Source organism: Polynucleobacter sp. MWH-UH24A (assembly GCF_018687475.1).
GTDB lineage: Bacteria > Pseudomonadota > Gammaproteobacteria > Burkholderiales > Burkholderiaceae > Polynucleobacter.
Genome location: NZ_CP061292.1, coordinates 745,111 through 859,609, shown reverse-complemented (window position 1 = coordinate 859,609; position 114,499 = coordinate 745,111). Strand labels below are relative to the sequence as shown.

The window sequence follows — 114,499 nt, the reverse complement described above, 5'->3', positions numbered from 1 at the left end:
ACTCGGGTCAACCACTTCATCAAGCACTAAGCGGGTACGCATCACCGTATCAATTAATTGCGCAAGTCGCTGCCCTTCTAATAATCGTTGCTGTTTTGCTCCGGTCTCGCGGCGATCAAGATGGGGCATCGCCAAGGCGTTATCCCGTGCATTGGCCTGCGGCTCATCAATGATTGGGATCAATGGCAGACGGTATGCCTCGCCATGAGCAAGGTTTGCATGGCTGGGAATGTCTGGGGCATGCCACAGCGTCTTCTGAATCTGAAATGGATACGCTTTAGGAATTCGGTCGCTGGTAAAAATACGGTTGACCGCTTCTACAATCGCAGGCGCATTACGACGCGTCGTATTTTGCTGTTCGAGGTGAGCCTGATCGTGCTTTTGTAAAAAATCCGTAGCGGCTGTAAATAATCGAGGATCCGCACGACGAAAACGATAAATCGATTGCTTGGGGTCGCCGACGATGAATACCTTGGGTTTCTGATGATCCTCGCCGTAGGCTGCAAGCCAAGCTCGCAAAATTTGCCATTGCAAGGGATTGGTATCTTGAAACTCGTCAATCAAAATATGGCGATAGCGTGCATCCAAACGCGCTTGCCAATAGGCCGCAACATGGGGATCAGAGATCATTTGTGCGACGCCAAGTTCTAGGTCATCAAAATCACGAACGCGCATCCGCTCCTTGGCACGCTCAATGTGTTCTAGCATGGCTGTGCCGATGCTAAACCACGCTTGATTCAGTGCTAAGGCCTGTTGCTGGGATTGCCATTCGACAAACTGTTCACATGCGCTAGCCCACGCTTGCCGAATAGCAATAAATCGATTGAGATCGTAGTCCTGTCCTTCTAAATACGTCTGAATCGCTTTCGAGGCAGCATCGTTATCTTTGCGAGACCTTGGTAGCTCATCGCGCGTCATAAAAACAGGAATCAGTAAATGAAGTGCTTTATCAAATTGCTGTTGCTCAAGGGCGTCCAATGCTGCACTTAACTCCGTAAGTCCCTGCTGATCCCGAACGCCGCCGTTAGAGAAGGCGTCGTGCAGCATCCTAAGCTCATGGCTTGCGGTACTTTCTTGAAGTTTTGTGAGTAAAGGATTAGGTTGAGAAAGCGTGTTACAGCATTTACGTAAGGCCTGCGTCACACATTCACCGCGAGCTTCACAGGCTTTCTTGAAAAATACCCATGCACCCTTTTGCTGCACGAGCCCATGGGTTCCAAACAAAAATTGATTGGCCTGCGCTGAACCCAATTGATCAATTAAATACTCGTACTGTTGCAAAATGTCGCTAGGCATTGAGGCCCACCAATCCTCTAAGCACTCCTCTTGCAAACGCTTCGCATCCTCTCGCAGTGTAAATCCAGACTGGGCTCCCATGGAAACTGGCGCCCCAGCCAGTAAGCGCCCAAACCAGCCATGAAAGGTATCAATCGATACGGTATGGGGGTTTGAAAGTAAACGTGGATAAAGGGTTCGCGCTGCTTGCAGTTGCGTTTGTGCCGCCTCAGCATCAAGCCCTCGCTCCATAAGCGCTTTGATAATCTCGGGATCACTGAAGGTAGTCCAGGATTGCAACAATTGATAAAGGCGTTCGCGCATTTCTTGGGCAGCTTTGCGGGTAAAGGTCAGAGCCAAAATGGATCGGGGCGACTCACCGGATAGCAAAATACGAACAAGGCGCGCAACCAGCAACCAGGTCTTTCCACTCCCTGCGCACGCAGAGACCACGACCGAGCGCTGTGGATCACAAACGATCGAGATATTAAGTGATTGCTGAGCGCTCACCACATCCCCTTTCGGCAAATACCGCGGGCATCGCAATAACGGCACGTGCTCTCAGGGGCAAAAGCTCGCATGGCACCTCCAGACCATACGCTCCCCAGATCACTTTGCAATTGCGCATGAAGCTGCTGCATGGCCAGTGGGATCTCCGCGATCATGACCGAGCGCTTGCTTGCATCTTTTTTCTTGAGGTTCATCTTCAGCGCTACCCAATCAAGCTGATCAATCGGACCTTGTGCAGATAAGGCTTCGGCATAGAGCAATAACTGGGGATCGTCCATGAGCTGGGCACTGCGCTCCATGACCTTTTCACGACTTTGATTTTTATAGTCCAGGATCGAGAGTAATGAGGTATTGGGTTGTTGGTCGATTCGGTCGGCGTAACCCTCAATTCGAATCTGATGGAATTGCCCATGCTCGTCTGAGAAATTGAACTCAAAGCCAAGTTTGCGTTCGGCATCATGAAAGTGCCAACCCTGTGACTCGCGCTCAAGTTGCCACTCTACAAAACTAGGAATTTGTTTTTGCCAATCGCGCAACTGACCGACGATGCGCTGATCACCCTCCAGTAATCGACTAAAGCCTTGCTCAGAAGCGTGCATCAGGTGCGTAATCATCCAATCTTTCCGAAACTCCAAATCGCTCATGCGTTTTGCATCGCGTGCTTCGGTACTTTTTAGTTCTTGGAAAAAATTACGCAGGATTTGATGCAGGGTTTGACCCAGCATCGATGCATCGAGCGCTTCATCGAGGTCCTTGCGTTTTCGAAGACCAAGAAGGCTGCGAACGTAGTATTGATAGGGACAGGCGCGTAACGCCCGATACGCACTCGGGCTCATTCGAGTCGGCATGGGCAATCCATCGAGTCGGGTTGCTTGCGACATTTCTATGGGTCTGGCTTCGGCCGATCGTGCAAAACGATTGGCCTCGCGCGTTGCAAGTTGCGGTAGATTGGCTTGCAAACGCATGATCCAAGGCGATGCTCGCAGGGGCTCACCGCTAGCTCCCTCGCTTTGCCATAAAAGATCAATGTAGGAGTAGGAGGCAAAGAGTTGAGAAAGATCGCGTGCCTGTTGTCGGTATTGCCAAGCCATATCTGTGCCGCCAAGAGTCTGGCACAGGGTCTCTGAAAAGAACAATGGGGTCTCGCTGTAACTCGGTAGTTGGCGTTCATCGCAACCGACCATCACAATGGCATCAAAGCGGCGCAATCGTGTCGCGCTCAGTGGCAAGATGGTCACGCGTGCCAACGCATCACTGCCCTGTTCGCGATAAACCTCCTCCTCCATTCGAGTCTTTAAAAAGATAACCCATTCGGCAAGAGGCATGCGCAGTGACGGTAGCCGGCTTTGTTCTAAACCTAGCTTGTCGAGCATGGCGAGTAACTGCAAGCCTGCGGCATCGCGCTCAAATTGATCGCGCATCCCAAAGTGCGATAGGTCGTCTTGCAGCTGTTCGAGAGCTCTCGCACACAGCAGGTTTTGCATCTCACGCCCCTGCCAAAGGCTGACTCGCTCGCGGATTGATTGCAGGAGACGATGTAAGCGGGGGTCGGACTCAGAACTTGCTCCTGCTTCAATAGCCAAATAGAAACTGACCCACGAGGCTCTTGCCTGCTTGATGAGCAACATGCCTTCGAGTTCACTAATCAATACTGCGATCTCGTTTGGTGTGGTTTCAAGTAATTGACTGATATTCAGAAATGGATTTTTGAGGAACTCGAGTAAGGTGTTGGCGCTTGGCCCCTGTGGTGGGGAGCGCAATAACTCAAGCCATGCATGAAGTGCTGCGGCTGCACGGGTGGTCGAGAGTTTCCAGCCAGTTTCGTCTTCGATCGATAAGCCGGATCCAAAACGGGCTAACAAGGCACGTGTGCGGCGCGCCAATAAACGATCTTGCGCCACAAGAGCAATCTGAGTGCGCCCAGCAAGAAGATGGCTCTCAATGCAACGCGTTGCTTCCCAAGCAAGGTCTTCAAAACGTTTTGCGCTCAGGCACATCATGTGTTTTTCAAGTAACGCAGAGCGATTGATTTGCAATTGCTCGTCTCCAGACGCATGGGTATCCATGGTCTCGGGCCACAGACCAATGGAGTTCCAGTCCATCACAAAACGGTGCACCGGGATGAACGCCTCGCAATGACCAAGAAACCCCTCATCAGAGCGCGCTTGCGACTCATTCTCTTCGATGGTTTCGATCCAAATGAGTGGTCGGCGCGTCTCTGGGTTCATTTTCCATTGATGCAGATGCGATACCAGTGCGAGGTGTTGGGTCATGACGGGATCGCGCTCTGAACTGAGATAGCGCCAGTAGGCCAAGAGAACCGCAGATTCTTTCGTAACCAGCTCTTGGGCTAATCGGGGGTACGCCTCTGTGATCGCTTGGGTCAGCTTACTCTGTACCTGCTCGATCCCTTGCTCGAGATCCAATTGCTCAATGTTCCAAGCGAGTTGGGGAAGCACGCTTTGCGATAAAAGATCGCAGGCACTAACGATCGCACTTGCCAAACTCCAGGCGCCGCCCTCGCCTTCTGCTGTAAACCAAGCCCGTAAATTAGGATGCGTTTGCATCGTGGCATACGTTTGCAAGATCCGTTCCGTGTGCGATTGTGGCATTGGTAAGTGCAAGCCATTTGGAGCGAGTGCCAGCCAATCGGCGAGACTGTGCACTTCAGGTAATGGCATTGTGTTAGAGGCGCGATTTGCCTCTAACGCTAAACGCAAACTCAAATTGGGTCCTGCAGTGGGCAGAATCACCAAGGGGCGCTCATTACTTGCTGCCGCAATCGCCCAGATTTTCTGAGCCATTTGCGTTAATGCGTCATGGTTCGGAATGATCAAATGCGTTTGCATAGCAACTGGTTCGCTTAGGGCTGGGGCGGGATTTTGGCATGAATCGTGGCTTATTGATAATATAGGGTTTGAAATTGCCCTTTGATGAGCAATTTCATCCATTTAAACCATAAGGAATTTTCATGAGTGCCGGCATTAAACACGTTAGTGATGCATCGTTTGAACAAGATGTGCTCAAGTCTGACAAACCCGTTCTCCTCGACTTCTGGGCCGAATGGTGCGGTCCTTGCAAGATGATCGGACCCATTTTGGAAGAGCTTTCGACCGAGTATGGCGATCGCATCCAAATTGCGAAGATGAACGTTGATGAGAACCAAGGCGTACCCGCCCAGTTCAATATTCGGGGCATTCCAACACTAATTTTGTTCAAAAATGGCACGGTCGCTGCTCAAAAAGTAGGCGCTCTCGCCAAATCCCAACTAACGGCATTCATTGATAGCAATCTGTAATTAAATCGGTTTTAGTATGGTTGGAGTCAGGCTCACTACTCGAGCCTGACCCAATTTAGCCCTCATCAGTCCCAAAAATTACGTGTTTTGCCATTTTTTAGTGTAGTATCTAGTTTCAATGACGGTCTATATCCGGCCCTCCACCAACTTTATCCCAACTTCAAACGACTTATTTATCTAGCGCTGTAACCGTTTATCGTTTTTCTTAGCCGATCGGCACCCTCCATTTTCTTTTCTTTTCTTTTCTTGTTTCATCCTAAGCACACATCATGCAATTAACTGAACTTAAAGTACTTCACGTTTCCCAACTTCTCGAAATGGCTGCTGGTCTCGAGATCGAAAATACTCAACGGATGCGCAAACAAGAACTCATGTTTGCCATTCTTAAAAAGCGCGCTAAGGCTGGTGAACAAGTTTTTGGCGATGGTGTCTTGGAAGTATTGCCCGATGGCTTTGGATTTTTACGCTCACCCGAGTCGTCGTATATGGCGTCTCCCGATGATATCTACATCTCACCTGCGCAAATCCGTCGTTTTAATTTACACACCGGTGACAGCATTGAAGGTGAAGTACGCACCCCCAAGGAGGGTGAGCGTTACTTCGCTTTAGTTAAAGTGGACAAGATCAATGGCATGGCGCCTGAGGATCTCAAAAATCGCATCATGTTTGAGAACCTTACACCGCTTCACCCCAATCGCAATATTGCTCTCGAGCGCGATATCAAGGCTGAAGAGAATCTAACCGGTCGCATTATCGATATGATCTCGCCAATTGGTTTTGGCCAGCGCGGTCTGATCGTCGCTTCACCGAAGTCGGGTAAGACCGTGATGATGCAGCACGTGGCCCATGCGATCTCCCAAAATTATCCAGATGCCATCTTGATTGTTCTGCTCGTCGATGAGCGTCCTGAAGAGGTTACTGAGATGCAGCGCTCGGTCCGTGGTGAAGTGGTTGCCTCCACGTTTGATGAGCCAGCAGTCCGTCACGTTCAAGTTGCTGAAATGGTGATCGAGAAAGCTAAGCGTTTAGTGGAAATGAAAAAAGATGTGATTATTTTGTTGGACTCGATTACACGTCTAGCTCGCGCCTATAACACGGTAGTGCCCTCCTCCGGAAAAGTGCTCTCTGGTGGTGTAGATGCCAATGCCTTGCAGCGCCCTAAGCGTTTCTTCGGTGCTGCTCGTAATATTGAAGAAGGTGGATCACTCACGATTTTGGCAACCGCGCTGATCGAGACCGGTAGCCGCATGGACGATTTAATCTACGAAGAGTTCAAGGGCACGGGCAATATGGAGGTTCATTTAGAGCGTCGCCTTGCAGAGCGTCGCGTCTATCCGGCCATTAACCTCAATAAATCGGGTACTCGCCGTGAGGAATTGCTTGTCAAGCCTGAAAACCTCCAGAAAATCTGGGTGTTGCGTAAGCTCCTAGCCGATATGGACGAGATCGAGGCCATGAACTTTATTGTCGATAAACTCAAGTCCACCAAGAATAACGCGGAGTTCTTTGAGCTGATGCGCCGAGGCGGCTAATGATTAGAGCTTAAGCGTTGATTTTGTGGCATAATCTCGCTTTTGCTGTATTAAACCCTGGGCAAGTATTGTGGGATCACGCGTGACGCACAACGGCTACCCGTTCCAAGGATATTGATTATGAAACAAGGCATTCACCCCGATTACCGCGAAGTTGTGTTTTTAGATGTTTCCAACAACTTCAGCTTCAAGACCCGCTCCACCATCATCACCAAAGAAAAGATTAAGTGGGAAGACGGTCAAGAGTACCCTCTAGCGAAGATTGAAACTTCTTCGGAGTCGCATCCTTTCTTCACGGGCACCCAGAAGATTATTGATACCGCTGGTCGTGTTGAGAAGTTTCGTCAAAAGTTTGGTGGCAAAGCCGCTGCTAAGGCAACTGGCGATGGCGCTGCAAAGACTGCCGAGAAGCGGGCCAAAGATGCGCAAACCAAGAAAGCTGAGCCTGCTACTAAGAAAGTGGCTACAAAGAAGGTGGCTGCCAAGAAAGCGAAGTAATCACCACAAGTGGTATGTGTTACCGAAGGCAGCATGCGCTGCCTTTGTCATTTCTGGGAATGTGGATCAACGTAGTATTCAGGGATACGATGAACTAGTATGGTCAAACTGACTGCCGCTGCCACAGCCTCCATCCCCCGGATTGTGATTTTTGCACTCACAATCGTTTATGGCCTAGCCGGTCTTTTTGGCCGCGATCCCTGGAAAAATGAAGACTCGATTGGGTTTGGTGTGATGTGGCATCTGCATACTGGCTCTTGGCAGGATTGGCTCATCCCATCACTATCCGGACGTGAGCAATCCATGGGGGCACCGCTGCCCTACTGGCTAGGTGCAAGCTTTATGGATTTATTTGGCTCATGGATTGGCGACACGAATGCTGCCCGCCTTTACTCAGCGCTCTGCTTTTTTGGTGCTGCAATTGCCATTTGGTATGCCTGTTATTTATTGGGGCGTCGCAAAGAAGTTCAACCCATGAGTTTTGCACTGGGTGGCCAACCCAATACTCGCGATTACGGAATGACTCTAGCCGATGGGGCACTACTCATATTTTTAGCATGCGTGGGTCTTGCTCAGCGTACCCACGAAACCACACCCATGATGGCGCAACTCATGGGGCTATCGATTGTGATGTATGGCACCATTCGTGGTCTGGATAAACCTTGGCAGGGTGGCGCTTGGACTGGGTTTGGATTAGTCCTTTTAGGGCTCTCGAGTAATTGGGCGTTGACTGCGCTCATTGCCATAGCAATTGCATCAGCCGTTTTTTTCTGCAAGGTGAAACTGCAAGTTCAGTGGACACTGAGTTCGCTTGCCATTGCCATCGTGGGTATTGGTATTTGGCCCATGCTATGGCAACTCTTTGCAGTCTCCCCATCCGCCCAAGAATTAGCACTTCAGGCGTGGGCCCAGACTCCACCCATGCATCGCTATATTGCCTGGAACTCCTTGCAATTTATGGGTGTCAATTTTTGGGCATACGCATGGCCAGTATGGCCTCTCGCTTTGGTATCACTTGCTCACTGGGTACGGCACGAGGATGCGGGCGCTTGGCGTGCCCCGCATTTATGCATTCCATTGGGTCTCTTGCTGGCTGGTCTTGTTTATGTGTTGTTTCGGGTGAATGCGAACGAACATGATTTGATTATTCTGATTCCGCCAATGGCCATCTTGGCTGCCTTCAGTCTGCCCATTTTGCGTCGTAGCGTGATTAGCTTTATTGACTGGTTTGCAATGTTGAGTTTTACGATCATTGCGGTAGCAATTTGGCTCATTTGGTTTGCAAAGACCACGGGCATCCCTGCTAGTACCGCCAATAATGTGGCGCGTTACATCCCAGGCTTTGAGGTTCAGTTCAGTTGGATCACTCTTGTGATTGCCCTTGGCATTACTTTTCTTTGGCTCTGGGTCGTGCAGTGGCGCACCTCGCGTGCCCCCAAAGTCATTTGGCGGTGCTTGATTATCTCGGCATCCGGCACCACCCTGATGTGGGTATTGCTGATGACCTTATGGTTACCTACCATCAATTACGCGAAGACCTATCGTTTTGTTGCTGAGCGTCTAGTGCAGGCAGCACCTGCCAATGCAACCTGCATCGATACCAGTAATTTAGGTCCGGCCCAATTGGCATCGTTTAGTTACTTCACGCGCTTACCCTTGGCCGATAATCCAACGTGCCCTTATGTTCTAACGCACAATGCCAGTACGGCATCCGCGTTTTCTGCACTGCATGACAAGAAGCTCAAACTTCTTTGGGAAGATCGACGCGCTGCCGATCGTGATGAGCGTTTACGCTTATATGAAGTAATCCCCGAGTAAGTCGACGCATGGCATTTTTCCGGATCTCGCGATTGCGAGACGATGTTCCTGAACTCATTAAATTAGCGGGCCCCCTACTGGTTGGCCAGCTAGCGGTGATTGCCTTTGGTGTATTGGATACCGCAATGACAGCGCGCTACTCGTCTGAGGACTTAGCAGCTTTGGCCATGGCGTCTGCAATTTATATCAGTATCTACGTTGGTCTCACGGGAGTGATTGCTGCCCTCACCCCAATCGCAGGGCAACTATTTGGTGCAAAACGGTTTAATGAAATTGGTGAAGAGGTTCGTCAAGCAGGCTGGCTAGCACTGGGTTTAACCGTGCTTGGCACCCTAATCCTTTTGAACGCTGATCTCTTACTCGGCATCTCACAGGTTGAAGCGGGGCTAGAAAATAAAGCACGCCTCTACCTTGAGATCTTGGCTCTCGGATTGCCAGCTAGCATGGGTATGCGGGTTTTGATGTCGTTTCATAATGCTGTGTCTAGACCCGGCATTATTACGATTGTTCAATTAGTCGGCTTGGGTCTCAAGTTTCCGCTCAATGCCTTATTTATTTATGGTGGCTTTGGTATTGCCGCTATGGGTGGTCCTGGCTGTGCTGTAGCTACCGTCATTATTAATTGGTTATGGTTTTTTGCTACCCTCATTATTGTTATCTCGGGCGGGTTTTACAAACCGTTTAAGCTCTTTGCACAATTTAGCTGGCCAAACTGGCATCGGATCTGGACCCTCTTACGCTTAGGTGCACCAATTGGCTTGAGTTACTTTATCGAAGTAACCTCATTTACCTTCATGTCGCTATTTATTGCACGCTTTGGTACCACTCCGCTGGCGGGACATCAAATCGTCGCCAATCTCGGCACTGTTATTTATATGGTACCCCTTTCTCTATCGATTGCAACCATGACCTTAGTCGCACAATCGATTGGTGCTGGTCGTCAGCAACGCGCTGAAGAAATTGGGTGGTCATCGGTAATCTTTACCAGCAGCTTATGCATTGTGATTGGTTTATTTGTTTGGGTGTTTCGTTTCCAACTGCTCGATCTCTACGACCCGACACCCGATGTCAAATTATTGGCGGCGCCCCTCTTCTTGTTCATTTGCTTTTACCAATTAGTTGATTCGGTGCAAGTGGTTGCAGCATTTATTTTGCGAGCATATCGCATCTCGTTTTTACCAATGCTGGTCTATGCAGGATCGTTGTGGTGTGTTGGCCTTGGTGGTGGTTACCTGCTCGGCTTTAATGTTCTCGGCAATACTCCCCAAATCTTTCAAGGGGTTAATGGATTTTGGATTGCCAACAGTGTGAGCTTAGCCATTGCGGCTGCACTCCTGCTGTGGATTTTTAGAAAGACAGCTGCGTATTACAAAAAAGTGAATCCGCCAGTAACGGTGTAGTTCTTACTGAATCTTCTTAAACTCACTAACCGGTTTAAATCCGGGTACCTGATTGCCCTTGGTATACATGCACTGTTGATAGGCGGTGTTGTATTGAGTTTGGGCTTGCGATTCTTTACTGGCAGCGCCCATGGCTCCAACCGCTGCACCCCCAACCATACCTATCGCTGCACCAGTACCAACATTGGTACTGCTTCCACCTTGATAGAGGGCTCCAGCCGCGGCACCAATGGCTGCACCGGTGGCAGCGCTGATCGCACCTTCTTTTAAAGCGGCGGTATTGCCATCCTTAACGGATTGGGATGCAAAACCTCGGCATTCCTCATCGTCCTTTTTAAACTCCTCAAAGGACTTTCCTTCACGCGGCATGATGGTAATCGTGGGGCCAGTGGGTGCCGATACGCAAGCAGTGAGTAGGCCGACGCCAAGACTACTAATGAGGATGAATTGAAGGGCCTGAAGTCGCATAGAATGCTCCGGTAGTTATCTCTGAGTAATTAACGCATCTCACATCGGTTTGGCTGACATCATTGCGCTTTTGCTCCGGATTGCTGAACAATTTTGCGCCATTTATTGGATTCGAGTTGGATATACCGCGCAAGATCCTCGGGGCTGCCCGGGTTTGGCTCTAGCCCACCGCTCATTAGTCGTGTTCTGACCTCTGGCTTGGATAGGGTTTGCTGGGTCAATTGATTGATGCGCATCTGCGTATCTCTCGGTAACTTTGCCGGGCCCATCAGCGAGAACCAAGATATCGCCTCAAATCCTTTCAATCCTTGCTCAGCAAGTGTCGGAATCTCTGGAGCTGAGGGTGAGCGCTTGAGCGTGGTGACACCCAAAGCAAGCACTTCATTACTTTTAATGAGAGGTAGTGCAGATGCCAAATTATCAAAGAGCATCGAGATGCGACCGCTCACCAGATCAGGCAAGGATTGTGCTCTGCCCTTGTAAGGAATATGACGAATCTGTACACCAGCCATTTCCTTAAACAGCTCGCCAGACATATGAATTGAGGTACCCGTTCCTGACGATCCAAAAGTAAGCTCATCGGGTTTTGCTTTGGCAAGAGTAATGAGGTCCTTGAGTGATTGCACACCAAGTTGCTTACTGACAATTAAGACGTTGGGCGTGCTTGCCAAGAAACTGATCGGCGTGAAGTCTGCGATTGGGTCATAGGAGAGTTTTTCGTAGAGCGCACCATTAATCGCATGAATCCCTACCGTACCGATGAGCAAGGTGTAGCCATCCGGCGCACTCTTGGCCACGAGATCGGCTCCAATATTGCCGCCATGCCCAGGACGGTTTTCAACAACAATCGGCACATTAAGGGTTTTTTGCCAATCCTCTGCCAGAACCCGTGCTAGGGTATCGGGTGCGCCACCTGGAGGAAAGCTAACTACGATTCGGATGGTCTCGCGTGGCCAGACGCGTTCCGCTTGAGCCGGCGCAAGCAGGCAAGACACAAGTGCACAAACGAAGATGAGTCGTTTCAAAATCAATTACTTCGCAAGCCACTGACGCAGTTGCTCAATACCGGCATAGTTCAGGGGATTGTCTGCGCAAGCACCTAAACCACAAATCGATAAAGTGGAGAGTAGATTGCCCACCAATAGGAGAATGAACCATACACATACAAACTGCGCTAACCAGTGACGACTGCGGGTGCCGCGATCGGGGATGATTAAAAGAATTGCAATACTAATCATCAATGAGACAAATCCAACAAAGGCCCAGGTATAAAAATGCAGATGAAAGAAGGTATCGCCATAACCGAGATCACTCGGAGCAACATGGAGAAGTACCTGCCGCAAGGAAACCGATAAGCCCAAGATTGCAAACAGAATTGCAAATCCGTAATGTGCAGGCTGTGCACCGGAACGAATGTTTAATAGGAACATTAGCCCAATTAAGGTAAAGCCCATTCGTTGCAAGATACATAGGGGGCATGGCAAATCATGATTGATGAACTGGTCGAGAAAAGCCAAGGTTAGTACCGAATTAATGACCAGTAGGAGAGCAATGTTCCCAATGCCACTAAGCGATGGTAAGGTGAACTGACTCATAAGCTGATGTTCAGTTTATCGGAGGCATGATGCATAAACCAGGCTGCCGTAATCAATGCACTAGCCAATGCAAACAGTAATCCAAGTAGACGCTTTTCGAACCAAATGAAGATGGCGGCTAGTAATGCGATCGCAAAAGGTAAAAACATGTACATGATGCTTATTTTAATAGACTGGTATGCACAAACGAAAAATGGTTTTGTGTTTAGAATGCCATGATGAATTCTTCTGCACACCAGCCCAATCGCCCCTTACCGCTCGCGGGCGTTAAGGTTCTTGATGTTAGTCAAGTGATGGCCGGTCCCTACTGCTGCATGCTACTTGCCGATATGGGTGCCGATGTCATTAAGGTCGAACCACCAGGTTCGGGTGATCAAACCCGCGGTGCTATGGGCTTTAAGATGAAAGGCCCCGATAGCATGGGCTTTTTGAATATGAATCGCAACAAACGCAGTATCGCGATTAATTTGAAGTCGGATGCGGGCAAGGCAATTTTGTTTGAATTAGCCAAGGATGCCGATATCTTGGTGGAGAACTACCGCCCTGGAGTCATGAAACGCCTTGGCGTTGGTTACGAGGTGATGAGCAAGATCAATCCCGCTTTGGTGTATGTCAGCATCTCGGGTTTTGGTCAAAGTGGCCCGTGGGCAGAACGTCCCGGTTTTGATTTGATGGCACAGGCAATGTCCGGGGTCATGAGCGTCACTGGCCATGGCGATGGCAAACCCGTGAAAGCCGGTGTTCCAGTTGCTGACATTGGTTGTGCTTTGTTTGCGGTCTACGCCGCATTGTCTGCCTTTATTGGTGCAAAGAATACCGGTCAAGGTCAATACATTGATGCATCCTTATTTGACTCCGCGTTAGCGTTCTCAATTTGGGATACCTCGGAGTACTGGGGCACTGGTCAACCACCGGTTGCCTTAGGAACAGCAAATCGTATGACTGCCCCCTATCAGGCTGTGAAAGCAAAAGATGGGTATTTTGTGATGGGCGCTACCAATAATAAGCTTTGGCAAAAACTCTGTACGATCTTAGCCCGCCCAGATCTTTTACAAAATCCTGCCTATCAAACGATTGCTGGACGACTTGGTCATCGGGATGACTTAATCACTGACCTTGAGATATCCTTTGTGACAAAGAATGCAAATGAGTGGATTGATTTGATGTTGGCCGAAGGTATTCCGGCGGGTCCCATCTTAGACTACCCACAGGCTTTTGAGAGTGAGCATGGCAAACATCGCCAAATGAAGATTGAGATTGATCATCCGCTCGAAGGTAAAGTTCCGAACATTGGCTTTGCGGTCAAGATGCAAGGGACTCCTCAGCAAGTTCGGCGTCATCCACCGTTGTTGGGTGAACACACCCAAGAGGTTTTGGAGGAAGCTGGTTTTACATCGGCGCAGATTGAGTCACTGCGAACCCAGGGGGCATTTGCTGCATGAGCGATTCTGTAAACGCCAGGGTGTATTGCGAGATTAAGGACTCGATCGCACATCTATTTTTTGATCATCCCAAAGCTCGCAATGCGATGACGCAGGCGATGTATGAGCAATTACGTACGATTTGTTTGGAGCTCTCTCAAAATCCCTCGGTACGTGTTGCCATTTTGCGAGGGATTGGTGGCAAATCCTTTGTCTCCGGTAGCGATATTGCGCAATTTCAATCATTTCAAGTTGGCGCCGATGGCATTCACTACGAGCGCATGATTGATCACTACTTGGGACCGCTCCAACAGCTACCCATGCCAACGATCGCAGTGATTGATGGACTCGCGGTTGGGGGCGGGTTAGCAATTGCGGCTTTGTGTGATTTTCGGATAGCCACACCGAACGCTAAGTTTGGAGTGCCCATTGCGCGCACCTTGGGTAACACTTTATCGCCAAGTAATATTGCTTGGTTAACTGCCCATTTGGGAGTGGCGATTGTGAAGCGAATGCTTTTGCTTGCTGAGTTGATCTCCGTACAAGAGCTTCTTGCACAAGGATTTGTATATAAAACGGGTGAGTCTGACGAACTGGATGCGCTTAGCTTCGATCTTGCCAAGCAATTAGCTGCCCTTGCACCAATCACACAAAAGGCATCCAAATTAATTTTGGCACGTGTCATTGGAAACGCCTTACCCAATTGCGATGATCTAATTGCCGAGGTTTATGGCAGTGCAGACTTTAAAGAAGGTGTGACGGCATTCTTAGGGGGCCGCCCTCCTCAATGGCAAGGAAAGTAAGGGGAGATCAATGCCTGAGATTGTGCGTAATGTTTTTGGCGAGCCGCTCGTACCCTGCTCGTTTGATCCGCTTACGGGTTTCTTTCGGGATGGCTGCTGCAAGACCAATGAACACGATGTTGGCTTGCATTTGGTGTGCGCCATCATGACCGACGAGTTTTTGGAGTTCAGCGAACAGCAAGGCAATGATCTCATTACCCCTAGACCGGAGTGGAACTTTCCGGGGCTCAAAGCAGGCGATCAATGGTGCTTGTGCATTACCCGCTGGCAAGAGGCCCTAGCCAATGGGTGCGCGCCACTCATTAAACTGGAGAGTACCCACATCAATGCACTTGATCATGTGGACTTTGATACGCTCAAATTATTTGCGCTCGAGAATCAATCGGAGCTTTAAAGCCTTAGACAATTTTGGTTTGGAGCACGGGTAGGCCGTCAACATGGCCTTCCAACACATCGCCCCGTTGAACCGCAGCAACCCCTGCAGGTGTTCCTGAGAAGATCAAATCACCAGGCATGAGGGTAAAGAGTGTGGATAGATAGGCAATCGTCTCGGGCACATTCCAGATCATCATGGCGAGATCACCGTCTTGCTTCACCTGTCCGTTTACAGTGAGATAAATACGGCCTTTCGATAAATGGCCGCATTGGCTAACTGGTACGAGGGCTGAACATGGCGCAGACTGATCAAAGGCTTTACCAGTATCCCAAGGACGTCCCATTTTTTTGGCTTCCCCTTGCAAATCGCGACGGGTCATGTCAAGTCCCAGACCGTAGCCCCACACATGATCTAAAGCATGATCCGCTGAGATATTGGATCCACCTTTCCCGATAGCAACCACCATCTCTAGCTCATGATGTACATCCTTTGATAATGCAGGATAGGCCATCGCTTGGCCATCGGTCACGATTGCAGTTGCGGGCTTCATGAAAAAGAATGGCGGCTCACGATCGGGATCATGCCCCATCTCACGCGCATGATCGGCATAGTTACGACCAACGCAATAGATCCGATTGACTGGAAAACGCTTGCTATCACCGACAACCGGCAAGGAAGGAATGGCAGGGGCAGCAATCACAAATGATGTGGTCATGAATTATCCTAATTGAGTTTTATGTAGTCTTCTAAACGCATTGGGTACGTATTGTATTGACTCTGTAATCAGAGTTTGACCCCTTTTTTGATGAGCAGCTCATCGACCCATGGGGTCGCATAGGTCCCTGCTTCAATCGTTTTGAGGATCTCTTGTTCTTGTTTAATCTTTTCTTGACCAAGACGCGCCGCTTCTGCAGCAAGCGCTGGGGGAATAGCGATGACACCATCGCGATCGCCCAAAATGATATCTCCGGGATTCACGATCATTCCGCCAATGGAGACCGGCACATTAATTGCTCCTGGTCCATCTTTCATGGGGCCTCGTAAACTAATACCGCGAGCCCAACATGGAAAGGCCAGCTCTTCGAGCGCATCGACATCGCGCACTGCGCCATCAACAACAATGCCTGCGACGCCACGACTTTTAGCAACGCGCGTCAAGATCTCACCAATGACCGCACAGCCGATATCACCCTCCGCGTCAATCACCATGACATCTCCTGCTCGAACCATTTGCAGAGCTTTGTGAACCATGAGGTTATCTGCGGCGCGTACTTTAATTGTGAAAGCATTACCGCAAACCGACATCGGTGCTCGATGAATGGGGAGAATGCCTTTGGCAACCAGCGTTCGTCCCAGCATATCGCTGATGACTGTGGATGGCATACCCCGCAGCGCATGAATGCCTAAGTCGGCGGGCTCTTTTCTGGGAAATATTTGAATGGGATTAATCATGGTGTACGTTCATTGTATTGCCGTTTCGCGGCATTTCAAATCCAGTATGATGGATTCATTCTACTTTTTGGAGACGCTATGGCTTCCCTGATTCGAATCCTTACTACTCTATTGATTGCCGTTGGTTTTGCTACCCCCACCATGGCACAAAGTGACCTTGGTAATTGGCCAACGCAACGTCCCATCAAGATGATTGCCGTCTTTCCTCCGGGTGGCTCCGTGGATCAAGTGGCTCGCATACTGGCTCCCGTCTTACAAGCAGAACTCAAACAGAATATTGTGGTTGAAAACATTGGTGGCGCCTCGGGGGTCATTGGTACAACCGCCGTGGCACGAGCACCGGCAGACGGCTATACCTTTGGGCTAGTGTTTGATACCCATGGTGTTAATCCATCCCTTAAAGACAATTTGCCGTATGACACGCTTCGCGATTTAGTGACTGTCAATCTGATTGGGACCTCACCCATGGTTTTGGCCGCCAGCAAGAAGTCTGGAATTACAAGCATGAAGCAGCTGATGGCTGAATCGAGGGCGAAGAAACCATTTACGTATGGATCAATTGGTATTGGTAGCTTGGGGCATTTGGCGATCGCCGACTTTGCCAAGAAAACCGGGGTTGATTGGGTGCATGCCCCCTATCGCGGTGGCGGCCCAATGGTGCAAGATGGTCTTGCTGGCCAAATCCCTCTAGTTGTTGGCAGCATGTTCCTCATTAAGCCGCATGCCGATAACGGTGGCTTAATTCCGTTGGCGGTAACAACAGCAAAACGGACCGCTGATATGCCAAACGTTCCTACCTTGGCTGAAAGTGGCTATCCAGGATTTGAGGCACCAGCCTGGTGGGCAGTGATTGCTCCAGCAAAAACACCGCCAGCCGTTGTGAATGCGATGTACAAGGCAGTGGATAAAGCGCTCAAAACTCCAGCGGTTGCTGAGAAGCTAAAAACTCAGGGCATCCAAATTCTTAGTCTCAATCCCGACACTGCAAATGCTTTTGTAGCAAAACAAATTGGGGTCTGGGGTAAGTTTGTGATCCAGAACAATATCAAGGAATAACGCGTTTAGTCTGCGTACTCGAGGATGGCTTGCGCAAACACCTCGGGTGCTTGCGCCCCTGAAATGAGATGGCGTTGATTAAAGATCACTGCCGGTACGGAGCTAATTCCGAGTTGCCCATACTCCTGCTCGATGTCTCGCACTGCCTGAGAAAATTCATCGCTCTCGATCACAGCTTGCGCCCGTGAGACTGGCAGGTTTGCGCGTGCTACGGCGTCTAGTAGATGTTGGGGCTCATCCATACTGACTGCCAAGGTAAAGTAGGTATGAAACAGTGCCTTCTTTAACCGCAATTGCGCAGCTGCATCAAATTCCTCGCCCGCCCAATGCAAGAGTCGATGGCCATTAAAAGTGTTATAGACTCGTTTGCGCCCTTCTGGATGAAAGGTAAATCCGATTTCGGCAGCGCGTTGATAAATTCGTTCTTGATTGATCTTAACTTGCGAAATCGGGTTACCGTATTTTTCTGAGAGATACTCAAATACATCCCGTCCGCCTGGGGGCATCTGCGGGTTTAATTCAAAGGGCTGAGTATGAATCTCTACCGATACTCGATCGGACACTTGGTCGACTGCCTGCTCTAGGGCAGTCAAACCAATTGCACACCATGGACAGGCAATATCCGATACAAAGTCAATGCGAACTGATTTCAATTATTCCCAACCGCCACCCAAGATGGCTCGCTTTTTATATTCCACTCTGGATTCTTCCCAAGCACTGCCAATCATTCGTAATGTTTTGAGGATAGCAGCCAGTGTTCCGGTGCTTGATCCAGCGGCAAGTCCAATGGAACTTCCAGCTAAGGTTGGTTTAAGGGTATTGCTTGTCATTTTCTTCTCCTAAGGGTTTATACCTAATAGTATACCCTAAAATTATTGCATTGCACAAGATGCAAAAGGAGAAAAAAGCTTATGAAACAGGGCTTAATGGCAGGTTAAAGAGGAGGTTCTGTGGTTTAAGCTTGATCTGGGATTGATCATTCATGGCAAGGCCGAGATAGACTGGCTTGCCCCGAACTTGGGCAAGTACCGGGCTCGTATCCTTAAATTCGAGTTTGAAGAGGCAAATTAAGCGGTTCAGTACGCTTTCATCGAGACTTTGCTCTTGGTAGAGGCCATTGAGAATCTCCGTCGCAGCGGCGTCTAAGCCAACATGCCAAACCCATTTAGAGTCAGAGATCTCCTTCATTGGGGTAATGCTCGTATCAATCCCCAAAAAGTGCTTGATCCATTTTTCAAGAAGACGCGCTAAGGCGGGTAATGCGGGCTGGTCAAAATTGAGCTGAACTGCAAAATCAAAGAACTCATCTCGCTCCCAATAGGATTTGGCATTGTCAGGATGTAATACGTCCAAGTCGATGGTGCGTGCCGCTAACGATTGGTTCTTCAGAAGATCCACAATATTGCCAAAGTCCGAAGCCTGTGCATTTCGTTCAATGGTCTCGTGGTCGGCTGCCATTAACACACCACCCTCTAGAATGCTGACCTTTTGGGTTCGAAAAAAGAACTCTGCCATCCTTAGCTCATAAGGGTCTGGGTTCTCTCCCAGCATATGTCGTAGAAAAATTTGGGTTAGCTGACTGACAAACAAAGGGGGAACATCCACGCCCTTTCCTTGGAATAAGCTCATATAGAAATGCTCGAGGGAGCTTGCGGCCAGCAACTTACTTCGATACCGAAACCAAATTTCATAGTTAGCCTGCACATCGGTATCGGCGATTTTCTGAATCTCGGCTTGGCTAATTTCTTCGCGTGGCGAATTCAATAGGCGCTGATGAATGGCGCGCTCCTGGGTGCAGGACTGGGAAATTAGGCTCAGCTCGGGGCGTGCAAGATAAGTTCTAAGAAAATCATCCGTCACCACGAGATGGTGATCAGAATTCACCGAAAGAGTGTTAAAGCCAGAACTGGCCCAGTAATTTGGCATAGTAAGAAATCAAACAATAATAAGTCTTAATGACGCATCAATAATATCGTCATTCCGGGATTGCCCTCTTTAAACGATTTAAAGTGCGATTTCAATGAAGGTCGGCGCTTAATCAGATCCTGATAGATTGAAGATCGATGAGCAAGGTCTTCACCATGAATATACTCATCGACCCGATCGGCAAAAAAATTGTTTGCCAGGGCTTCCCGAATGGTTCTTCGAATACTACCCCCAATACCCGATGAACCATACCCATGAATGACGATAATGGTTCGAATATCAATTTCGCTGGCAGTCCGAATATGTTCGGTTAGTGCGCTCAGGGCTTCTTCGGTAGTGGGACCACCAAGCTCAAGATTAACAGTAACCGTATCACTTTCTTTTAGCGGTAAGGCATCTGTGCCGCAGTGCGGACAAACGCCCATAATGACGCGTGGATTTCCGCACAGCGCACAGGTAAACATCCGCTAAACCTAACGCAAACGAGCAGGAATGTTTATCCAATACAAACTAAACATGCCCATATTTTTTTAGGGCTTCAGCCAATGTAAGCCCATTGGCAATTTCCTTACGAATATTTTTCTCAATTTCAGTCAATCGCTCAGCTTCAACCAACACGGTATGAACATGTTCAACTGGAATCACAATAGCGCCATCTTCATCGGCAAGAATAAAATCACCGGGGCGCACAATGACATTGCCACCATCATGGCCTCGCATATACACCGGGACTTGACAGGCATTGACTTTCCAACGTCCTATGGACTGCACAGAGGTTTTATAGCGGGCAAACACGGGGAACTGATGCTCTCCAATCCAACGCACATCTCGGATGCCCCCATCAATTAGTGCTCCAACACACCCGCGCTCCTTCATGCCCAAGGCGATCAGCTCGCCAAAATAGCAAATTCCCTCGCCATTGCCACTCCAAACACCAATCTCACCAGGGGATAAGCCTTGACAAGCTTGCATCTTATCGGCATCTCCGCCTTGTGGATAAGGGGTCATTTGACCGCGAATGGTATAAGCCCAACCTGCCATCCGCTTACAAGTTTCTGGATAGGGACCAAAATCAGCCGCTAATCCTTGTTGCAATAAGTTCATGTTATCTAAAACGTCAGCCACATTGGATGTATCGACTTCCAAATAACGCAAACGAATTGATTCTTTTTCAGAAGCAGTCATGCCCATGGTATTTCTTTCGTGTTAAGTGCCAACTTGAAAATGCGAAGTTAATTTACGGAGCATGGCGACCACGCTTTGCGCCACAATTCGGCCGGTTCTTGGGTTTTCCGATGGAATATTTTCCATAGTCATGGTGAACTTGGCTGAATCGGAATCAACGGTAATGGTGTGCGTATTTCGGACTACAGTTGGGTCAGCCCAAATCTCAAGTAAGGTTTTTTCTGGACCAATACCAGCCAGTGCAAGTGCTACGACCACATTCAAGTTTGCAGGAAATCCCTTTGCAGCCTCTTTAGCATTTCCCGTAAATATTTTTAAGGGTTCTGTTAGGTTAGCAACTGAAATATTATGTTCAATTAAGTGCGGAGCGCCCTCAAGACCTTTTGGTGGTTTACGTGTAATCATGCGAACCGAATGAATATTTCCTTCTGCGGCAGCAACCATTGCATCAAGACCAATCAAAGCGCCAGTAGGCACCATAATCACTCCGCCTGTTTCCTTAGCCAGTTCCACAAGATCTGGACGAAATAAGATAGCACCGACAGAAAGTACGATTGCACGTTTTTGATTTTTCAAAAAGGGTGTAATGATGTCGCCTAGTAAATTCGCAGGAGCACATTCAACCACCACATCAGCCTCGGGCTCAAGATCTTCAATCTTTAAGACCTTAACGGGATGAGCAAGGGTTTTGACAAATTCTTGCGCTTTTTGATGATCCTTGGCAGACACTGCAGTTAACACGACGCCTGGAATTGCTCCAGAAGCCAGATGCATTGATAAGGATTTGCCAATTGCGCCCAGCCCTGCAATTGCAACACGAATATTTTTTTTATTTGAATTTGTAGTCACTGTCATTATTTATCGTTAATTAATAAAAAGTTCGCTAACGCCACCACGAACATCCATCTCATATTCCAAGCCAGCAACGGGTGGTTTTGCATAATGCCACGTTAGTCCATTTGGAATTAATCCAGGATTTGAAAGCAGCTCATCCATCCAAGGAGTAATGTCATGAATTGTATAGGCCTGTACTTTTGTCGCATCATTCCAGGTTAAATCCAGTTTGCGTAATCGCGCTGTCATTTCGTCAATGACAAAAGCAATTTTGGTCTTCAGACCTTCAGGCGAGCAATCGCCATACGCAATAATTCGATCTCGATAAGGTTCAGGGCCTTTTCTAGCATCACCCCCACCCGAGAGGACAAAACTAATACGGGGTGATTCAACGGGCACTGAATAGGTAAATGAAAACATCGATACTTGCTTCGGGGCATGATGTTTAGGGCACACATTTGTACGTGCTACTGGGTTAATAGCCTCCCTATTCTCAAACGCCGGTGTGTATATTCCCCAGGCCTCCAGCTGGGCCACGTACTGACGATTGAATGAAATAAATCCTTGATCATCAAATTGAGTAGGCGATCGCAGTTCACAGTGAGCAAATGCCGTCAGCGGACGCCCTATTTTTTGAAGATGCGCTTTGGCATACTCAAATCCGTCTTGCAATGGCAGTGCTCGATGAAAGCGAACCTGCTCGAGGCAAAAACCAGGCTCAGCCTTGACTCCGGCCGAGTACTGAAAAACACTTGGAATATAGCGATAGTTTCCTGCTTCAAAAAGTTCTGTTGCGTGCATAACATCAATCAATCGTCATTCCAGAACTCTTCACAATCTGCGCGTATTTTGAAATTTCAGCTTGAATGTGCTCAGAAAATTTAGCAGGTGTTCCGCCAATAATCTCAATGCCTCGATCAGCAAAATTCTTTTTGACTGCAGGATCTTGAAGCGCTTGATTAATTGCCGCATTGACCTTATCTACTCGATCTTTGGGCATACTTGCTGGGGCCACAATGCCATACCAAGAGTCTGTCTCGAATTTCGGGAATCCCTGCTCGGCGATGGTTGGGATCTCTGGGGCCAAGGGCGCACGTGTCAAATAGGTTGTGCCGATGGCTTTTAACTTACCCGATTTAATGTGTGGCAGAAAATCAGGCAAGTTACCAAACATCATGTCAATATTTCCAGCCAGCAAATCGGTTAATGCAGGTCCTTGACCACGATAGGGAATATGAACCACAAAAATTCCGGCTTGGGACTTCAGCATTTCTCCCGCAAAATGAGCGGTTGTGCCATTACCAAATGATCCATAGGATAGTTTTCCAGGATTCTTCTTGGCATAAGCAATTAATTCTTTCAAATTATTGACTGGCAATCCAGGACGCACTGCAAGTACATTGGCTGTTTTAGCCATCAAGATGACAGCCTGTAAATCTTTCGTGGTGTTATAGGGTAAGTTTTTTACTAAGGTTTGATTAACCGTAAAACTATTTGCAACACCGCCAACGGTATTTCCATCCGTTGCCTTAGCGGTTGCATCAACCCCAATGACCGTTCCGGCGCCAGGTCTGTTATCGACAATCACAGGTGATGCAAGCGCTTTACTCATTTCAGGGGTAAGAGTACGAACCACCGAATCAAGTGTGCTTGCTCCCCCAGGAAAAGGCACGATTACTCGAACAGTTTGACCACTTGGCCAGTTACTTTGAGCGTGTACATGGCTAAAACCCAGAACCGCTGTAGCTATTAAACCGAATGCAATGTTTAATCTCATGATGCCGTCTCCAATTATTTATTTAGTTATATTGCTTTTGTAATAAAAATCATTATTTCACAGCCTTATAAACACCCATCTCTTCGAGTAATTCATGAATGAGATCCAAACGAAGGCGCGGGCTCTCTTGTTCTAGGAAAAATTGCTTTTGACCAGGGCTTAACTGCAAGAGCTCACACCATCGATTGGCGACCCAGCCGCATTCGTTAAAGCGATAGGGTTTACTAAACGGCAGCTCTTTCCCAAGGGCAGCGCCCTGTTCTTTAAAGGACTGTATCACCTTCCCTAATACGCTTGAGGTCATTTTTAGATCCTCAGGGACCTCCATAAAGGCATCGTCTTCGATGAAATCAACATCAGCAACAATCAAGCCATTGCGCTTGGTCTCGCTGGTTTTGACACGAAAGCGCTGTTCACCATGGCATTGAATCATGAAGAGGCTGGGTTGGACCGGATCAAACTCTTTGATGCGGGCATAGGTTCCGACCGAATTAAAACTAACCTCTTGTCCAGGCATGCGCACCTCATCCCCGCCGTTCAGTGTTACAACACCAAAGCCAGAACCCTCACGCACACACTGCTTCACCATATCTAAGTAACGCACCTCGAAGATTTTGAGCAGCATAATGCCATCAGGAAACAAGGTGGTACCAAGTGGAAATAGAGGAATGGTTTGGGTATGCGTGTAAATAGACATTCGTTCAGGCTACTAGGCAATCTGCAACTAGTTTAGGCATTGGTATATATAAATCATTGGAAAATTATCGTTATGGGTACTACGCGCTTCTGAAATTCGGGCGACGGATTTTCCATTCTTTTTACATTCTTTAGTGGCAAGCTCTTGTGCCTCAATTTCTTTGGCGCCCTTAACGGCTTGCACCCCAATCATGCCGTCTGATCGATTAACTACCCGAAAGCCGCTTTGCGGGGTTCCGCAGGCAGATAGGCCCAAAGCCATGATCAGAATAATAAGAATCGAACGATGATCCATGCCTATAACTATACTGCTGTTTAGTAAATAACTAAGGAGACAGCCATGAATCGTGATGCTTTTGAAAAGGGATTAAAAACCCGTCGTGAGGTACTCGGTGCTGAGTATGTGGATCAAGCAATCCGCAATGCCGATGACTTTAACTTACCGCTCCAAGAATTAGTGACGGAATACTGCTGGAATGAAATCTGGAACCGTCCCGGCCTTGATCGCAAGACCCGAAGCATTGTTAACCTGGCGATGCTCACTGCCTTAAATCGACCCCATGAGCTCAAACTGCACGTCAAGGGCGCAATTAATAATGGTTTGAGTAAAGACGAAATCGCCGAGATCTTTTTGCAATCGGCCATTTATTGTGGCGTGCCAGCAGCGATCGATAGTTTTCGTACTGCCAAGGATGTATTTAAAGAAATGGGCCTTTAAGAATTAATATAGGCCTCAAGTTGAGCGATCGTAGCAGCTTGCTCCGCGAGTGCGGCTTTAACTAAATCGCCAATCGATAGCATGCCAATTAAGCGTTTGCCATCTAACACTGGCAGATGGCGAATCCGTTTCTCGGTCACGAGCTGCATGCAGTAATCAAGGGTGTCTTCTGGCTTAACTGTAATTAGTTTGGTACTCATCACATCCCGCACTAAGGTATTTTGTGAGCTTTTACCTTGCAAGACCAGTTTACGGGCGTAGTCACGCTCTGTGAAAATTCCGACAAGCCCACCAAATTCGATGACCAGTAGTGAGCCAACATCTTTCTCTAACATGAGTTTTAGGGCATCAAACACTGGCATGTTTGGAGCAATGGTTTCGATCCGGTGATTTTTCTCGGCCAATAGCTGACTAACGGTTTTCATTCTCGTGCACCCTATCCATCTATTAATATTTTGATTGTGAATAGGCTTTTAACTTCCTCCTATTAGGGTTTCCATGTAAAGCGATCATGAGCACCGATTTACTATTTGTCTATGGGACCTTGATGAGCCCTTTTGACCATCCCAATGCCAAACACTTGCATGCGAAGGCTCGCTGTTTGGGTCCAGCCCGAATGCCAGGAATACTCTATCAAGTAACGTGGTACCCAGGCGCTACCGATCGATTAAATCATCATGCCAATGCTTTAGAAAGCTGGGTTTATGGAGAACTCTGGCAACTCGATACGGAGCTTCTATTGACCGAAATTGATCATTATGAAGAATGTTCACCAAATGACCCTAGACCCCATGAATATCAGCGCGTATTACGCTCGGTCGAGTTCATTTGCCAGTCTGAATGGCAAACTGCCTGGGTTTATCTCTATCAACGGGATCCGCAGGGCTTGAAATGCCTCGAAGATGGCCGATTTGGGCTTGAACACTTCAAACCTTGACGATCTCGATCGCCTTTGATTAAATCATTTCAGGAGGTAATTTCTTGAATTATCGCGATTCCAGACCGTATTTACTGACCCTAATGGTATTGCTACTAGGCGCCTGTGCGGGTGCCGATCATTTGAACTGACTTTCGCATCATGACCAAACGCTTCATCGCCCTTTTACTATCTGCAGTGCTGCTTCCAATGAGTTCATTAACGCAGGCAGGTTTGTTTGATCGCAAGGATGATGCGGTTGATTTGATTCTTAATCAAAAAGATTGCATCTATATGAAGACCTACCGCGGCAAAATGATTAAAGGTGACTTCATTCGACCAGACCGTTGGACCGGTTCTAAATTTAGCATTGGTGAGCCCACTACGATTGCGAGCTTAAAACGAATTGATAGCAAGACCGCGTTATTTACCAATGTCAACAATATTGGCGACGGTAAAGGCGTCAAGGTCTATGTGTATAAGAACGATCGGTATGTGGAGGCTACTTTGCAAGATGGGTACCCCATCATGCAATGCGAACTGCAAAAATAATTAGAGCTTAATGTCGGGATTGGCGGACGTAATTTCTTCTCGGCCACATAAACGCATTGACCAATTAGCAAAGCGCCGACTATTAATCCGCTTCATTCCCAGCGATACCACATTCGTGTGGCGAGGATCTCTCTGAATTGCTTCCCATAGCAACTCAACGTCTTTGGGCTTGCCTTCAATGATCTGACCAAAACGGCCATTATCAAACGATAAAACGCCAGTAACATTTAAGCTCTTATTGCGGCGTGACGCCTTATCAACCAGCTGCATTAATGCCAAGATACCAAATTCTTCGGTCGCATCACTCACATAGGAGAGACTTACCAAATCCAGTTCGGTGTAGTTTTCTTCGGGAAAGTATTTAGTCGCTGGTTTTGGCACAGTAAGTTCATCTTAGTGTAATTCTAATTTTTAGCAAGTATTGCGATGTTGCTTGCTGTGGTTGCAGCGCAATATGACTAGGATTTGTCTTCTTCTTTCTTTTTCAGATCCTTCTCGCGTTCCTTCTTGAGGTCACGCAGCTGCCACCAGGCAAAAAGTAGCACTCCTCCGAATACGAGGACGACCTCAATCAGAATAATTGGTCCAAAATCATCCATCGCAAAGCCCTATTCAGTTAGTCGTTCCCAAGCAGCAACGCTTTAATCGAGCACAAATTTTTGTATTCCAAAACTGCCTCACTCATGGATTGAATACTCGCACAAATTTGCGTGCGTTGCTCTGGATTTTGCCAAAACGTCATCAACGGGCAAACCTCAACTTTTACTAGAAATAAACTGGCTCGCCCCAAAGAGGTGTTGATTGGCATGGTGGTTTGCGTTTCAAGCCGGTAATACAAATCCTCGACCCTTTTGGGAATCGCTTTTGACTTTCGTAATGGATGCTGACTTAACTCCGCACTATTACTAATCGTCCAGACATAGCGTCGAAAGGATCCTTGCTGGGGATCACTCATCACGTGGGCAATTTTTGGGCTGGCCTGCACCAGTCGCTCCCCATCGGCTACTGGATGATGAATTTGTGCAAGCGCCATACCTAGCCGTTTTGCAGGCACCCAACTGCTTGGAAAGCAAAAACAGATGGCGGTGAGAACATCGTTTTCTAAGAGGGCTACATCTTCATTGAGGCATAAAGCTAAATCCTCAATCCTTTCAATTGGTGATGCATTTGCGCAATTTAAGACGGTAGCTGCCTTAGAAATGAGTTCCCGTGTCTGTGGAGTATCACTCTGGGCAAATAACTCAGGTCCAAGAAGGTCAAGCTCACGACGCTTGGCATCCAAATAGCGAGGTTCCGGATTTGGGTCAATCAGCGGGCCCTCGTATCGAGTCATTTTGGGTGAGGTTGTGTATGGCACCTCAACCACAAAGGCAGGCTGTTTAACGGATGCGCTCAATTTTGATGCGATTAATGCTAAACAATGATCCAATCATGGCATTCAGAATGGCAATAAAAATGCTAGCAAAGAAGGCTGTCCAAAATCCGGAGAGCACGAAGCCATTCACTAGCTGAGCAACCAACATTAGAACTAGCGCGTTGATCACCAGTAAGAAAAATCCAAGACTCAAGATGGTGAGCGGCAAAGTAAATACGATGAGCAAGGGGCGAATAACGGCATTAGCCAGTCCGAGAACCAAAGCAGAAATAATTAAGGCTCCCGAGTCATCAAATTGCAAGCCATCGAATACATAGGTTGCCGCCCATAGCGATAAGGACGTAATAGCCCAGGTCAGCATAAATAAGGTCATGATTCTCTCTTCGTAGGAATGGTTAGAATTGAGTATAAGGAATAATCATGGGTTCACCAGACAAGGCGCAGAAGCGGCCTCTCTCTAATAAAAAACTATTACTTAGTAAGTGGACTGCCGTTGTACCCCAAAATCGAGAGAAGCATTTTCTGGTAAGCCGCATCCATGATCCTAGAGATCACGCAATACCACCAGGGTTTGTGGAGCTTGAAGCAGTATTTACCCAGCGGCGCTTTAATATTGCTATTGATGATTTGCTCAATTCAGCGGATTGGCAAATTGGGTGGCAATCAACCATTAAGGAGCGGGCATGACACGACGTTCATTCATTCAAAAATCGGGTGCCCTGGCGCTTGCAGGCAGTTCAACCCTATTAGCACCAGCAGTCCATGCGCAATCGGATACGGTTCGTTGGCGCTGCGCATCTAGCTTTCCAAAAAGTGTTGATACCTTATATGGTACTGCCGAGCTTATCGCCCGCCGTGTTGGTCAAATTACGGGGGGTAAATTTCAGATTAGCGTTCACCCTGCCGGGGAGATAGTGCCCCCGCTCCAAGTATTGGATGCGGTTGAAAAAGGGACTATTGAATGCAATCACACGGCGCCCTACTACTATATTGGCAAAGATCCTGCCTGGGCCTTTGGTACCTGCATCCCATTTGGTTTTAATACCCGCCAGTACAACGCATGGTGGATACATGGCGATGGTGAAAAAATATTTAATGAGTTTGCACGTCAATTTGGCGTGATTAATTTCTTGGCAGGAAATACTGGAACCCAAATGGCAGGCTGGTTTAAAAAAGAGATTAAAACGGTGGATGATCTCAAAGGCTTGAAGTTTAGAACTGGCGGAATGGGTGGTCAGGTACTAACCAAGCTAGGAGTTGTCACCCAACAATTACCCGCTGGTGAAATTTACTCGGCATTAGAAAAAGGGACGATTGATGCCGCTGAGTTCACAGTCCCCTATGACGATGAGAAACTCGGACTGAATAAAATTGCCAAGTATTACTACTATCCAGGCTGGAACGAGGGAAGCGCAGTATTAGCATTTCAGGTGAATGCAAAAGCATGGGACGCCCTTCCTGAGTCGTACAAAATGGCCATTCAGGCGGCCACTGCAGAAGCCAATACGTGGATGCAAGCCAAATACGATGCCCTCAACCCTAATGCCCTAAGGCGCCTAGTACAAGGGGGTGCCATCTTACGTGCTTATCCCCAAAGCGTGATGGATGCTTGCTTTAAAGCCAATCAGGAACTCTTAGAAGAAACCAGTGCCAAAAGTCCGGCGTTTAAACGCATTCTCTCGCAGATGCGTCCATTTCAACGCGATCAACAAGCATGGTTTAGGGTAGCCGAAGCTAGCTACGATACCTTTATGTCAAGGCAAAAGCTGTAAGGCCGTTTATTTGCGTTTGAAGTAATCAGCGGGGTCTTCGCTCGGGGCCGGTTTTGCAGGTTGTGCACTTTCTGTCTCATCAAGCTTAATCTCGATGCCCTGAACATCTTGGGTGATTGGCTTATCCAATAAACCCGTGACCAGCTCTGGATAAAAAATGAGTATGCCAACCAAGAGTAATTGCAAGCCCAACCAGGGAATGGCTCCTAGGTAGATGTCGCTACTCTTAATACTAGGGGGCGCAATCCCTCGCAGATAAAAAAGTGCAAAGCCAAACGGCGGATGCATAAATGACGTTTGCATATTGACGCAAATTAAGATTCCGAACCAAATTAGATCAATTCCCATATCTTTTGCAATCGGTGCCAATAGCGGAATCACAATAAAAGCGATTTCAAAGAAATCCAGAAAGAATGCGAGGCCGAAGATGAGCAGATTAACCACAATCAAAAATGTGACTGGATCGTCTGCGCCCACCGCCATGAATAAATGCTCAATCCATTTACCACCATCCACCCCCTGAAATACCAAGGTGAACACGGTCGCACCAATGAGAATAAAGATCACCATGACTGTAATGCGCATGGTGGAAACCATTCCTTCCCAAAGCATGTGCAGATTAAAGCCGCCATGCATGAACGCAAGTAGCAGCGCCCCAACCACTCCCATCGCCCCAGCTTCGGTTGGCGTTGCTAAACCCATAAAAATGGTTCCCAGAACCATAAAGATGAGAACCAGGGATGGAACAATGGCAAAGACAATGTCTTTCCAGAGCGTCCACCCATTTGACTGGCGCTCTTCCTTGGGTAATGGTGGCATGGATTGAGGTCGAATGATCGACATCGCCAATACAAAGCCCAAGAAGATAAGCACTTGGGCAATCGAAGGCCCAATGGCGCCCAGATACATATCGCCGACCGATTTTCCGAGTTGATCGGCAAGAACGATTAAGACCAGCGATGGCGGAATGACTTGGGTAATGGTACCCGATGCAGCAACTACGCCAGTGGCAAGCCGTGGACTATAGCCATGGCGCAACATAATTGGCAAAGCAATCACACCAATTGCAATCACCGATGCCGCTACCGTACCGGTGATGGCACCTAAGATCGCTCCCACCAAAATCACTGCATAGGCAAGGCCCCCTGGCAAACCTCCACAAAGTCGTGCAAACCCATGTAACAAGTTCGCTGCCAAACCACTGCGCTCCAAGATGGCTCCCATCAAGGTAAAAAATGGAATTGAGAGCAATAACTCGTTTGAAAGAATGCCAAATACTCGGTATGGCAAATTGGCCATGAACTGCGCTGGAAAGAAGCCAAATTCGATGGCAATCATGCCTGAGGCAAGTCCCAGGGCAGCCAACGAAAAAGCCACTGGTAAACCAGTTAACAGAAACACGATCAAGGCGATAAACATGGCTGGGGCCATCCATTCGTGGCTCATGATTATTGCTGTGGCCTTTGATACGAATCGTTCAGACTGGCGTTGCCTTGCAATACCAGAACACGTTTGATACATTCGGATATGGTTTGCAGGATTAATAGTCCAAATCCAATCGGTATGAACAGCTTGACGGGCCAACGAATCAATCCGCCAGCATTGGCTGAACGTTCCTCAATCGCCCAGGCCTCCATAAACCATGGCCACCCATCGACTACCATCACGATGCAAAAAGGCAAGACAAAAAATAGCAGGCCAAACAAATCCAGATAGATACGCTGCCTAGCTGATAGGCGAAGGTAGATTAAATCAATGCGTATATGGCCATTGGTGCACAGTAAGTGAGCTGCGCCAAGCATCACAATACCAGCAAACATATACCATTGGAGCTCAAGCCAGGCGTTTGAACTGATATCAAATAAGTAGCGTGATAGTGCATTACCCACTGAAACGAGAGCACAAGCCAGCACCAAGCCAATCGCCAAATAAGCAGCGTAGCGGCTTAGACAATCAATACGGTAAGAGATTTTTTGTAATAACTTCATATCGCTGGGCAGAAAATAGGAGTGTATAAGAACTTCCCAGTCGCGCTAAGATAAGCCTATGACCCATTCCCCAGTAATTCTTGATACCAATGTTCTTCTGGATATTTTTGTTTTTCGAGACGAGCGTTCACTCCCCTTGCAACAGATGATTCGGAATCAAGAGCGTCAGCTAATTTATTGTCAGGCGATGCACGATGAATTCATCGATGTCCTGAGTCGCTCGCAGTTTCAATTAAGTCAATCTCATCAAGAAGCCATTCTTCATCAATGGCTCAATTTAGCCAATCAGGTAACGCTGACAGAATCTGCACCATTGCGGTGTAGCGATCCCGATGATCAGATTTTTATTGATCTCGCATATCAAACGAGGCCGTCTCTATTAGTGAGTAAAGACAATGCCTTAATAATGCTGCGCAAGCGCTTAGCAGGTCTAAATATCGACCTGCAAACGTATTAATCCTTCTGCATTGCAATAAGACAATAAAAACATTTACTTGGCGTGATTAATTTAAATCGATTCTTGATAAAAAAATTTCATCGGCATTCGTCTTGACTCCAACCGCGATCAGACTTAGGATGAAATCGTGGTGTCGCAGTCATTGTGTGACCCGCCTGGTAGTAATACCAGCCTTTGTGGGTACATTCCTGTGCCCCTCCGATACGGGACAGCAAACTCCCGTAGCGACGACAACCACTCAGAAGAGTGGTATGGCCCGGCGGCATACCCGTCGGGCTTTTTATTTACAGATAAATTGCTTTTGTGCGTTGCGTTGCGTTGCGCTATCTGCCATTGCCTCAAAGCGTTTTGTCATTTGATTTCGAATGAAGTACTCGGCAATTGAATAGGGAACTAAAGAACTTAATTCAATCGTTGCTCGATATTGAAAACGCGTACCATCGCCCTCGGGGTTAAGGCGCCAACTACCCTGATAGTATTTGGCATCACCGCTCACCTGCCTAAAATCAAGTACTTGGTCTGATACTTCTTTGTATTCAACAATCGAACGCATTTGCACTGGTATTAAAAGAATTTGTTCTTCAACCACCCGCTCAACCAAGATTTGATTGCCGGTGCGGCTAATAATTTTGGATTCTTTAATGCCAGGAAAGTTTTTTGCAGCCTCATAATCCCGGATAAACAAAACGGCTTGACATAAGCCAAGTCCAACCTTGAAATCTGCAATGATCTGAAACTGCTCCGCAGTCGGACTTACCTGGAGGTGAAGATCATAGGCATTGCTTACTGCATATGTATTAAACGTGATGCCAAGTAATACTGCAGCAGCAATGACTTTCACTGCAAACCTCTACTCTGCCTCAATCTTGGCGGCTTTTACAACATTGGCCCAACTAACTAATTCGTTAGCGACATGGTCAGTAAACTGTTTGGGGTTCTCATAATCGGCGCTTGCACCCAAATCGATAGCGCGCTGCCTAAACGCTGGGCTTTGAATAACTTTAGCGATTTCAGCGCTTAACTTATCAATAATAGGCTTGGGCACTCCCGCCGGTGCGAAAACGCCAAACCACGATGTAGCGTCCACTTTGGGATAACCAACCTCTGCCGTCGTGGGTACATCAGGTAAGCTAGGTAAACGTGTTTTACCGGTAACCGCAAGAACTCGCAGCCTTCCGCTAGCGACGTGTTGCATAAATGGTGGCGCGGTACCAAAGGTAATATCAACTTGGCCGGCTAACAAATCTTGCAATGCAGGCCCCGTTCCTTTGTACGGAATGTGTGTCATTTTGATTCCGGCTTGCTGCTCTAGCATTGCGCCGGTTACATGCTGTAAAGAGCCATTGCCAGATGAGGCGTAATTTAATTTACCGGGATTTGCTTTAGCATAGGCAATCAACTCTTTAAAGTTTTTGATCGGTAAATCTGCACGGATGACAATGATTTGCGGAGCAGAGATCACATTAGCAACCGCCTGAAAATCTTTCTGCTCCCACTGCTGCTGTTTCGACACATGGGGCGTAATTACATGGTAACCCGAGTATTGCATCATGATCATATAGCCATCGGCTGGCGCCCGTTTGACCTGAGCAGCGGCAATATTACCGTTACCACCCCCCTTGTTCTCCACCACAATTGTTTGACCTAAGGCGCTACCCAAAGGGGTTGCAAGCATGCGTGCCGATATATCGGTGGTACCGCCAGGAGCGGTCGGAACAATCATGGTGATTGGTCTTACTGGATAGGCATCTGTTTGCGCACTGACAATATTCGCACCAACAAGACCTAAGAACAATAAATGCAGAACAACGTAAGCTTTATGTTTCATGTAAACCTCTGTTCATGGATCAAGGGAATTGAATGGTGATTTAATTGTAGGCTAAGATGGAATCTTACTTTACGAAAAGAGAATCTATGCGTCGCTTCTTCCAGTCCCTCCTCCTTGCTACTTGCTGCTTTTTCTCCTCGACATTATTAGCGTATCCCAATAAGCCCATTACCATCATCGTCCCTCAAGCACCAGGGGGCACCAATGATATTGTGGGTCGTTTAGTAGCACAACGCTTGGGCGAGCAGATGAAGAGCTCGATCGTGGTAGAGAATCGTCCTGGCGCCGGGGGTAACATCGGCACCCAATGGGTTGCCAATGGTCCGAAGGACGGGCATACCCTCTTGATGACCATTAGTAGCGCACAGGCCATTAACCCTGCGCTCTATAAAAATCCGGGGTTTGATCCAGTCAATGACTTTGTGCCGATTGCACTTGTAGGGTCGGTGCCTAATGTTCTGCTGGTCAATGCCAACTTTCCAGCAAAAACACTCGATGAGTTTATTAAATTAGTGAAATCCAAACCGCCAGGCACCTATCAATATGCCTCTGCAGGTAATGGCACTCTAAATCATCTTCTTGGTGAAATGCTCAATCAAAGCGCTGGGCTTTCTCTACAACACATCCCTTATAAAGGCGTAGCCCCTGCCTTAAATGATTTATTGGGTGGTCAAATCCAAATCGCGTTTGCGAGTTTGCCATCTGTATTGCAATACATTAATACACAAAAATTAGTGGCTTTGGGCGTTAGTTCGGCCAAACGCTCCCCTGTTCTACCCGACGTTCCGGCAATTGCTGAAAAAATCCCAGGGTTTTCTGGCACGCTCTGGATTGGTTTATTTGCTCCTAAGGGGACTCCCAAACCAGTCATCGATAAACTTCAAAAAGAAATGCAAGTGACCCTTGCAAATCCAGAGCTCAAAGAAAAATTAACCGCTTCTGGCGTGGAACTAGCGAATGCCTCACCTGCTGAATTTGCAAAACTATTACAAGATGACATCAATCGTTGGGCAAAGATTGTGAAGGCCTCGGGGGCATCTTTAGACTAAGCAGCTCAACGCATTAATTAAAGGGAATGGTAATTAAACCTTCTCGAGGATTCATGGGCTGCGCAGAATTATCTTCTAGGGATTTAGCCTCCGCTTCACCACGCGTGTCGCTTTGATAATTGGGTCCAATAATGATGCCTTGTGGAGCGGTCTCGGGAGGCAAGGGCTTGGGTTTACCCATGACACCCTGAGGGGGCACTATGGGTTGCTCATTAATCGCCTTTAATTCATTGGGCTGAAGCGGTGATATTTGCGCAACGGCTAAGTTGGCAGTGGCAAGCGTGAGAAGCAGGCAAGAGAAGGAAATGGAGTGGCGCATCCCCGTATTAAACCACTCTTTGGGCTCGCCTAAAATGATTGATCAAATCAATTAGGATTCACTTTGTATGCCAGCGACCCGAGATGAAATCACGACCTTCTTTAAGAAGGATTTTCCACAAACCAAGTGTCAGATTCTGGAAGTCGGCAATCGTTCGGCATTGGTTAGCCATCCCGTGGGCCAAGAGGAGCTGCGCCCAGGTGGAACGGTTTCAGGACCAACCATGATGGCACTTGCTGATGTTGCTTTGTATGTGGCCATTTTGGGCGAGATTGGCATCGTGCCACTTACCGTCACCACGAGCTTAAATATTAATTTCTTACGACGGCCAAAGCCCAGTCATGAAATTCGTGCTCAATCACGACTGCTCAAGCTGGGTAAGAGCTTGGTGGTTGGGGAAGTCTTTATTTACTCGGGATCTGACCCAGATCCAATCGCCCATGCCACGGCGACCTATTCCATACCGCCACAATCCTGAACTTATTCTTTGCGCTTGAAGATACCGATCACAGCAGCCAAGATCTTTGGTGAGAGTGACAAGGCAAAGAGGATATCCACAATGAAGAACCATGATCCACGGCTTAGCTCAATGATCGCGAGGATCACAAAGATCGCCATCATCACGCGGCGCAGTGTGTCGGTTGGGAAATAGCCCATGGTTCTTCCTTTTATTGAATGTGTTCTTAGTTTAGAGGATCTGAGCAACATCCCCAAATGCTAGACGTGGACCGCGAGGATAGATTCCGCTGGGATTTGCAATGCCAATGTTCATTAAGAAATTTGCGTGATAGCGACCATCTGGAAAGAATGCTTGGTTTACTTTAGCAGGATCAAACCCTGACATCGGCCCACAATCCCAGCCTAAGCTGCGTGCGGCCAATAGCAAGTAAGCGCCCTGTAAGGAACTATTACGTAAGGCAGCTACTTCGGTCACCGCTGGCTTTCCCTCAAAGAAGGGTTTGGCGTCCATGGCCGGATACAGACTTGGTAAGTGTTCATAAAAATGCGTGTCGTAAGCAACGATGACTGTGACCGATGCGCTTTTTACTTGCGCAACATTTCCTGGGCTGAGTGCCGGGAGTAAGCGCTCTTTTGCTGCTTCGCTACGAACGAAGACATAGCGTCCAGGCTGTGCATTAAACGCGGTTGGCCCCCACTTCATTAACTCATACAACTGGCTAATCTGTTCATCACTGATTTGGAGTGATTCAAAGGCATGTACGGTTCTTGCTTGAGTAAATAGTTGCTCTTGGATGTTAGTTGGTATTGGATTGGTCATTTTGTCGAGTGCTCGCTCAAAGGATTTAAAATAGAGAATTCTGATCATAATCTAAGCACCCACCATGAGTTCATCGAAGCCCTTGACCGCCACCCTAATCCCCGGAGACGGAATTGGTCCCGAGATTGTCGAGTCCACTATCCAAATCTTTGAAACCTTAGGTAGCCCATTTGCCTGGGAAGTTCAGCAAGCCGGGGTTGCAGGTGTTGAGGCACTGGGTGATCCCTTGCCTAAGCAAACATTAGATAGTATTCGTCAGAATCATCTGGCCTTAAAGGGCCCTCTCACTACGCCTGTTGGTGGCGGCTTTCGGTCCTCTAATGTGCGCTTACGTGAAGAGTTTGAGTTGTATGCCAACGTACGACCAGCCAAAACGATGATTCCAGGTCGCTATGAAAATATCGATATCGTGTTGATTCGGGAGAACTTGGGCGGCTTCTATGTAGCCCATGAGTACTTAATACCCGTTGGTGACAATCCCAAAGCAGTTGCAGTATCAACCGGCATGAACACCTATGAAGGCAGTAAACGGATCGCACGCTTTGCCTTTGAATACGCTCTCAAGAATGGTCGCAAGAAGATTACCGTCGTTCATAAAGCCAATATTCTGAAGCTTCTCACAGGTGTCTTTTTAGATGCCGCACGGGATGTGTCCAAGGAGTATGAAGGTCGAGTTGAGATGGACGACATGATTGTGGATGCGTGTGCGATGCAATTGGTTCTTAATCCTTGGCGTTTTGATATGTTGCTGTGTACCAATCTCTTTGGCGATATTTTGTCGGATCAAATCGCAGGCTTAGTGGGCGGTCTTGGAATGGCGCCCGGAGGAAATATTGGTACCAACACCGCAATCTTTGAGGCTGTGCACGGCTCCGCTCCCGATATTGCTGGCAAAGGGATTGCTAATCCCGTCTCCATTTTGCTGGCATCAGCGATGATGCTTGATCATGTGGGCAAACAGGATTTAGCAACCCGTTTGCGCACTGCCATCATCGATACCCTCAATGTTGACCAGATCCGCACTGGGGATCTTAAAGGTACAGCAAGTACCAAGCAGTTCACAGACGCCGTCTGTAAACGCTTGGTCTAGGTTGATTTAAGAACTACGAATCAAGCCACAAGCGATTCTGGGGCCTGAGTTACCTGCGGGTTGTGATTTGTAGTCATCCGGATCGCGATGGATCACGACTGAGCGGCCAACGATTCCAGCAGGACCAGTGTTCACTGTAATACCATGAACTTTCGCTGAGTAATTTGCATTGCCATTGGCATCGGCCTTGAGATTGGGCAAATCACCAGCATGACTATGTGAGCTTCCGGGAGATCCATGGGCCTTTCCATCGGGATTGAAGTGACCCGCAGCACTCATCGCATCGGGTGCAGAACAATCACCCTTTTCATGGACATGAAAACCATGTTCGGAATTTGGCTTAAGTCCACTCACCCGAGCGGTCACCATAACATCGCTACCTTGCCATACAAATTGCACATCACCTTTCACATTTGAACCCGATCGCGACTCTAAGTTCGCGCTTGCTTTTTGTCCTGAGCCCCCACCCATGGGATTACATCCAGCAACAAAGCCCGCAACGGATAGTGCGACTACGATTTTTATGGTGTTCATGATCATCTCCTTATGGTGTCGATCATTCACTCTATGCCATAATTGGAATGAATGCTAGGCGACTTAGGGTTTTAGCTAGGTAAATGCCTAACAAACTAGGCTATTTAGCTGATTTTTTCTTACGACAGGCCTCAGAGCAGTACAAAACGCTCTCCCAGTTTTTGGCCCAAGACTTACGCCAGGTCATAGCTCGGCCACATGCGGCACAGGGCTTACTGGGTAAATAGCTTTTATTGCCTTTAAATGGGGTGCTCATGGTGCCAGCCGTGCTACCTTAATCTAGTAATCACCCCATTGATTTGATGAGCGATCAGGAAATCAAGAGTTATAAAAGGATGATTTTCCTTAAAAAGGCATCATCAGTGCTTAATGGTCTTTGTCATTCGATCCACGACTGCCAAAAATGATAATAAGCAGTGTGGCGATCCCGACTCCAGAAAATATGAATCCAAGGGTTACGCTCGTAATTTCCATATTGATATCTCCTTTAAATCGTAATTAATGATCTAGATTAGCACTTTTAAGGGTGGGTCGCTTCGTTATCGTCTTCTGCGCTTTTTCCATGTATACGCTTCACCGTTGGGAAACTTGCCATTTAGGATTCCATCCGCCCCAAACTTACCCACAACTTCGATCCCATTAAACTGAATGGTCACAAACTCACCCAACTCCATTGCCCAAGCAATTGCTTGATCCAATGTTTCAAATTCGTAGTGATTTGAATTGTGCTTTACGGTGATCATGATTTGCTCGATTTATCAAGCTATCTTATTTAAGATCTTTTAAGCAATAACTCAATGGAATCGATTAGGTCGTAAAGCATTATTAAACCAATTATTTAGATTGGAGTGTTTGAAGTTGAATTGCAAAGCTTCTGGTTTGACCATCTGAAATTAATATACCGATCTCGATGACATCAAAAAAAGATAAGGTGGGCGCATCAATGGCCCGTCCCCGAAATGTTGATTTAAATTGTTCTAAATTGAATTGATACGTTTGCCAACTAGGAAGAGCGACGAAATCTGCAGCATACGTTACTCGAGGCGCCAACTCGGTGCGCAAGATCAGCTTATACCGCTTACCATCACCTTTTGCTAAAAGCTCAATGTGCTGAGTTCCCTGTGGGAAACGAATGGCTGCGCGCATAGAGGCAAATCCACCATTATTTTCCGTGATATTTGGCCCTCAAAAAACATACCTTGAGGATCCTCACGAAGGCTCGATTGAGATAAGCCACCCATCACGTTATCGTTCACAATCCAACAATCTCGCAGCGTATTACGGTTTGTGAAATCCATGCGAGCTCCTTGTGCACGTACTAGTTCATTCCAGCATAAAAGGTAAACACCAGAGGTGCAAAGAAAATATCTTCTTAGATTCAATTTTATGATCAGCACAATTAAATAGGTTAATTTACAACCTATTTAATTATTTCGGATTAGCTCTCTACTAGTATTCTTACAACAAATATTTTATTACTAGCTTATAGCCTGGCAATTTCATGATTTAGGAATTTGTAAGGGGATACCATAAACGTTTCATTAATATAATCTATCCTCAATGAACACAATCTTCAGCAATTTAATCTTGGCATTTTTCTGCATCCGTATTACTTTTTAATTGGTTCAGCTTTTGCTTTGATAATTGTTATTTATATTTTTGGGAGACTGGTCGCTATGATGTCTGCTGCAGCAATTTAAAAACAAACTCTTCTGAAAAAGCTTTTTTATTAAGCAGTTTGACTCAGCACTTAATAATTTAATGCTCCGAGAAAATTGGTAATGGCAACCGATATAACTTTATAAGGCTTTAAGAATTTCTGCTTTCTTGATATCGTAATCTTTTTTTGTAATCAAACCCTTTTTGAGGAGCTCATCTAATTGCTCTAATTTCTCTGCTGGATTTGGAAGAGTGTTTTTAGATACTGGGTTACTAGACTGGGTAACTGGCTGAACTTGCGGAGCAGACTTAATTCCATCGGGCTTAATTAAGGTGCCTAAAGACAGAGTTTTAACAAGGTATTTTCCCTGCGTATCGTCAATCGGAAAAATGTTATTCCTAGCCATAATTATTCCAATAGCTGGTTCCTGCTGAAGATAAATAACATCCCCAGCATTCACTTTAACAGTCCACTCAGCCCAGTTTTCTGCTTTTGATGAGATCTTTCTGGAACCAGGATCAACTCCAAAATAAATATACTGCCCGCCTCTTGTATAACCAACTTCAGCTTCATCAGCTTGAGTGTCAACAAAAACATTAAACCTAACCAGGCCGCCAATGCCCGAAGGTCTAACAACATAAACCAGAGCTTTTCCAGGTGATGGCTGTTTGGGTAATTGAAACCCTACTATTTCCGCCCTCATTTGCTCGCTGGAGGGTAAGGTGGCGCAACCCTGGAAAAGAGTAATGCACGTTAATAATAAAAATACTCGAATTTTTTTGGTGATCATTTCTGCCCCTATAGACTCTTAAGAATCTCTGCTTTTTTAGTGTCGTACTCCTTTTGAGTAATCAGGCCCTTTTTAAGAAGATTATTCAAATCATCTAGCCTTTTAACGGGATTGGGTAAATCGTCTTTTTTGGGATCTTTACTGGGAAATGCAGCGACGGATTGAGCTGTAAGATTTTGTGATTTAGTAGTTACTCCAGTTGCTGTGGTTGTTACTACGGGAGCGTTTGGATCAACTTGCAATGTTTGATTTTCAGAATTTGCCGCAGTATCTGGTTTCATGACTGGTACACCTGTACATTTCTTATCTGCTGCCATTTGTTGAAGTCGTTGATATCTTGCTGCAGCAGCTTTTTGTTCAACCGTGGCAGTAGAACCCAAGTCCATAAAAAACCATGGAACTATTAGAAATATGCCAGTAATGCCTAATGCAGCATTAGTTCCAATTTGTGTATTTCTATCACCCGCAGCCTTATCTTGAGCGGTAATCATTTGCTGCATTTCATTTACGATAGCATCACAAGTTTTTGTATCGTCACCGACTTGCGCAAGCGGTACTGGATTTGCTGGAGTGCTAGCACATCCACTTAATACGATTGATATTGAGAGTAAAACAGCAATTAATTTTTTCATTTTTAAGTTGTGATTAATTTTCAAAGATATCCACGATAAAGGTAGAAGTTGAATAACAGCTCTTAAAGTCGATGCTCATAGAATATAGCAGCTCCTGCACCACTCAAACCATATGGCTTTTGCTCATACATTAGACCACCTTTAATTCGACTAGCAGCATTAAAACGGTGATGTACATCAAAATTAACTTGATGGGAATTTAAGAAATTATTAAATCCTGAAGCATAACTTTGGTATCCAATATTGCCGCTTTCATCTATTGTGGATGGTAATTTTGTAGTCAACTGACCGGATAAAGCTTGCTCCTGTTTAAAGCCAAGACTCAAGGCAGTTTTCTTACTCAAAAAGTGATCAGCGCCGACTCTGAAAACAGCATACTTTCCATTGTCAAAAGAAACTAATCCTGCAGATCCTGTGTTGAAGTTTGCCATTTCAACACCTGTTCGTAACTTTGTTTGACCTCCAAACAAAGAGTGGGTATAAAAACTTCCCATTGAGGTAGCCTGTGCATTATTTAACCCGAAAGCCCCCGAAGATGAGAGACCCAATGGCTGGGCAAATGAGTTAGCCACGGAATAGGTCACTCCATATGCAAAGTTTTCATGTTCACGTTGCGAAACAAAACTAAAAGCCGTTCTTGAACCCATCATCGATCGGTTTTGATTAAGTTCATTTGGGTTGAATCCTGACTGAATATTGGGCATGCTACTCATCACAGCTACTTTAGTTCTGCCAAAATTAGTAGCATATCCAAAGCCATTTGTATTGGTAGAAGAATCATTTAGATGAGGCACATAATGCAAACCCAATTGCCGACTAAGGGATTGCTCAGACCTTACACCGCTGGCAAATCCAACACTATGCCCATACTGGCGAATTGACATTGCGGTGTGGAGCCCCTGTAACTGAGTAAATTTCATACCTTCGCCATGTTCAATATCTATGGGTGATGGTTCAGCCATAGCGTTCATATGTCTTACTGCAAAATTCGATTGAATTTTTGATTCTTGAATGAAACTTGATGCTGGCACCCAAAATGGTGCTTTTTGATAATTATCAACCAAAAGTATTCTTGAATTTCTCATTGAAGCAGCAATTGAACTTGGAAGAGTAATGCTTGAGGTTGATACAGATCCCAGTGATCCACTGGTGTGGGATCCGGTTGGTAAAGACAATCCACCAACAGGGTTTGACGCTGCCTCAAGATCCATTAAACCTTGTCCATATATTGCTGAGGTTGCATAAATACCGGTTCGATTTGCTGTAGTAAGCAGTCTTGCTGCGATATCTTGATACGAAAGATTTGGAAACATACTCTTTAGAGCGGCAATAGCGCCACTAACCATTGGGGCAGCCATAGATGTTCCGGACATCCTTGTATATCCACCATTGTTGTACATGGAATACACACCATCTGCAGCTTGGTTATCACCGCCACCTGGGGCCGCAAGACACCAGGCTGCAGCAACTCCACATCTATTTGTGTAGGCAGTTTCGACACCACTTGGATCAACAGCTACAACAGCTAACCAGCCAGCCTGAAGTCCAGATATACGATATGGCAACCCAGCTTGATAACTAACTTGAGTAAGACTGCTATTACCAGCAGCCCAAACGGCTACTCCACCATTAGCAACATATGTTTGATACGCAGAAATTGAGTTCGGAATTGAGGCATTTAACTGGGCAGTTGTAACAGATGTAATTGCTGTTGTTGACCCCCAAGAATTATTAATTATGAAAGCTCCAGCGTTATAAGATCTTGTTGCCGAGGCTCCAATTTGAGCATCTGTAGCTGTAACAGTTCCTGTCGCATCTATTACTCTTAAGTTAAGAATAGTTGCATTGTATGCAATACCATGCATACCAGAAGAATTCATTGGTGCGGCAATTATTCCTGCTACATGAGTTCCGTGTCCACGTGCATCAGAAGCAGACCCAGTTGTATTGTCAACGTAGTTATATGAATTTGTTGTGTCAATACGAATTGAGGATCCTGTTGATGCTTCAGCTGCATTAATGCCTGAATCTGCTACCGCTACTTTAATGTTTGTTCCTGTACCAGCTGTAGATTCAGATGGATTACCCCCTGTTCCACCATTTTGAGCGTACCAACGATAGTGTCCGTTGTAATACATGGAGGAGGCTTTGACCAATCCCAATCCGGATTGAGCGCTATATTCTGTTGTTTGAAAATCAGAGGCACTTGTGTATGTTAATGTTCTTGAGGATCCACTCGATCCTGCGGACCCACCTCCCCCACCACCAGCACATCCTGACAGAATTGCCAAGCCAATAATTGATAGATATATTCGTGGCATAAGGAAACTCTCTAATGAAAAAGATTAATACTTATACTTTTAATATATATTGGTTTTTGATATTTTTGTCACTTATTGGCTGCGGGAATACCCTGAGCCTGTCAGGTAATGAGTTGAAAGTTTTTAATGGGGATTCGACATTACTTATTTCTGAAGAATTTAAGCTTACAAGACTTCAAAAAGCGGCTGATTTTGATGGATTACCAATGGAATTTCAAAGGTACAAGCACGAAATCAGTCAATTTGATTTTTATTTAGCCCAATCGCCCACTCAAAACTCAGGTGGTTTCATATTTGAGGTAGTCGAAACCTCCAATACTTTAGTAGTTTGCTTAAAAAAACCAGACCCGCTTACTAGTGTTACAGCGGCAATGTCAAACCCAATCGCCTTAATCAGAACTAGAAAAGGAATAAATGTTGAATTGAAAATTAATAATTGTGTTAGATGAACACTTTTTTCTATTTTAAAACAGTTACATATTTTTTAGAATCTCAGCTTTTTTGGACTCATAATCATTTTGATTAATCAAACCTTTTTTTAGTAAGTCATTTAAAAGCTCAAGTTTCATTACTGAGTTATTTTCAGACTGTAAAGAAAGTTTGGGTTTTGTGGATATCTCAGTCAGTGTTGTAGATTTTGAATCTACAGCGTTATTAGTAATTACTGATGACTCTGAACTTATATTCTTAGTTGAGTTAGCAATAGATATAAATTCAGCTTTACTATCGGTATAAATATTCGTTGGACTGTATTGATTTATAACAATAATTTCATTACCAACATCTATAAGCGTAATTAAAAATGTTACATCTGTACCAAAAACACCCTTTTTGGTTCCAACAATCTCGAATCGAAGAGCGCCATATCCATTTATATTTAGGCGCTCAGAGTTTTTTGATGTGCCCTCTTTCAATAAGGCAATCTGATTTCTCTCCATATTATTTGCCATTTGTTGGATGTCACTAGTTGGCGTTTTTAAATTACTGAAGATTAATATTTCTTTTCCCGATACAGACCTGGACTTAGCAAAAAGAAGCCGCCCATTAAACCTCTCTAGATTTTTCATGGGCTGAATTTCATAATCATCTGGTAACTCAAAGCTAACTTTTGATATGAAATTAAAAGTAAACTCAACATCAGCCCTTATGGGGTTTGTAGGATTAGGACAAATTGATGAAGTGCCAGACAGAGATAGAATTTTTGCAGTATTTCCTGTTTGAGGGGATGTTATGACATCCCCAACCTTGTAAGAGTCTCTAACACATATATCACCTTTTGCACCGGTTATTGCATCACCGATTGCCCTAGTTACGCTTCCAGGTATGTAAATAAACCATGCATTTACATCTAATGAGGATAAAGACAGGCAAATAAAAATAATTGAATATATTTTTTTCATTTAATTTCCATTTGTTTGATTACTAAAAAACTGTCAATCATTTAAGAACTTGCTTAATGGTAATACTTGGAAGATGCGCCTACTCTTATGTTTCTTTATAAATCTTTTTTGCAGAATACCATACGTAGTTATTCCCTACGAAAGTAACTTATTTAGGGGGGGCGGGGTACGGTGGGGTCTGGAAAATGGGAAATCGACAAGGGGTACCCCCTAACCCCACGAATCCTCTTTCTGAATATTACTTTCTATTATTTGCTAGCGGTAAAGAATGATGAGTTCTTAATAAATAATTTGTATTTTGGGTAGTCCTTTGGGTAGTTTTTTAATAAAGTACCATTAAAGACCATACTATAAGTTTGTGGCGGAGACGAGAGGATTCGAACCTCCGATCCGTGTTTTAGCACAGATGCTCCCTTAGCAGGGGAGTGCCTTCGACCAGCTCGGCCACGTCTCCGTATTACATCAATACCGCTAGTTTACTTCTGATCCAATTCAAAGGCTTTATGGAGGGCTCTGACCGCGAGTTCCATGTATTTCTCATCAATCACGACTGAGATCTTAATCTCGCTCGTTGAGATCATCAAAATATTGATGCCCTCCTCCGATAAGGTTCTAAACATCTTACTGGCCACGCCAACGTGGGAGCGCATTCCTACGCCCACTACTGATACCTTCGACACCTTGGGGTCACCCATGATGTCTTTGGCGCCAATATGTGCTTGCACACTCTTTTTTAGTAGATCAAGGGCTTTTTGATAATCGGCACGCGGTACTGTGAATGTGAAATCGGTCTTTCCTTCAACCGATTGGTTCTGAATAATCATGTCCACATCAATATTGGCTTCGGCAATGGGGCCTAAGATTTGATAGGCGATGCCAGGACGATCTGGTACATCAATCACAGTGATCTTGGCTTCATCGCGTGCAAATGCGATTCCTGAGATTACAGCGGCTTCCATGGTGGTGTCCTCTTCAAAGGTAATTAAAGTACCCGACTTCATTTCTTGATCAAGCGGAATTAGTGGATCAGTCAGCGATGACAACACACGGGTCTTCACTTTGTACTTACCAGCAAACTCCACTGAGCGTATTTGCAAGACCTTGGAACCAAGGCTTGCCATTTCTAGCATCTCTTCAAAGGTGATGCGGTCTAGGCGACGTGCATCTTCACAAACGCGTGGGTCAGTGGTGTATACGCCATCGACATCGGTATAAATTAGGCACTCATCGGCCTTCAGAGCAGCAGCAACAGCAACTGCAGAAGTATCTGAACCACCACGACCTAGGGTGGTCACATTACCTTGTGGGTCAACCCCTTGAAATCCAGTAATGACAACTGCTCGGCCTGCATCCAAATCCTTTTTGATCTTGGCATCATCAATGCCCATGATCCGTGCCTTGGTGTAGGCCGAATCGGTATGCACCGTAACCTGCCAACCCGAATAACTCACTGCATCAATCCCCTGCTCTTGCAAAGCAATGGCTAATAAGCCAGAACTAACCTGCTCACCGGTTGCTGCAATTTGATCAAGCTCTCTGGGGTTTGGGCTACTACTTAACTCTTTTGCTAGCCCTAACAGGCGGTTGGTCTCGCCCGACATGGCTGATGGCACTACTACCACTTGATGACCTGCACGCATCCACTTCGCAACCCGTTTGGCCACATTTTGGATGCGTTCGATGGATCCCATCGAGGTGCCACCGTACTTATGAACAATTAAAGACATATTCGTTTTACTGAATTGCAAAACCTATGATTTTACAGGGTTTTGTTTTTCTTAATCCAAATAAGACCACTCGGGCCAAACGCGCTGGCCCTCGGTGGTGAGGTGGGCAATGCTGACGCCCAGACCTTCAACCGCTATGAGCTCATCATCCATAAACAAGAGTGGGATCTGCCGTTGCCAAGGAGGCACTCCAGCCTCTTGATAGAGATTTTTAAGACTTTTACTTGGGGTATTGGGTTTGATCTTTAGGCGCTCGCCACCAGTTCGGGGTCTGCCCTCAATGGTCTTGACCCGTTGACAGTAGTCCCATGCAAGACCTGCTTGAGTGGAGCTCTCAGGGATTGGCACAAAGATCCATTGGCCCCGATTGGATGGCTGTGCGGACTCGATTCGTAAGGCATTGCGCCACGCTCGGATGTGATGACGATCATGCAACCATTCCAATTTAGCGCCAGCACGGAGAGACTTTAGGTCACGCCACCAAGATTGCAAACGCTCCGTTGAGGGCATGGCTAATTGATTACGTTTGAGCCAATATCGCATCACATTCGTGGCTCGGGCTGGGTCTTGCTTATGGAGGGTCATCAATGGGGCAATACTAAGTTGATTGCGATTGATCCAAGTGCGCGCATCGTGCTGCGCAAGTTGATCCATCAAAACTTGGGACTGTGCCAACCATTGCGCACTGCGGGCTAGATTGGCAATTGCCCCACCCTGAATCTGCTCAAGCTCCGGTAGGATTTTTTTACGGATTGCGTTACGGCGATACCGTGTATTTTGATTACTGGGATCCTCCACCCAAGACAACTTGTGTTGCTTGGCATAGATCTGCAATTGCGTGCGGTCTTGCTCCAATAGAGGTCGCCATACTTGCACGGTTCTGCCATTGGGAGTTTGCAACTCTTTATGAGGAGGCATTCCTGCCAAACCTGCAGGCCCCGCACCTCGCAGAAGTTGCAAGAGCACAGTCTCGGCTTGATCGTGCTGATGGTGGGCAAACAACAAATGATCGAGTTGGTGTTGATCACACAGCCCAAGTAGTGCTTCGTAGCGCGCTTGGCGCGCATGGGCCTCAATGTTCGCAGTGATCGGCAAATGCACAAGTCGGAAATCAAAGTCAACGTGGTAGCGCTTGGCTAAGCGCTCACAAAATAGCAACCACTCATCCGCCTGAGTTTGTAATCCATGGTGCACATGAAGTGCATATACCGCGTCGTGGGGATAGGCCTTGCAAACCGCATCGAGCAGTACAACGGAATCGAGGCCCCCACTTAAGGCCACACCAATTCGTTTAGCTTGCGTCTTTGGCTTTGACTTCTTTGAACTGGCCATAACTCATGAACCGTTGATGACGGCGCTCGAGCAGTTCTTTCTCTGACAGGTCTTCGACCTCCGAAAGAGCGCGTGCCAGCGCCTTATTCATATTGGCCATCATGGCTTCGTAATCACGATGAGCAGCCCCAACGGGTTCCGGCACGATCGTATCAATCAATTGAAGATCTTTTAACCGCTGAGCGGTGAGTGCTAATTGTTCTGCAGCATCGGGTGCCTTCTCTGCAGTCTTCCATAGAATCGAAGCGCATCCCTCGGGTGAGATCACGGAATACGTTGAGTATTGCAGCATCATGACGACATCACCCATCGCAATCGCCAGTGCACCCCCTGAACCACCTTCACCAATAATGGTGGTGATAATGGGCACTTTGAGTTCTGCTTGGGTATAGAGGTTATGCCCAATCGCTTCAGATTGATTGCGCTCTTCGGCATCAATCCCAGGAAATGCACCAGGGGTATCCACAAAGGTAAAGACCGGTAGGCCAAACTTCTCAGCAAGACGCATCAGTCGCATCGCCTTGCGATACCCTTCAGGACGACTCATTCCAAAATTACGCATGGCACGCTCTTTGGTATCGCGCCCCTTTTGATGACCGATCACCATGCAAGGTTTACCATCAAAACGCGCAAGGCCGCCAATAATCGATTGATCATCGGCAAAGACGCGATCGCCATGCAACTCATGAAAGTCGGTAAATAAGGCTTGGATATAGTCGAGTGTGTAGGGGCGCTGTGGATGGCGGGCAACCTGAGAGACCTGCCATGGCGTTAAGCCCTCGTAGATCTCTTTAGTGAGCAGTTGGCTTTTTTCTGAAAGTGTCTTGAGCTCGCTTGAGATATCCACCGAAGATTCGTCTTGCACGTAGCGAAGTTCTTCGATTTTGGTCTCAAGCTCTGCAACCGCTTGCTCAAAGTCTAGGAAAGTGGTCTTCATGGCCTAATTTTATGTGCTTTTTGGGTTTACCCCAAAAAATCAGTACTCTACGGGAATCGGGTCAATACTGCGCCACATATACCAGGTAGCCACGGTACGCCATGGTGCCCAATTGGCTGCCACCTCGCGGGCCTCATGACGGGTTACGGGCTCGCCACTGAAATAATTGATCGAGATCGCCCGAATCAGGCCAATATCGTCTAGTGGTAGCACATTGGGACGCATTAGATTAAAGATCAAAAACATCTCGGCGGTCCAACGCCCAATCCCCCGAATTGCACTCAACTCCTTAATGAGCTCCTCATCATCCATTTTGGGCCAGCGCTCGGTTTGTAAGCGTCCATGATGAAAGTGATCAGCGAGGTCGCGGATGTACTCGACTTTGCGCGTGGATAGACCCGATGCACGTAAGGCGTCATGCTTCGTATCAAGAACACGTTTGGGGGTCACCTCGTTGCCCAGGGTCTCTAAGGTTCGGTTCCATACCGATTGCGCAGCAGCAACCGAGATTTGCTGTCCAACGATCGAGCGTGCGAGCGTTGTGAATGCATCGCCTCGGCTTCCTAAGATGCCGTCATCGTACTTGGGAATGAGTTTACGTAAGATGCGGTCTTGCTTCATGAGCTCCGCACACGCCTCTTCCCAATAGCTTGGCTTTTTGGTTCGTGATTTTGGCATTAGGCGCGTCGCCAGCTGGTTTGACCACCGGGCTTATCTTCCAAAATAACGCCCTCTTCGAACAATTGCTGACGAATTGCATCTGCACCGGCAAAGTTCTTGGCTGCTTTAGCGGCTTGGCGTGCCGCAATTTGCGCTTCAATTTGCTCTGGGCTTAAGCCTGCTTTAGGCGTTCCACTTTGCAAGAACTGTTGGGGCGACTGATAAAGGAGTCCGATCATGTTGCCTAAGTGATAGAGGGTATTGAGTAACTCTTCTTTGCGTCCCGTATCGTGGGTTTTATGGATCTCGGTCACCAACTCGAATAACACGGCTATCGCATCCGGTGTATTGAAGTCATCGTTCATCGCTTGGGCAAAGCGGTCATTCCAGGCAGGGTCAACCTGGTTGCTTTGAATGGCTGGCAGTTCGCCAAGCGCGGTATACAAACGGGTGAGTCCAGTGCGTGCTTCTTCTAACTGACTATCGGAGTAATTAATGGGGCTACGGTAGTGCGCCTTGAGCATAAAGAAGCGCACCACTTCGGGATCAAACTGGGCCAAGACATCTTTGATCAAGAAAAAATTACCCAAAGACTTCGACATCTTCTCCTGGTTCACTCGGATATGACCGTTATGCATCCAGTACCGCACAACGGGTTGATCAATGGAGCCCGATCCATACATGGCACCTTCACTTTGCGCAATCTCATTCTCATGATGGGGAAACTGCAAATCCGCCCCACCGCCATGAATATCAAAATGCTGTCCCAATAACTCGCAGGACATTGCTGAGCATTCAATATGCCAACCGGGTCGACCCTCGCCCCATGGGGAGGCCCACCGGGTGTCAGCAGGCTCTTCGGTCTTTGCGGATTTCCAGAGCACAAAATCGAGTGGGTCGCGCTTGCTACCACTAATGGCAACCCGCTCACCAGCTTGTAACTCATCAATGGATTTACCGGATAACTTGCCATAGCTGGGGAACTGTCGCACCGCATAGTTGACATCGCCATCATCGGCTTGATAAGCCATCTCACGCTCCATGAGACGACCAATCATTCCTTGCATCTGGGCAATGTAGTCAGTGGCGCGTGGTTCGTGATCGGGCGGCAAGAGCATGAGGGTTTTAGCATCGGCATGCATCGCATCGATGAAGCGCTGGGTCAGTGCTGCAATGGGTTCTTGGTTCTCAAGCGCACGCGTAATTATCTTGTCATCGATATCGGTGATGTTACGAACGTAGTTCACGTCATAGCCACTAGCTCGCAGCCAACGCACCACCATATCAAATACGATCATGACCCGAGCATGCCCCAAATGGCAGTAGTCATAAACGGTCATGCCACACACATACATCCGCACCTTCCCTGGTTCGATCGGTTTGAAGACCTCTTTAGTTCTTGTCAGGGTGTTGTAAATCGACAGCATGGTCAGTGATTGATAGAGCGGGGATCGAAAGGTGTTGAGTGAACGGCACACGAATTTGTTAGACTGATGAGTATATCGAATGACGCGCCACTTTAGTGATCTTCTTACTATGACACCTCAGCACCCAAACCCCAGTTCCGCTGCTTGGTTCTCACGTTCTTTATGTGTGGTGTTTTGCTCTCTTATCGTTAGTTGCAGCACCACCCCACCCTCTACGACTTCGGGCAATCCTGCTACGCCCTATTTGGGTGGCTACGGTCCAACCGATCCACCACGCATGAGCACCAACCCCAATCCTGAAACTGGCAATAACCAACTCTCCGAATCGATTGCGGTTCCATTTTTGTCCTTCTTAATTATTGAGCCAGATCCGGTCATGAAAAATGCGATTCCAACGCATATTGAGAAACTCATTAAGGAACGTAAATACCCAGACGCCATTAAGGCAATTGATGCGGCTCTCGTGAAGGCACCCCGTAACGTCCAACTGCGATTTATCAAAGCACGCCTCCAAGTGGAACTGCGTGATGTCAACGCTGCGCGCGCCACTTGGATCGAGATTACCCAGCAATTTCCGGAGTTGCCAGAACCCTATAACAATTTAGCTGCCTTAGCGGCCAATCAAGGGCAATGGATTGAGGCCCGAGATTATTTAGAGCTTGCCCTTAAGTTAAGACCCGATTACGTTCTTGCACAGGGCAACCTTGCGGATGTCTACTTGCGCCTAGCTGATCGCTATTACTCGAGTGCGGGTAAACTTCAGCCCAATCAGCGTGAGTATGGGCTGAGGGCGAAGGCCATTAAGGAGATCCTGAACCCACCGCCCAAATCGCCGAACCGACCCAATCCAACGATTCCTAAACCATAAGAGAGTTATTTATGCCTAGCGTTCTTTTAAAAACCAATCACGGTGATATCACCCTTGAACTTGATGCAGCAAAAGCACCAAAATCGGTTGCTAACTTTTTGGCTTACGTCAATAGCGGCCACTACGATGGCACGATTTTTCATCGGGTGATTAATAACTTCATGATCCAAGGTGGCGGCATGACCGCAGGCATGAAACAAAAACCAACGCTTGATGAAATTGAGAATGAGGCAAACAATGGCCTCAAGAATGATCGCGGCACGATTGCGATGGCGCGGACTAGTGATCCTCATTCAGCCACTGCCCAGTTCTTTATTAACGTCAATGACAATGATTTTCTAAATCACAGCGCTCCCACCCCACAGGGTTGGGGATATGCCGTATTTGGCAAAGTCAGTAACGGCATGGATGTGGTCGATTCCATTAAGAAAGTTCAGACTGGTAATGCTGGGTATCACCAAGATGTTCCGACCGAGGATGTGGTGATTGAGAAAGCATCGGTTATTGCTGACTAATCCTCCGATCTCAGCATGCCAGAGCACACCAGCGCCCTACTCATCTCCGATCTTCATCTCACGCCGTCGATGCCGTTGACGGCGCAACGCTTTTTTGACTTTGTTGAAAAAGAAACGAATGATGTCGAGTCAGTATTTATTTTGGGGGATCTTTTTGAGTATTGGGTGGGTGACGATGCTGGTGCGCGTTCCCCATTTCAGCAAGAGGTGCTGCGCGCCCTTTTTGCTTTGTCGAGCAAAACCAAAACGTATTACATTCATGGCAACCGTGACTTTTTAATTGGCCAAGACTTCCTTAAACGGTCAGGGATGCAATTGCTCCCTGATCCATCAAAGGTCATGATCGCTGGCGATGAGTGGGTAATTAGCCATGGCGATGCCCTCTGTACCAATGATCTGAGCTATCAAGTGTTCCGAACATGGGTTCGCAAACCTTGGCTCCAAAAACTATTTTTACGACTTCCTCTGGATTGGCGGCGCGGGATTGCTCGTACCTTACGCAGCAATAGCACCGCAAAGTATGAGCGCGCGGCCCGTTACACGCCCGATGTCGCCCGTTACAAAGGGGATGTGACTTTGGTCGCTTGCGCCAATCTCATGGGGGCCTATGGCTCAGAGCGTTTGATTCATGGTCATACGCATTTACCTGCACGGCATCACGAGAGCATGGGCAGCAAAGAATGGCAACGCTATGTGCTATCTGACTGGGATCTCGATCATCCCGAAACCGTACTCCCAAAAGCGAGTGCTTTGCGCATTGACCTCAATGGCGTGCGCTACATTGATTTAATTAAGTCTACGTAGTGGTTCTTGAGTATTTGCTCAAGATATTGGCCATTTGGGCAAAGATCCTCGGATTGGCTGCCATGATCTCACCGCTATCCATGAATCCTTCTTCGCCTCGGTAGTTGCCAACGAGGCCGCCGGCTTCAGCCACAATCAGTGCGCCTGCTGCCATATCCCAAGGTTTGAGTTCGCTCTCAAAGAATCCATCGTAGCGGCCAGCCGCGACATAGACAAGGTCTAGAGAGGCAGCGCCTGGGCGCCGCAGGCCCGCGCATTGACGGGTCATGTCGGCAAAGATCTTGAGATAAAGATCCAGGTCTTGATCATGCCGATACGGAAATCCTGTGCCAAGTAATGCGTTTTCTAATTTAGTTTGCTCAGCAACTCGAAGACGGCGCCGATCCACGTAGGCGCCACTGCCTTTGGTGGCCGTAAATAACTCATCGCGATTGGGGTCGTAAACCACCCCTTGGGTCACAACGCCATTCACTGATAGAGCAATCGATACCGCGTATTGCGGAAATCCATGAATAAAGTTGGTGGTGCCATCTAAGGGATCAATGATCCAAATGTGATCGGAGCCATTGGTAGCCTCACCAGTTTCCTCGGCTAAAAAACCGTGGTTTGGGTAGGCTTCGCTCAAGGTCTCGATAATCGCCTCTTCGGCGGCTTTGTCCACTTCGGTTACATAATCATTATGTTGTTTGCGATCAATTTGCAAGCGCTCAAGATTGAGTGAGGCACGATTGATAATCGTTGCGGCACGGCGAGCGGCTTTCACAGCCACGTTTAACATGGGGTGCATAATGAGTGGACAAATTAAATAAGAACAAACTAGACGACTAGGTCTCTAGTGCAATGGCATTATTTTATACGAATTCATTCATGACTCAGACGTCGTTTACCCAATACAGTGACCATGTCCGCTGGATCATGGTGGAAACCAGTCATGCGGGCAATATTGGTTCTGCCGCGCGGGCCCTTAAAACGATGGGCTTTGCTGCACTCCATCTCGTTCGTCCCCGTGAGCCCGTGATGCACACCCACCCCGATGCAGTTGCATTAGCCAGCGGCGCTAGTGATGTATTAGCTGATGCAAAAACGCATGACAGCCTTTCTTCTAGTATTCAAGAATGTGCGGTGGTTTTAGGCTTAACCAGTCGCGATCGAGAGTTTGGTCCGCCTGCCCTTCCTTGGGCAGATGGTCTTCATTTGTTAACGGATGCATTGCAATCCAATCGCTCTGTTGCACTGGTGTTTGGTCCTGAGCGGACCGGCCTTGAAAATGAAGATCTTGCCTATTGCACCCACCGAGTCTTTTTGCCTGCCAACCCCGTCTACCCTTCATTAAACCTGGCCCAAGCGATGATGGTTTGTGCGTTTGGTTTGCGCCAAGCGCTGCTGGAGCACCCTGCGCAAGCATCAGCCAATGCAGATGTCTCTGAACTGGCAGACCCTACAGCGGTTGCCGCCATGCTCGATCATTGGCAAGCAGGCTTAGAAGCGATTGGTTATTTGGATCCTAAAAATCCCAAGAAACTGATGCCACGTTTGCAAGCACTCTTTGCCCGAAGTCGCTTACGTAAAGAAGAAATTGATCTTTTGCGCGGCATTGCCAAACAGATGCTCCTGAGAAAATAAGGCGCACGGATTACACTATCCCTATGTTGAGTTCTCTCTTTGAAGATGTTGACGCCATTATTGCGCGTGATCCTGCGGCGCGGCACCGGCTTGAGGTCATTACCTGCTATCCAGGCTTACATGCCATTTGGCTGCATCGTCTCAATCATGCTTTATGGAACCTCGGTCTGAAATGGCCAGCGCGTTTTTTGGCATCGCTTGCTCGTTTTCTGACCAATATTGAGATTCATCCCGGTGCCCGAATTGGACGTCGGGTGTTTTTGGATCACGGCCTTGGTATTGTGATCGGCGAGACCGCAGAGATTGGGGATGACACGACCATCTATCAAGGGGTCACCTTGGGTGGTACCTCGCTCTACAAAGGGGTAAAACGCCATCCCACGCTAGGCAAAGGGGTTGTTGTGAGCGCTGGGGCGAAGGTATTGGGTGGGTTTACCGTGGGAGATGGTGCACGCATTGGATCCAATGCCGTGGTTCTTAAAGAAATTCCGCCGGGTGCGACGGCAGTGGGCGTGCCCGCTCGTATCTTGCATCCCGATCTCCCCAAGGAGGCGAGCGATGCGAGCAAGGCAAGTTTCTCGGCGTATGGAATCACACCCAATGCCGATGACCCCGTTTCATTGGCATTAAAGAGTTTGATCGACGCCACGATTGAACAAGAACACAAGATCAAAGCCCTGGAAGAGGCCTTAGCGAAGTTGGGTGGTAAGGCGAGCGACTCGACTGGCCACGAAGCAACTCAGCGTGAGCTAGACGCCATCAAAAAACTTCTGAAAGAGTAAAACGCAGGGGGCTAGCACCTACCCATTAATGCAAAGTTCGTGGGCCCTGATCGCGTTGTGCCGTTCCCGATAAATCGAGATCATCCAGATCGTCATCGTCCGCTAAATCCATTCCAAAACCGTCTTCACCCTGTGGGTGTTGATTTGCAATCTCATCTTCGGTAGCTTGACGAACATCTTCGACCTGCAACCAAAAACGCAGAGCCATACCAGCAAGCGGATGATTACCGTCAAGCACAACTTGCTTATCAGCCAGATCGGTCACCGTGTAGATTAAGGTATCGACTTCCTGATCATCGTCGTCATCATCCACCTCATTGAGTGATGCCGCTTCGAGCTCTTCGCTGCTTTGCTCTTCTGGCACCCCTTCAAACTGCATGCCGATCTCTAAAGGCTCAGGGAAACGCTCCCGCGGTTCTATTTTGAGTAAATTAGGGTCATATTCTCCGAAGGCATCTTGAGGCTCAAGCTGAACCGTGGTCTCAAAGCCAATATCCTTGCCATCCAATAAACTCTCGATCTTTGGGAAAGTTCCTGAGTAGCCCCCGTGCAGATAAACCATTGGGGTGTCGGGTTCCTCGATAATATTGTTTTGAGCATCGCTAAGTTTGTAACGAAGAGATACGATGGTATTTTTTTCAATCTTCATAGCGATGTGTTTCCTCAATAAGGCCATTTTACTTGACTAAGACTCGCTCTCGCTATCAGCCCCCTAAAGCCCCAGCCACACTGCCCCTCGATCTGCCGTGGCCGCTTTTGGGTAATCTTAGCCCCCAACTATTTATGCGGCGGTATTGGCATCAATGCCCACTCCTGGTTCGCCAAGCCATTCCTGCTTTTGCACTGAGCAAGAATGCTGGCTTTCCGCTGTTAAGTCCTATTTCTGATAAAGCGCTATTTGGGTATGCATGCGATGGCCTTAGCGAAGCGCGCCTCGTAGAAGCGAAGCCATGGCGTCTCCATCACGGTCCCTTCAAGAAAAAGGAGATCCCCGCCACCAGCCAACGGGATTGGACTTTATTGATTCAAGGGGTTGAGGCGCGGCACCCTGCTGCTGCGCATGTGTTGTCTTGGTTTCGGTTTATCCCCGATGCACGCCTTGATGATCTGATGATTAGTATTGCAGGCATTGGTGGTGGTGTAGGCCCCCATGTCGATTCTTACGATGTATTTTTAATTCAGATGGAAGGTCGACGCCGCTGGAAAATATCTGGGCAGGCCGATCTCGGCTTGCGCCCCCATTTACCACTCAAGATCCTTGCACGCTTTAAGCCTGAACAGGAATGGGTATTGGAGCCAGGTGATTTACTCTACCTACCGCCCAATATTGCCCACGAAGGAGTGGCGCTTGATGATGGGTGTCAAACCTGGTCGGTCGGTTTTCGGTCACCCTCATACCGTGAGCTCCTAAGTGAAGGTTTATGGCGTCTTGCCGAATCCTTAGAAGCCGACCCCGCACTCGCAGCGATTTATGCCGATCCGAATCAGGAAGCCTCTTTAGATCCTGCGCGTTTACCAACTCAGCTCGAAGATGAAATCCGCCAACGAATTCAGAGTCTTTCCTTTGATCAGAACCCGGCGTTCATCAATGGGATTACCGCTTACTTGAGTGAGCCAAAACCACAGGCAATTTTTACCCCGCCCGATCCGCTACTCAGTCCTCGCGCCTTATGGGCATCTCTTAAGAAAGGGGCTCTCGTGCCCCACCCCCAAACCCGATTATTGATCCGAAATGAGACCGTTTTTTGCAATGGCGATGCCGTTACCGAAGGTCAAGATCTGGCCACCATCAAAGCCTGGCAAACCCTCGCTCAGCATCACCACTTCGCCCGAGAGCGAATGCAAAAATCAAGTAAAAATAAGGGCTTATCAACGATACACACAGAGGAGCTAGATGGGTCTGTGAGCCTCCCTTTGATTGCAAAAAATAATTCACTATACGAGGCTTATTGTTTTGGCTGGCTCCTCCTTCAATAAGCACTGCAATGGCTAGCACCATTTGAACAAATGATTGCGTGATTGCTATAATCATAGGCGGATCTGAGTGGGATTACATCCGTAAACCGCATTCAAGGTCCTACAACAATTACCGGTAATTGCTGTAAATCGACTTAAATTTAAAGGAAATAAAACAATGAAGAAGTCACTCCTCTTGGCCGCGATGTTGGCCGTTGCTTTGTCCGCTTGCGGTAAGAAAGAAGAAGCTAAGCCAGCTGCTGCTCCTGCTGCTCCTGCTGCTGCTCCAGCTGCTGATGCAAAACCAGCTGACGGCGCTGCTCCAGCTGCTGCTCCTGCTGCAGGCGCTCCTGCTGCTCCTGCTGCTGCTCCAGCCGCACCAGCTGCTCCTGCTGCACCAGCCAAGAAGTAATTCTGAGGCTGCATGAAGAAAGGCGCTCATTGAGCGCCTTTTTTCTTTGGTACTAGATGGTGATTATTTAATAAGCTGTCGATCAAGTGTTGTGAGCAACTGATTACCAGTGGTGGTGTTCTCAGGTTTGCCCTCGGAGTCTTGCACCAAAATTGCAACTTGATTATCGCCGCGCGTTTGGACCACAACACGATAGAGTTTGGCTTTCTTATCCGCATCGTTACTCTTACCAAAAGTACGGCCGAACCAACTGCGGTTGTCGCCTAACTCCTTAGGGTTCACATAACGCACGAAGTAAATACCGCGTGAGCGATCGCGGTCTTCAACAGTGAAATTAGAGCGATCCAAGGCAAGGCCCACGTCGCGCCAAGCCCGATCAAATCCAGAACTCATCTCAATGCGGGTCGCCGCACCCTCTTCAACCAGTTTCGCTCTCGGAGTTTTTGGAGCTGAAGCGGTCGCAGCGACTTGCGCCTTCGCTTGTTCTTGGGTCATACCGAGACGCTCCATCAAACGCGTCAAGAAAATTACTTCGAGCTCAGGATCAGTCGGGCGAACCATCCACTGGGTTGTAATCATTGCCCCAGAACCGTCTTTCACAGGGGTCTCAATGGCGCCCTTGTGCGTGATGTAAATCTCGGTGACATCGGGTTTTTGTAACTCAAGTCGGGTTCTAAATTTGTCACGCTCACCTGAATCGTAGGCAGAATCCAAGACCCGTCCCAAGGTTCTGCGAATAATATCTTGTGGAATCTTGGCGCGGTTTTCGGCCCAATCGGTTTCCATGATGCCAGTGGATGGCGAATCAATGGCGAGCAAGAACCCGTTTTCTTGCCAAAAATCCTTCACTTGAGGGTAAAGCTCCGTGGCGGGCTTATCAACCACCAACCATCTGCGATCACCATCGCGCTCAATTTTCATTCCGGGGATGCCAGTCAGCACATTGGAGCGCATTTGGGAGGACTTCTTCACTGCTTGGTTGTATTCCGACATGGTCGCAGTGCCATCTTGCACCACATAGCGGCGATCCGCTTGAGCCGTAATTAAATCAGGAGGTAGGGCCAGATTGGGGCCGCGTACATCACCGGATTTTTTATAATCCACCTTATCGCTAGCGGTCATGCTGCTAAAGGTTCCACACGCGGTCAATGTGATAACCGCGCAACTCAGGGATAAGGTTTGTAGAACCGTGCGCATTCGTTCCTTACGAAATTACAGCAAACCGGCTTGGCCCAATGCCTGACGCAAGGGCTCACGCAATGGCTCGCTAAGTGGCGTCAATGGTAACCGAATTCCGGCTGGAATCTTACCCATCTGATGCAAGGCCCATTTCACGGGTATGGGATTAGCCTCGATAAACATCAGTTTATGAACTGCCAACAATTGATACTGAATTTCTCTCGCGCGCTTAGCGTCACCAGCAATCGCTGCTTTGCAAAGTTCGCTCATTAGGCGAGGTGCCACATTGGCCGTTACCGAGATGTTGCCGTGCCCGCCCATCAGCATCAGAAATAAAGCAGTTAGGTCATCACCCGAGTAGACTGCAAACTGGTTAAGCTGTTTATGTTTGAGCTCGGCCAATAGCAGTGAGCCGCGCTCTAAATTACCAGTCGCGTCTTTAATTCCGATAACCCCTGGCACCTGAGCCAAACGGACTGTGGTCTCATTGGCAAGATCGGCGACGGTACGTCCGGGGACGTTATACAAAATGACCGGCAGATCGACGCGCTCAGCAATCGTTTTAAAGTGAGCATACATTCCCTCTTGGGTGGGCTTGTTGTAATACGGCACCACCTGCAGGCTAGCATCCGCACCCACCTTTTTGGCGTACTCGGTTAATTCAATCGCTTCCCGAGTCGAGTTACCGCCGGTTCCAGCAATCACCGCAATGCGGCCATTGATATGCTCGACCGTTACACGGATGAGCTCACAGTGTTCTTCAACCGATACCGTTGGCGACTCACCACTCGTGCCAACGATCACAATTGCATCGGTGCCCTCATTGACATGCCAATCCAGTAAGGAGCGCAATGCGGCGTAATCAAGACTAGCGTCTTCGTGCATTGGGGTTGCAATTGCAACCATACTTCCGGTCATCATGGCTGATTTCATAAGGGTTTTATCGATCAAACGGCTTAAGCGCTAAATTGTAACGGATGGCGTATTTTGGGCAGTCCCCGGCTAGCGCATAGGCTCTGAACCATGGCCGGTTTGGGGATTGCACGATAGCCATCCTGATAAGCCACCACGTGCAGATCATGTCGCTTGGCGAGATCTAGTAACTCGCCATGCTGAAGTAAAAAGTTGGAATTTGAGGGTTTACCAAATTCTTCATTACCGATTGCAAAGGTCTCGTAGAGCAAGATACCGCCCTCTTCCAAAAGATCTGGCAATTGTTCTAAGTAAGGCCGATAGAGATAGTTACTCACCACAATGGCATTCCATTGACCAAACTCGGACTCGGGAAGCGGCCATCGATCTCCTTCGAGATCCATTTGCTGGGTCATCACAAACTGATGGTCAATGCGGGCTAGAGATTCTGCATCACGATCAACAGCCAGCACCATGAAGCCGCGATTGGCAAGGTAGATTGCGTGTCGACCACCACCACAGGCAAGATCGAGAACCTTGCCCCCAGGAACAATCAGGTCAGCGTATTGGGCAATCCAAGGTGAAGCAGTTTCTAGAGCGGCGTGCACGTGATTCAGAGTCAATCAACATCCAGGCCCATCGCCTCGCGCACATCCCGCATGGTTTCTTGGGCAACCTTACGGGCCTTATCGGAGCCATCCGCAATGATGGAACGCAGCAGGCTTGGATCATCTAAATACTGTTGTGCACGCTCAAACATCGGTTGTTGTTCACGCAAGATCGCATCAATCACGGGTTGTTTGCAGTCTAGGCAACCAATGCTCGCACTTTGGCAGCCCTTCTGCGCCCAATCCTTGGTGGTTTGGTCCGAGTACACCTGATGAAACTGCCACAGAGGACAATTAGCTGGATTACCAGGATCGGTGCGTCGCACTCGCGCAGGATCGGTTGGCATGGTCCGCACTAAGCGAATCACCTCCTCAGGCGCCTCACGAATGGCAATCGTATTGGCATAGGACTTCGACATCTTTTGCCCATCAAGACCTGGCATCCGAGCTGCTTCGGTTAACAAAGCCTGGGGCTCGACCAAAATAATCTTACGAGCACCCTCGAGGTATCCAAATAATCGCTCACGATCACCCATCGATAAACTTTGCGCCTCTTGCAATAAGGCCTGTGCTTGCATCAGCGCTTCATCCTCGCCACGCTCTTGGTAGGCATTACGCAATTCCAGGTAAAGCTTGGCGCGCTTGCTACCGAGTTTTTTTACTGCCTCGAGGGCCTTCTCCTCAAAACCAGGCTCACGACCATACAGGTGATTAAAACGACGGGCCACTTCACGGGTCATTTCCACATGAGGAACCTGATCCTCACCAACTGGAACATAGAGGGCACGATAGATCAAAATATCTGCGGCCTGTAGCAAGGGGTAACCTAAAAAGCCATAGGTCTGCAAATCTTTTTCTTTTAGTTTTTCAATTTGGTCTTTGTAGGTGGGGACTCGTTCAAGCCAACCCAATGGGGTACCCATGGCTAGAAGAAGAAATAATTCGGAGTGTTCTGGCACTCGACTCTGAATAAATAATGTAGCTTGATTGGGATCAACACCCGCTGCTAACCAATCGATCACCATCTCCCAGACCGACTCTTGAATCACCTCAGGGGTCTCGTAGTGCGTTGTTAATGCATGCCAGTCAGCAACAAAGAAAAAACAGGGGTATTCAGCCTGAAGGCGTACCCAATTTTTTAAGACGCCATGGTAGTGGCCTAAATGCAAGGCGCCCGTGGGACGCATGCCGGATAAAACGCGTTCTGCAAACATGAGAGGATTGTCGCTTATTTAATGAAAGGCCGACCAAATGGGCGTTAGGTGCTCTGGAAGATGGGGAAGCTGCCCTAAATCAATATCGCTTTCCTGGGGATCATGAAAATCCGATCCACGAGAAGCCATAAATCCATACCGCTTGGCAACCTTCGCATAGGTTTGGTATTGATCAGGACTATGGCTACCGGTCACGACTTCAATACCAGCGCCACCCAGGTCCTTAAAGCGGGCATAGAGCTCATCCATTTGCATGGCATTTAAGCGGTAGCGGCCTGGGTGCGCAATCACTGCCTCGCCACCTGCACCCGTAATCCAATCGACCGCCTGATCCAAGCTTGCCCAACGGTGCGAAACATAACCTGGTTTACCGGCAACTAAGTATTTTCTAAACACCTCATCCATATCACGACAGACCTGTTGCTCCACGAGGTAGCGCGCAAAGTGCGTGCGTGCAATGAGCTCCGGGTTACCAGCAAACTTTAGAGCGCCTTCATAGCTATTTTCAATACCGATTTGCGCAAGCTGAGCCGCCATTTGGCGAGCACGCTCTTCACGACCATCCCGGGTGGCACGCAAACCATCTTGCAAGGTTACGTTGCTTGGATCAAATCCCAAACCAACAATATGCACAGTTTGTCCCATCCAACTAATGGAGATCTCGACACCTGATACATACTCCATCCCTAAATTAAGCGCAGCGTCTTGAGCACGCGCCTGACCACCTAAGACATCATGATCGGTTAAGGACCATAAATGCACGCCATTTTGATGAGCACGCAAGGCGAGCTCCTCTGGGGATAAAGTACCGTCAGAGACTACCGAGTGGCAATGTAAATCCGCATTAATAGGCATGGGCATACTCATATCCCTATTTTAGGTCAGTTGCGCATTAATAAGGCGACGCGGTGCCTCAATATATTCTCGGGATTGCATCTCCATTAAACGCGAGACGGTGCGGGCAAATTCACTAACGACCTGTCCCTCCGTATAGAGCTGGTCAGGGGGTACTTCGGCTGACATGATTAATTTCACACGATGGTCATAAAGTACATCAATCAGCCAAATAAAGCGTCTTGCCTCATTGGTTAAACGGGGGGGCATATATGGCACCTCAGAGACCATCACCGTATGAAACGTGTTAGCAATCTCTAAGTAATCATTTTGTGAACGAGGGCCCGCGCAGAGGGTTTGGAAATCAAACCAAACCACACCCTCAGCCAAATGCAGCGCCCGGATCTCGCGGGACTCAATTTTAAGGATACGGTTGGTAGCTTCAATTTGTTTGCCGATGAGCTCATGAAAGTAATCATCCATCTGCTGATGGGTTGCTTCATTTAATGGGGTTAAATAGGCCTGAATCCGGGTCATCTGAATTTGCCGGTAATCACTACCCGCATCCACATTCAAGACATCGAGCTTCTGCTCCAACAGTTCAATTGCCGGTAGGAGTCGGTCACGATGCAGACCATTCGGATACAACTGATCGGGTCGATAGTTTGAGGTCATGATGAACTGCACCCGATCAATGAACAAAGCCTTTAAAAGGCGATACATGATCATGGCATCGGCAATATCACTAATGTGGAACTCATCAAAGCAAATCAATCGATATCGATCGGAGATGCGTTTGGCTAACTCATCAAGGGGATCGGCCAATCCAGAAAGCTCATGGAGCTCACGGTGAACCTCGCGCATGAACTCATGAAAATGAATTCGGATTTTTTTTTGAACGGGCGATGCTTCGTAAAAGCAATCCATCAAAAAGGATTTACCGCGACCCACTCCACCCCAGAGGTAAACCCCTCGGGGTAACTCGGGGTGAAAGAGTTTTTTGGTGAGCGCGTTACTCCGAATCTCTTTGTAAGCAACCCACTGATCTTCGCATTGCTGCAAGCGAACAATGGCCCGCTCTTGCGCAGGATCTGGATGATAACCGCGCGCTTTACACTCTTGGTTGTAAAAGTCAGCGACTTTCAACTTACATATTGAGTGCGCGTTGATCCGTTGCTAAAGCTGCTTCGCGCATTACCTCTGATAAGCTGGGGTGAGGATGGCAAACACGAGCAATGTCTTCAGCGGCTGCTTTAAACTCCATCGCCAAAGCGGCTTCCGCAATCAGGTCTGAGGCATTAGGGCCAATAATATGCACCCCAAGAACCTCATCGGTTTTGGCATCCGCTAAGATTTTGACAAAGCCATCGGCACGATCCATTCCCAACGCACGACCGTTGGCCATGAACGGGAATTGGCCCGCTTTAAACGCGCGCCCCTCTGCTTTGAGTTGTTGCTCGGTCTTACCAACCCATGCAATTTCAGGGTCGGTGTAAATCACCCAAGGAATGCAGTTGTAATCAATATGCGGTTTTTGACCAGCGAGTAACTCAGCAACAAGCACCCCTTCATCCTCGGCCTTATGAGCCAGCATTGGTCCGCGCACCACATCACCAATTGCATAGACTCCGGGTGCTGATGTCGCGCAAGTATGATCATTAATCGGGATAAAACCGCGCTCATCGGTTTTAATCTGAATCGCTTCCAGATTAAGTCCTTCGGTATTGGGTACACGGCCTACCGAGACGATGAGACGATCGCATTCTAGTTTTTGGGGTTTGCCTGTGCTGTCCTGATACGAGACCACGACACCCTTCTTGTCGGCTTTAACGCCATCGATCTTGACGCCCATATGAATATCAAGACCCTGCTTGGTAAAAATCTTTTTGGCTTCTTTTGCGATTCCTTCATCACATGCACCCAAAAAGCTTGGCAAGGCCTCAAGGACTGTAACTTGTGAGCCAACGCGGCGCCAGACTGAACCAAGCTCAAGACCAATGACACCTGCACCGATCACACCTAAGCGCTTAGGCAGCGAATCAAATTTAAGCGCGCCCTCGTTATCGCAAACTAGGACGTTATCGACTGGGATGTTAGGGAGATGTCTCGCCTTTGAGCCAGTCGCAATAATGACGTTCTTAGCCGTGATAGTTCCGGCATCTTTACCGGTAATTTTGATTTGATACCCCTCAGTAGTTTTGCCCGCAAACGAGGCGTGTCCTTTAATGCTGGTCACTTTATTTTTGCGAAACAGGAAACTAATACCGCCGGTCATTTTGTTGACGATTTCATCCTTACGCGCCAGCATCTTTTGAATGTCAATCTTCACTGAGCCTACCTGAATACCATGGTCAGCGACGTGATGACCGATCTTCTCAAACTCCTCGGAAGACGCCAACAGGGCTTTGGATGGAATGCAGCCCACGTTCAAACACGTACCGCCTAAGCGTGGCTCGCCTTTGGGATCCGCATACGGATTGGACTCTGCACAGGCTACCTTAAATCCCAATTGCGCTGCCCGAATTGCTGCAATGTAACCGCCGGGGCCAGCTCCAATCACTAGCACATCAAATACTTGGCTCATGGTTTACTCCTTACAGATCAAGTAGTAAACGAGCAGGATCTTCTAATAGCTCCTTCATTGCCACTAGCCCCAAGACTGCTTCGCGACCATCGATAATCCGATGGTCATACGACAGGGCTAAATAGTTGATCGGACGAATAACGATTTGTCCATCTTCAACGACAGCCCGCTCCTTGGTTGCATGGATCCCCAAAATAGCGGATTGGGGTGGATTGATAATGGGGGTCGAGAGCATCGATCCAAAGACTCCACCGTTGGAGATCGAGAACGTCCCACCAGTTAACTCTTCGATACTTAATTTACCCTCACGGGCTTTATTACCGTAATCCGCAATTTGCTTTTCAATCTCAGCCAAGGTCATTTGATCGACATTGCGCAAGATAGGCACCACCAAACCGCGTGGCGAACTCACTGCAATACCAATATCAAAGTAACCGTGATAAACAATGTCATTACCATCGACCGATGCGTTCAAGATTGGATATCTCTTTAATGCATAGGTCGCCGCTTTTACAAAGAAGGACATGAAGCCTAATTTCACGCCATGGGTTTTTTCAAAGACATCTTTATAGCGTGAGCGCATTGCAATCACGGGAGCCATATTGACCTCATTGAAGGTGGTCAAGATCGCATTATTGGCTTGCGATTCCAAGAGGCGCTCTGCAATACGAGCACGCAGACGGGTCATTGGCACCCGCTCCTCGGTACGATCCCCAAGGGGCATCGTTGACATGGGAAGTGGTGCGGCGCTCGCGACTGGCTTCGCACCGCCTGCAATCGCATTTTGCACATCACCCTTGGTCACACGACCGTCCCGACCAGTGCCGGCAACTTGATTGGCCGTTAGATTGTTCTCGGCCATGAGTTTAGCTGCAGAGGGAGCGGCAATGGAGCCTTTGTTTGAAGAAGAGGCTGGCGCTGGTGCCGCGGCTTTGGCTGATGCGGGAGCTGCGGCTGCGGCTGCAGTTGCTTTGCCTTCACTATCAATCTTTGCGATCACTTGATCAGCCACCACGGTTCCACCATCGGCAACCAAAATCTCAGCCATCACGCCTGCCGATGGAGCTGGTACTTCAAGCACTACCTTATCGGTTTCGATCTCGATCAAGATCTCGTCTTGGGCAACGGCTTCGCCCGGTTTTTTCTTCCACTGCAAGAGCGTTGCTTCGGCAACCGATTCAGAAAGTTGTGGAACCTTTACGTCAAATAAAGCCATGATATGTCCTATGAATGAGTTAGATTAAATCGCTGTTCTGTTCGTGCCACCTATTTGGTGACCACAAATCCTTTGAGCTTGGCAAACGCCGCGGTGAGTAATGCCTTTTGCTGACTCTGATGCAAATGGGCATACCCAACAGCCGGCGAGGCCGATGCGGGTCGACCGGCATAACCAAGACGCATGCCCTCGCCCATGTTCTCCAATAAATTGTGTTGCACGAAGAACCAGGCGCCCTGATTTTGTGGTTCATCCTGACACCACACCAACTCAGTGAGATTGGGATAGGACTTAATGATGCTGGCGACCGCCTTATGGGGGAAAGGATACAGCTGCTCAATACGCACAATCGCTGCGGTATCGATCTTCTTATCGGCGCGCTGCTTGACTAAATCGTAGTAGACCTTACCCGAGCACACAATTAAGCGCTCTACCTTTTGGGGGTCAAGCGAGTCATCTTGCTCCGGAATCACCGTCTGAAACTCACCTTTGGTGAACTCAATCAACGGTGACCCCGCATCTTTGTGACGCAGTAAGGATTTGGGGGTCATGATGATGAGCGGCTTTCTAAATTGCCGAATCATCTGCCGCCTTAAGAGATGGAAGATCTGCGATGCGGTCGTGGGCTGAACCACTTGCATATTGGTATCGGCGCACAACTGCATAAAGCGCTCAAGGCGAGCCGAGGAATGTTCTGGGCCCTGACCTTCATAACCATGCGGCAGCATCATCACCAAACCGTTGACACGACCCCATTTCACTTCACCAGAGGCGATGAACTGATCGATGACCACTTGAGCGCCATTAACGAAGTCACCAAACTGGGCTTCCCAAATCGTGAGTGTATTGGGCTCAGCAGCTGCATAACCATATTCAAATCCAAGAACAGCCTCTTCGGAAAGAATCGAGTCGATCACCGTAAAGGGTGCTTGATCTTTGCTAATGTTTTGCAAAGGAATATAGCTGGAATCTGAATTGCCACGCTCTTGATCATGCAATACCGAGTGGCGGTGGCTAAAGGTACCTCGGCCACTATCCTCACCCGATAAACGAATGGGGTAACCACTAGCAAGTAAGGATGCGAAGGCCATCGCCTCCCCCATCCCCCAATCAACATTGATCTCACCACGGCCCATCGCGGCACGATCGGTATACACCTTTTGTACCAATGGGTGCACTTTGAAACTCTCAGGAATGGTCGTGAGTCGATCTGCTAATCGCTTCCACTCTGTCAATGGTATGGCGGTATCAGCTTGATCGGTCCACTTCTTATTTAAAAATGGTGACCAATCGACTGCAAATTTACCTTTGAAGTTGCTTAATACCGGGTCAAGGGTTTGCTTACCCTCTTCCATGGCAGCACGAAAGGCTTTGACCATCTCATCGCCTGAACCTGCACCTAACACACCTTGTGCCTCCAAACGATCAGCGTATAACTTTCGTGTACCTGGATGCTTAGCAATAATGCTGTACATGTACGGTTGGGTCATTGCAGGGGTATCTTGCTCGTTGTGACCAAGCTTACGAAAGCAAATGATGTCAACCGCTACATCCTTACGAAATTGCGTTCTGTATTCCAAAGCGAGTTGCGTTGCTAGGACTACCGCCTCAGGATCATCGCCATTGACATGCAGTACCGGCGCATCAATCGTTTTCATAATATCGGTGCAATACAAACTCGACCGAAGATCTCGAGGATCTGAGGTGGTAAAACCAATCTGGTTATTAATGACAATATGAACGGTGCCGCCCGTGGAGTACCCACGAACCTCTGACAGCGCCAAGGTCTCTTGCATCACACCTTGACCCGCAATCGCCGCATCACCATGCACTAAGACGGGCAATACTTGACTGCCCGAAAGATCATTGCGCCGCTCCATACGCGCACGAGCGGAACCCTCGACCACGGGATTCACAATTTCGAGGTGCGATGGATTAAAGGCCAGTGATAAATGCACTGGGCCTCCAGGCGTTGAAATGTCGCTCGAGAATCCCTGGTGATACTTCACGTCACCCGCAGGTAAATCTTCAGGGGCGGTGTGATCAAATTCAGCAAAGAGGTCTTTCGGTGATTTACCCAAGACATTAACTAGAACATTTAAGCGACCGCGGTGGGCCATACCAATCACAATCTCTTGCACACCCCGTTTGCCAGCCCCTTGAATGAGTTCATCCATGCAGGGAATGAAACTATCACCACCCTCGAGTGAGAAACGCTTTTGACCGACATACTTTGCTTGAAGATACCGCTCAAGTCCTTCGGCCGCCGTTAAGCGATCTAATATTTGTTTGCGCTGTTCATTCGTGAATTTAGGCGTCGAGCGAATCGATTCGAGTTTTTCTTGCCACCATTTTTTTATTTTCTGATCGGCAATGTTCATAAACTCAGCAGCCAAGGTGCCGCAATAGGTCTCGCGCAGTGCTTGCAGCAAATCCCGTAAGGTCATTTGGTTTTTACCAAAGAAGGTATTGCTGGTATTGAAGACGATGTCCATATCGCTATCAGAAAATCCATAGAACGATGGATTGAGCTCTGGGATATCGGGGCGTTCAGTACGCTTTAGGGGGTCTAGGTTCGCCCAACGGTTACCCACGTTGCGATACGCCGCAATCAGCTGCTGAACCGCGACTCGCTTGCGACCCATCTCAGAGTCGGCTGAATCCTGAATCGTTTTGATGGGACCCTGCTTAGCACGTTCAGCAAACGAGGCCACAATGGGCGCATGCGCAATATCTCGACCATTGGAGCCATCTACGGCCGGAACCTGAACGACGTTATCAAAGTAATCGCGCCAATGCTGCGCTACGGATGTGGGATCTAATAAATACGATTCGTAGAGTTCTTCTACGTAGGGGGCATTACCCCCAAAGAGGTACGAGGAACCTCTATAGGACTGCATCATGATGCTCACCTTTCATCGGGCAACCCGAAAAAAACTGTGGTTTTAACCATCTGCGACACGGCTGAACCGATTAGCAGAACGCAAAGCAAATGCCTTATGTATGACAAGGATAGCATGGCTTAAGAGAAAAAAATATCTCAATATCAATGGATTAGTGAAAGTCCTAGGGCATACCTGACTGGATGGTTAACCGATCCCTACCCAGTTATAGGAAATTTCCTACCCACATTTCATCCCTGCCTGACAGATCTCTATCGATTTGATTTTTATGCTCTTTCTATCCCAATTTACAAAAGGAGAAAGCATGAAACCCATTAATCTGAATCAGCCCTACCTAAGTACTCGACAGAGTGCCAAGGTTCTTCAGGTCTCGCTAGGAACCGTTCAAAAAATGGTGGAACTTGGTGAGCTAACCGCCTGGAAAACTCGGGGTGGGCATCGCCGCATCCTGACAAGCTCCCTAAATCAACAGCTACGCCGTCGTAAAGTGGGAATGCAGCAGCGCGCCAAACAGGCTCAACATATCGCTTTAGGGGTTTTTAAGCGGCAAGAAAACCTCGATGAAATGCAAAAGGCGATTCAAGAGTGGGCCATCCCCTTTGAACTAATCCATTCTCTCGATAGCCTTGAAGGGCTCATGCAGGCGGTATCCCATTACCCCGATGTGATTTATTTAGACTCGTTAATCCCACCAATCGAGCAATTGCATTTGATTCATTATTTAAGTAAGAATATTCAAACCCGTCGAATCCCACTATTGGTGGATGAAGCCTTTGTGCAACTTCACCCCGGAGTGTTGGAAATGGCTAAAGAGAATGGCGTTCATTTAAAACCACAGACCAGCGACGCCGCGGCGCTCTCCGAAGAGCTCAATGCTTTACCGGAAAAGACCAATGTAATGACCTATAGTGCATGTACCGATAAACACCCCTACAAACAATTAGAGAAATTGTTTACCGAAGCGATTAATACGGTATTTGAGTGAAGAAAAAGCCAGTTCAGTGAACTGGCTTTTTAGTCCTTGTAACTAATATTATTTAATCGCAAATTTACTGCGATCTTTTCCGGCAATCCATTTTGGGGCTTTACCGCGACCAGTCCACGTTTCTCCAGTTGCAGGGTTTTTATATTTTGGTGCAACCTTACCGCGCTTCTTAGCAACCCGTTTCTTCGTAGCTGCCTTTTTAGCAGGACGACCACGCTTACCAGCGCCGCCAGCCTTACGGCCAAACAAATCACTCGCGGTGAGACCAAATTCATCAATGATCTTTTTAGCCTTTGCAATTCCTTCAGACTTTTCACGTTGCATCAACGTCTGGATCTGACTGTCCAATTTCTCACGTTGCGCAAGTAGCTCTTTGTACGATGACATATTAATTAATTTCCCTAAATGTTTAAATAATAATGAGGGTGTAATAAATCAAAAATTGGGAAGGAATAAATGTTTATTTATTTTTCTTAATTGATGACTAAATTATTACGAATTAATATTATATCCGAATAAATTATTAATTAAGATTTATTATTTGCTCTAGAGTGAATAATCAATTGCATGGCATTTAATAATTATTTATTTTATATTAATCAATGAGTTATGATTAATAATTACTAAAATATATAATAATTAACTGAGTAATTAAATTAACTAATTTAATTAGCTTGATTTTTTGCCCGACGCAGCATAAAGCTACCTGTAGACTTTGCGGTCAGCTGCCCTGCCTCATTAAAAATACTGCCCTCGCAATAATTAACGGTACTACCGGCTTTTAAGACTTTGCCTTCTGCAATCAGTAGGCCTTTGGATGGTCTTAGAAAACTCGTGGTCATATCAATCGTAATGACCCCAAGAATATGTTCGTGCGAACTCCGTGCCGCCGCAGCCATTGCAAAGTCCAAAATGGTCATGACCACACCGCCGTGCGCCACATGAAAACTATTAAGCAGCTCAGGGCGAAGATTTAAACGAATGCGCGAGTGGCCATCCTTGGCAAACTCGGGCTCAATACCCAAAACATCAAGAAATGGGATGGTTAACCCAAAATAATCTCGACTCATTATTTAGCGAATAAGCGATCGGGGTGTGCCATCGCCTTAAACTCGATGGCATTCCCTGAGGGGTCTAAGAAAAACATGGTGGCCTGCTCACCGACCTCACCCTTAAACCGAATGTACGGCTCAATGACAAATTGAATACCTGCCTTCTTTAATTTATCAGCCATCGCTTCCCATTCGGGCATCGATAACACAATGCCGAAATGGCGAACGGGTACTTTTTTGCCATCAACATCGGAGTGGACATCATTTTTTGCTTCGCCATCGGCTAAGTGCGCCACAATTTGATGGCCAAATAAATTGAAATCAATCCACTCATCGGAGCTTCGTCCTTCAGGGCAACCGAGTAAGCCACCATAGAATGCGCGAGCATCTTGCAAGTTATCAACTGGAAAGGCTAAGTGGAATGGATGCATGGCTTCTTCCTTGTGTGCAGATGGTCGGGGCGAGAGGATTTGAACCTCCGACCACTTGCACCCCATGCAAGTACGCTACCAGGCTGCGCTACGCCCCGACGAAAACAATTATTGTATCTCAGCGGCTTAAGACCTGAAGGACCTCTTGAAGCTCCTCGCGTAAGCGCAATGTCGATTTACTCTCGTCTAAGCGATTTTTTGCACCGCTAATGGTGAATCCCTCTTCGTACAACAGCGTACGAATTTGACGAATCAGAACCACCTCATGATGCTGGTAATAACGGCGATTTCCGCGGCGCTTTTGCGGACGTAATTGAACGAATTCTTGCTCCCAGTAGCGCAACACATGAGGCTTTACCCCGCACAACTCCCCCACTTCGCCAATCGTGAAATATCGCTTACTCGGGATTGGGGGAAGATGCGAAACCGTGTTCGCTTTGGAATCAGGTTCTGTTTTGGTTCTGAGCATGGGACTCGACCGCGTCCTTTAGCTTCTGACTGGCATGAAATGTGACAACGCGTCGCGCAGCAATCGGAATCATCTCGCCTGTTTTTGGATTACGCCCTGGGCGCGCAGTTTTATTGCGCAACTGAAAATTACCAAACCCTGAGATCTTGACCTCGACACCGGACTCTAAGGTCTCACCGATTCGGTTAAAAAAAGCATCAATCATGTCTTTAGCTTCGCGCTTATTCAGACCAACTTGATCAAATAAAGCTTCTGAGAGTTCGTTTTTGGTCACGGTTTGATTATTTGCAGTCATAGCGACACTCTTTTCTGATTCTATTAAATTGGTTTACTGACTAATATAGCAAATTCGGATTACGACTATCGCAATCGTGCTTTGCACTGATTCTGTAAAGCATCCAATAAGGCGGTGATACTGGTTTCCACTTCTTTATCTTGCAGTGTATCCTGATCATTGGCTAAGGTCACTCGAAACGCTAGACTTTTCTCATGAAGTGCCATCGAGCCGCTCTCTTTTTGAGGACGAAACTCATCAAAAAGCTCAATCTTGCGAACGAATGGTTGGCGTTGAGCCAGCATCACATCAAGCAAGGTTTGCGCTGGCACTGATTGGTCCACTACGACCGCAAGATCGCGTTGCACGGCAGGAAACTTACTAATCTCTGTTGGCGCTGGTAAGCCCACATCACAAATCGCATCCCAATTGAGGGAAAACAATACCGGGGCCGAACTAAGCTCATAGACTTGCTGTAGAGCTGGATGCAACTCACCAATCCAGCCAATCGCTTGATCGCACAAATCAATGCGGGCGCTACGTCCAGGGTGTAAGGCGGGATGCGCATGCTCTGCCGCTTTGGTCTGGAGCTGCAAAGGAGTTAGTACGCGCTGCAAATCGCCTTTGACATCAAAGAAATCCACTAAGCGATTGGGTGCCCCCCATTGTTCGGGGCTTGCATAACCATAGGCTAAGCCACCTACTTGTTTAGTTTGAACAAAGCCAGCCACGATACCAGGGGCCTCCATCTGACTGGAATCTCTGGCAAATACCCGACCGATTTCAAAAATACGAACCCGTCCAGCACCGCGGTTTAGATTACTGCGTAGATTCTGTAAGAGACCACCCCATAAATTACTACGCATCACACCATATTGACTTGCAATCGGATTCAATACGGCAATGGGATTACTCTGCCCCATCTGCATCTCGGTCTGGGAATCGATAAATCCAAAGTTCAAGACCTCTTGATACCCCTCATGCGACAAGCGATGGCGCAGCGCGTGCACGGGTCGTTGACGCTCCAGTGGCGCGCTCATCTTCAACTCCGCTTTGGGTGGGTGATCCGGAATGTTTTCAAAGCCATACAAACGGGCTACTTCTTCGATGAGATCCTCTTCAATATCCAGATCAAATCGATAACTTGGGGCTTGAACTGTAAATACGGTCGCCCCACCTTGTCCGGTAATCGTGAACTCAAGACCTAAACACTTAAACACATCACTCACTTGCTCGATGCTCAATGGAATGCCAATCACACGTTGAGCTCGCTCTAGGCGCATCGATACCGCTTTACGTTCTGGCAAATGCGTGATTTGATCATCGATCGGTCCCAATTGACCACCACAGATCTCCACAATGAGTTGACTGAGGTAATCCAATGCAGAAATGGTTAATTGCGGATCAACCCCGCGCTCAAAGCGATGGCCTGCATCGGTTGTAAAGTGATACCGTCTAGCGCGACCTGCAATCGCTGCTGGCCACCAAAAGGCTGCCTCAACATAGATGTTCTGGGTTTTATCACTTACCGCAGTACGATCACCGCCCATAATCCCTGCAAGACTAATGGGGCCCATCTGATCAGCAACCACACCAACAGGCATTCCTTCCAAATGGGCTTCTACCGTTTGCTCATTGAGTAACTTCAAAGACTCGCCAGATTTACCCCAGCGCACTTCAATCGGAGCCTTTAGTTGATCGAGATCGAAGATATGATTGGGCTGACCCATCTCAAGCATTACATAGTTCGAGATATCCACCAATGGCGAGATACTGCGCTGACCAGCGCTTGCTAAGCGATCTTTTATCCAGGTTGGTGTTGCTACATGAGTATTCACCCCTCGAATCACGCGTCCAGCAAAGCGACCACACAGATCTGCATCCATGATGTTGACCGACACGCGATCATTGATCGTTGATGCAAGCGGCTCTCGCTTTGGAACACAAAGAGCAGCTCCAGTAATCGCAGCGACTTCCCTCGCAATACCGATGAGCGATAAGCAATCGGCTTTATTGGGTGTGAGTTTGATGGTAAAGAGTTGATCATCTAAATGCAGGTACTCGCGCAGGTCTTGACCCACTGGAGCGTCTTTGGGTAACTCCAGAATACCGGCATGGTCTTCGCCCAGACCCAACTCGCGCCCAGAACATAACATCCCATTACTTTCAATACCGCGTAACTTGCCAACCTTGATCTGAAATGGTTTTCCACCGACTTCGCTAGGAGGCAACTCAGCCCCAACCAAGGCGCACGGAATTTTGATACCAGCGCGTGCATTTGGAGCACCACACACAATTTGCAAATCAGAATGATTAGGTCCTGCATTGACACGGCAGACTCGCAAGCGATCTGCATCGGGATGCTGCTCTGCTGAAATAATTTCAGCTACGACAATCTTAGTAAATGGTGGGGCCAGTGAGCGCCGCTCTTCGACCTCAAGACCTGCCATGGTTAAGGCATGCGACAGTGCCTCGCTATCAATGGGCGGATTAACGAACTGACGTAACCAGGATTCAGAAAATTGCATGATGCGGACTAAGCCGGAAATTGCGCAAGGAAGCGCAAATCGTTATCAAAAAAGAGGCGTAGATCATCAATGCCATAGCGCAGCATGGTCAGACGCTCGAGACCCGATCCGAAGGCAAACCCCATATACCGCTCGGGATCGATGCCCATATTCCGCAACACATTGGGGTGGACTTGGCCAGCCCCTGAGATCTCCAACCATCGACCCGCTAATTTACCGCTAGCAAAGGCCATATCAATTTCAGCCGACGGCTCAGTAAATGGAAAATACGATGGCCGAAAACGGACTTGCAAGGCGTTGGTCTCAAAAAAGGTGCGCAAGAAATCGGTGTAGACACCTTTTAGATCAGCAAAGGAGACATCCTTCGCAATCCATAGGCCCTCTACTTGATGGAACATTGGCGAATGCGTTGCATCGCTATCCACACGGTAGGTCCGGCCCGGCGCAATCACTTTGATCGGCGGCATATTATTCTGACCATAGTGCTTAACGTGCTCGCTTGCGTAACGCACCTGGATCGGACTCGTGTGCGTTCTAAGTAACAGTGGCTTGCCTTGCGCATCGTTCCCATCGACATAGAAGGTGTCTTGCATGGAGCGTGCGGGGTGATTCTCGGGGCTATTGAGGGCCGTGAAATTGAACCAATCGGTTTCAATCTCTGGGCCATCGGCAACATCAAAACCAATCGAATGAAAAATGGTTTCAACCCGCTCCCAGGTGCGCATCACGGGATGCAAACTACCTAAGGCCTGTCCACGACCTGGCAATGACACATCGATTGCCTCAGCCGCAAGTCGGGCTTGTAATACTTGATCCGCGAGCGCTTGACGGCGTGCATTTAAGGCATCCTCAACAGCTGTCTTGGCTCGGTTGATCTCCGCACCCGCGCTTTTACGCTCTTCAGGCGACATCCCACCAAGCGCCTTTAAGCGCTCAGTTAAGAGTCCTGATTTACCGAGATACCGAGCTTTTGCATCCTCCAAAGCAGCGGGGTCGCTAGCTTTGGAGAAATCGCGTTTGGCATCCTCGACAAGTTGGTCGAGAGAAACCATGGCTGCAGGAACTTAAGCGTGTGCTACAGCAGATTTGACGCGTGTGACCAAAGCAGCAAATGCGTCTTTGTCAAACACGGCCATATCCGAGAGAACTTTACGATCGAGTTCAATCGACGCTTTCTTCATGCCGTTCATGAACACGCTATAGGTCATATCGTGTTCACGCACAGCGGCGTTGATCCTGGCAATCCACAAAGCACGGAATACGCGCTTCTTGTTACGACGATCGCGATAGGCGTATTGCCCAGCGCGCATGACCGCTTCTTTAGCGATCCGGAATACGTTTTTACGACGTCCACGATAACCAGTTGCGGCATCGGTGACTTTCTTATGGCGGGCTCTCGCTGTAACCCCACGTTTTACTCTTGGCATTGTGCTCTCCTAAGATTTATGCGTAAGGCATCATGGCGCGAATCGACTTCACATCGGATTTCGCGACCGGAGCGGAACCCCGCAATTGACGCTTGTTCTTGGTGGTTTTCTTGGTGAGGATATGACGCTTGAACGCCTGTCCTCGCTTGATCGATCCGCTCGCGCGGACCTTGAAGCGCTTGGCTGCGCCACTTTTGGTCTTCATTTTGGGCATGACTGCTCCCTTTTCGTTCTCTGTGCGACTACGGTGGCAACCGACGGCTGCTCTTCCTGTACCGATCATTCGCTACTTGGTACTGCTTACTACTACTGCATCTACTACAAACTCTTACTTCTTCTTGGCGGGCGCTAAGACCATCACCATTTGTCGGCCTTCCATCTTCGGAAATTGCTCGACTTGACCGTAAGGCTCTAAATCCACCTTCAGTCGATCCAACATCTTTGCGCCGATTTCTTGATGGGCCATTTCGCGACCCCGAAACCGAAGCGTAATTTTTGTTTTATCGCCATCTTCTAAAAAGCGGATCAGATTACGCAGCTTCACACCATAATCACCATCATCGGTACCAGGCCGGAATTTCACTTCCTTCACCTGAATCACCTTTTGCTTCAGCTTGGCTTCGTGCTGACGCTTGGCTTCTTGGTATTTGAACTTACCGAAATCCATCACTCGGACCACGGGTGGATCAGCATTCGGAGCAATCTCGACTAAGTCGGTATCTTCTTCCTCTGCCAATCGTAAGGCTTCGTTCAACTTAACTACACCGACTACGTTGCCGTCGGATCCGATCAAACGCACTACAGGAGCAGTAATTTCCTGATTGATGCGTTGCAATTTTTCAGTAGCGATCTTCTAATTCCTCTCTCAAAAACAATCAAAAGCCATCACACCCCCTAGCTAAGCTCGGGTCCGACTTTCTGGGCAATATCCTGCTGGAGTCGGGTGACGAAGGCATCTACGGGCATTACCCCTAGATCAATTCCGCCACGGGCACGAACGGCCACCGTATTACTTTCACGCTCTTTATCGCCAACAACAAGCAAATAAGGCAGTTTTTGTAATGCGTGCTCGCGTATTTTATACGTAATTTTCTCATTTCGCAAATCCGATTCCACTCTAAACCCTTGTTTTTTCAGCATTTGCTGGATTTTTTGGGCATATTCGGCCGAATTTTCAGAGATATTAAGGACGATTGCTTGGGTTGGGGCGAGCCAAACTGGCATTGCGCCAGCGTGGTTTTCGATCAAAATCCCAATAAAACGCTCTAAAGAACCAACAATCGCACGATGCAACATCACTGGAACTTTGCGGCTGTTATCTTCAGCAACATACTCAGCACCGAGGCGCGCTGGCATGGAAAAGTCGACCTGCATGGTGCCGCACTGCCACGAACGTCCAATCGAATCCTTTAGGTGGTATTCAATTTTGGGTCCATAAAAAGCGCCCTCACCAGGAAGCTCTTCCCAGGTTTGACCGGATGCTTTAAGTGCTCCCCGCAGTGATGCCTCGGCTTTATCCCAAATGGCATCATCCCCAACCCGCTTAGCAGGACGCAGGGCTAATTTCACGGCGACTTCTGTAAAACCAAAATCGCGATAGACCGCACGAACCGCCTGGTCAAATGCGGCGACCTCTGCCTGAATCTGATCCTCGGTACAAAAAATATGGCCATCGTCTTGAGTAAATCCGCGCACTCGCATTAACCCATGTAATGCGCCAGAGGGTTCATTGCGATGGCATTGCCCAAACTCACCAAAGCGTAGCGGCAACTCCCGATAGCTATGCAATCCTGAATTAAAGATTTGCACATGCCCTGGGCAGTTCATGGGCTTTAGTGCATAGGCACGGTTCTCCGACTCGGTCGTGAACATATTCTCTTTGTAGTTGTCCCAATGACCGGATTTTTCCCAAAGACCACGATCCAGAATTTGCGGAGCCTTGACCTCTTGATAACCCTCGTTCTGATAAACGCGGCGCATGTACTGCTCCACCTCTTGCCAAATGGCCCAGCCCTTGGGATGCCAAAACACAAGACCTGGGGCCTCATCCTGAAAATGAAATAAATCAAGCTGTTTACCTAGGCGTCGATGATCGCGCTTCTCGGCTTCCTCAAGCATGTGCAAGTAAGCGTCTTGATCTTCTTTCTTGGTCCAAGCGGTGCCATAAATTCGTTGCAGCATCTCATTTTTACTATCACCACGCCAGTAGGCGCCGGCAAGCTTCATGAGCTTGAATACCTTTAACTTTCCAGTGGAGGGGACGTGAGGGCCGCGGCACAGGTCGGTAAATTTACCCTCGGTGTAGAGCGAGACCTCTTCGTTTTGGGGAATGCTCGCAATGATTTCTGCTTTGTAGAGTTCGCCTTGTTGTTTAAAAAATTCAACGGCTTGATCGCGGGGCATCACTTGACGGCTAACGGGTTCATCCTTCTTGGCAAGCTCGAGCATTTTTTTCTCAAGCGCAGCTAGGTCATCTGGCGTAAAGGGGCGATGATAGGAGAAGTCGTAATAAAAGCCGTTCTCAATCACGGGGCCAATGGTGACCTGTGCATCAGGGAATAATTCTTTGACGGCATACGCGAGCAAATGCGCTGTGGAGTGGCGAATAATATCCAGACCTTCAGGATTTTTATCGGTAATGATGGCCAACTGCACATCATGATCAATTGTGTAACTGAGATCGACCAAACGACCATCCACAGAGCCCGCGAGTGCTGCTTTGGCTAAGCCGCTGCCAATGGATTGGGCAACTTCAGCAATGGTCACTGGCGCAGCAAACTCGCGCTTCGAACCATCGGGAAGAGTAACCGCTACCATAACCACTCCATGCATAAAAGAGAATGCGCGTTCGTCCCACACACTATGAACACAACGCGCATTCCGATCTGTTTCGTTGGTAGGCTCGATTGGACTCGAACCAACGACCCCCACCATGTCAAGGTGGTGCTCTAACCAGCTGAGCTACGAGCCTATATTCATCAAGAGTTTATCACCGCCTGCGCACTTCGGTAACGCCGCGCAATCCCTCGAGCCCAGTTTGAACTAACCGTAAGGCTTCGGCATTGGAGATTTCAACCGTTAATTGGATATGTGCCAAGCCTTTACGAACCGATTTTTTGAGATCGATCACATGCACTCCAATCTTAGAAGTAATCTCAAACAGTTCGCGCATCAGTTCAGGGCGATCCAGTGCAATGATTGATAGATCTGCTGGGAAAACACGTTCTTTGTTGCCGCCCTGCTCGGAATCTAATTTGGAACTCCATGCTGTTTGGATCACACGCTCTGGAGCGCGTTCCAAGAGCCCTCGAAAGGTTTTGCAACTGCGACGATGAATCGACACCCCACGACCTTGTGTAACAAAACCGGCAATTGGATCAGGGGGAACCGGACGACAGCATTTCGCTAACTGGGTTAGTAAGGAATCTACTCCAACGACCAATACGTCGCCACGCTGATTCGCAGCAGTCGCACGCGTGCGAATCTGGATCTCGTCTTTTTTATCAAGTGGCTTATCAATGCTCTTATCGAGCTTGCCATCATTTACTTTATTGGGTGCTTGACTTGCTTCATCGTCGAGTGCATTGAACCATGCACGCACACGAGCTCGCGCCCGCTGTGAGCGCAGATAACCGCGCTCGGGATTGAGCCAATCCCTTGAGGGCCCACCTTGCTTCACAGAAATAATTTCCACGGTTTGACCATTGTGCAAGGCGGTATCGAGTGGCACCATGGCCCCATCAATCCGCGCACCACGACAGCGATGACCAAGATCAGTATGAACAGCATAGGCAAAGTCAATCGGTGACGAGCCCTTCTCCAGAGCAATCACTTTTCCCAAAGGAGTGAGAACATAAATATGATCATCAATCTCATGATGCTTCAGTTGTTCCCAAGCATCTTCTTTCCACGAGATCAATTGCCGTGCCCATGCGATCTGGCGCTCATAAGCTACCGCAGCACTGTGCGTTCCGAGATCTTTTGCTTGGGTTGCGTACGCGCCCTCCTTGTAGCGCCAGTGTGCGGCTAAGCCGTACTCAGCCTGGCGATGCATTTCTTGGGTACGAATCTGAATCTCAAATGCAATCCCCTCTTCATCAATCACAACGGTATGTAAGGATTGATAGCCGTTTGGCTTGGGTCTTGCAATGTAGTCATCAAATTCTTTAGGGACAGGCTGCCAGATGTTGTGAACTAAGCCTAGAGTGGCATAGCACGCTTTAACGTCGTCAACGAGTACCCGAAATGCGCGCACATCATAGAGATTGGCAAACTCTAAGGATTTGCCCTGCATTTTTTTCCAGATGCTGTAAATGTGTTTGGGTCGACCTTGCACATCGGCCTTGATATTCGTCATCGATAGTTCATGATTGAGTTGCCCGATCACATCAGCAATGAACCGCTCACGCTCCGTCCGTTTGGCATCCAATAGCCCCGCAATTTCTTTATAGGTGTCTGCTGCTAATACCCGAAATGCAAGATCCTCCATCTCCCATTTCATTTGCCATATACCTAAGCGATTGGCTAGGCTCGCATCAATATCTAAAATCTCCTGAGCCCAAGATGGCTTTACTTTGATGCGATGCTTAGCAATCCAGCGTAAGGTTTGTAAGCGCGAGGCTAAATAAATCAGTACCACACGAAGATCGTTCCCAAATGCCAAGAGCATTTTGCGCAAGATCTCCTCTTGACCTGCTACCCGCGACTGTCCGTCATGCTTAATCAGTTTTGCTTGGGCCTGACGTAGACCTCGGTACCCAATCAATAAAGTAGCGGCATCGGGTCCAAGTTGTTTTGTTAAGGGTTCTTTTCCAAGGCTGCTATGTAAATGACGGGCGGCTGTGACGCTTGCCTCATCCAAACGCAGCGCTTGCAAAATCTCGGATACCGAGTGGGAGTGCGCCTCTTCGGGCTCGCCAAACCAGGTATCACCCTCAAACCCTTCGATGGGATTTGTCGATAAGGGCAGTGTTGACTCGTTAAGACTCACAGCGATAAATGATGGATTGCTGATAAAACACTATAGAAAGAATTGGCGTGCAATGTCAATTTGCTCTTTTTTAACAAAGGCAGGAGCATGTCCAGTATTGGCGATCTCAACACTCTTCGCATGCGAATTGAGTTGACACATTTCTTCAACCGTTTGCCTCGATAGCAAATCCGAGTCCGCGCCGCGCACAATCAAAATGGGGCACTCAATGCTCTGAAAACTTTGCCACATGGCCAACTCGCCCGCTTGAGCCAGAGCTGGGGTCACCGAGGCAAATGGCACTGAAATGTCTGGGTCATAGTGCAAGATCCACTGCTGATCTTTCTGAATCAGTATGGGTCCATTGAGAAGCTCCCACTCGGCATCCGTGTGCTTGCCAAAGGGAGCGCAAATCGATTTGAGTTTGTCCATTGCTACATCGCGATTCACATAAGAAAATGGTTTACCCACGTAGCTTGCTAACCGAATTAATGCCGCTGGCTCAATCCGCGGTCCGACATCATTGAGCAATAGTCGCTTGATGCCATTGCCAGGCATTGCCGCATACACCATACCAATTAAACCGCCCATCGAGGTTCCAAACCAATTGACTGAGTGAACACCTAATTTAGTGCTTAAGGTCTTCATATCCGTCACGTATTGCGGAACGGTATAGAACATCGGATTACTCAGAAAATCAGATTCGCCACGGCCAACGATATCTGGACAAACTACGAAATGGCGATCGCATAAGGCCTCAGCCATTGCCCGAAAATCGCTGCCACGTCGAGATAAGCCATGAACGCAATACAGCACACTCGGATTGCGAGGATCACCCCAGCTATGAAAGGCCATGCGATGGGAGCCGGCAGGACTTGAACATTCCACATAATCGGTATGCCCGTGATGATCCCGATTGAGTAAGGCGGTATGACGCGCCTGCTCAACGCTGGCTGGGGGCGATTCAAGCTCTTGCTTGCCGGCCTCTTCGGGTTGCAATGTAATGTGATCAATACCGTACGACTCACGCAACATGGTGGTTAGGTTTGCAAGAATCCGCGGCCAGTGCTTAAACTGTTTAATCTCAACGTGGGCGATCAATGCAGGATGACCAGGACTCATCTCCCAGACATGCAAATCGTGGATCGCCATCACTCCCTCAATACGGGATAAATCTTCACCCACTTTCACATAGTCAATGTGCAGCGGTACACCTTCCATCAAGAAGTGGTACGACTCTTTGAGGATGGCTGTGGTGGATTTGAGGATTAAGAGCGCTACAAAGATCGATAGAATCGGATCAATTGGCATCCATCCCGTTAACTGAATCACAACCCCTGATACCAAAGCGGCGATCGATCCCAAGAGATCGCCCATGACGTGCACCAGAGCAGCACGGGTATTGACACTCTTTTGATCGCGTGACAAGACCCAGGCAACAATGAGGTTCACCGCTAATCCGAGTGCGGCCACGATGGTCACGGTCATTCCTGATACTGGATGCGGATCCTGTATCCGACTCACGGCCTCAATTGCAATCCAAATGACTAAACCTACCATCACCAAGCTGTTCACAAAAGCAGCAAGTGCTTCGGCTCGACCAAAGCCAAAGGAATGCTTTGCTGATGGGGGGCGTCTGGCAATGTACTGCGCCAGAATAGCCAGACCAAGCGCCGCAGAGTCGGTCACCATATGCCCAGCATCGGACATCAGTGCCAAGGAACCAGAAATCAGGCCTGCAAAGAACTCAACAAACGCAAAGCCTAAGGTAAAGAACATGGCAATCCACAATAAGGATTGCTTGCGATCCGCTACCGCGTGGGTGTGACGTGCATCCCCACGTTTATGAGCATGGAGTTGATCGCTTTTCAATGCACCGCGCTAATATCGATCGGAGCGCCCGTCTTCGCCTGAATCTCTTCCTTGGTCACGCCCGGCGCTAACTCAACTAACTTCAATCCCTTGGGGGTAATATCAAGCACACCCAAGTCGGTAATGATGCGATTAATTACGCCTAATCCAGTCAATGGCAGCGTGCACTTGGGCAGAATTTTGATTTCTTCTGTGCCATCTTTTTTCTTGGCAACGTGCTCCATCAGCACCACAACATGCTTGACACCCGCAACCAAATCCATCGCACCACCCATCCCCTTCACCATCTTTCCAGGGATCATCCAGTTGGCTAAATCACCGTGCTCACTCACCTGCATTGCGCCCAAGATCGCAATATTGATCTTGCCACCCCGAATCATTCCAAATGAATCAGCCGATGAAAAAATGGCTGATCCTGGTAAGGTCGTGACGGTTTGTTTACCCGCATTAATCATGTCGGCATCGACTTGTGCTTCGGTAGGAAAAGGACCAATCCCCAACAAACCATTCTCAGACTGGAGCCAAACTTCCATTCCCTTAGGAACGTGGTTGGCGACCAAGGTGGGCATCCCAATTCCTAAATTAACGTAGTCACCATCGTGTAATTCTTTTGCAGCACGGGCTGCCATTTCATCGCGATTCCAAGGCATTGCAATTTCCTCTGTTTAATCTTTTCAAGTGAATGGTTACTGTGAGAGTGTGCGTTGCTCGATCCGTTTTTCAGGATGCGGATTGAGCACAATCCGATGGGCATAAATACCAGGGGTATGGATTTGATCCGGGATAAGCTCTCCGTTCTCCACAATCTCTTCAACTTCCACCACGGTGATTTTTCCTGCCATCGCCACCACTGGATTAAAGTTACGGGCGGTTAAGCGATATAGCAAATTACCTGCCTTGTCGGCTTTCCATGCTTTAACGAGCGAGACATCGGCAACCAATGAGCGCTCCAAGATGTACTGCTCGCCATCAAACTCACGAACATCTTTACCTTCAGCAACAATCGTTCCAACACCCGTTTTGGTATAAAACGCAGGAATACCGCAACCACCTGCGCGCAATTTTTCTGCGAGGGTACCTTGCGGAGTAAATTCCAGCTCGAGTTCACCAGCTAAATATTGGCGCTCAAACTCTTTGTTTTCTCCAACATAGGATGAAATCATTTTTTTGACTTGCCGAGTGGCCAAGAGAATCCCTAAACCAAAATCATCGACGCCGGCATTGTTCGATATTGCAGTTAGGTTTTTAGTCCCTAACTCTTTGACTGCTGCAATCAGGGCTTCGGGGATGCCGCATAAACCAAAACCACCAACCGCGATGGTCTGCCCATCTTTCATAATGTCCTCAAGAGCAGCGCGGGCATTGGGAAATATCTTATTCATTCGCCTAACTTTCTTTCACGTTCTTCAATCAATTCCTAATAAGCTCAAATGATAACCGCTCTGCATGACTGATTCGTGGCTCAAAAGCACTAAACTAGGGCTATGAATACCGAGGAATTACTTGCGCAATATGGCCCACGCGAGGCCATGGACTATGACCTCGTGATCGTCGGGGGTGGCCCTGCAGGCTTGTCCGCGGCAATCCATGCCAAACAAATTGCCCAGCGCGAGGGTCGCGAGATCTCCGTTTGTGTCCTAGAAAAGGGTTCTGAGGTCGGTGCTCATATTTTGTCAGGCGCCATCATGGATCCGCGCGCTCTCAATGAATTATTCCCAGATTGGCAATCAATGGGGGCTCCACTCGAGACGCCAGTTAGTAAAGATGAATTCATTTTTCTGACCGAATCGAGCTCCTTCACAGTACCCCACCTTCTGCTACCGAATTGTTTTAGTAATCGCGGTAATTACATATTGAGCTTAAGTAACTTCACTCGCTGGTTAGGCGGTCAAGCCGAGCAACTGGGTGTTGATATTTTCCCTGGGTTTGCTGCCGCTGAAATTTTGTTCAACGCCCAGGGTGCAGTCTGTGGAGTCGCCACTGGTAATTTGGGTATCCACAAGGATGGAAATGTTTCCGAGCAATTCCAACTTGGGATGGAATTACGAGCGAAGTACACCTTATTTGCAGAGGGCTCACGCGGTCATCTTGGCAAGCAACTCATCACCAAATACCGACTCGATCGTGAATCCGATCCTCAGAGTTATGGCATTGGCATTAAAGAGCTCTGGGAAGTGACTCCGGAGAGCCATCGCCCAGGTCTTGTAATTCATACCGCAGGTTGGCCATTGGACAGTCAAACCTATGGTGGATCATTTTTGTATCACTTTGGCGAAAACAAGGTTGCGGTGGGGATGGTCGTTGGTCTCTCTTATCGAAACCCTTACCTTAGCCCCTTTGATGAGTTCCAGCGTTATAAATTGCATCCTGCGATTCGACCAACGTTTGAAGGTGGTAAGCGCTTGGCCTATGGTGCGCGCGCCATTACCGCCGGTGGCCTAAATAGTTTGCCGCAAACCGTATTCCCTGGCGGCGCTCTGATTGGCTGCGATGCGGGCTACCTCAACGCCTCCCGCATTAAGGGCAGCCATGCAGCCATTAAATCCGGTATGTTGGCTGCTCAGGCAGCCATGTCTGCACTTTCAGAAAACCGAGCCAATGACATTCTCTCGGCCTACCCGAGTGCCTTTAAAAATAGCTGGCTTTATACCGAACTCAGACAGGCGCGTAACTTTAAAGCGTGGATGTCCAAAGGTTTATATCTGGGTACCTTGATGGTTGGTATTGAACAAAAGGTGTTTGGTGGCAATATGCCGTGGACCATTCATCAAAAAAAAGCCGATTACGAATACCTCGAACCAGCTCGCTTGCATCAAGTGATTGAGTACCCAAAGCCCGATGGCAGAATTACTTTTGATCGACTCTCCTCGGTATTTATCTCCAATACCAATCATGAAGAGAATCAACCGGCGCATCTCACACTCAAAGATGAAAGCGTGCCTGTGGCCATTAATCTTGATATTTACGCGGGTCCTGAGCAACGGTATTGCCCTGCCGGTGTTTATGAGTACATCGAGGTAGAAGGTAAACCCAAATTACAAATTAATGCCCAAAATTGCGTGCATTGCAAAACCTGTGACATCAAAGATCCCACACAAAACATTGTGTGGGTCACCCCTGAAGGGGGCGGTGGTCCTAACTACTCAGGAATGTAAGGCTTTCGGATTGGTTTTCACTTGAGCGATTGCAACACCAGCTAAGGCGCACGCCACCGCTGCCATACCAAAGACTTGATTGGGGCCCCAATGATCCCAAATCCAACCTGCGCATAAGCCGCCTAGAGTGCCGCCAAAGCCATAGGCGACGGTTGTGAAAAGTGCTTGGCCACGAGCTTGCAAAGGCCCACTAAACCAACCCTGAATTAATTTGGTACTCGCACTATGGTGGGCTGCAAAGGTGGCAGCATGCATTAACTGTGCCAGAATCAGAAGACTGGTGGTCGCAAAGTAACCGATCAACACAAAGCGGATCACTGCAATCATGAATGTTGCTTGCAATACCCTCGTTGGGGAATATCGCAACATGACTTTACTTTGGAAGTAAAAGAAGATTACCTCTGCGGTCACACCCAATGTCCAGAAAAATCCGATCTCGGATTTGCTGTATCCCAGATCGGCAAGATAAAGGGAATAAAACACATACAGGGCCGCGTGACCAAAGATCATGGCAAAGGCCGAAACTAAAAACCAACGCACTTCTAGGCGTTGCAATACGGCACGCAGTTCTCCGCGTACTAAGGGGTGACGCTCAATCTTAGGCTCACGTAGCAAAAAGGTATCAATCGCCAATGCAATCAATACGCCCAGACCCAACCATGGCAGGACCTCAATTCCCCACCATTGAAATACTTCGCCAGCGAGTAACACCATGGCAACAAAACCAATGGATCCCCATAAGCGCAGACGACCATAGCGATGATCAAACGAATTGTCTTTAAATAAAGCATGGACTGTTGCCGCTTCCCCGAGCGGAATCATGCTACTCAAAATAGTATGCAGAATAAACATCCAGATTAAAAATGGAATGTAGTGCTCTAAGTAAAAGATGACGCAAAAACACAAAACCGCCAGAACACCACAAAAGCGCATGATGCCCACTCGGTTGGATAAATAATCGGAGAGCCAACCCCAAGAAAAAGGGCCTAGGATACGTGTCACTTGCAACATCGACATCAACGCAGCAATCTCGATCGCACCAAATCCGAGCTCCGCAAAATACAAGCTTGCATAGGGTGACATGAGGCCAATGTAGGCGAAGTACAAAAAGAAAAAGGCCGCGAAGGCCCAACGCGAGGATGCTGTCATGAATCCTTAGCTGGTGCGCGCAGCCGGAATTGCGGGTGGTTGTACTGAAACATCGCCACACTGCGCCCGATGACGCAAGGCGTGGTCCATGAGGACAAGGGCCAACATGGCCTCTGCAATCGGCGCCGCCCGAATGCCGACGCAGGGATCGTGACGCCCCTTGGTCTGAATCGTGGTTGACTTACCGTGCAAATCAATTGTCTGTTTCGGGCTCATGATGCTTGAAGTTGGTTTGATGGCGATCGCCACACGTATATCTTGGCCAGTACTAATACCACCCAACACACCGCCAGCATTATTTGTGGCAAAGCCGTCCGGATGCATCTCATCACCGTGAGCACTTCCCTTTTGGGCTACCACACCAAATCCTTTTCCAATCTCAACGCCCTTCACCGCATTAATGCCCATCATCACATGCGCAATATCTGCATCTAACTTATCAAAAAGGGGTTCACCCAAACCGATCGGTACCTGGCGGGCCATCACCTCAATCTTGGCACCGCACGAGTCACCCGCTTTGCGCAGTTGATCCATGTACTCTTCAAGCTTCGTAATGATGCTGGCATTTGCGGCGAAGAATGGGTTTTGTGAAATGTATTGAGCATCCTCAAAAGGAATAGCTATCTCACCGAGTTGACTCATATGAGCAACGATCTCTGTTCCATAGTGCTCACGCAACCATTTTTTGGCAATCGCTGCGGCAGCAACCACTGGAGCGGTTAAACGCGCTGAGGAGCGTCCGCCACCGCGTGGATCACGAAACCCATATTTATAGTGATAGCTGTAATCAGCGTGACCCGGACGAAAGGTTTGCAAGATCTCACTGTAATCTTGACTGCGTTGATCGGTATTGCGAATCAATAAACAAATTGGGGTGCCAGTGGTTTTATCCTCGAAGACGCCAGACAAAATCTCGACCTTATCTTCTTCTTTACGTTGGGTCACATGGCGGGAGGTTCCAGGTTTGCGTCGATCCAGATCCACCTGAATATCGTCGACCGATAACTCCATCCCCGGCGGACAACCATCGACCACTGCACCAATCGCAGGACCGTGCGACTCACCAAAGGTGGTTACCGTAAATAGAAGGCCTAAGGTATTTCCAGACATACCATCATTATGGCATTAGGCAGAGGCCTGTTCCGGCGGGCGGTTTTGCCGAATCGTTGGCAAGTTGGCAACGATCACGGCGCCGGCAAGCGTAAGCCACCACGTGATGTAGATCCAAATTAACATGAGGGGTAGGATCGCAAAGGTGCCATAGACCGTTTTATAAAAGGCGGTCTGGGTCATGAAGTAGGCAAAACCAAACTTGGTGATCTCGTAAGCGACGGCCACAAAAGCAGCACCAATAAACGCATCCCGCCAGCTTACAGGTGCGTAGGGCAAGATCCGATAGGCCAGAGCAAAAACAATCAAGGCCAATAAGCTGGGAATAATCGTGCTAATGAACTTAAATCCTACCGATAAGGTGGGGAACCAGCCACTCGCTGAGCCCAGTAATAAACTACTTAAGTAAATGCCAAGGCCCAAAAGTATGGGGCCGATGATGGTCGCTGCTAAATAAATTGCAAGCTTCTTGAGAAAAGGTCGGCGCTCGCTTACCCTCCAAATTTCATTAAAGGCACGCTCAATCACCACCATGGTCAAAATCGTTGTAATCAGAAGCCCCAAGGAACCGACGATGGTTAATCCCTTTGCTTTAGCAGAGAACTGGTTGAGGTAAGTAAATACCTGTTGACTAATGCCGCCTGGGAAATAGTTCTTCAGAAGCCAAGCCTGAAAGGCATTACGCAAATCAACGACCGCAGGGAATTGACTCAGCAAGATGGATCCAATGGTCAGCATCGGCACCAAAGACAAAATGGTAGTAAACGACAAACTGGCCGATACTTGGCTTAATCGCAAATGTTGATTCCGCTGCCAGAGCGCTTTACCCATGGGCAACCAACGCTTGATCAGAAAAGATAATGGCATGACCGTATCATAGGGGATCTATCTGAAATTCCAAAGAAAGTGCAGTCTATGGGTTCATCCGAGATTCTGGTGTTGTACTACTCCCGCCATGGTGCAACCGATGCCCTCGCTCGTTTTATTGGGCAAGGGATTGAGAGCGTGGCTGGGGTTAGTGCGCGTTTGCGAACCGTACCTGCGGTATCAACCGTTTGCGAAGCGAGCGAGCCACCCGTTCCCAAAGATGGTCCTCCTTATGTAGAGTATTCCGATTTAGAGGAATGCATTGGCCTGGCTCTAGGATCACCCACACGCTTTGGCAATATGGCCGCACCCCTGAAATTTTTTCTAGACGGCAGTACCTCACAATGGTTAAGCGGTGCACTGCAAGGGAAGCCTGCATGTGTTTTTACCAGCACCGGTAGCTTACATGGCGGTCAAGAAACCACCCTGCTCTCGATGATGATCCCACTTTTTCATCATGGCATGGTGGTGCTTGGTGTACCGTATAGCAACCCTGAGCTCATGAATACGACCACTGGCGGCACGCCCTATGGGGTATCGCATCTTGCGCATGCCGATGGCAGCGCACCGATTAGTGCAGAAGAATCTCGCTTAGCCATTGCACAAGGTAAGCGTTTGGCTGAAGTTGCTTTACGTCTTCATGGTGGCAAATAAATCATGCTCAGTGGATTACTGAAAAAAGATAAGTATGTGCTGATTGCCAGTGCCGCCATCGTTGATTTAATCGTGTTGTGTGTGGCTTGGGAATGGTTAATTGCACCGCTTCGGCCTGGTGGTTCTTGGTTAATCCTAAAGGCAGTGCCTTTGATCATCATGTTGCCAGGTGTCTGGCGCGCGAATGTGTACACCATGCAATGGAGTAGCATGGCGATCCTCATCTACACCACCGAAGCATTAACGCGCATCACCGAGTCGGGTTGGAATGTGTGGATGGCCATTCTCGAACTGATCCTATCCGTCACTGTTTTTGTTGCCTTACTGATGTATCTCAAGCCGATCAAAGCAGAGGCTAAGGCGAAAGCAAAAGACGAATCCAAGCACTAGAATGCTTTCATGAATCAACGTGATTTCATTTCCTACTGCCAATCGGAATTAGGTGATGCCTATGTATTGGTGGAATCCAAAGATCAAGTGCCCTATCTCAGCGATTGGCGCAATCGCTATCACGGCAAAGCGCTAGCCGTTTTACTTCCCAAAACAACCCAAGAGGTTGCCAAGATTGTGAAGGCGTGCGATCAAGCGTTAATCTCCATCGTTCCGCAAGGCGGTAATACCAGCATGTGTGGGGCCGCAACGCCCAATGACTCGGGCCAGCAGATTGTTCTTAATCTTAAGCGCATGAATGCTATTCGCGAGATTAATCCGAGCAACCAAACCATGGTGGTGGAGTCCGGTTGTATTTTGCAAACCGTGCAAGAGGCTGCCAAGACACAAGGATTTCTGTTTCCACTCAGCCTTGGTGCTCAGGGGAGCTGTCAGATAGGCGGCAACTTAGCGACCAATGCCGGCGGCACCAATGTTCTGCGCTACGGCAATGCCCGTGAACTGTGTTTAGGTCTTGAGGTCGTTACTGCACAAGGTGAAATTCTGCATGGCCTACGCAGCTTGCGCAAAGATAATACCGGCTTTGATCTGCGGGATTTATATATTGGCTCCGAGGGGTGTCTTGGTATTATTACTGCAGCGGTCATCAAGTTGTATCCCTTGCCTCAGACCAAATGGACTGCTTTAGTAGCGGTACCCAATATTCCGGCAACGATTGAATTACTGAGTCTTTTTCAAAAGCGTACTGCTGCCTTACTCTCTGGCTTTGAAATGATGTCAAAGGATTCGTTAGACCTGACTGCCAAACAGTTTCCTCATATGAAAAATCCCTTGACCAATGATCCCTTTTATACGGTCTTAGTTGAACTATCCGATCATGAAGGTGAAGAGCATGCGCGTAATTTAATGGAACAGGTGCTTGAGGCTGCGTTTGAAGCGGGTATTGCAAATGATGCCGTGATTGCGAGCAATCTCTCTCAGGCCCAATCGTTTTGGACCATGCGTGAGCACATCACCATGGCACAAGCGCAAGAAGGCGCCAATCTAAAACACGATATCTCGCTCCCAATCTCAGAGCTAGATACCTTTATCACCGAGACCGATCAATTGATTCGGGATCAATTTACTGGGGTCCGTATCATTAACTTTGGGCATTTGGGTGACGGCAATTTGCATTACAACATTGCACCGCCGCTTGGAGTCAATGCTAGCGAATTCAATCGCGTTCATGAGGAAGCGATTCATGATGTGGTCTATTCCCAGGTCGAGAAACACCACGGCTCCATCTCTGCTGAACATGGTATTGGGCAACTCAAGCTCCCTGACCTTGAAGCGCATCGTGGATCGGTGGCGCACCAACTCATGCGCTCCATTAAAACTGCCTTAGATCCCAAGAACATCATGAACCCAGGTAAGGTGTTACCGTGAAACGTCTACTGCTGGTTCTCTGGGGATTTTTCTGCATCTCTCCAGTTGCCAATGCGAATTTACTCTCCGAATTGCAGTCTGGCTCAACGCTGATTGTGATGCGCCATGCCGATGCCCCGGGAATTGGTGATCCATCTGGGTATCGACTGGGCGATTGCTCGACCCAGCGTAATCTTGGCGAGTATGGTCGTCAGCAAGCCAAAGAGATTGGTGCATGGTTGAGTCAGCAAGGAGTTCGAGAAGCCCGCATGTTCAGTAGCCCTTGGTGCCGCTGCTTCGATACGGCGGTTTTGCTGAATAAAGGTCCAGTGACTTCGGAGCGCTCGCTCGGTTCCTTCTTTAATGAAATGAGTGAGAGCGGTAAACAGACTCGAGAGCTGGAGGCATTTGTTCAGCAGCAACTTTCTAAACCAACTAAGTTGCCATTAATTTTGGTAACCCACCAAGTCAACACGTATGCCTATACTGGAAAATCAGTCAGCGTCGGTCAAATGCTGCTTGTGAAAGTGAATGCGCAAGGAAAGGTGATCAGTAGTCGCGCACTCAACTAATGGGGTTGGGATAGTTCTTTGCAATAAAGAAGGCGCGGTCGACGTTCACCTTCCACACAATACCATCACCCACTTGCCCGGTCTGACAGGCCTGAACTAATCGATCCATGATGGCATCGGCCACTTCATCACTGCAAACGATCTCAATCCGAACCTTTGCCGAGTAATCGGTGAGTTCGTCCTTAATCGTAGTCTTTTCAACGCGCGAGGGTGCGCTACAACCCTCCACCTTGGTTACCGTCATGCCCGGAAAGCCTGGGGTATCCATAAGTGCGGATCGCACCATGGGTAATTTATTAGGACGAATCACTGCCTTAATCTCGATCACGCTTCAACCTTTTTCTCTTCAAACCAACCGTACAAGACGGGTAACACTAATAATGTTAAGCCGGTTGAAGTAATTAAACCTGAAATAACCACAATGGCAAGAGGTCTTGTAACCTCAGATCCGGGGCCTCCAGAAAATAGCATGGGGATCAAGGCCAACATCGCTACCGAGGCAGTCATCATCACTGGTCTAAAGCGATGTGCGCACCCATCAATGAGAGCCTCATGCAAAGGCATACCATCGTCGCGCAGCTGTTTGATAAAGGAAATTAACACCACGCCATTTAATACTGCAATTCCCCAGAGATTAATAAAGCCGACCGCAGCGGGTACCGATAAATACTCGCCAGTAATAAATAAGCCGAAGATGCCACCAATCGATGCGAATGGTAGAACCAAAATAATTAGTCCAGCCAAACGAATGGATTGAAATAGCATAAAGAGTAAGAAGAAAATCGCTGCAATCGTTAGCGGAATAATGATCATGAGACGCGCCATCGCACGTTCCATGTTCTCAAACTGACCGCCCCACACTAAGGTGTAGCCCTCGGGCAACTTCACATCCTGTGCAATTTTCTTTTGGGCTTCGTCCACAAAACCACCCAAGTCACGGCCTTGAACGTTCACACCAATCACTAAACGACGTTTACCCGACTCGCGTGAGATTTGCGGTGGTCCATCGAGTAATTCGATCTTAGCTAAATCTTTCATCAACACCTGAGCACCATTCGGGGATAACAAAATGATGTTCTCGATGGCGTCAATCTTGTCGCGGTACGGGGCTGGATAGCGCAATACCATGGGGAAGCGGCGCTCACCTTCGTAAACCGTTGAGGCTTGTTTGCCGCCGATTGCAGTTTCGATGACGTCATTGACATCGGCAACATTAATGCCATAGCGTGCAATCGCAGCTCGATCAATATTGATGTTCAGATAATTTTGACCGGAGGCTTGCTCAATTCGCAAATCGGTACTGCCCTTCATGCGTGACAGAATCTGACTGATCTGCGTTCCTAATTTAATTAGGGTTTGGATATCATCACCAAAGATCTTAATCGCGACTTGTGAACGCACACCCGAGACCATTTCATCAACACGAGCTGCGATGGGTTGAGAAATGACTAACTCCACACCAGGTAAGGTCTTTAATTTATCGCGGATTTGATTGGCAATCTCTTCTTGGCTTAAATCCCGATCACCTAAGGGTTTTAAAGTTACGATCGGATCGGACTCAAATGGCTGGCCAGGGTCCGCTGGGGATTCACCGCGCCCTAGACGGGATACTGCCATTTCAACACCGGGAATGGTCATGATTCGCTTTAAGGCCTCAAACTCGAGTTTGATCGACTCATCCAGTGCAATATTGGCAGAGCGCACAATCACCGGCGTAATTGAGCCTTCTTGCATCACTGGGATAAACGATTTCCCTAAGAAGATAAAGAGAACAACACTTGCACCCAGAGTGATCAAAGCCCGTTTCACCACTAAACGAGGATTCTTTAAACACCAATCGAGCATAAAGTTATAGGGTTTGCGTAATCGAGCCACAATTTTTGTATCGTCCTCACTTCCACCTTTTAGGACATAGGAACACAGTACCGGGGATAGCACAAACGATAGGATCAGTGAGATGGTGAGCGCAATCGCAATGGTGATTGCCATGGGCGCAAACATCTTGCCCTCCATTCCCTCAAGTGCGAGCAAGGGCATAAACACCAAAATGATGATGCCCACTCCAAAAAGCACGGGCTTACCAACTTCGGTGGCTGCCTCCAAGATAATTCGGTTTCGAGATTCGCCCATTTTTAGGCGTGCGCCCAATTTAGCAAAGGTATTTTCAACTACCACCACGGATCCATCGACCATGATGCCGATTGCAATTGCAAGACCTCCCAAAGACATCAAGTTGGCCGAGATGCCATAGCGATTCATCACAAAAAATGTGAGTAGCGGAGTCAAGATAAGAGTAGCGACCACAATGATGGATGACCGAACATCACCCAAGAATAAGAAGAGCAGCACAATCACCAAGATGATGCCCTCAACCAAGACCTTGGCGACGTTGAACATTGCAGCGTTTACAAGATCGGTCCGATCGTAGAACGGTACGATTTGTAAGCCCTCTGGCAGTAATTTGCGCTCGTTAATTTCGGCAACCTTGGTCTTAATGCGGTTGACCACTTCTCGGGCATTGGCGCCACGATTCATTTGAATGATGCCGGCTACACCCTCGGTTACACCATTTTTAATAATCGCCCCTTGCCGAATCTCATTACCAATCATGACCTCAGCCACATTACGGACATAAACGGGGGTACCCTTCACCTCCTTCAGAATAATCTTGCTAATGTCCTCTGGCTTTGCCACCAGGCCTACCCCGCGGATCAAATAACGTTCTGCATAGGTCGGTAATTGACCGCCACCCGAATTGGCATTGTTCCGAGCCAGCGCCACATACACATCCTGCAAAGTAATCCCATAGTGACGCAAACGCTCAGGGTTGACCAACACTTGATACTCTTTAGCGAAGCCGCCTTGGGTATTAATCTCAGCAACACCTGGAATCGAGCGAAGCATGGGACGTACAACCCAATCCTGAATCGTTCGACGCTCTTGTAATTCATCTTCGGTGAGCGGACGATCTCGATCCGATGGATGCTCTAAGGTGTACTGATACACCTCACCCAATCCAGTGGTCGGGGGTGCCAAGACGGGAGTGATCCCATCGGGCATACGGGACGCAACCTCAATTAAGCGTTCAAGAACGAGTTGGCGCGCAAAGTAGATACTGGTCTTGTCCGTAAATACCAGGGTCACAATTGATATGCCGTTGCGATTGAGTGAGCGCATTTCCACAAGCCCTGGTAATCCCGTCATCCCTAACTCAATCGGAATGGTGACAAAGCGCTCAACCTCTTCCGGTGATTTACCGGGAGCCTCGGTGGCGATTTGCACCTGAATGTTTGTGACGTCCGGAAAGGCATCGACCGATAAGCGCTTGGTGGCAAAGAGGCCTACAAAGAACAAGCAAACGCAGATCACCACCACCAATAGGCGTTGTTGAAGGGCAAACCGGACAATGCGCTCAATCATATTGAATCGCCTTAACCACCACCACTAAGCTGACGCTTGCGCTCGGCATTTAAATGAAACGCGCCTTCAATGGCAATCTCTTCGCCCTCTTTGAGGCCAGATAGGATCGCGCGCATGCCTTTACCCTCAGGGCCGGCCTTGACAGCAACCATTCGGTAACGATCATCGTCGCTACGAATAAATACGTAATCTTGGTTATCTTCACGAATCACTGCAGAACTTGGCACCACAAGTCGCTCAACCGGTTCACTATCAATCAACATCGTGGCTAGCATGCCTGGACGAATCTGCCCGGTTGTGTTTGAAATGTCCATCCGCACAACCACAGTTCGGGTTTGTGGATTAACGATCGCATCCACGTGCGAGATTACACCTTCGATCACGCGATTACGTAAAGCAGGAATAATCACCGAGGATTTTTGCCCCTTTTGTAGCAATGATGAATTTCCCTCCGGGACTTCAGCAACTGCCCATAGAGTACTGAGGTCTGCAATTGTAAAAAGCGATTCAGCTGGCTGAACCACTTGTCCACGATTAATTTTGCGCTCCACAATTTGGCCCGGAATCGTGGCAATCACGTTATTAATGGATTCAATGACACCGCTTTTGGCAAGACGATCAATACTTTTCTGATCCATACCCTGGACACGCAATTGATCATTGGCTGCTCGCAACTCGGCTTTTGCAGTCATTGCTTCCGCTTCACGGCGCTGTAACTCTGCAAGCGCAATCACATCTTCTTTATAGAGAATGCGCGCACGATTGGCCGCTTGTTCCGCGAGCTGACTGGCGGTTCGGGCTTTTAAGTAAGCGAGCTGTGACTGAGTGAGTTCGGTTGAAGTAATCTTGGCCAAAACTTCTCCTTGAGTCACTTCCTGACCAGGCACACCCAATATTTCGGATACGCGACCTGTCACATTAGCCCCAATGCGGGCTAAGAACCGTTCATTGAAATCAATGCGGCCAGAGACCCTCAACTCCTCAACAAACGGGGCTAATTTGACCTGCCCATTCTTAATTAATTTACTGAGGTCATCATTCACATAAACGATGCTTGGATCTTGAATTAAGCGAGGGGTCGGCTTGGAATCAAATACATCAAAATAATAAAGGGTTAACAAAACAACGACTACCCAAGGCAAAATAAAGAATCCAGACTTGACCCAAGCTGGACTAGCGTCATACTTTTGCAAGACCGCTGGAGCTTTTTGATTTGCAAACTCGCGAATCTGGCCGTAACCTTGCTTTTGCCAATCCCGTATTGCATGAATGGCAGCAGTGGTTTGCTCCAAAATTAGGGCACGCCCCTTCTGAATTTGATCTGCTAATTTTTTTCTGAATTTAGGTTCAGCGCTCATTATTTTTTACCTTCAATCATGGCCACCCACTCAGGAGAAGCACTCAAACGTTCAATTTCATTCACAATCGATGCCAACTCGAAACGGGCTCGAATCAAATCATTTCGTGCAGCCCGAAACGTACGCTGAGCATCCAAAAACTCCAACATGCCACGCTCACCAAAGCGATAGGAGGTCTCGGCAATCTTGCGAGCACTAGCAGCAAGTTGCACGACCCGCTCATCCAAGGTTTTGACCTGAAAGCGGGTGATTTCATAGAGTTTGTAGGCCGACTCCAACTGAGTCTCGAGGTTTTGCATCTGCGCATTCAATTGATTGCGGGCTTTTGAGGCATTCGCCTCGGCTTCGGTAATTTGACCCTGACGAAAATCCCAAATTGGAATGCTGACCACTAAACCGTATAGGCGATCGGTAAAGTTAGGGTCGTTATATTGTTGAGCCTTGATTGCCAGTTGCGGTAAGCGTGAGTTTTGTTCAAAACTCAGACGTGATTCACTTGCCTCCACCTCCGCCTTAGCACGCTTTAACTCCGGGCTTTGATGACGGAGGTTATCGAGCAAAACCTTAAGCTCGGGTAAAGTTGGAATGGATGCAACCTTAGCTTGGATCTCGAAGTTTGCGGGCAGATTAAAGCCAACAACTTTTCGCAATTGACTGCGGGCCTGTTCAATTCGTAATTTGTTTCCCTGGGCAACGATCTCAGCATTGAGAAACTCGGTTTGCGCACGAATGAGCTCAAAGCGTGCGGTCTCCCCGACGTCATACCGTAACTGCATCCGATCGCGGATTTGCTTAGTGAGATCAAGGTCTTCATCAGCAGCGCGTGATTCGGCTTCGCGGCGCACAAGCTCATAAAAACTTTGGCGTACGCGAGCAATGGTTTCAACTTCAAACGCGACTCGATTTGCCTCTGCTGCACGCATGCTCGCCTCGGCCGCATTGACGCGTGGAAAACGGGTATATGGCATGTCGAGTGGCTGGGTGACAACCCATTGCGAGAGGTTACCAGTACTTAAACCACCCGAGGTTCCGCGTTGCTGGCCCGTATTGACCTCAAACTCAGGATTTGGAATTGCCCGCGCACTTCGCAATTGACCGCCGATTGCGCGCGTCTGATCGCGCGCGGCCATCACCTGTGGATTGCTTTCCAATGCCAGTTGGATTAGTTGATCCAGTGTAAAGATCGTTTTGCTCGATTGCGTTTGTGCCCAAACGGGTAGACCGATACTTGCCCAAATCAGAGCGACATACGATAGTCGACGAATCACGTTTATAAAGGGGTCCACAGTTTTCCAATACTAAAAACTGGTCTGGCCAAGGACTGATTCCCCTCACGCACCGGGTCAGCTCTTCACGGCTTTCCGGAATGTCGATGCGCAAGACCTATTGCTAGGCAGGCTACTCCCCAAAATCGATGAATGGATTTGACCATAGATTACGAATTAGTGATTTCCCTAATAAATTTAGGCCTATTCTGCGATGGCCCATATACAGCGGTGCGTTGCACTTTTCGAATCCTAGGTTACAAAAATGAGAAAATAACAATTCATGAGCACGATTATTGATCCCGCCATCCTGTTTTTTATCTTTGGCGTATTTGCAGGATTGGTTCGTTCCAACCTCGAGATCCCGCAACCCATCACCCGCTTTCTGTCTCTTTACCTTTTAATGGCTTTGGGACTAAAAGGTGGGTTCGCTTTGCACCAATCTGGACTTACCTTTGCAATTACTACCAGTTTAGGAATTGCGATTGCCCTTGCCTGCATTATTCCGCTCGTTAGTTATTACTTTTTAAAGACCAAACTCAATGCCTTGGATTCCGCAGCAATTGCAGCGACGTATGGATCCGTTAGTGCGGTCACCTTCATTACTGCCACCCAATACCTTAATCATGTTCAGATTGAGTATGGTGGTCACATGGCCGCTGCGATGGCACTCATGGAATCCCCGGCCATTATTTTGGCGATCTTCCTCGCCAATCGTGCGAAATCCTCGATGTCGCAATCCAAGCAACCCATGAAAGTGGGCAAACTACTGCACGAGTCATTTACCGATGGTGCACAGTTATTGCTTCTCGGTGCCATGTTGATTGGCATCATTTCAGGTCCGGATGGACAAAAGGTGATGGCACCGTTCTCGGTGGACTTGTTCAAAGGCATGCTGGCATTCTTTTTACTGGATATGGGTTTAATGAGTGCGAAGAGTTTTGTGGATCTCAAGGGCAAACCCAGACGTTTGATTGTGTACGCTTTTATCGCACCGCTTTGTCACTCGCTCTTTGCGTTATTGCTCTGCTACCTCTTCAAGGTGGAATTGGGCAACACGATTCTATTGATGGTGTTAGCCGCTAGCGCGTCTTACATCGCGGTTCCAGCGGTATTGCGGCACGCCTTACCCGAGGTGAGTCCCGCTTTATATATGGGTATGTCCTTAGGTATTACCTTTCCTCTTAATTTAATCATCGGAATCCCTCTTTACACTCAGATTGCCAAATTAGTGATGGGGTAGCTTCCCCAAGGATGAATAAATTACTCAGGTAATCACTCATTTTGATGGGGCTGGGTAAATATTCGCTAAACTGAATATATCAATGGGGGTATTCAATGGCTGCTCGTTCGCGTCGTCAGGCACTCAAATGGATCGCTGGAGCGAGCGGGATCATGCTTGCCCCGCAAGCCATGCAGTTTGCGAGTGCGGCTGAGGATTTTTTTAAAGGGCCGCCAGTCAAGGATATTCCTGCAAAGCAAATTAGTAAGCATGTATGGCTAATTTATTCGCCCGATGGTTTTCCAACACCTGAAAATCGCGGCATGATGGCCAATGTCACCTTTGTGGTCACCAGCAAAGGCGTGGTTATTTTAGATACCGGTGCCTCCTTGCAAATTGGTGAAATGGCAATCCGGATGATCAAGAAGGTAACTGATAAGCCGGTGATTGCGATTTTTAATTCGCATTACCATGGCGATCATTTTTTAGGAAATCAAGCATTTATTGAGACCTACAGTAAGGTCATGCCCATTTATGCCCATCCTTACTCCATTAAACAGATCAAAGGCATTGAAGGCAATGCATGGCGCAATTTGATGGAGCGCTGGACCAATCAAGCAACTGCAGGCACCAAAGTAATTCCACCAACCCATGACGCAAATCACGGTGATGTATTTCATTTTGGTGATGTGCGCATTAAGGTTCATCACCATGGCACTGCGCATACACCGGGCGATATTTGCATGCAGGTCATTGAAGACAAGGTGACCTATGTTGGTGATATTGCCATGGGTAATCGCATCGCCAATATTGATGATGGATCGTATGTGGGGACATTTAAGACCTATAAGAATTTACAAGCCACTGAGGGGGATCAACTTTGGGTCCCGGGTCATGGGGAGCCGAGCAAACAGCTCCTCAATGAATATGGTGAGTTCTTAGCAGGCATTTACGATACCTGTGTCAAAGCCGTAAAAGATGGTCAAGATCTAAGCGTCGCCAAATCATTAGTCCTGAAGGACCCACGGGTTAGCAAACGAGCCAAAACGATGCAAGGCTTTGACGGCAATATTGGTAAATACACAAGCCTTGCCTATTTAGAAGCGGAGAAAGAGGCTTTCTAGGGAATATTAGCTTTATGGCAAATAGCCTTCTCCATAGGCTATCGATCATACTCTTGGCAATGTATGATTTGTCTAGCCAAATTCATACCAACTTAAGGAATAGCCAATGAATACAAGCGCCCTCCTTCTTGTGATGGTATCTGCATTACTCCTCCCTTTGCCTGCCCATGCTTCATTCATGCCCGCTCATTTAATTGATGGGTTTGCAAATCTCGTTTCGTGGGTTGTGATTATTGTTTTGCCGATTGCCTTAATCGCACTCTTTTGGTTTGTCCACATTTGGCCAGATACGGTTGCAAAACGCCGTCAACATCCGCAACGCGATGCCATTCATGCTTTATGCGTTCTTTCGCTATTTTTTGGCGGTCTTCTGTGGCCCTTTGCCTACTTATGGGCGTATACCCGACCAACCATGTACAAACTTGCCTATAGTACAGATCAGTACTCACCGATTCATGAAACAGATCCAAAATCCAAACCAGAGTCGAGCAACCCCTAATGGAAGCTCTCCTCCTTGCTATCTATGCCACGATTGTTTGGCTAATCTTTTTTAAGTTCAAACTCTTACCTTGGACTACCTCGGCCAAGGTAATCGTAGTCACAATCCCCGTGGTTGGGATGATTACGCTCATTCTGTTACTCAATGTTTTTGCCCCATCGTCTGGAGATGTCATTGTGGTCCGCAACAGCGTGGGCATTGTGAGTCAGGTAAAAGGACGTGTCATCGACGTTCCAGTGCGCATTAATCAGCGTGTCAAACAAGGGGATGTATTGTTTAAGATTGATGCGACTCAATATAAAGCGCAGGTGAACTCGATCAAAGCTAAATTGGATTTAGCAACCTTGCGAGTCTCCGAGAATCAACAATTGGTTGCTGCTGGCGCTGGAAATCGTTTCGATCTTGAGAAGGCACAAGCCGATTTGCTCGATCTTCAAGAACAATTCAAACACGCGCAGTACGATCTCGAGCAAACGGTCATGCGCGCTCCATCGGACGGCATCATCGTGAACGTACAACTTCGTCCCGGCGCTTATGTGGCTGCCTTTCCAATTTCCTCGGTCATGACCTTCATGGAAGATACGCCACAAATTTATGCCCTCTTTAAACAAAATGAGTTGCATCAAATTGAGCCTGGCAATGAAGCGGAGTTCTTTATTCCGAGCCTTCCAGGCGAGATCCTCAAGGCCAAAGTTGAGTCGGTCATTTATGCTGAGGGCCAGGGGCAACTCAATGTCAGCGGTAACCTACCCACCATTGGCTTAAGAGATATGACGGCGAATCGTTTTGCTGTTAAGTTGGTTTTGGATGAGACCAAGAACTACCCCCTACTGCCTGCGGGCGCTGTGGGCGAGGGTGCGGTATACACCAATCATTTGGCCTTCTTACACATTATTCGTAAGGTCATGTTGCGAGTAGGTACCAAGCTCAATTACATCGTTCCGAAGTTGCATTGACATGAATACCGATTCTTTACGCAAAGGTTTAATCAATGGATCAAGCTGGATGATGGTATTGCTAAGCGGCTGCGCAATTCAAGATCCACTAAGCGGCCAAGCACTGCGTGATCAATCGCTACCAAAGCTTGCAATCCCTACTCAATTCAGTGCCTCACGCGTAAGCGGTCCGATTCTCGATCAAGCCTGGCTTAAGCAATTTAATGATCCAGAACTGAATGACTTAGTGGCTGAGGCTCTCCAAAATCATCCGGATATTCGAGTAATGGCTGCGCGACGTTTGCAAGCCCAAGCTTTAATTGATGCGGCGGGTGGTGCACAGTATCCAGGTTTAGGCGTAGTTGGTAATACAGGTGGTCGTATTGGCTCGAGTGGCAGTGGTTTAACCGGCTATTACATTGGTGCAAATTGGGAGTTAGACCTCTGGGGACGAGTACGCAATCAAGTTGCTGGTGCGCGCGAGAATGCGCGTGCGCTCAATGCAGAACAAGAGGCGGCTCAACTGTCGCTTGTGGGCACCCTGACTAAAACAGTTTGGCTCGCCCGAGGCTTACAGGATCAGGCACGGCTGAGTGAAGATAATGCCAATGCCGCAGCTCGTTATGCAGAGCTCACTGCTATTCGGGAAAAAATTGGGGCATCATCTAAGTCTGAAGTCTCTACAGCAAGAGCGATGGCTGCTCAGAGCAAAGAGGCAGAATTCGTTATTAAGCAATCGCGCGACCAAGCCCTGCGCGCCGTAGAAATCTTAGTTGGGCGTTATCCCCATGCTAAACCACTCAAGAGCACCGAGCTTCCTGCCTTGCCACCCCCAGTTGCACCCGGTATTCCAACGGATATTTTGGAGCGCCGCCCCGACATCATGGCGGCTGAGGCTCGCGTTAATAGTGCCTTTTATGCCGCAGCTGAGAAACGCATGGCGCGTCTTCCCAAAATTAGCCTGACCGCTGGGTTTGGTTACATCAATAGCCAGGTTTTTAGTTTAGTCAATGGGCCAAGTAGCAGTTTGGGTGTTGGGGCGAATGTGATGATGCCCCTTTTTCAGGGCGGCGCCATAGAAGCACAAATTGCGTATCAGAATGCAGAGGCACAAGCAGCCCTAGCCAACTATGGCAAAGTAGTACTCAATGCATTTGGAGACGTCGAGAATGCTCTTAATGGCGAAATGACTTGGCGCGAGCGCACCATCGCACTCCAAACCCAATTGAAGGAACAAAAGCAAATCCTTCGAAATACCGAACAAGAATTTTCAATTGGGCGGATTGATCAGCGTCAGATTCAGCAACAGAAGATCAAAACCAATACCACTGAAATCAATGTCCGCCAAGGCCAAGTTGATGCACTTACTCAACGAGTTAATCTTTACCTTGCGCTTGGCGGCTCACCGACTCCTTAATCCCAAGATCCATTTACTTTTTTTAGATCGAAATAACTTATGCGCAACCTATTGATTCGTAACATCGCATTAATCCTCAGTGTCCTAGCGCTAAGTGCCTGCAGCACCTTGGAGCGCAAAGCTGCAGTGCCGGCCTCTGATTTAACCCGTGCGCAAATCGCCGGCATGCAAAGTACTCGATATTTAATAGCCACTTCCGCCGGAATTAATAGCTTTGTAGATGATGTCAACACTCTTAATCGGCGCTTGAGTAAAACTATTCTGGGTGACAAGAGTAACTACCTGTCATTATCGGGAGGTGGTGACAATGGTGCATTTGGTGCAGGTCTCTTGGTTGGTTGGACCGAGCAAGGCACGCGCCCCGAGTTTAATTTGGTCACTGGAATTAGTACCGGGGCCCTCATTGCACCGTTTGCCTACTTAGGTAAAGACTACGATCGCGTTCTCACGGAGGTATACACCCAAGTAAAACCGAGTGATATTTTTAAATCGCGCGGCTTTTTGTCAGGGTTCTTTGGCGATGGGTTAGCGGATACCTCACCTTTGTTTCAATTGATATCAAAACATGTCACCGATGACTTTTTAAAAAAAGTAGCCCATGAATACAACCAACGGGGTCGCTGGCTTTTAATCGGCACCACGAATATTGATGCTGGCACACCAGTGATCTGGAACATGGGGCAAATCGCAAGCGTCGGCTCCCCCGAATCCTTAGAGCTGTTTCGCAAGATCTTGTTGGCATCGGCATCAATTCCAGCAGCCTTTCCTCCCGTAATGTTTGATTTCATGATCGATGGCAAAGAATTTCAAGAAATGCACGTTGACGGTGGCGCGACAACCCAGGTTTTTCTTTATCCAGGAGCCGCAGCGAACCGAGCAAAGGAAATTGGCGTGAAGCGCATTACCAATCGTCAGGCCTACATCATTCGTAACGCCCGCTTGGATATCGACTGGCAGCAAACCGAGCGTCGTACCTTGAGTATCGCTGGACGTGCGATTTCACAATTGATTCAATCCCAAGGAATTGGGGATCTTTACCGCATCTATAACATTACGCAGGATGATCGGGTGGGATTTAATTTAGCGTATATCGGCTCAGACTTCAATTTTCCACATGTTGAAGAATTTGATACGAAATACATGCAGGCACTATATGACTATGGCTATCAGCGGGCTCGCAAAGGCTATGACTGGAGCAAATACCCTCCGGGATACCGTAAGTCCATTGAGGAAGATACAACCATGCAACCCGAGCTTTTAAATACCAAGCCCGTTCAAAAGAAAACGAAGTAAGCTTAACGGCAATCGAATACAGCCACTAGCAAATTATCGCCCTTTCGATACACGGCACGCTTGCCGTACTGTTGACAGTAAGCATTCGCTTTATCGGTAAGCTGCGAAAGTGACTCGTCTGCACTATTCAAAAACGTGACATGGTTAGCGTCTGATGCATCAGTAAACACAGCGGCACAGCCATGAAGCAATATTAAAACAGCTGCTAGGATGAGTTTTTCCTGGATAAACTTTGTAAGTTGATTCATGATTAAATATTAGACATGGTAATTTACCATCCAGTTTAATCGGATTGATTTCGCGAGCTGCTCAGCTTGTTTGGCAATCGCACTTGCCGCAATCACGTCTCCTAAGCTTCCCATGGTCGCTGGCCCAATCATCCAAAGGCTTTGATAGGCCCTGCCGTTTTGATCAAGAATGGCAAGCTGTGAATCGATTGCAATCGAACGTTTAAGTGCATCAGGGTTAGCAATGGTATGCGTCATTTGATCAAGCAATGGGTCACGTGCCACACCGGTGCAATTAATTAGGTGTTGACCGCGGACTACCTCACCCTGACATAGGGTTACATGAATCGCTCCATCCCGCACCGCAATTTGATTGGCACGACCACAGCGAAACTCGATTTGTTGCAGATCACGCAATTGATGATATGCCGCAATGGTTTGTGGTGAAGCCCGGAATCGATAGAGATTCCAAAGCCATCCAAAGCGTTTTATCAAAATACGACGTTGGTGCGGATTAAACCCCTGCCAAATGCGATTGAGATCGGGTCGTAACTCCTCCCACGCGCATTGCCATTCCGATTGATCGCTTGGGGTATTGGGGAGATAGTGGCGCATAAAGCGCACCAATCGGGCTGGATTCATCGGATTTGGCCATTCTGGCTCCTTAGTTCGAATCCATGGCGCCTGGGAAGGCGGAAAAATGGCTCGAGGAGAAATCACGAAGACTTTACCTTGATGACCCTGTTCCACAAAACCATTGATGGCATCAAGCGCCGTCAATCCGCCACCAAGCAAAAGAACAGAATCCTTTGCTGGTATTCGATGAAGATAATCTCCTAGCCACGGGTTCTCAGTCAAGGTGAGATGGTTTAAGGTCTCTTCCACACGCAGTGTGCAGGGCCAGGTCGGGGTAGCATTACCAGTTGCCAGAATAATTGCTTTTGCATCGATCCGTTCACCAGTCTTGAGTTCCACTCTCCACTGGCCATCAGACCCAGTGATGCGCTGTGCCTCGCCTTGAATCTGATTGATATTTCTTCCACTAAGTTGATGATGAACCAATCCACTCATGTATGCCCCAAAATCGCTGCGTCGATAGAAATAACCGGCGCTTGTTTTGGCTTGGGGGTCATTAATGTGCTCTTTAGCCCAGCTCGCAAAATGCAATGGATCCTCGGAGAAGATTATCGGGAGATCCTCACGCACATTGAGCCGAAATGCAGGACTAACGCAGTCATACGCATTACCCCGCCCTAAAGTACGTTTACCAAGAATCGAAATGGATTGTGAATCAATCCCTTGACGTAGCAGATGAACCAAGGCGACAGCGGCTGAAAAACCGTCACCAATAATCAGTAAGTCCTTAATAGTCAATTTCTATACTTTATCAATTGAATCTATACAGTATAGAGATTACCTCCTTTACGAGACCGTAACCATGCATAAAAGACCGGTAAGACAAACAGGGTCAGAATCGTTGCAGTGATCATACCGCCCACGATGACTAGCGCTAAGGGTCGTTGAGCCTCCGATCCAATCGCGTGCGATAAGGCTGCGGGGAGTAAACCTAGGCCAGACAACAGAGCCGTCATGAGAACCGGGCGAACCCGTAAGCTCGCCCCTTCAACCATCGCATCCTTCATCTGCGATTCGTCCTCTGAGCTTACTTTATTAATAAAGGAAATTAAAATCACGCCATCCAACACTGCGATTCCAAAAAGGGATAAGAATCCAAAGAGCGCTGAAATACTTAAGGTCTCACCCGCTAAGTGAAGGGCGACGATGCCGCCAATGGCCGCAAAGGGGACATTAATTAAGACAATCGAGGCATCGCGAATATTCCCGAACACGCTCAATAGCAAGAAGAAAATTCCTAAAAGCGCAAGAGGCACAATAATCATGAGGCGACGCTGAGCCTCTTTCATCTGATTAAACTGACCATCCCAGGCAATCGAATAATTTGGGGGAAGACGTACAGATTTTTCGATTAAAAATTTTGCATCCTCAACAGCGCTACCAAGATCTCTACCACGAACACTAAATTTAATCGCAATATAGCGCTTGCCATATTCGCGGTAGATAAAAAATGGTCCATCTCCAATCTTAACTTTCGCAACCATCGATAATGGAATTCGACCGCCACCAGGGACATCAATTAACAACGCCTTGATATCTGATATGTCGTTACGGTGATCTTCTTGAAGACGAATAGCAATACCAAAACTCTTTTCATCTTCTAACAACTGGGTAATAGGAGTACCTCCAATCGCATCAGCAACCAGTATTTGAATTTCATCCATTTCTAGGTTATAACGAGCGGCCCGCTCACGATCAATTTCAATATTAAGTGTTGGTTGACCTAATTCTTTAAGGATGCCTTCATCTGCAATCCCGCGGACATTTTTGAGAAGCTTGAGGACCTCATGCGCCTTCTCATCCAATACCTCAAGATCAGGGCCGTAGATCTTAATGGAGTTCTCTCCCTTCACGCCGGACAAGGCCTCATTGACATTATCTTGAATATATTGAGAGAAACTGTACGTTAATCCAGGAATTTTCTTAAGCTCCTCCTCCAGATTCTGAATCAGGATTTTCTTATTAGTACCGGCAGGCATTTTGTCCGGAGCCTTAAGATATAACCCATATTCTTGATTAAACACTCCTGTTGGATCCGTGCCGTCGTCAGGGCGCCCTATTTGAACCGCAACTTTTTCAATCTCAGGTTGCTTGCGAAATAGTTCACGCAGTTCATTAGAAATCTTAACCGAGTAATCTAAATCAACCGTATTGGGTAAAGTCACTCGCAACCAAATATTGTTTTCCTCAAGTGTGGGCAGAAATGCAGTCCCTAATCGGGTGGTACTTAAAAGTGCTAGTCCTAAAATAAATACTGAGGTAGCAGCGATCGTTCGCGGCCGATCCATCCAGCGACGTAACACTGGTCGATACCAAGCTAGTAATGCAGTAATAAACCCTGGGGGTTTGTGGTGAAAATTTTCACTAAAAATGAATGACATCATTGCCGGTAAGAAGGTCAAGCTCAGAATCATTGCGGCAATCAATGCAAAACCCATAGTAAATGCCATCGGCTTGAAAATAATACCCTCGACACCACCCATCAGGAACAGGGGGGAATACGCCACAATAATGATGCAGACTGAATAAATCATCGCCCGCTGAACTTCGCTAATGGCCACCACAATACTTTGATTGAGACGCTTCTTCCCATCCTCTAAATGCCGCATCACGTTTTCAGTAACGATTACTGCGGCATCCACAATCACACCAAAATCGATTGCCCCAAGAGATATCAAATTAGCAGGTACATCAAATAAATCCATTTGGATAAAGGAAAAACACAACGCCAAAGGAATTACGGCAGCAACAACCGCTGCGGCTCGAAAATTTCCTAAAAATACATAGAGCACTACAAGAACAAGAGATATCCCAAAAAATAGAGTGTGCTTAACTGTGCCAATCGTAATATCAAGTAAATTTTGGCGATCATAAAAGGGTTTGATTTCAATTCCTGGCGGCAACACGTGGGCATTTAGGTGATTAATTTTTTGACGGACTCTAGCTAACACTTCGGTAGCATTTTCACCGCGTCTTAAAAACACAATTCCTTCGACCTCATCGGGTTTGTCATCAAACTGAAAAACGCCAAGACGTGGCGCATGACCAATCTTCACTTCGGCAATATCACCAATACGGATTGGAATGCCGTTATTTGTGGCAACTACAACTTGTTTAATGTCAAAAATATTCTTAAGTAAGCCAACGCCACGCACTACAAATTGTTGTTCGCCGCTTGGTAACAATCCACCGCCAGTATTTGCATTAGAGGTTGATAATGCATTCACTAATTGTGAAAGCGTTACGCCTTTTGCCTGCATTTTTTCGGGCAGGATAACTACCTGATATTGCCTTACTTTACCGCCAAAGGAGGACACCTCTGCAACGCCTGGAGTTTGTTTTAACTCTTTATAAATTTCGTAGTTTTGAAGTGTTTTTCGACGTGTTGAGTCGGCATATTCTGAAACCACCTGATAACGCATAATTTCCCCGGTCGCATCCGAATCAGGGCTAACACTTGAAATAACCCCTGGTGGGAAATCTACTTTAGATAGATTCGCAATAAATGTTTGTCGAGCCTTAAAGGGATCGGCAAGGTTATTAAATTTTAGGGTAACAACTGATAAACCAAATAAAGACACAGAACGGAAAGTCTGTACACCAGGAATGCCAGCCAAGGCATTCTCCACAGGGATCGTAATTTGTTGCTCAACCTCTGTGGTTCCTCTCCCAGGCCATTGTGAAATAGCTTGAATGGTAAGCGGTGCAACTCCTGGATAAGGCTGAATTGGTAGTGCTCGAAGTGCCATTCCACCCAGAATGAGCAACAAAATGCAACAAGCTAGAACAATAATGCGCTTATGAATAACACTACGAACAAAAGAACTAAGCAGACTCACTGACTACTCCTGTTTAGTAAAACGTTCGTTTAAGAGCACTGCGCCTTTAACTAAAATCTCTGTATTTGGCTCTATTCCATCCGTAATTGCAAAACGTTTTCCATCAAAATCAAATCCCTTCACAATAATACGTCGATAGTTTTCAGGTCCAGTACGTACAAAGGCATAAATTGCCTCTTTATCACGTACGATCGCTGTTTGGGGAACTACTATTGCTTGTGTTGTGCCGATTTGTAATTTGGCATTAGCATACATGTCAGGCCGTAAACTACCATCAGTATTGTTAATATCGGCTCGAATCATTATTCCTCTTGATTGAGCATCAACTGTTGGCGAAACATAATTTACCTGAACAATAATCTCACGATCAGGATACGCTTCTAAATGAATTCGCATTCGCTGACCCCGTTCAATCAAGCGCGCATCCTGTTCGAATACATTGCCAGTGAACCAAAGTGCTTTAGGATCAGCTAAAAATACCAATGGTTCACCGCTACCAACAATCGCTCCTGGTTCTACATTTCGTTTAACCACCACCCCCTTGAGAGGTGAGCGCATAAGAAGATTGGGGCTAGTTTTTCCAGAACGTTCAAGAGACAGAATGTCAGAATCTGCAAACCCCAAATTACGCAGACGGTTTGCGGCAGCATCTTGTGTAATTTTGGCATCAGCCAAAAGATTTGTTAATGAACTATTCTGAGTAAGAATTTTGACTGTTTGATGGGTTAATAAGAACTCTTGTTGAGCTGAATTAAACTCCGGACTGTATAACTCAATAACCGGGCTACCAACATCAATTGACGCGCCCTCAAAAGAAAAGATGCGCTCTACCCTGCCAGATACTCGAGCACTTAATAGTTTCCCTTTTTCTGCATTAAATACAAGTCGTCCAGGCACCTTAATTTCTTCTGGAACCTTTTGTAGGATTGCTTTTTCAAAGCGATAAATTTCTGGATTAAGGTTAATTCCGGGCATACTTAACGAAATAATTCCCGACCTATCAACTACTATTTCCTTTTCTTGCTGCTCTGTCTTAATGATGCGATGAACGGTTGTTAGACGTCCCGCGATAAATCCAAGGACCAGAATTCCAAAAGCAAATAATGCCAAGCGAATTCGGTAGCGTTTCTCAGGACTTAATTCCCAATAGGCTTTTGATACGGCACCTAACTTGTGCTGTACGAGCTTTACAAAAGTTTTAATATGCTCGATCAATTTTGGATTAAGGTGTTTTTTCATAGTTATTCCTAAAATGGTTCACGTCCAGCTGCAACCATTAATACGGCATATGCCTGCAATAAATCACTTTCAGCAATAGTGAGTTGATTTTGAATCAGACGTAATTGATTTTGTGCAGTTAATAGATCATTAAATCCTTGACCATTATTAGAATATTGAGTCAATGCCACCTTATAAGCTGCATCCGCTTGAGGTAATTGACTGTCTCGAATAAATTGCACTCGATTTTTAGTTTGTTCAAATACGGTATAGGCATTTGCTACACCCAAAATAATTTGCTGACGATTTGCAACGTTACTAGCTTCTACTGCTGCCTGCTTACGAACTGCTTGCTCAACTCCATACTTTTCCTTCATAAAAAAATACAAAGGAATCACAATATCAAATTCCAACTGATAAAAAAGTGCGCCATTATTGGATGCAAAAGGGCCTCGTGGCGTATAAGACGAGCCGATGACCTGAAAGTCTGGTAAGTAGGCTTTTTTAGCTAGGCTAACCCCTTTGCGAGCTGCATCCACCTCAAATTGTGAGCTGCGCAATAATGGGTGACTCGTCTCCGCATAATTCTCCAACTCAATTAATGTGGGAACGGAACGAATTGCTTGTTGCACATTTCCTGATAAAACAATTTTTTCGCGAGGATCGCGTCCAATCAGTTGATTAATATTACGGTACGCAAGTTGTAACTGCTTATCCAAATTAAACTGGTCTGCAACTGCTGCACTCTGGGCTACCTGAGCATTTAGAAACTCAACGTAAGCGGTTGCATTGTTTGCATAGCGGGCACGTGAAACGTTTTTGATTAATTCAAAACGTGTCACCATCTCTTTCGATACTTGCAATTGTTTTTGTGCAGATAGAGCGTTGTAATAGAGGGTTGATAATTGTGCGCCGAGTTGTAAATAACTAGATTCACTTTGCGCTAAGAGCGACTCTGCCGATGCGTCGGCAATCTCCGAAGCAAGCCCCCTCTTGCCTGGGAATTGAAAAGGTTGAGCAATTGAAATAGAGTTGTTGGCCGCACCGGTATTACCAGCACTTCCTAATGCCAGCGGAGAGTTCGGCGGCATACCTGACCAAACTAGCCCAAGCTGTGGATTAGCTGGCGCCGCTATCTGCGGTACGGTAGCTTTTGCCGAAAGGTAATTTTCCCGTAAGGCGGTCAGTTGCGGATTATTAAGCTTCAACTCATTCCATAGCTGCCGCAAATCCATTTCTCGTGGAGGAGTTTGCGCAACAGCCTGCCCAATCGACGAGCATAGGATTAGTAAACAAAAAAACGATCTAACAAAAAACAAGTAACGATCCCCGAGCAAGGGTTAAGTTGATGTAGAGATACGCTCTACCCCCTAAAAAACATCATCCAATCAGGGGCGGCGGTGCTCGGGCTTGATGAAATCCTAAAAGGTGTTGCTCAAAAAATGCTGCTTGCACAGTATGAAGTGCATATTTTAAAAAATCGATGCAAGTAGCTGCGCTTGCTTGAATAACGTATTTTTCAAAATCATCGGTTGTCCCATGCGATGAGGTAACCGTTTGCGCAAGATTTTCATTTTGCCAAAGGATTAAAGGCGGCTCAAAAATTGGTGTTATGGAATTGCCGTCTGCGACATGGTGCATCTCTTCAAAATCATCGAGATCTTCCTGAAAGGATGGGGTCGCAGCTTGGACAGAGCACCCAAAGACAATGGATGCAATTACAAACGAATGGATAAATTTTTTGCCAATTGATTCAAGCATGTGTGGATTCTAGCGTATTGGGCTTGAATTACAAGGCTTTGCGGCTTTGAAATTGTTGCGGGGCAACAAAAAGCCGCCTCGTGGGCGGCTTCTTTGGTAATACCGAATCGGTATTATTTGCGCTTGTTAACAGCGTCTTTAAACGCTTTACCAGCAGAAAACTTGGCGGTTTTTGAAGCAGCAATCTTAATGGCTTCACCAGTCTTTGGATTACGACCAGTACGTGCCGAACGCTTACCTTGACTAAAGGTTCCAAAACCAACTAACTGAACAGATTCACCTTTTGTTACTGCCTTGATAATATTTTCAATTGCGGAGTTCAGAGCACGCTCAGCACTTGCTTTTGAAAGTTCAGCATCATCAGCAATTTTTTCTACGAGTTCAGCTTTATTCATATTTTTCCTTTAAACAAACAATTAACAAACTTTAGAGAATGGCTTGCAGTAGCAACCCAAAATAGAAGTCTCCTAAATATACATTATCAATTCCTTAGCGATTCGCAACTGATAATGTTCAAGAGTTTGCAACAGGGATTGCTTGAATACAAGGGGATAACTCTAGGGATAATCCCGCATTTTTTGGAGATCTAGACCGCCATCAGACCCTTTACTGGCTTGATTTAGCGGTTAATTTCATAATCTGAATCCACCTGCCCGTCTATAAAATTAGACAGTCTGTGCCCGACGAACGAGCATCTGGCGCCCTATCATGACAGTTGTAATCACAAGTCCAGCAAAAAGAATATTCATCAATGTAATAGGCTCAGAGACCAAAATGGCAGAAGCCAACAAGGTACAAAATGGTTGCAGTAGCTGCACTTGACTCACGCGAGAAATTCCGCCAATGGCCATACCGCCATACCAAAAGAAGAACCCAACAAACATTGAAAAAATTCCCAGATATAAAAAGCTAATCCAAATCGTGGTGCCAGCCATGAAATAGGATTCTTGAAATGTAAAGGCGCTACCAAGCAGATTGATCGGTAGTGAGAGTACTAAAGTCCACGAGATGACTTGTTTCGCATTCATTGTCCGCGATAAGTTACCGCCAATCGCATAGGCAATTCCGTTTGCCGCGCAGGCAATCAATAGCAAGAGATCGGTATAGCGAAACCCCCCTTCACTATTTAAATAGGCATAGGTACAAACCAAGGCGCAGCCTGTCAGGGCGCTCATCCAAAAGCCAAAAGAAGGTCTCTCGTGGAACAGCAAAACCCCCGCAACCACGGTAGCCAACGGCATGATCCCCAAAATAACACCGGCATGAGAGGCCTCGCCCGTGGTCATCGCAATATTGATAAATAACGGAAAGACAAAGACCACCCCGAGCGCCACAATCGCAAATTGTCGAATTTGTTTAGCATCTGGAATCGGTGCCTTGGTGTAGATCAGATAGGCTCCAGCCAAAATCCCAGCGAGTAATGCGCGGGCAAAACATAAGAAATAGGGATTAAGGGTCTCAACGGCTATTTTGGTAACCGGCAGGGTCAGGCTGAAGATAAAAATACCAATGAAACCAACTAACATGCCTTTGGTTTCATGCTTCATCGATGGCTCTCAAGAAAATAAAATGGCTCCGCGATGGAGCCATGTGGGAACAAATTAATTGAATTAATTTCGGGATTTTTGTTTAATAGCAAATGACAAGTAGCCAAGAGCAAGACCGGACCCCAGGGAGAATATGAATACAGCAGTTTTGGAGTCAGGGGCACTTGCTGAGAAGATCAAGTAAAACGCTAGGGTAATGCTAACAACCATACCAACAAAACCAGCGATTTTCATGACCTTGTCTTTTGTACTCATTGAATCATTAATTAGCATCTGGAGCATTTTTTTCCTTTCAGCAAAAAGAATCGGCGGGACTAGAATTATTGTATAACGA

General features: G+C 47.7%; 122 protein-coding genes, 3 tRNA genes and 1 pseudogene (1 of these 126 cut by a window edge). 38 read left to right on the top strand and 88 right to left on the bottom strand.

The window, feature by feature from the left end:
* A protein-coding gene (locus ICV32_RS04580; RefSeq protein WP_215372309.1) for an exodeoxyribonuclease V subunit beta crosses the window boundary here: on the bottom strand, positions 1-1,785 show its 5' portion. It extends 1,734 nt beyond the left edge of the window; the window shows 1,785 of its 3,519 coding nt (coding positions 1-1,785); its start codon is at positions 1,783-1,785; the stop codon falls past the left edge of the window.
* Entirely contained in the window at positions 1,782-4,634 is a 2,853-nt protein-coding gene (locus tag ICV32_RS04575) for a PD-(D/E)XK nuclease family protein (RefSeq protein WP_215372307.1), read from the bottom strand. The genes ICV32_RS04580 and ICV32_RS04575 overlap by 4 nt, the downstream gene beginning before the upstream one ends.
* A 122-nt stretch (positions 4,635-4,756) precedes the next feature.
* Between ICV32_RS04575 and trxA the strand changes: the two genes are divergently transcribed.
* From trxA to ICV32_RS04550, 5 genes are all read left to right on the top strand, one after another.
* A complete protein-coding gene (trxA, locus tag ICV32_RS04570; RefSeq protein WP_215372305.1) occupies positions 4,757-5,083 on the top strand; it encodes a thioredoxin TrxA in 327 nt (108 codons plus the stop codon).
* Positions 5,084-5,352: 269 nt separating this feature from the next.
* A complete protein-coding gene (gene rho, locus ICV32_RS04565; protein WP_215372303.1) occupies positions 5,353-6,615 on the top strand; it encodes a transcription termination factor Rho in 1,263 nt (420 codons plus the stop codon).
* Between the two features lie 120 nt (positions 6,616-6,735).
* Positions 6,736-7,113, top strand: a complete 378-nt coding sequence (locus tag ICV32_RS04560) for a type B 50S ribosomal protein L31 (protein ID WP_215372302.1) — start codon at positions 6,736-6,738, stop codon at positions 7,111-7,113.
* Positions 7,114-7,212: 99 nt separating this feature from the next.
* Entirely contained in the window at positions 7,213-8,931 is a 1,719-nt protein-coding gene (locus ICV32_RS04555) for a glycosyltransferase family 39 protein (protein ID WP_215372300.1), read from the top strand.
* Between the two features lie 8 nt (positions 8,932-8,939).
* Complete coding sequence (locus tag ICV32_RS04550; protein ID WP_215372298.1) at positions 8,940-10,331, top strand: MATE family efflux transporter; 1,392 nt, start codon at positions 8,940-8,942, stop codon at positions 10,329-10,331.
* 3 nt (positions 10,332-10,334) lie between these two features.
* Here ICV32_RS04550 and ICV32_RS04545 read toward each other — a convergent pair whose 3' ends face one another.
* Genes ICV32_RS04545 through ICV32_RS04530 form a run of 4 tightly spaced genes read right to left on the bottom strand, consistent with a single transcriptional unit; the run spans position 10,335 to position 12,549 of the window.
* Positions 10,335-10,799: a glycine zipper family protein gene (locus ICV32_RS04545; RefSeq protein WP_215372296.1), complete on the bottom strand. Its 465-nt coding sequence runs from the start codon at positions 10,797-10,799 to the stop codon at positions 10,335-10,337.
* 59 nt (positions 10,800-10,858) lie between these two features.
* A complete protein-coding gene (locus ICV32_RS04540; RefSeq protein WP_251371936.1) occupies positions 10,859-11,794 on the bottom strand; it encodes a tripartite tricarboxylate transporter substrate binding protein in 936 nt (311 codons plus the stop codon).
* A 36-nt stretch (positions 11,795-11,830) separates the two neighbouring features.
* A complete protein-coding gene (locus ICV32_RS04535; protein WP_215372294.1) occupies positions 11,831-12,394 on the bottom strand; it encodes a disulfide bond formation protein B in 564 nt (187 codons plus the stop codon).
* Positions 12,391-12,549 carry a DUF5993 family protein gene (locus ICV32_RS04530; RefSeq protein ID WP_215372292.1) on the bottom strand — a complete coding sequence of 53 codons (159 nt, stop codon included), beginning with the start codon at positions 12,547-12,549 and terminating at the stop codon, positions 12,391-12,393. Before ICV32_RS04530 ends, ICV32_RS04535 begins: the two co-directional genes overlap by 4 nt.
* 60 nt (positions 12,550-12,609) lie before the next feature.
* On the opposite strand from ICV32_RS04530, the gene ICV32_RS04525 reads away from it, so the two are divergent.
* Genes ICV32_RS04525 through ICV32_RS04515 form a run of 3 tightly spaced genes read left to right on the top strand, consistent with a single transcriptional unit; the run spans position 12,610 to position 15,012 of the window.
* Positions 12,610-13,836: a CaiB/BaiF CoA-transferase family protein gene (locus tag ICV32_RS04525; RefSeq protein ID WP_251371935.1), complete on the top strand. Its 1,227-nt coding sequence runs from the start codon at positions 12,610-12,612 to the stop codon at positions 13,834-13,836.
* Entirely contained in the window at positions 13,833-14,618 is a 786-nt protein-coding gene (locus tag ICV32_RS04520) for an enoyl-CoA hydratase/isomerase family protein (protein ID WP_215372290.1), read from the top strand. Before ICV32_RS04525 ends, ICV32_RS04520 begins: the two co-directional genes overlap by 4 nt.
* A 10-nt stretch (positions 14,619-14,628) precedes the next feature.
* Positions 14,629-15,012: a DUF2237 family protein gene (locus ICV32_RS04515; protein ID WP_215372289.1), complete on the top strand. Its 384-nt coding sequence runs from the start codon at positions 14,629-14,631 to the stop codon at positions 15,010-15,012.
* A 4-nt stretch (positions 15,013-15,016) separates the two neighbouring features.
* Here ICV32_RS04515 and ICV32_RS04510 read toward each other — a convergent pair whose 3' ends face one another.
* Together ICV32_RS04510 and ICV32_RS04505 are read right to left on the bottom strand one after the other, a co-directional pair.
* Positions 15,017-15,709, bottom strand: a complete 693-nt coding sequence (locus tag ICV32_RS04510) for a fumarylacetoacetate hydrolase family protein (RefSeq protein WP_215372287.1) — start codon at positions 15,707-15,709, stop codon at positions 15,017-15,019.
* A gap of 68 nt (positions 15,710-15,777) precedes the next feature.
* Positions 15,778-16,446 (bottom strand): RraA family protein, encoded by a 669-nt coding sequence (locus tag ICV32_RS04505; RefSeq protein ID WP_215372285.1) that lies wholly within the window; start codon positions 16,444-16,446, stop codon positions 15,778-15,780.
* A 78-nt stretch (positions 16,447-16,524) separates the two neighbouring features.
* On the opposite strand from ICV32_RS04505, the gene ICV32_RS04500 reads away from it, so the two are divergent.
* A complete protein-coding gene (locus ICV32_RS04500; RefSeq protein ID WP_215372283.1) occupies positions 16,525-17,502 on the top strand; it encodes a tripartite tricarboxylate transporter substrate binding protein in 978 nt (325 codons plus the stop codon).
* A gap of 5 nt (positions 17,503-17,507) precedes the next feature.
* Here the strand turns inward: ICV32_RS04500 and ICV32_RS04495 are convergent, their stop codons facing one another.
* The 10 genes from ICV32_RS04495 to ICV32_RS04450 all read right to left on the bottom strand — a co-directional run bounded on the left by ICV32_RS04495 (position 17,508) and on the right by ICV32_RS04450 (position 24,215).
* Entirely contained in the window at positions 17,508-18,155 is a 648-nt protein-coding gene (locus tag ICV32_RS04495; RefSeq protein ID WP_215372281.1) for a DsbA family oxidoreductase, read from the bottom strand.
* Positions 18,156-18,332: a hypothetical protein gene (locus ICV32_RS04490; RefSeq protein WP_215372279.1), complete on the bottom strand. Its 177-nt coding sequence runs from the start codon at positions 18,330-18,332 to the stop codon at positions 18,156-18,158.
* A gap of 79 nt (positions 18,333-18,411) precedes the next feature.
* Positions 18,412-19,428 carry a DUF6352 family protein gene (locus ICV32_RS04485; protein ID WP_215372277.1) on the bottom strand — a complete coding sequence of 339 codons (1,017 nt, stop codon included), beginning with the start codon at positions 19,426-19,428 and terminating at the stop codon, positions 18,412-18,414.
* A 26-nt stretch (positions 19,429-19,454) separates the two neighbouring features.
* Positions 19,455-19,892 carry a Smr/MutS family protein gene (locus tag ICV32_RS04480; RefSeq protein WP_215372275.1) on the bottom strand — a complete coding sequence of 146 codons (438 nt, stop codon included), beginning with the start codon at positions 19,890-19,892 and terminating at the stop codon, positions 19,455-19,457.
* Between the two features lie 46 nt (positions 19,893-19,938).
* On the bottom strand, positions 19,939-20,619 hold the full coding sequence (locus tag ICV32_RS04475) for an RraA family protein (RefSeq protein ID WP_251371934.1): 681 nt from the start codon (positions 20,617-20,619) through the stop codon (positions 19,939-19,941).
* Between the two features lie 15 nt (positions 20,620-20,634).
* Positions 20,635-21,462, bottom strand: a complete 828-nt coding sequence (locus ICV32_RS04470) for an aspartate dehydrogenase (RefSeq protein WP_251371933.1) — start codon at positions 21,460-21,462, stop codon at positions 20,635-20,637.
* A 15-nt stretch (positions 21,463-21,477) separates the two neighbouring features.
* Complete coding sequence (locus ICV32_RS04465) at positions 21,478-22,248, bottom strand: hypothetical protein (RefSeq protein WP_215372272.1); 771 nt, start codon at positions 22,246-22,248, stop codon at positions 21,478-21,480.
* A 4-nt stretch (positions 22,249-22,252) separates the two neighbouring features.
* The gene (locus tag ICV32_RS04460; RefSeq protein ID WP_215372270.1) at positions 22,253-23,224 is read right to left on the bottom strand and encodes a tripartite tricarboxylate transporter substrate binding protein; all 972 of its coding nucleotides are present in this window, start codon (positions 23,222-23,224) and stop codon (positions 22,253-22,255) included.
* Between the two features lie 52 nt (positions 23,225-23,276).
* Positions 23,277-23,921, bottom strand: coding sequence for an LON peptidase substrate-binding domain-containing protein (locus ICV32_RS04455; RefSeq protein ID WP_215372268.1), 645 nt, complete (start codon positions 23,919-23,921; stop codon positions 23,277-23,279).
* A gap of 27 nt (positions 23,922-23,948) precedes the next feature.
* Positions 23,949-24,215: a hypothetical protein gene (locus ICV32_RS04450; protein ID WP_215372266.1), complete on the bottom strand. Its 267-nt coding sequence runs from the start codon at positions 24,213-24,215 to the stop codon at positions 23,949-23,951.
* A 45-nt stretch (positions 24,216-24,260) separates the two neighbouring features.
* On the opposite strand from ICV32_RS04450, the gene ICV32_RS04445 reads away from it, so the two are divergent.
* Positions 24,261-24,638, top strand: a complete 378-nt coding sequence (locus ICV32_RS04445; protein WP_215372264.1) for a carboxymuconolactone decarboxylase family protein — start codon at positions 24,261-24,263, stop codon at positions 24,636-24,638.
* Here ICV32_RS04445 and ICV32_RS04440 read toward each other — a convergent pair.
* Positions 24,635-25,063, bottom strand: a complete 429-nt coding sequence (locus tag ICV32_RS04440; protein ID WP_215372262.1) for a CBS domain-containing protein — start codon at positions 25,061-25,063, stop codon at positions 24,635-24,637. The two genes, ICV32_RS04445 and ICV32_RS04440, sit on opposite strands and share 4 nt — an antisense overlap.
* Positions 25,064-25,149: 86 nt before the next feature.
* Between ICV32_RS04440 and ICV32_RS04435 the strand changes: the two genes are divergently transcribed.
* Positions 25,150-25,575, top strand: a complete 426-nt coding sequence (locus tag ICV32_RS04435) for a gamma-glutamylcyclotransferase (RefSeq protein WP_215372260.1) — start codon at positions 25,150-25,152, stop codon at positions 25,573-25,575.
* Positions 25,576-25,716: 141 nt separating this feature from the next.
* Positions 25,717-26,106 carry a hypothetical protein gene (locus ICV32_RS04430; protein WP_215372258.1) on the top strand — a complete coding sequence of 130 codons (390 nt, stop codon included), beginning with the start codon at positions 25,717-25,719 and terminating at the stop codon, positions 26,104-26,106.
* Here the strand turns inward: ICV32_RS04430 and ICV32_RS04425 are convergent, their stop codons facing one another.
* From ICV32_RS04425 to ICV32_RS04410, 4 genes are all read right to left on the bottom strand, one after another.
* On the bottom strand, positions 26,107-26,487 hold the full coding sequence (locus tag ICV32_RS04425) for a BLUF domain-containing protein (protein ID WP_215372256.1): 381 nt from the start codon (positions 26,485-26,487) through the stop codon (positions 26,107-26,109).
* Positions 26,488-26,564: 77 nt separating this feature from the next.
* Entirely contained in the window at positions 26,565-26,705 is a 141-nt protein-coding gene (locus tag ICV32_RS04420; protein WP_215372254.1) for a hypothetical protein, read from the bottom strand.
* A gap of 17 nt (positions 26,706-26,722) precedes the next feature.
* On the bottom strand, positions 26,723-27,502 hold the full coding sequence (locus tag ICV32_RS04415; protein ID WP_215372252.1) for a heme-dependent oxidative N-demethylase subunit alpha family protein: 780 nt from the start codon (positions 27,500-27,502) through the stop codon (positions 26,723-26,725).
* On the bottom strand, positions 27,486-27,854 hold the full coding sequence (locus tag ICV32_RS04410; RefSeq protein ID WP_215372250.1) for a phage holin family protein: 369 nt from the start codon (positions 27,852-27,854) through the stop codon (positions 27,486-27,488). The genes ICV32_RS04415 and ICV32_RS04410 overlap by 17 nt, the downstream gene beginning before the upstream one ends.
* Positions 27,855-27,901: 47 nt before the next feature.
* Between ICV32_RS04410 and ICV32_RS04405 the strand changes: the two genes are divergently transcribed.
* Complete coding sequence (locus ICV32_RS04405) at positions 27,902-28,168, top strand: TIGR02450 family Trp-rich protein (protein ID WP_215372248.1); 267 nt, start codon at positions 27,902-27,904, stop codon at positions 28,166-28,168.
* A complete protein-coding gene (locus ICV32_RS04400; RefSeq protein ID WP_215372246.1) occupies positions 28,165-29,253 on the top strand; it encodes a TRAP transporter substrate-binding protein in 1,089 nt (362 codons plus the stop codon). Before ICV32_RS04405 ends, ICV32_RS04400 begins: the two co-directional genes overlap by 4 nt.
* A 6-nt stretch (positions 29,254-29,259) precedes the next feature.
* Here ICV32_RS04400 and ICV32_RS04395 read toward each other — a convergent pair whose 3' ends face one another.
* Together ICV32_RS04395 and ICV32_RS04390 are read right to left on the bottom strand one after the other, a co-directional pair.
* Entirely contained in the window at positions 29,260-30,699 is a 1,440-nt protein-coding gene (locus ICV32_RS04395) for a TRAP transporter large permease subunit (protein ID WP_215372245.1), read from the bottom strand.
* 2 nt (positions 30,700-30,701) lie between these two features.
* Positions 30,702-31,241 carry a TRAP transporter small permease subunit gene (locus ICV32_RS04390; protein ID WP_215372243.1) on the bottom strand — a complete coding sequence of 180 codons (540 nt, stop codon included), beginning with the start codon at positions 31,239-31,241 and terminating at the stop codon, positions 30,702-30,704.
* Between the two features lie 58 nt (positions 31,242-31,299).
* On the opposite strand from ICV32_RS04390, the gene ICV32_RS04385 reads away from it, so the two are divergent.
* Entirely contained in the window at positions 31,300-31,698 is a 399-nt protein-coding gene (locus tag ICV32_RS04385) for a putative toxin-antitoxin system toxin component, PIN family (RefSeq protein WP_215372241.1), read from the top strand.
* 280 nt (positions 31,699-31,978) lie between these two features.
* Here ICV32_RS04385 and ICV32_RS04380 read toward each other — a convergent pair whose 3' ends face one another.
* Both ICV32_RS04380 and ICV32_RS04375 read right to left on the bottom strand, forming a co-directional pair.
* On the bottom strand, positions 31,979-32,539 hold the full coding sequence (locus ICV32_RS04380; RefSeq protein WP_215372240.1) for an SRPBCC family protein: 561 nt from the start codon (positions 32,537-32,539) through the stop codon (positions 31,979-31,981).
* Positions 32,540-32,548: 9 nt separating this feature from the next.
* Positions 32,549-33,526 (bottom strand): tripartite tricarboxylate transporter substrate binding protein, encoded by a 978-nt coding sequence (locus ICV32_RS04375; protein ID WP_215372238.1) that lies wholly within the window; start codon positions 33,524-33,526, stop codon positions 32,549-32,551.
* A gap of 86 nt (positions 33,527-33,612) precedes the next feature.
* Between ICV32_RS04375 and ICV32_RS04370 the strand changes: the two genes are divergently transcribed.
* Positions 33,613-34,575, top strand: coding sequence for a tripartite tricarboxylate transporter substrate binding protein (locus ICV32_RS04370; RefSeq protein ID WP_215372236.1), 963 nt, complete (start codon positions 33,613-33,615; stop codon positions 34,573-34,575).
* A gap of 13 nt (positions 34,576-34,588) precedes the next feature.
* Here the strand turns inward: ICV32_RS04370 and ICV32_RS04365 are convergent, their stop codons facing one another.
* Positions 34,589-34,894 (bottom strand): hypothetical protein, encoded by a 306-nt coding sequence (locus ICV32_RS04365; RefSeq protein ID WP_215372234.1) that lies wholly within the window; start codon positions 34,892-34,894, stop codon positions 34,589-34,591.
* Between the two features lie 67 nt (positions 34,895-34,961).
* Here ICV32_RS04365 and ICV32_RS04360 point away from each other — a divergent pair, with 67 nt between their 5' ends.
* Positions 34,962-35,372 carry a PaaI family thioesterase gene (locus ICV32_RS04360; protein WP_215372232.1) on the top strand — a complete coding sequence of 137 codons (411 nt, stop codon included), beginning with the start codon at positions 34,962-34,964 and terminating at the stop codon, positions 35,370-35,372.
* 2 nt (positions 35,373-35,374) lie between these two features.
* Here ICV32_RS04360 and ICV32_RS04355 read toward each other — a convergent pair whose 3' ends face one another.
* Together ICV32_RS04355 and ICV32_RS04350 are read right to left on the bottom strand one after the other, a co-directional pair.
* The gene (locus ICV32_RS04355) at positions 35,375-35,551 is read right to left on the bottom strand and encodes a hypothetical protein (protein WP_215372230.1); all 177 of its coding nucleotides are present in this window, start codon (positions 35,549-35,551) and stop codon (positions 35,375-35,377) included.
* A gap of 31 nt (positions 35,552-35,582) precedes the next feature.
* The gene (locus tag ICV32_RS04350) at positions 35,583-36,173 is read right to left on the bottom strand and encodes a malonic semialdehyde reductase (protein ID WP_215372551.1); all 591 of its coding nucleotides are present in this window, start codon (positions 36,171-36,173) and stop codon (positions 35,583-35,585) included.
* Between the two features lie 64 nt (positions 36,174-36,237).
* Here ICV32_RS04350 and ICV32_RS04345 point away from each other — a divergent pair, with 64 nt between their 5' ends.
* Positions 36,238-37,263: an isocitrate/isopropylmalate dehydrogenase family protein gene (locus tag ICV32_RS04345; RefSeq protein ID WP_215372229.1), complete on the top strand. Its 1,026-nt coding sequence runs from the start codon at positions 36,238-36,240 to the stop codon at positions 37,261-37,263.
* Between the two features lie 6 nt (positions 37,264-37,269).
* Here ICV32_RS04345 and ICV32_RS04340 read toward each other — a convergent pair whose 3' ends face one another.
* The 7 genes and pseudogenes from ICV32_RS04340 to ICV32_RS04305 form a co-directional block, all read right to left on the bottom strand.
* The gene (locus ICV32_RS04340; RefSeq protein ID WP_215372227.1) at positions 37,270-37,803 is read right to left on the bottom strand and encodes a superoxide dismutase family protein; all 534 of its coding nucleotides are present in this window, start codon (positions 37,801-37,803) and stop codon (positions 37,270-37,272) included.
* Positions 37,804-37,897: 94 nt separating this feature from the next.
* The gene (locus ICV32_RS04335) at positions 37,898-38,053 is read right to left on the bottom strand and encodes a DUF2256 domain-containing protein (protein ID WP_215372225.1); all 156 of its coding nucleotides are present in this window, start codon (positions 38,051-38,053) and stop codon (positions 37,898-37,900) included.
* Between the two features lie 283 nt (positions 38,054-38,336).
* Positions 38,337-38,540 carry a hypothetical protein gene (locus ICV32_RS04330; RefSeq protein WP_215372223.1) on the bottom strand — a complete coding sequence of 68 codons (204 nt, stop codon included), beginning with the start codon at positions 38,538-38,540 and terminating at the stop codon, positions 38,337-38,339.
* Positions 38,541-38,631: 91 nt separating this feature from the next.
* Positions 38,632-39,038: pseudogene (locus ICV32_RS04325) on the bottom strand (CIA30 family protein).
* 558 nt (positions 39,039-39,596) lie between these two features.
* Positions 39,597-40,247 (bottom strand): DUF2846 domain-containing protein, encoded by a 651-nt coding sequence (locus tag ICV32_RS04315; RefSeq protein WP_215372218.1) that lies wholly within the window; start codon positions 40,245-40,247, stop codon positions 39,597-39,599.
* Positions 40,248-40,255: 8 nt separating this feature from the next.
* A complete protein-coding gene (locus ICV32_RS04310) occupies positions 40,256-40,879 on the bottom strand; it encodes an SHOCT domain-containing protein (protein ID WP_215372216.1) in 624 nt (207 codons plus the stop codon).
* 62 nt (positions 40,880-40,941) lie between these two features.
* Positions 40,942-43,170, bottom strand: a complete 2,229-nt coding sequence (locus ICV32_RS04305; RefSeq protein WP_215372214.1) for a S8 family peptidase — start codon at positions 43,168-43,170, stop codon at positions 40,942-40,944.
* Positions 43,171-43,214: 44 nt separating this feature from the next.
* Between ICV32_RS04305 and ICV32_RS04300 the strand changes: the two genes are divergently transcribed.
* Positions 43,215-43,649 carry a hypothetical protein gene (locus ICV32_RS04300; RefSeq protein WP_215372212.1) on the top strand — a complete coding sequence of 145 codons (435 nt, stop codon included), beginning with the start codon at positions 43,215-43,217 and terminating at the stop codon, positions 43,647-43,649.
* A gap of 24 nt (positions 43,650-43,673) precedes the next feature.
* On the opposite strand, the gene ICV32_RS04295 is transcribed toward ICV32_RS04300, so the two are convergent.
* The 7 genes from ICV32_RS04295 to cysS form a co-directional block, all read right to left on the bottom strand.
* The gene (locus ICV32_RS04295; protein ID WP_215372210.1) at positions 43,674-44,600 is read right to left on the bottom strand and encodes an SHOCT domain-containing protein; all 927 of its coding nucleotides are present in this window, start codon (positions 44,598-44,600) and stop codon (positions 43,674-43,676) included.
* Between the two features lie 359 nt (positions 44,601-44,959).
* Positions 44,960-45,054: transfer RNA gene (locus tag ICV32_RS04290), tRNA-Ser, on the bottom strand.
* Positions 45,055-45,076: 22 nt separating this feature from the next.
* Entirely contained in the window at positions 45,077-46,327 is a 1,251-nt protein-coding gene (locus tag ICV32_RS04285; RefSeq protein ID WP_215372208.1) for an aspartate kinase, read from the bottom strand.
* A gap of 51 nt (positions 46,328-46,378) precedes the next feature.
* Positions 46,379-47,659 carry a tRNA lysidine(34) synthetase TilS gene (gene tilS, locus ICV32_RS04280; RefSeq protein WP_215372207.1) on the bottom strand — a complete coding sequence of 427 codons (1,281 nt, stop codon included), beginning with the start codon at positions 47,657-47,659 and terminating at the stop codon, positions 46,379-46,381.
* A complete protein-coding gene (locus ICV32_RS04275) occupies positions 47,619-48,596 on the bottom strand; it encodes an acetyl-CoA carboxylase carboxyltransferase subunit alpha (RefSeq protein ID WP_215372205.1) in 978 nt (325 codons plus the stop codon). Before ICV32_RS04275 ends, tilS begins: the two co-directional genes overlap by 41 nt.
* A gap of 39 nt (positions 48,597-48,635) precedes the next feature.
* A complete protein-coding gene (locus ICV32_RS04270; protein ID WP_215372203.1) occupies positions 48,636-49,274 on the bottom strand; it encodes a DNA-3-methyladenine glycosylase in 639 nt (212 codons plus the stop codon).
* Positions 49,274-50,683 (bottom strand): cysteine--tRNA ligase, encoded by a 1,410-nt coding sequence (cysS, locus tag ICV32_RS04265; RefSeq protein WP_215372550.1) that lies wholly within the window; start codon positions 50,681-50,683, stop codon positions 49,274-49,276. Before cysS ends, ICV32_RS04270 begins: the two co-directional genes overlap by 1 nt.
* Before the next feature lie 79 nt (positions 50,684-50,762).
* On the opposite strand from cysS, the gene ICV32_RS04260 reads away from it, so the two are divergent.
* Genes ICV32_RS04260 through ICV32_RS04250 form a run of 3 tightly spaced genes read left to right on the top strand, consistent with a single transcriptional unit; the run spans position 50,763 to position 52,870 of the window.
* Positions 50,763-51,551 carry a M48 family metallopeptidase gene (locus ICV32_RS04260; RefSeq protein ID WP_215372201.1) on the top strand — a complete coding sequence of 263 codons (789 nt, stop codon included), beginning with the start codon at positions 50,763-50,765 and terminating at the stop codon, positions 51,549-51,551.
* A gap of 11 nt (positions 51,552-51,562) precedes the next feature.
* Positions 51,563-52,066: a peptidylprolyl isomerase gene (locus ICV32_RS04255; protein WP_215372199.1), complete on the top strand. Its 504-nt coding sequence runs from the start codon at positions 51,563-51,565 to the stop codon at positions 52,064-52,066.
* Between the two features lie 15 nt (positions 52,067-52,081).
* Positions 52,082-52,870 carry a UDP-2,3-diacylglucosamine diphosphatase gene (locus ICV32_RS04250; RefSeq protein WP_215372197.1) on the top strand — a complete coding sequence of 263 codons (789 nt, stop codon included), beginning with the start codon at positions 52,082-52,084 and terminating at the stop codon, positions 52,868-52,870.
* On the opposite strand, the gene ICV32_RS04245 is transcribed toward ICV32_RS04250, so the two are convergent.
* Positions 52,863-53,657, bottom strand: a complete 795-nt coding sequence (locus ICV32_RS04245) for an inositol monophosphatase family protein (RefSeq protein ID WP_215372195.1) — start codon at positions 53,655-53,657, stop codon at positions 52,863-52,865. The two genes, ICV32_RS04250 and ICV32_RS04245, sit on opposite strands and share 8 nt — an antisense overlap.
* Before the next feature lie 80 nt (positions 53,658-53,737).
* Between ICV32_RS04245 and ICV32_RS04240 the strand changes: the two genes are divergently transcribed.
* Positions 53,738-54,493 carry an RNA methyltransferase gene (locus ICV32_RS04240; RefSeq protein ID WP_215372193.1) on the top strand — a complete coding sequence of 252 codons (756 nt, stop codon included), beginning with the start codon at positions 53,738-53,740 and terminating at the stop codon, positions 54,491-54,493.
* Positions 54,494-54,516: 23 nt separating this feature from the next.
* Positions 54,517-55,275 carry a serine O-acetyltransferase gene (gene cysE, locus ICV32_RS04235; RefSeq protein WP_215372191.1) on the top strand — a complete coding sequence of 253 codons (759 nt, stop codon included), beginning with the start codon at positions 54,517-54,519 and terminating at the stop codon, positions 55,273-55,275.
* Between the two features lie 25 nt (positions 55,276-55,300).
* Here cysE and ICV32_RS04230 read toward each other — a convergent pair whose 3' ends face one another.
* Complete coding sequence (locus tag ICV32_RS04230) at positions 55,301-55,924, bottom strand: peptidylprolyl isomerase (RefSeq protein ID WP_215372189.1); 624 nt, start codon at positions 55,922-55,924, stop codon at positions 55,301-55,303.
* Positions 55,925-55,956: 32 nt separating this feature from the next.
* Between ICV32_RS04230 and ICV32_RS04225 the strand changes: the two genes are divergently transcribed.
* Positions 55,957-57,252, top strand: a complete 1,296-nt coding sequence (locus tag ICV32_RS04225; protein ID WP_251371931.1) for a cupin domain-containing protein — start codon at positions 55,957-55,959, stop codon at positions 57,250-57,252.
* Between the two features lie 157 nt (positions 57,253-57,409).
* Complete coding sequence (locus ICV32_RS04220) at positions 57,410-57,643, top strand: hypothetical protein (protein ID WP_215372188.1); 234 nt, start codon at positions 57,410-57,412, stop codon at positions 57,641-57,643.
* Positions 57,644-57,706: 63 nt separating this feature from the next.
* Here the strand turns inward: ICV32_RS04220 and bamC are convergent, their stop codons facing one another.
* From bamC to ICV32_RS04175, 9 genes are read right to left on the bottom strand one after another with little or no spacing between them, the layout of a single operon-like run.
* On the bottom strand, positions 57,707-58,840 hold the full coding sequence (bamC, locus tag ICV32_RS04215; RefSeq protein WP_215372186.1) for an outer membrane protein assembly factor BamC: 1,134 nt from the start codon (positions 58,838-58,840) through the stop codon (positions 57,707-57,709).
* 15 nt (positions 58,841-58,855) lie between these two features.
* A complete protein-coding gene (dapA, locus tag ICV32_RS04210; protein ID WP_251371930.1) occupies positions 58,856-59,755 on the bottom strand; it encodes a 4-hydroxy-tetrahydrodipicolinate synthase in 900 nt (299 codons plus the stop codon).
* A 23-nt stretch (positions 59,756-59,778) separates the two neighbouring features.
* Positions 59,779-60,357: a bifunctional 2-polyprenyl-6-hydroxyphenol methylase/3-demethylubiquinol 3-O-methyltransferase UbiG gene (locus ICV32_RS04205; RefSeq protein ID WP_215372184.1), complete on the bottom strand. Its 579-nt coding sequence runs from the start codon at positions 60,355-60,357 to the stop codon at positions 59,779-59,781.
* A complete protein-coding gene (locus ICV32_RS04200) occupies positions 60,354-61,556 on the bottom strand; it encodes a tryptophan--tRNA ligase (protein WP_108508285.1) in 1,203 nt (400 codons plus the stop codon). The genes ICV32_RS04205 and ICV32_RS04200 overlap by 4 nt, the downstream gene beginning before the upstream one ends.
* Positions 61,557-61,574: 18 nt before the next feature.
* The gene (locus ICV32_RS04195) at positions 61,575-62,417 is read right to left on the bottom strand and encodes a 3',5'-nucleoside bisphosphate phosphatase (RefSeq protein ID WP_215372544.1); all 843 of its coding nucleotides are present in this window, start codon (positions 62,415-62,417) and stop codon (positions 61,575-61,577) included.
* Positions 62,418-62,432: 15 nt separating this feature from the next.
* The gene (gene zapE / locus ICV32_RS04190) at positions 62,433-63,536 is read right to left on the bottom strand and encodes a cell division protein ZapE (protein ID WP_215372182.1); all 1,104 of its coding nucleotides are present in this window, start codon (positions 63,534-63,536) and stop codon (positions 62,433-62,435) included.
* A gap of 1 nt (position 63,537) precedes the next feature.
* The gene (lpdA, locus tag ICV32_RS04185) at positions 63,538-64,974 is read right to left on the bottom strand and encodes a dihydrolipoyl dehydrogenase (RefSeq protein ID WP_215372181.1); all 1,437 of its coding nucleotides are present in this window, start codon (positions 64,972-64,974) and stop codon (positions 63,538-63,540) included.
* A gap of 10 nt (positions 64,975-64,984) precedes the next feature.
* A complete protein-coding gene (odhB, locus tag ICV32_RS04180; protein ID WP_215372179.1) occupies positions 64,985-66,190 on the bottom strand; it encodes a 2-oxoglutarate dehydrogenase complex dihydrolipoyllysine-residue succinyltransferase in 1,206 nt (401 codons plus the stop codon).
* A 50-nt stretch (positions 66,191-66,240) separates the two neighbouring features.
* A complete protein-coding gene (locus tag ICV32_RS04175; protein WP_215372177.1) occupies positions 66,241-69,093 on the bottom strand; it encodes a 2-oxoglutarate dehydrogenase E1 component in 2,853 nt (950 codons plus the stop codon).
* 304 nt (positions 69,094-69,397) lie between these two features.
* Here ICV32_RS04175 and ICV32_RS04170 point away from each other — a divergent pair, with 304 nt between their 5' ends.
* Entirely contained in the window at positions 69,398-70,078 is a 681-nt protein-coding gene (locus tag ICV32_RS04170) for a helix-turn-helix domain-containing protein (protein WP_215372176.1), read from the top strand.
* Positions 70,079-70,126: 48 nt separating this feature from the next.
* On the opposite strand, the gene ICV32_RS04165 is transcribed toward ICV32_RS04170, so the two are convergent.
* The 17 genes from ICV32_RS04165 to ICV32_RS04085 form a co-directional block, all read right to left on the bottom strand.
* Positions 70,127-70,465, bottom strand: coding sequence for an H-NS family nucleoid-associated regulatory protein (locus ICV32_RS04165; protein WP_215372174.1), 339 nt, complete (start codon positions 70,463-70,465; stop codon positions 70,127-70,129).
* Between the two features lie 278 nt (positions 70,466-70,743).
* Positions 70,744-71,148 (bottom strand): PaaI family thioesterase, encoded by a 405-nt coding sequence (locus tag ICV32_RS04160; protein ID WP_215372173.1) that lies wholly within the window; start codon positions 71,146-71,148, stop codon positions 70,744-70,746.
* Positions 71,148-71,561, bottom strand: coding sequence for a VOC family protein (locus ICV32_RS04155; protein ID WP_215372171.1), 414 nt, complete (start codon positions 71,559-71,561; stop codon positions 71,148-71,150). The genes ICV32_RS04160 and ICV32_RS04155 overlap by 1 nt, the downstream gene beginning before the upstream one ends.
* 21 nt (positions 71,562-71,582) lie before the next feature.
* Positions 71,583-71,659, bottom strand: a tRNA-Pro gene (locus ICV32_RS04150).
* Between the two features lie 20 nt (positions 71,660-71,679).
* A complete protein-coding gene (locus ICV32_RS04145; RefSeq protein ID WP_215372169.1) occupies positions 71,680-72,030 on the bottom strand; it encodes a MerR family transcriptional regulator in 351 nt (116 codons plus the stop codon).
* Positions 72,005-72,325, bottom strand: coding sequence for an integration host factor subunit alpha (locus ICV32_RS04140; RefSeq protein WP_215372167.1), 321 nt, complete (start codon positions 72,323-72,325; stop codon positions 72,005-72,007). Before ICV32_RS04140 ends, ICV32_RS04145 begins: the two co-directional genes overlap by 26 nt.
* A 65-nt stretch (positions 72,326-72,390) precedes the next feature.
* Positions 72,391-74,832, bottom strand: coding sequence for a phenylalanine--tRNA ligase subunit beta (gene pheT, locus ICV32_RS04135; RefSeq protein ID WP_215372166.1), 2,442 nt, complete (start codon positions 74,830-74,832; stop codon positions 72,391-72,393).
* An 8-nt stretch (positions 74,833-74,840) separates the two neighbouring features.
* On the bottom strand, positions 74,841-75,884 hold the full coding sequence (gene pheS, locus ICV32_RS04130) for a phenylalanine--tRNA ligase subunit alpha (protein WP_215372164.1): 1,044 nt from the start codon (positions 75,882-75,884) through the stop codon (positions 74,841-74,843).
* 12 nt (positions 75,885-75,896) lie between these two features.
* The gene (rplT, locus tag ICV32_RS04125) at positions 75,897-76,259 is read right to left on the bottom strand and encodes a 50S ribosomal protein L20 (RefSeq protein ID WP_108508272.1); all 363 of its coding nucleotides are present in this window, start codon (positions 76,257-76,259) and stop codon (positions 75,897-75,899) included.
* 16 nt (positions 76,260-76,275) lie between these two features.
* Positions 76,276-76,473, bottom strand: a complete 198-nt coding sequence (gene rpmI, locus ICV32_RS04120; protein ID WP_108508271.1) for a 50S ribosomal protein L35 — start codon at positions 76,471-76,473, stop codon at positions 76,276-76,278.
* Positions 76,474-76,587: 114 nt separating this feature from the next.
* A complete protein-coding gene (infC, locus tag ICV32_RS04115) occupies positions 76,588-77,109 on the bottom strand; it encodes a translation initiation factor IF-3 (protein WP_215372542.1) in 522 nt (173 codons plus the stop codon).
* A 44-nt stretch (positions 77,110-77,153) separates the two neighbouring features.
* Positions 77,154-79,076 carry a threonine--tRNA ligase gene (gene thrS, locus ICV32_RS04110; RefSeq protein ID WP_215372163.1) on the bottom strand — a complete coding sequence of 641 codons (1,923 nt, stop codon included), beginning with the start codon at positions 79,074-79,076 and terminating at the stop codon, positions 77,154-77,156.
* Positions 79,077-79,153: 77 nt separating this feature from the next.
* A tRNA-Val gene (locus tag ICV32_RS04105) sits at positions 79,154-79,230 on the bottom strand.
* 18 nt (positions 79,231-79,248) lie between these two features.
* Positions 79,249-81,249, bottom strand: coding sequence for a bifunctional (p)ppGpp synthetase/guanosine-3',5'-bis(diphosphate) 3'-pyrophosphohydrolase (locus tag ICV32_RS04100; RefSeq protein WP_251371929.1), 2,001 nt, complete (start codon positions 81,247-81,249; stop codon positions 79,249-79,251).
* 30 nt (positions 81,250-81,279) lie between these two features.
* The gene (locus ICV32_RS04095) at positions 81,280-83,100 is read right to left on the bottom strand and encodes an alpha/beta fold hydrolase (RefSeq protein WP_251371928.1); all 1,821 of its coding nucleotides are present in this window, start codon (positions 83,098-83,100) and stop codon (positions 81,280-81,282) included.
* Positions 83,097-83,750, bottom strand: coding sequence for a CoA transferase subunit B (locus tag ICV32_RS04090; RefSeq protein ID WP_215372161.1), 654 nt, complete (start codon positions 83,748-83,750; stop codon positions 83,097-83,099). The genes ICV32_RS04095 and ICV32_RS04090 overlap by 4 nt, the downstream gene beginning before the upstream one ends.
* A gap of 36 nt (positions 83,751-83,786) precedes the next feature.
* A complete protein-coding gene (locus ICV32_RS04085; protein WP_215372159.1) occupies positions 83,787-84,482 on the bottom strand; it encodes a CoA transferase subunit A in 696 nt (231 codons plus the stop codon).
* 102 nt (positions 84,483-84,584) lie between these two features.
* Here ICV32_RS04085 and ICV32_RS04080 point away from each other — a divergent pair, with 102 nt between their 5' ends.
* Positions 84,585-86,255, top strand: coding sequence for an electron transfer flavoprotein-ubiquinone oxidoreductase (locus ICV32_RS04080; protein ID WP_215372157.1), 1,671 nt, complete (start codon positions 84,585-84,587; stop codon positions 86,253-86,255).
* On the opposite strand, the gene ICV32_RS04075 is transcribed toward ICV32_RS04080, so the two are convergent.
* From ICV32_RS04075 to ICV32_RS04065, 3 genes are read right to left on the bottom strand one after another with little or no spacing between them, the layout of a single operon-like run.
* On the bottom strand, positions 86,244-87,404 hold the full coding sequence (locus tag ICV32_RS04075; protein ID WP_215372156.1) for an MFS transporter: 1,161 nt from the start codon (positions 87,402-87,404) through the stop codon (positions 86,244-86,246). The genes ICV32_RS04080 and ICV32_RS04075 overlap by 12 nt on opposite strands.
* Before the next feature lie 6 nt (positions 87,405-87,410).
* Positions 87,411-88,514: a chorismate synthase gene (gene aroC / locus ICV32_RS04070; RefSeq protein WP_215372154.1), complete on the bottom strand. Its 1,104-nt coding sequence runs from the start codon at positions 88,512-88,514 to the stop codon at positions 87,411-87,413.
* 15 nt (positions 88,515-88,529) lie between these two features.
* On the bottom strand, positions 88,530-89,381 hold the full coding sequence (locus tag ICV32_RS04065; RefSeq protein ID WP_215372152.1) for a YihY family inner membrane protein: 852 nt from the start codon (positions 89,379-89,381) through the stop codon (positions 88,530-88,532).
* A gap of 48 nt (positions 89,382-89,429) precedes the next feature.
* Between ICV32_RS04065 and wrbA the strand changes: the two genes are divergently transcribed.
* From wrbA to ICV32_RS04045, 4 genes are read left to right on the top strand one after another with little or no spacing between them, the layout of a single operon-like run.
* Entirely contained in the window at positions 89,430-90,035 is a 606-nt protein-coding gene (wrbA, locus tag ICV32_RS04060) for an NAD(P)H:quinone oxidoreductase (protein WP_215372150.1), read from the top strand.
* Positions 90,036-90,038: 3 nt separating this feature from the next.
* A complete protein-coding gene (locus tag ICV32_RS04055; protein WP_215372148.1) occupies positions 90,039-90,425 on the top strand; it encodes a DUF2069 domain-containing protein in 387 nt (128 codons plus the stop codon).
* A gap of 9 nt (positions 90,426-90,434) precedes the next feature.
* Positions 90,435-91,853 carry an FAD-binding oxidoreductase gene (locus ICV32_RS04050; RefSeq protein ID WP_215372146.1) on the top strand — a complete coding sequence of 473 codons (1,419 nt, stop codon included), beginning with the start codon at positions 90,435-90,437 and terminating at the stop codon, positions 91,851-91,853.
* Entirely contained in the window at positions 91,850-92,404 is a 555-nt protein-coding gene (locus tag ICV32_RS04045) for a histidine phosphatase family protein (protein WP_251371927.1), read from the top strand. The genes ICV32_RS04050 and ICV32_RS04045 overlap by 4 nt, the downstream gene beginning before the upstream one ends.
* Here the strand turns inward: ICV32_RS04045 and ICV32_RS04040 are convergent.
* From ICV32_RS04040 to ICV32_RS04025, 4 genes are read right to left on the bottom strand one after another with little or no spacing between them, the layout of a single operon-like run.
* The gene (locus tag ICV32_RS04040) at positions 92,397-92,732 is read right to left on the bottom strand and encodes a P-II family nitrogen regulator (RefSeq protein WP_215372144.1); all 336 of its coding nucleotides are present in this window, start codon (positions 92,730-92,732) and stop codon (positions 92,397-92,399) included. The genes ICV32_RS04045 and ICV32_RS04040 overlap by 8 nt on opposite strands.
* Positions 92,729-95,824 (bottom strand): efflux RND transporter permease subunit, encoded by a 3,096-nt coding sequence (locus tag ICV32_RS04035; RefSeq protein WP_215372142.1) that lies wholly within the window; start codon positions 95,822-95,824, stop codon positions 92,729-92,731. The genes ICV32_RS04040 and ICV32_RS04035 overlap by 4 nt, the downstream gene beginning before the upstream one ends.
* 11 nt (positions 95,825-95,835) lie before the next feature.
* Positions 95,836-97,182 carry an efflux RND transporter periplasmic adaptor subunit gene (locus tag ICV32_RS04030; RefSeq protein WP_215372141.1) on the bottom strand — a complete coding sequence of 449 codons (1,347 nt, stop codon included), beginning with the start codon at positions 97,180-97,182 and terminating at the stop codon, positions 95,836-95,838.
* Entirely contained in the window at positions 97,182-98,450 is a 1,269-nt protein-coding gene (locus ICV32_RS04025; RefSeq protein WP_215372139.1) for a TolC family protein, read from the bottom strand. Before ICV32_RS04025 ends, ICV32_RS04030 begins: the two co-directional genes overlap by 1 nt.
* Before the next feature lie 280 nt (positions 98,451-98,730).
* On the opposite strand from ICV32_RS04025, the gene ICV32_RS04020 reads away from it, so the two are divergent.
* From ICV32_RS04020 to ICV32_RS03995, 6 genes are all read left to right on the top strand, one after another.
* On the top strand, positions 98,731-99,690 hold the full coding sequence (locus ICV32_RS04020) for a sodium-dependent bicarbonate transport family permease (RefSeq protein WP_215372137.1): 960 nt from the start codon (positions 98,731-98,733) through the stop codon (positions 99,688-99,690).
* A gap of 95 nt (positions 99,691-99,785) precedes the next feature.
* Positions 99,786-100,793 carry an MBL fold metallo-hydrolase gene (locus ICV32_RS04015; protein WP_215372135.1) on the top strand — a complete coding sequence of 336 codons (1,008 nt, stop codon included), beginning with the start codon at positions 99,786-99,788 and terminating at the stop codon, positions 100,791-100,793.
* Between the two features lie 106 nt (positions 100,794-100,899).
* A complete protein-coding gene (locus ICV32_RS04010) occupies positions 100,900-101,292 on the top strand; it encodes a DUF3302 domain-containing protein (protein ID WP_215372134.1) in 393 nt (130 codons plus the stop codon).
* On the top strand, positions 101,292-102,248 hold the full coding sequence (locus tag ICV32_RS04005) for an HlyD family secretion protein (RefSeq protein ID WP_215372132.1): 957 nt from the start codon (positions 101,292-101,294) through the stop codon (positions 102,246-102,248). Before ICV32_RS04010 ends, ICV32_RS04005 begins: the two co-directional genes overlap by 1 nt.
* Before the next feature lies 1 nt (position 102,249).
* Positions 102,250-103,644: an efflux transporter outer membrane subunit gene (locus tag ICV32_RS04000; RefSeq protein WP_215372130.1), complete on the top strand. Its 1,395-nt coding sequence runs from the start codon at positions 102,250-102,252 to the stop codon at positions 103,642-103,644.
* A 39-nt stretch (positions 103,645-103,683) separates the two neighbouring features.
* A complete protein-coding gene (locus ICV32_RS03995) occupies positions 103,684-104,937 on the top strand; it encodes a patatin-like phospholipase family protein (RefSeq protein WP_215372128.1) in 1,254 nt (417 codons plus the stop codon).
* A gap of 2 nt (positions 104,938-104,939) precedes the next feature.
* Here the strand turns inward: ICV32_RS03995 and ICV32_RS03990 are convergent, their stop codons facing one another.
* The 9 genes from ICV32_RS03990 to ICV32_RS03950 form a co-directional block, all read right to left on the bottom strand.
* Complete coding sequence (locus ICV32_RS03990) at positions 104,940-105,185, bottom strand: hypothetical protein (protein WP_215372126.1); 246 nt, start codon at positions 105,183-105,185, stop codon at positions 104,940-104,942.
* A 9-nt stretch (positions 105,186-105,194) separates the two neighbouring features.
* Positions 105,195-106,538, bottom strand: coding sequence for an FAD/NAD(P)-binding protein (locus ICV32_RS03985; RefSeq protein ID WP_215372124.1), 1,344 nt, complete (start codon positions 106,536-106,538; stop codon positions 105,195-105,197).
* Positions 106,539-106,561: 23 nt separating this feature from the next.
* Positions 106,562-109,633 (bottom strand): efflux RND transporter permease subunit, encoded by a 3,072-nt coding sequence (locus ICV32_RS03980; protein ID WP_215372536.1) that lies wholly within the window; start codon positions 109,631-109,633, stop codon positions 106,562-106,564.
* A 9-nt stretch (positions 109,634-109,642) separates the two neighbouring features.
* Entirely contained in the window at positions 109,643-110,878 is a 1,236-nt protein-coding gene (locus tag ICV32_RS03975; protein WP_215372122.1) for an efflux RND transporter periplasmic adaptor subunit, read from the bottom strand.
* A gap of 8 nt (positions 110,879-110,886) precedes the next feature.
* Positions 110,887-112,065 carry a TolC family protein gene (locus ICV32_RS03970; RefSeq protein ID WP_251371926.1) on the bottom strand — a complete coding sequence of 393 codons (1,179 nt, stop codon included), beginning with the start codon at positions 112,063-112,065 and terminating at the stop codon, positions 110,887-110,889.
* Positions 112,066-112,237: 172 nt separating this feature from the next.
* On the bottom strand, positions 112,238-112,618 hold the full coding sequence (locus tag ICV32_RS03965) for a hypothetical protein (RefSeq protein ID WP_215372120.1): 381 nt from the start codon (positions 112,616-112,618) through the stop codon (positions 112,238-112,240).
* 113 nt (positions 112,619-112,731) lie between these two features.
* Positions 112,732-113,013, bottom strand: coding sequence for an HU family DNA-binding protein (locus tag ICV32_RS03960; RefSeq protein WP_215372118.1), 282 nt, complete (start codon positions 113,011-113,013; stop codon positions 112,732-112,734).
* A 270-nt stretch (positions 113,014-113,283) separates the two neighbouring features.
* Complete coding sequence (locus tag ICV32_RS03955) at positions 113,284-114,165, bottom strand: DMT family transporter (protein WP_215372117.1); 882 nt, start codon at positions 114,163-114,165, stop codon at positions 113,284-113,286.
* A gap of 63 nt (positions 114,166-114,228) precedes the next feature.
* Complete coding sequence (locus ICV32_RS03950; RefSeq protein ID WP_215372115.1) at positions 114,229-114,420, bottom strand: hypothetical protein; 192 nt, start codon at positions 114,418-114,420, stop codon at positions 114,229-114,231.
* Positions 114,421-114,499: the final 79 nt, after the last annotated feature.

Coding starts and splice junctions, on each gene's coding strand:
- ICV32_RS04575 (WP_215372307.1), bottom strand. CDS start 4,634: ATGCAAACGCATTTGATCATTCCGAACCATGACGCATTAACGCAAATG.
- trxA (WP_215372305.1), top strand. CDS start 4,757: ATGAGTGCCGGCATTAAACACGTTAGTGATGCATCGTTTGAACAAGAT.
- rho (WP_215372303.1), top strand. CDS start 5,353: ATGCAATTAACTGAACTTAAAGTACTTCACGTTTCCCAACTTCTCGAA.
- ICV32_RS04560 (WP_215372302.1), top strand. CDS start 6,736: ATGAAACAAGGCATTCACCCCGATTACCGCGAAGTTGTGTTTTTAGAT.
- ICV32_RS04555 (WP_215372300.1), top strand. CDS start 7,213: ATGGTCAAACTGACTGCCGCTGCCACAGCCTCCATCCCCCGGATTGTG.
- ICV32_RS04550 (WP_215372298.1), top strand. CDS start 8,940: ATGGCATTTTTCCGGATCTCGCGATTGCGAGACGATGTTCCTGAACTC.
- ICV32_RS04545 (WP_215372296.1), bottom strand. CDS start 10,799: ATGCGACTTCAGGCCCTTCAATTCATCCTCATTAGTAGTCTTGGCGTC.
- ICV32_RS04535 (WP_215372294.1), bottom strand. CDS start 12,394: ATGAGTCAGTTCACCTTACCATCGCTTAGTGGCATTGGGAACATTGCT.
- ICV32_RS04530 (WP_215372292.1), bottom strand. CDS start 12,549: ATGTACATGTTTTTACCTTTTGCGATCGCATTACTAGCCGCCATCTTC.
- ICV32_RS04525 (WP_251371935.1), top strand. CDS start 12,610: ATGATGAATTCTTCTGCACACCAGCCCAATCGCCCCTTACCGCTCGCG.
- ICV32_RS04520 (WP_215372290.1), top strand. CDS start 13,833: ATGAGCGATTCTGTAAACGCCAGGGTGTATTGCGAGATTAAGGACTCG.
- ICV32_RS04515 (WP_215372289.1), top strand. CDS start 14,629: ATGCCTGAGATTGTGCGTAATGTTTTTGGCGAGCCGCTCGTACCCTGC.
- ICV32_RS04510 (WP_215372287.1), bottom strand. CDS start 15,709: ATGACCACATCATTTGTGATTGCTGCCCCTGCCATTCCTTCCTTGCCG.
- ICV32_RS04505 (WP_215372285.1), bottom strand. CDS start 16,446: ATGATTAATCCCATTCAAATATTTCCCAGAAAAGAGCCCGCCGACTTA.
- ICV32_RS04500 (WP_215372283.1), top strand. CDS start 16,525: ATGGCTTCCCTGATTCGAATCCTTACTACTCTATTGATTGCCGTTGGT.
- ICV32_RS04490 (WP_215372279.1), bottom strand. CDS start 18,332: ATGACAAGCAATACCCTTAAACCAACCTTAGCTGGAAGTTCCATTGGA.
- ICV32_RS04485 (WP_215372277.1), bottom strand. CDS start 19,428: ATGCCAAATTACTGGGCCAGTTCTGGCTTTAACACTCTTTCGGTGAAT.
- ICV32_RS04480 (WP_215372275.1), bottom strand. CDS start 19,892: ATGTTTACCTGTGCGCTGTGCGGAAATCCACGCGTCATTATGGGCGTT.
- ICV32_RS04475 (WP_251371934.1), bottom strand. CDS start 20,619: ATGGGCATGACTGCTTCTGAAAAAGAATCAATTCGTTTGCGTTATTTG.
- ICV32_RS04465 (WP_215372272.1), bottom strand. CDS start 22,248: ATGCACGCAACAGAACTTTTTGAAGCAGGAAACTATCGCTATATTCCA.
- ICV32_RS04460 (WP_215372270.1), bottom strand. CDS start 23,224: ATGAGATTAAACATTGCATTCGGTTTAATAGCTACAGCGGTTCTGGGT.
- ICV32_RS04455 (WP_215372268.1), bottom strand. CDS start 23,921: ATGTCTATTTACACGCATACCCAAACCATTCCTCTATTTCCACTTGGT.
- ICV32_RS04450 (WP_215372266.1), bottom strand. CDS start 24,215: ATGGATCATCGTTCGATTCTTATTATTCTGATCATGGCTTTGGGCCTA.
- ICV32_RS04445 (WP_215372264.1), top strand. CDS start 24,261: ATGAATCGTGATGCTTTTGAAAAGGGATTAAAAACCCGTCGTGAGGTA.
- ICV32_RS04440 (WP_215372262.1), bottom strand. CDS start 25,063: ATGAAAACCGTTAGTCAGCTATTGGCCGAGAAAAATCACCGGATCGAA.
- ICV32_RS04435 (WP_215372260.1), top strand. CDS start 25,150: ATGAGCACCGATTTACTATTTGTCTATGGGACCTTGATGAGCCCTTTT.
- ICV32_RS04430 (WP_215372258.1), top strand. CDS start 25,717: ATGACCAAACGCTTCATCGCCCTTTTACTATCTGCAGTGCTGCTTCCA.
- ICV32_RS04420 (WP_215372254.1), bottom strand. CDS start 26,705: ATGGATGATTTTGGACCAATTATTCTGATTGAGGTCGTCCTCGTATTC.
- ICV32_RS04410 (WP_215372250.1), bottom strand. CDS start 27,854: ATGACCTTATTTATGCTGACCTGGGCTATTACGTCCTTATCGCTATGG.
- ICV32_RS04405 (WP_215372248.1), top strand. CDS start 27,902: ATGGGTTCACCAGACAAGGCGCAGAAGCGGCCTCTCTCTAATAAAAAA.
- ICV32_RS04400 (WP_215372246.1), top strand. CDS start 28,165: ATGACACGACGTTCATTCATTCAAAAATCGGGTGCCCTGGCGCTTGCA.
- ICV32_RS04395 (WP_215372245.1), bottom strand. CDS start 30,699: ATGAGCCACGAATGGATGGCCCCAGCCATGTTTATCGCCTTGATCGTG.
- ICV32_RS04390 (WP_215372243.1), bottom strand. CDS start 31,241: ATGAAGTTATTACAAAAAATCTCTTACCGTATTGATTGTCTAAGCCGC.
- ICV32_RS04385 (WP_215372241.1), top strand. CDS start 31,300: ATGACCCATTCCCCAGTAATTCTTGATACCAATGTTCTTCTGGATATT.
- ICV32_RS04375 (WP_215372238.1), bottom strand. CDS start 33,526: ATGAAACATAAAGCTTACGTTGTTCTGCATTTATTGTTCTTAGGTCTT.
- ICV32_RS04370 (WP_215372236.1), top strand. CDS start 33,613: ATGCGTCGCTTCTTCCAGTCCCTCCTCCTTGCTACTTGCTGCTTTTTC.
- ICV32_RS04365 (WP_215372234.1), bottom strand. CDS start 34,894: ATGCGCCACTCCATTTCCTTCTCTTGCCTGCTTCTCACGCTTGCCACT.
- ICV32_RS04360 (WP_215372232.1), top strand. CDS start 34,962: ATGCCAGCGACCCGAGATGAAATCACGACCTTCTTTAAGAAGGATTTT.
- ICV32_RS04355 (WP_215372230.1), bottom strand. CDS start 35,551: ATGGGCTATTTCCCAACCGACACACTGCGCCGCGTGATGATGGCGATC.
- ICV32_RS04350 (WP_215372551.1), bottom strand. CDS start 36,173: ATGACCAATCCAATACCAACTAACATCCAAGAGCAACTATTTACTCAA.
- ICV32_RS04345 (WP_215372229.1), top strand. CDS start 36,238: ATGAGTTCATCGAAGCCCTTGACCGCCACCCTAATCCCCGGAGACGGA.
- ICV32_RS04340 (WP_215372227.1), bottom strand. CDS start 37,803: ATGATCATGAACACCATAAAAATCGTAGTCGCACTATCCGTTGCGGGC.
- ICV32_RS04335 (WP_215372225.1), bottom strand. CDS start 38,053: ATGAGCACCCCATTTAAAGGCAATAAAAGCTATTTACCCAGTAAGCCC.
- ICV32_RS04330 (WP_215372223.1), bottom strand. CDS start 38,540: ATGATCACCGTAAAGCACAATTCAAATCACTACGAATTTGAAACATTG.
- ICV32_RS04315 (WP_215372218.1), bottom strand. CDS start 40,247: ATGATCACCAAAAAAATTCGAGTATTTTTATTATTAACGTGCATTACT.
- ICV32_RS04310 (WP_215372216.1), bottom strand. CDS start 40,879: ATGAAAAAATTAATTGCTGTTTTACTCTCAATATCAATCGTATTAAGT.
- ICV32_RS04300 (WP_215372212.1), top strand. CDS start 43,215: ATGAAAAAGATTAATACTTATACTTTTAATATATATTGGTTTTTGATA.
- ICV32_RS04295 (WP_215372210.1), bottom strand. CDS start 44,600: ATGAAAAAAATATATTCAATTATTTTTATTTGCCTGTCTTTATCCTCA.
- ICV32_RS04285 (WP_215372208.1), bottom strand. CDS start 46,327: ATGTCTTTAATTGTTCATAAGTACGGTGGCACCTCGATGGGATCCATC.
- tilS (WP_215372207.1), bottom strand. CDS start 47,659: ATGGCCAGTTCAAAGAAGTCAAAGCCAAAGACGCAAGCTAAACGAATT.
- ICV32_RS04275 (WP_215372205.1), bottom strand. CDS start 48,596: ATGAAGACCACTTTCCTAGACTTTGAGCAAGCGGTTGCAGAGCTTGAG.
- ICV32_RS04270 (WP_215372203.1), bottom strand. CDS start 49,274: ATGCCAAAATCACGAACCAAAAAGCCAAGCTATTGGGAAGAGGCGTGT.
- cysS (WP_215372550.1), bottom strand. CDS start 50,683: ATGCTGTCGATTTACAACACCCTGACAAGAACTAAAGAGGTCTTCAAA.
- ICV32_RS04260 (WP_215372201.1), top strand. CDS start 50,763: ATGACGCGCCACTTTAGTGATCTTCTTACTATGACACCTCAGCACCCA.
- ICV32_RS04255 (WP_215372199.1), top strand. CDS start 51,563: ATGCCTAGCGTTCTTTTAAAAACCAATCACGGTGATATCACCCTTGAA.
- ICV32_RS04250 (WP_215372197.1), top strand. CDS start 52,082: ATGCCAGAGCACACCAGCGCCCTACTCATCTCCGATCTTCATCTCACG.
- ICV32_RS04245 (WP_215372195.1), bottom strand. CDS start 53,657: ATGCACCCCATGTTAAACGTGGCTGTGAAAGCCGCTCGCCGTGCCGCA.
- ICV32_RS04240 (WP_215372193.1), top strand. CDS start 53,738: ATGACTCAGACGTCGTTTACCCAATACAGTGACCATGTCCGCTGGATC.
- cysE (WP_215372191.1), top strand. CDS start 54,517: ATGTTGAGTTCTCTCTTTGAAGATGTTGACGCCATTATTGCGCGTGAT.
- ICV32_RS04230 (WP_215372189.1), bottom strand. CDS start 55,924: ATGAAGATTGAAAAAAATACCATCGTATCTCTTCGTTACAAACTTAGC.
- ICV32_RS04220 (WP_215372188.1), top strand. CDS start 57,410: ATGAAGAAGTCACTCCTCTTGGCCGCGATGTTGGCCGTTGCTTTGTCC.
- bamC (WP_215372186.1), bottom strand. CDS start 58,840: ATGCGCACGGTTCTACAAACCTTATCCCTGAGTTGCGCGGTTATCACA.
- dapA (WP_251371930.1), bottom strand. CDS start 59,755: ATGAAATCAGCCATGATGACCGGAAGTATGGTTGCAATTGCAACCCCA.
- ICV32_RS04200 (WP_108508285.1), bottom strand. CDS start 61,556: ATGTTTGCAGAACGCGTTTTATCCGGCATGCGTCCCACGGGCGCCTTG.
- ICV32_RS04195 (WP_215372544.1), bottom strand. CDS start 62,417: ATGCCCATGCCTATTAATGCGGATTTACATTGCCACTCGGTAGTCTCT.
- lpdA (WP_215372181.1), bottom strand. CDS start 64,974: ATGAGCCAAGTATTTGATGTGCTAGTGATTGGAGCTGGCCCCGGCGGT.
- odhB (WP_215372179.1), bottom strand. CDS start 66,190: ATGGCTTTATTTGACGTAAAGGTTCCACAACTTTCTGAATCGGTTGCC.
- ICV32_RS04175 (WP_215372177.1), bottom strand. CDS start 69,093: ATGATGCAGTCCTATAGAGGTTCCTCGTACCTCTTTGGGGGTAATGCC.
- ICV32_RS04170 (WP_215372176.1), top strand. CDS start 69,398: ATGAAACCCATTAATCTGAATCAGCCCTACCTAAGTACTCGACAGAGT.
- ICV32_RS04165 (WP_215372174.1), bottom strand. CDS start 70,465: ATGTCATCGTACAAAGAGCTACTTGCGCAACGTGAGAAATTGGACAGT.
- ICV32_RS04160 (WP_215372173.1), bottom strand. CDS start 71,148: ATGAGTCGAGATTATTTTGGGTTAACCATCCCATTTCTTGATGTTTTG.
- ICV32_RS04155 (WP_215372171.1), bottom strand. CDS start 71,561: ATGCATCCATTCCACTTAGCCTTTCCAGTTGATAACTTGCAAGATGCT.
- ICV32_RS04145 (WP_215372169.1), bottom strand. CDS start 72,030: ATGCTCAGAACCAAAACAGAACCTGATTCCAAAGCGAACACGGTTTCG.
- ICV32_RS04140 (WP_215372167.1), bottom strand. CDS start 72,325: ATGACTGCAAATAATCAAACCGTGACCAAAAACGAACTCTCAGAAGCT.
- pheT (WP_215372166.1), bottom strand. CDS start 74,832: ATGCAATTTTCTGAATCCTGGTTACGTCAGTTCGTTAATCCGCCCATT.
- pheS (WP_215372164.1), bottom strand. CDS start 75,884: ATGGTTTCTCTCGACCAACTTGTCGAGGATGCCAAACGCGATTTCTCC.
- rplT (WP_108508272.1), bottom strand. CDS start 76,259: ATGCCAAGAGTAAAACGTGGGGTTACAGCGAGAGCCCGCCATAAGAAA.
- rpmI (WP_108508271.1), bottom strand. CDS start 76,473: ATGCCCAAAATGAAGACCAAAAGTGGCGCAGCCAAGCGCTTCAAGGTC.
- thrS (WP_215372163.1), bottom strand. CDS start 79,076: ATGGTAGCGGTTACTCTTCCCGATGGTTCGAAGCGCGAGTTTGCTGCG.
- ICV32_RS04090 (WP_215372161.1), bottom strand. CDS start 83,750: ATGCCTTGGAATCGCGATGAAATGGCAGCCCGTGCTGCAAAAGAATTA.
- ICV32_RS04085 (WP_215372159.1), bottom strand. CDS start 84,482: ATGAATAAGATATTTCCCAATGCCCGCGCTGCTCTTGAGGACATTATG.
- ICV32_RS04080 (WP_215372157.1), top strand. CDS start 84,585: ATGAATACCGAGGAATTACTTGCGCAATATGGCCCACGCGAGGCCATG.
- ICV32_RS04075 (WP_215372156.1), bottom strand. CDS start 87,404: ATGACAGCATCCTCGCGTTGGGCCTTCGCGGCCTTTTTCTTTTTGTAC.
- aroC (WP_215372154.1), bottom strand. CDS start 88,514: ATGTCTGGAAATACCTTAGGCCTTCTATTTACGGTAACCACCTTTGGT.
- ICV32_RS04065 (WP_215372152.1), bottom strand. CDS start 89,381: ATGCCATTATCTTTTCTGATCAAGCGTTGGTTGCCCATGGGTAAAGCG.
- wrbA (WP_215372150.1), top strand. CDS start 89,430: ATGGGTTCATCCGAGATTCTGGTGTTGTACTACTCCCGCCATGGTGCA.
- ICV32_RS04055 (WP_215372148.1), top strand. CDS start 90,039: ATGCTCAGTGGATTACTGAAAAAAGATAAGTATGTGCTGATTGCCAGT.
- ICV32_RS04050 (WP_215372146.1), top strand. CDS start 90,435: ATGAATCAACGTGATTTCATTTCCTACTGCCAATCGGAATTAGGTGAT.
- ICV32_RS04035 (WP_215372142.1), bottom strand. CDS start 95,824: ATGATTGAGCGCATTGTCCGGTTTGCCCTTCAACAACGCCTATTGGTG.
- ICV32_RS04030 (WP_215372141.1), bottom strand. CDS start 97,182: ATGAGCGCTGAACCTAAATTCAGAAAAAAATTAGCAGATCAAATTCAG.
- ICV32_RS04020 (WP_215372137.1), top strand. CDS start 98,731: ATGAGCACGATTATTGATCCCGCCATCCTGTTTTTTATCTTTGGCGTA.
- ICV32_RS04015 (WP_215372135.1), top strand. CDS start 99,786: ATGGCTGCTCGTTCGCGTCGTCAGGCACTCAAATGGATCGCTGGAGCG.
- ICV32_RS04010 (WP_215372134.1), top strand. CDS start 100,900: ATGAATACAAGCGCCCTCCTTCTTGTGATGGTATCTGCATTACTCCTC.
- ICV32_RS04005 (WP_215372132.1), top strand. CDS start 101,292: ATGGAAGCTCTCCTCCTTGCTATCTATGCCACGATTGTTTGGCTAATC.
- ICV32_RS04000 (WP_215372130.1), top strand. CDS start 102,250: ATGAATACCGATTCTTTACGCAAAGGTTTAATCAATGGATCAAGCTGG.
- ICV32_RS03995 (WP_215372128.1), top strand. CDS start 103,684: ATGCGCAACCTATTGATTCGTAACATCGCATTAATCCTCAGTGTCCTA.
- ICV32_RS03990 (WP_215372126.1), bottom strand. CDS start 105,185: ATGAATCAACTTACAAAGTTTATCCAGGAAAAACTCATCCTAGCAGCT.
- ICV32_RS03975 (WP_215372122.1), bottom strand. CDS start 110,878: ATGAAAAAACACCTTAATCCAAAATTGATCGAGCATATTAAAACTTTT.
- ICV32_RS03965 (WP_215372120.1), bottom strand. CDS start 112,618: ATGCTTGAATCAATTGGCAAAAAATTTATCCATTCGTTTGTAATTGCA.
- ICV32_RS03960 (WP_215372118.1), bottom strand. CDS start 113,013: ATGAATAAAGCTGAACTCGTAGAAAAAATTGCTGATGATGCTGAACTT.
- ICV32_RS03955 (WP_215372117.1), bottom strand. CDS start 114,165: ATGAAGCATGAAACCAAAGGCATGTTAGTTGGTTTCATTGGTATTTTT.
- ICV32_RS03950 (WP_215372115.1), bottom strand. CDS start 114,420: ATGAGTACAAAAGACAAGGTCATGAAAATCGCTGGTTTTGTTGGTATG.